This window comes from Streptomyces sp. NPDC012466 (assembly GCF_042955215.1).
Classification (GTDB): domain Bacteria; phylum Actinomycetota; class Actinomycetes; order Streptomycetales; family Streptomycetaceae; genus Streptomyces.
In genome coordinates this window covers 847,900-961,334 of record NZ_JBIBEQ010000001.1, presented here as the reverse complement: position 1 = coordinate 961,334, position 113,435 = coordinate 847,900, and the positions used below count along the sequence as shown (strand labels likewise).

The window sequence follows — 113,435 nt, the reverse complement described above, 5'->3', positions numbered from 1 at the left end:
CGCCAGGTTCTGCGCAGCACCGTCGTGCACATCAGCCCAGACGCCCTGCGATGGGCCCAGTGGGGCCTGGCGGACGAGCCGTTCCACCTGGGGGAGCTGCCGATCGCCTGGCAGATCTCCGCCCGCGCCGAGGCGAGCAGCCCGCTCGCCCAGTGGTCGGCCTACTTCACCCGCGAGGTCCCCGGCGAGGCGGTGGCCGACTTCCTCGTCGCGCTCGACGCAAGCGACCAGCCCACCGTGCCCCTCGCCGGAGCCGAGCTGGTCCTCGACGCCGTCGCCGCCCACGGATGGTTCCGCGACATCGACCAGCCCCAGGCGGCAGCGACGGACCCGACGTTCACCTCGCACATCAGCCTCGGCGAGGTCCCGCCCCTCATCCAGGACGCCGACCCGCACGCCCTGGCGGCCGAGGCCGACGAGACGGGACCGGCCGGATGGCAGGCGTGGGCCGAGCCCGCGCTCGGCGCACCCTGCCTGTGGGCGGCCTCCTTTGCCGCCAGCGTCCCGCACGACCTCGTCGCCGCCTTCGCCGCCTCCCTCAGCTCGACCGCACCGGTCCTGCGCCGGGTGCTGCCCGAGGCCACCCAGGAGCTCCTCCTGCGCGCGCCGGCCATCTAACGTCCCGCTCGTATTTCTCCACGGTCCCAGTCCGGCCCCCTACCAGTTGGGGGTGCCGGACTTTCTTGCTTCTCGGGCGAAGTGGCCGTTCGCTCTCCAATGCCCAGGATGGTTTGCCGCCCTGTGACGATGCAGGATGCGGCAATGTACCCAAGCCCCGGCGCCCTTGCCGGGCGCGCCAGCCTCGACCAGGTCGTCGGGGAGGCCGGTCGTCAGCCGTCGCGGCGGCGCACGACCCAGAGCCCGGCGTCGTACGCCATCGCGCCGAGCGCTAGAACCACGAGCGGGGACGCTGCGGGAACGGCGCTGTGAACCAGGGCCGTGCCGAGCATCGTGGTGCAGGCCGGGAGGTCCGGAAGGGTGATCCGAAGCACCACCTCCCGATGCCCGGCCGAGCGCGACGGAGCAGGAGTGGGGGCGCTCACCGGCCGTCCCCCATACCGTCCCCGGTCTCCCGGGAGCGGTCGGTGAGCTGGTTGGCAAGCCGCTTTACCTTCCGGCGGACCTGCTCGCCGACGACCTCCGGCTGTGGGACGCCGGCGACCCGAGCGGCTTCGGGCCAGCTGTTGACCCCGGGGCGGCTGCGTGCGATGGTCACCGCCTGATCTTCCTCGGAGAGAGCGTCCAGGATCTCGATCAGGCGCGGGTCGTCGAAGCCTTCGAAGCTGGTGTCGGCCGCGGGCTGCCCGGAGAGCACGTCGTACAGAGTCATCCCGTCGCCGAGCGGAGCGTCGAGCAGTCGCACGCGCTCCCGGTTGGCCTGGCGGAGCCAGATCGGCTTGAGCTGCCCGTTGATGACCCTGGCCTCGGCCAGGAACTGGTCCACCGCGCCGGGGGAGAGCTGGCCTTCGTTGTAGAGCGAATCCGCCCAGTTGCCGAGCAAAGCGGTGGAGACCGGCTCACTCCATCCGCTCCACCGTCCCAGCCCTTCCGAGACGAAGGCGCGGAGCGCGGCCCGATCCCCGGTGCGCGCGGCCTCGCGGGCGTTCATGGCCCGGACCAGATCGGGCACCGGGACGCCCACCGCCCGGAACCCGGACTCGATCGTCTGGTTGTCCGGGTGGTTGGGCTTGAGCACCGCCATGCCGGTGGTGGTGGTGATCATCGTGCGAGGAGTGCCGCGGTCGAACGGCTCAGGCAGTTCGAACGTACCGTCCAGGTCGAGGGCGACGGTCCCGTTCTCGCGAAGGGTCACGAGCTCGCCTTCGGCCCCGGTCCAGTCGACCGGGAACAAGGCCATGACCGCCCCTGCGCCGTCCGGATCCCAGTTGAACTGGTTGATCCGCTCCGCGATGTGGGTGTCGATGGAGTCGTCGTCCTCGACCATGTAGTAGCTGGGCGTCAGGTCCTCGGCGGCCATGGGCGCCTCCTTACGTCGGTGGGGAATCCTTCTCCTCTCAGAGGTGGCGCGCGCCCGATCCGACAAGGAGCCCCGAAAGCCACCCTGTGGCCTGCATCACATAGCCGTGGTCAGGGTCCGGCGTGCATCCCGGCCTCCGGTACTGGCGGGCTCTCGTTTTCAACTGTCGCGGGTTCCCCGGAGAGCCCAGCCCGCTGGTGACCAGCACCCCCAGCTCGTCTCGCAGCCGGATCGCCAGACTCCCCTTCGGGAACGCCGCCCGAGCCACTCGGCTGCGTCTCCGCGGGGATCTCCCCATCCCTGGCAGGACACATCGACATTTACACCCACCCCGTACGACAACATCGGTCTCCAAGACCACAACCGGGCCTTGGAGACCGACGTCACGCAGGCCCCGACCTTGCCAACAGCATCCCCATGGCGGGTCGGAGGCAGCAGCGCGGGGCACAGGCGGGCAGGTCAGCTCGTTGCCGTGGCCTTGTCGAGGGCCTTGTCGAGGTGGCGGTCGACGAGGGCCGGGGAGCCGGAGACGACCAGCAGCAGGTTGCCGTCGCGGATCGCGGTCTGCTTGACCACGGTGCTCCGTCCCCCGGCGATGAACGTCAGGAGCTGGCTCCACTGGTCGTCACCGCCGACGTGGGGTGCGGGCAGCTTCTGCGAGGTCACGTCGACCGGGGTGCCGCCCGCGACGACCTGATAGGTCGGGCAGCCGGTCATGGCGTCGAAGATCCGGTCGATGCCGTCGGAGAGCTTCTTCACGCTGTCGCTGTACAGCTCCTCGGAGATCTCCGAGGAGCTGCCGCCGTAGATGAAGTCCGCCTTCGCCTTGTGCGGGAAGGCGAGCGTGCCGCCAGTCGCCGCGTCGCCGCCCAGCTCGCTCAGGGCCGGGCAGCCGATGACGGTGACGTCGTCGTGCTGGGCCGGACGTTCCGGCTTGGGAAGGTAGCCGCTGCCGAGGTCGCGCGGGTCGAGCAGGCGGGACTCGAGTGCGGCCGAGGAGAGCGCGGTCGGCTTCTGGACGGCGTCGGCCGGCTCTCCCGTACGGGAGGAGGGGGTCTGGTGCTTGGCCCCGGTGGTGTCGGTGGCGCAGGCGGGCAGGGCGAGGAGGGCGGCGGTGATGCCGAGTGCGGTGGTGGCGACGCGAACGCGCATGACGGAACTGACCCCTTGGTGCTAGGCGACGGGTGGTCAGTGCGGGCCTGCGGGCCCGGTGGGGTCGTAGGAGTGGTGGTCAGTGCCCGAGGTGGCGCAGGCAGTCCTCGAACGTGGCGTGCGTCGCGTCCGCCGGTCCGGAGTGCCGGTTATACCAGGCGGTGTCGATGCGGGTCTCCTGCTGCTGGTGGCCTGCCCGGCAGCGCAGCCAGATCTCGCCACGGGTGGAGAGGATGAGCCAGTCCCGGTATGCGCCGCACTCGGTGCAGGCGGCCATCTCGCCTTCGAGAACGAGGGGCTGCTTCCACGGCATCATCTTGCCGTCGACCTGGTCGTGGCTCGGCACGCGCAGTTCCGGCGGGAGGAAGTCGTCCACGACGGCGGCCGGCTCGGCGGGCTCCGGCTCAGGTGCTGGCACTCCGAAGCCGGGCGGGACCTGGCCCTGCAGCCGTGCATGTAGCTCGGCGAACTGCCTCTGAGCTTCGCTCGGTTCCTTGGCCCGGCGGCGTATCCGGTGAAACACCCTGGTGTCCTCCTCTACCTCGTCACCTCGTCTTGCGCGCTTCATGATCGTGCCCCACGCCTCCGGCGGTTTCAATTCGCAAAGTCCACAGTCACCTCCGGCCAGGTCAGCAGGGGGACTCGGGCTTCTCGGCTGCCCATATGACGAGTTGGCCACGATGCGTGTCTTGGTACGGAGCGGCGGCGGTGCAACGGTGTGCCCGATCAGGCGTCGTCGTTTCCCCCGAGCGCTCAACTTCGCGACGCCTACTGGCTCGATTCGCCTCACCTGCACCATGCCCGTCCGTCCTGCGGGTGCACGGATGCCGACGGCATCCGCATCGGATCTGGTCGCCACCGAGGTTCGATGTGGCGTACGACCATGCTGTGGATTGCGGGCGGAGCGGTGGCGCTGTTCCTTCTCTCGGTGATGCGCTGAGGCCGCGTGCCGGCATCCAGCGGCCTTACCGGGCCTTACGTGATGTGTCCTCGCCGCTGCGCTGCCTGCCGGGCGCGGAGCGCCCGGTGGTCGTCCCGCGCGTTGAGGACCGGCGCCCTGCGGTGCTGGTCTCGGGCAGGTGGGAGGCGTCGGCGGGCAGGTCGGCGGTCCGCCGTATCCGCCACACGAGCACGTCGCTGACGGAGTCCGCGGTGCCGAGTTCGCGGCGGCCGGCGACGTCGGACAGAAGGACGGGCGTGTCGTGGCCGGCGGCTTCGGCTTCCGCGATGGTCGCCGCCAGGGCGTACCAGCCGGGCTCGGCGAGGATCTGCTCGGCCAGCTCCGGCAGCGCCTCGCGCAGCAGCACGGTCTGCCGCTGGAGCATCGGTCGGCTCAGGCGTCGGCCGCGCTGGTAGAGCACGCCTAGGGGCTGGGCGGCGGCGGCCTGGTAGGCGGTGCGCAGGTGCGCGGCGGCCCGGGTGGCGGCCTCGGCCTGCTGGGCGTGTCCCTTCCTGGCGTGCCAGTGCGCGGCGGCGGTGATGAGGAAGAACAGCATGTCGATGGCCATGGCCGTGGTGGCTCCGTCCTCGCCGCGGCCGAGGGCCGGGCCACCTTGGACGAGGTCGCGGGCGGCCTGCCGCAGGGCTCGATCGTGCCCGCGCACGGCACGGACGTGAGAACGCGAGGCCCGTTCGAAAGCCGTTGCGGCGTCGCGCAGTTCGCGGCGGGTGTGGGCAGCGGAGGTCTTCGCGAGGGCATCCAGGACCTCGCCGGCCGCTGCGATGTGGGCGGCGGCGACCGCGTCCTCGCCGTGCTCGACGATGAGCACGGCCTGCCACACGGCCGAGGCCGTCCCGCGGCGTGCGGCGGCCGGACTGCCCGGCCCCGTACGGATCGCACCCTCCCGCCGGGCAGCCGGAACGTCCTGCGCGTCACCGGCCCAGCGCTCGCGGATGCGGGGCAGCGACAAGTCGGGGGCCAGGCGCGCGCCGGGGTAGAACACCGGCTCGCCGTCCTTGTTCAGGTCATCGGGCAGGGCAACCTTGTATCCGAGGAGGTCGCCAGAGGGAGCGGCGCGCTTGCGGATCAGGAGGCCGGCGGCGGCGAGCCGGTCGAAGAACTCCTCGTCGCTCCTCGCGCCGGCCACCGCCCGTCGTACGGTTTCGCGCAGTTCCTCGCGGGCGGTGCGCTCGCGACCCTGCCGCTCGGCTTTGTGGCGTTCGGCGCTGGTGGGCCGTTGGGCTGCGGTGCCGTCGCCGGGTGCGACCTGGTGGAGGCCGAGTTCCTTCTCGATGAGCCGGGCTTCTGCCTGGGCGCGGGCGCCGGAGCGGAAGTCGTCGGGACGGTGGCCGTCCTCGGTGACGAGGGTGGCGACGATGTGGATGTGGTCATCGGCGTGGCGTACGGCTGCCCAGCGGCAGCCGCCCTGTCCGTCGCCGGGGTCGATGCCGGTGGCGGCGACGATGCGGCGGGCGATTTCGGCCCACTCCTCGTCGGACAGGATCCGGTCGCTGGGGTCGGCGCGTACGGAGGTGTGCCACACGTGCTTGGCCGGGCGGGCGTGCTTGGCGAGGGCCATCACTGGTTGGTCCAGGAGCTGCTGGAGGTCTGTGAGGGTGGCGCTCGGGTCGCGGCCGGGGTCGGGGGACATGCCGTCGAAGGAGGCGACGAGATGGGGGTCGGTGTGATCCTCGTACTTGCCGGTCTCGTAGAGGTAGTAGAGGAGACCTCTGGTATCCGACCCGGACGGGTTGACGCTGGGGATCATGAGCCGTGGTGCTCGATCAGCCGTGTGGCGGCTTCGTGGGCGGTGTCGGCGGCACGCCGTACGGCGGCGACGGTCGCTTCGAGCTGAGGAACGTCTGCACCGGAGTTGAGTGCCTTGACTGCCTGGTTGAGGTTGCTGCCGGCCCAGCCGAGCCGACGTCGGCTGTCAAACAGGGCTGTGATGACTTCGCGCTCGTCGGCGATCTCGGCGCTGGTGCGGTTGAGGTCGCGTGCGGCGGCGAGCGAGGAACGGGCGAGGAACCCGGCGACGGACAGATTGCACTGGGCGGCGGCGGACTTGATCAGGGCGAACTCTTCATCGTTGAAACGTGTGTTGGGCTGGTGGAGGCGTTTCTTCTCGGGCGACTGGCGCGGACGCTGGCGGGCGCGAGGAGCGCGCTGTCGGCGTACACGCGGCTCAGTCTGCTTCTCCTCCTGCCCTGGCTTCGATCCGCCCCCGGTCGAAGCCTCAAGGACCTGCGCCCCCCGGTGCAGGTCATCTCCCGCCCCCGAGGGGGCGGGTTCGGCGGAAGCTACGCTTCCGCCCCAACTTGCTCGCCCCGAGACCGAGTTGGAGTCGGGATCAGGTTCCGGGGCGGTGCCGTTCTTGCGTGCGTTCGTCATCGGGATTCGGGCCTCGTAGAGCGGGTGCGCTGCTGGATGGTTGCGGCCAGCGCGAGGACATCGGCTGGGCTGGCAAGGACGCGGACCGGCCCGTCGGGGCGGTCCTGGACGAGCCACTGCCCGGTCGGTGTGAGGACGACGGCGTGTAGGAGTTGCTGGCGGACCAGGACGTCCGCCCAGGCATCGGCCTCGGCGACGGTGGGCTCGGAAGAACGAGGGGGACGCGGAGTCACGGCGTACCTCCTAAAGCGGGGCGGTGGCCCGGCACGGAGCCGGGCCACGTTTGCGGGTACGGGCTTTGAACTGGGGCTTTGCCGGTTCAGCCGCACTCGGGGCAGCGCCCGACGTGGCTGTTGAGCGCGCGAGCCATCCGCTGTTTCGCCGAGGCAGCTTGCTTCGCGCTGGACTTCGCCGCCGGCCTGCCCGCGTGCCGCTCGGAGTGAGCGAGCATGAACCCGATCTCTCGCTCGTACTCCGCGCGGACGGTGTTGAACTGGTGGCAGGTCTTCATCGGGCGGTGCTCCTCGTCGTCGTGATGTCCTCGTTCCGCAGCTCCTGGAGGACGAGGCCGAGTCGGTCGTTACCGACACCCGTCAGGCCCTGACGTCGGATGATTTCGCGCAGCTGCACCCGGGTGATCGCTCCGTTGCCGTCCCGTTCGAGCAGGGCGGGAACATGGGGGCGCACTTCGTGGACAAGCTGGCGCTCGGACTCGCCCAGCTCGCGTGCCGGGCGCTCCGTCTGCGGAGAGCGGGACCGGGCACGCTTGTCCTTGTTCTTCGTCTGGGACTTCCTGGCCGGCTTCCGGCGGAGTGGGACCTTGTGTCCTCGGTCCTGGGTGGTCTCGGTCCCGGACTGGGTGGCGGTCGGACCTCGGTCCTGGGTGGTCTCGGTCCCGGACTGGGTGGCGGTCGGTCCTCGGTCCTCGGTGCTCTCGGTCCCCGACTTCGCGAGGCTCGGTCCCCGATGAGAATCTGGGTCCTGAGCTGCTACTTCTCGCTTGTTGAGGTCGGTCCTCGTGGCCGCTGTGTCCCGCGCTGCGGCTTCTGGATCGGCGGGTTCGGTCCCCGGGACCGCGCCGTCTTCCGGGGGCTTGGTTCCCGCGGTCGTTCCAGTTTCGTCGCCCTCGGTCCCTGCGCCGACCTTGGCTTCCGGGTCAGCCTCCTCGGGGACAGGTCCCCGAGGAGTCCTCGGTCCTCGGTCCGGGACCGGCTCGTCGGAACCGTCGGGACCGGGGACGGGGACCGGCACATTCGATGTCGGCTGTGCGGGGACCGTGGCCGCCGATGTGCTGCTGTGCGCAGGGGACCAGGGAGAAGGGAGCGGGACCGTGGCGAGCGCGAGCGCGTGTCGCCGGGCGGCGAGCTGGTCGAGCAGCTGTGCCCGCTGGAGGGGGTCGGTGCCGACCGAGGCCCTGCCGACCGCCTTCGACAGGCGTCGCGTCAGCCGCCGGCCTCGACGGTTCCGCTGCTGCTCGGGTGTGCGCTCGGCGAGGCGGGCGGCGAGGGTGACCGCACGGGCGGTGGCTCGGTCCCGGGTGATCTGCGCAGCGTCGCGGTCTCGCGCGGCGATGCCCAGGCGGGACAGCAGCCGCTCGCGTGCCTCCCGGCCCAGGACGGCGATCAGTCCGTTCGAGGCGGCGCCGGGTGTGCGCAGGCGCAGTTCGATGCCCATGGCCAGGTGCCACAGCATCGCCGCCATGACCGGTCCGACGAAGGCGCGGACCGTGCCGCCGATGGGGCCGCTCTCTGCGTAGGCGGGGATCACCTGCACAGTCGTGATCACCCAGACCAGCGTGCCCGGCAGGCCGGGGGCGCCCTGGACGGCGAGGTTCTGCCGTGCCATCAGCGCGGTGGCGAACAGTGCGAGTTCGGCGGCGGCGAACATGCCGGCGCGCTCGGCGGTGCCGGCCATGTCGAGGTAGTCGGCCGCGAACCGCCACGAGGTGTCGGCGCTGTAGGCGGTGCAGCCCAGGGCAGCGACGGCGGCGACCTTGACCGCCGGGCCGCCGAGACGTTTCTGCGCGCGGGTTCCCCGGCGCCGGATAGTCCAGGCGGTTAGCACGAGTGCGAGGGCGGCGGGCACGACGGCGGCGAGGAGGAGAGGGAGGTCCGAAGTGGCACCGAAGGCGAAGACGGGGTGGGTCATGCTGCCTTTCCGAGAGGGGCGTGCGCCGGGGTCGACGTTGCCGGGCGGCCTGCCGGCTGCTGAGTGCCGGGAGCTGCGGGCCGGGGGGTGCCCTTGGCCTTGGAGGTCTTCTTCCGCTTCTTCTTGGAGCGGGGCACGCCGTAATTGCGGTCGCGGTCGAGGACCTTGTTGGCCGCTTGCCGGAGCAGGTCGCGGGCGTGCTTGTGGCTGATCTGCAGGGCGGCGGCAAGCCGGTCGGGCCGCCAACCCCGGACGTAGGCGTGGTCGATGACAACCTGCCGCTCGGCCTCGGTCAGGTGCACGTCGCGTCCCTGGAAGAAGGCCGTCACGCGCCGGTAGTCCAGGCGCCGGTGCAGTCCGTCGTGCAGCGGGCGCCGCTCTGCTTCGGTGAGCCCGCCCCAGACGCCCTCCTTGAGGACGTTCTCCAGAGCGAAGTCCAGGCACTCGCGGCGTACGGGGCACCAACCGCACAGCTCCTTCGCCTCCGCGATCTCCTCGTGGTCCCGGGGCCCGGGGAAGAACACGGCGTCGGCGTCCTCGACGTCCATGCCGTGGCACGCTCCGCGGACGTGCCAGCTGGTGTCTCCGATGCCGCGCAGGCCGGTGGCCGGCGCGTCGTGGGTAGTGATGTGGCGCAAGGCGAGTCTCCGATGTGCTGCCGCGCCGGCCGGCTAGGGCGGTGCTCGGCGGGTGCGGCGTCGGGTGCCAGCTGCGGCGCAGGGCGTGCGACGCAGCCGGTGCGGGACGGTGATGTTGCGGCGGTGCAGCGGACGGAATGCACGCGCCGGAGGCGCCGGATCAGGCCAAGGCGGGCTGCTGGGCCTGCTCGGTGCGCTGTGCCTGCTCGGCGGCGGCGAGGTCGAGACGGCCGGGGTGCGGAGTGGCGCGCGGGGCGGTTCCGCGGGCTCCGGCATCGGGGCCGATCCTCCGGCGGCGGCACGGCTCGCCGGGCTGGGCCAGGCACCACTCGCACCGCACGCTCAGGGCATCGGGCAGCCCCTGCGCGACAGCGGCCTCACGGACTGCGCGGGCGGGCCGGTAGGGCGCGAGGGCTGCTCGGGCGGCGGGCGGTATGCAGGAGCCGATCTCCCGCAACCGCGCCTCCAGCTTCGGGTCGACTCCGTCGCGACCGCTGGTGATCGCCCGGGCCTGCGCGGGCTGCGCGGTACCGGCGGCGACGGCGCGGCGGGTGTCGACCAGCTCGGCGGTCCAGGCGGCCTGGTCGTCCGGGTCGACGGACGGTGTCGGGTCGGAGTGCCTCGCCAGGCGGTCGCGCCGGTAGCTCTCCCAGGGACGGGCCAGGTCCGCGGGCAGGATCTGGTACGGCGAGGTGCGGATGTGCTGGCGGGCGGCGACGCGGACGTCCCAGCCGTGCGGGGTGGCCATCGGCACGTCGCCGAGCAGCTCGTGCCACTGGGCGAGCTGGTCGCGGGCCTCGCCTTGGTCGGTGCGGATGGTGCGGGGGTCGAGTCGGCCGATGTAGGCCAGCAGGGCTGCGATTTCGCGGCGGTCCACGGTCAGCCCTCCGTTCCGGTCGGCTCGTCGAGGGCGGCAAGCAGGGCGGCGGTGTGCGCCTCAGTCCGCGTCATGCCCCCCGGTACGGCGGTGTTCTTGCCGGGCACGGCGTAGAGGTTCGGTCGGCTGGGAGCGTGCTCCCGGGCGACCCAGGAGCGCCAGTCGGCAGCCCAGGCTTCCGCCGCCCTCGGAGCATGGCCCGCCCGGTGCGCACGCCACTTCGCGTCGGCGGCCCGCAGGCCCTGCTCGCCGAGGCGATCGAGGTGTCCCTGCTGGCGGGCCCAGGTGTGGGTGGCGGAGTCGACCTGCCACTCGGCAGCCGGGAGGACGGCAGCACCACTACTGCTGTACCTCCGGTTCAAATCAGGTTCACTACGGTTCTGTGTGCCGGTAGCCGGTACATCGCTGTGCCGGTGGCCGGTACGTCGCTGTGCCGGTTTCCGCCTCGACCTGCCGGTTTCCGGTACTGCCGGATTCCGGACCCTCGCGAGGGATTCCGGCACCTCACGCGGGCGGATTCCGTACCGCCGCAGAGCCGAGAGCCGAAGCTTCGCGGGGCCCGCGGGCTCGTCTGCTGCTGTGTCGCTGTCTTCCTGCTCCTGCTGCTCGCGCTGGGCCTGGGCGACCACTTCGGCGGCGAGAGGCATGCGGTAGACCGTGCTGCGCTGCGGGCCTACGAGGTCATGGAGCTGTTCCAGCTCGCCGGACAGGAGCAGGCGCTCGACGGCTTCGCGCACCGTGGAGACCGAGGCGCGTGTGCGCTTGGCCAGGCTGGACAGCGAGGCCCAGGAGATGCACTGCTCGTCGGCCACCCGGTCGGCGATCGACAGCAGGACCAGGCGCGCGGCCCCTCGGCTGGAGCTGTGCTCCCACACCCACTCGCGGGCTTCGCTGCTCATCGGCCGCTCCAGACGAGCGGGCGGGTCCGGCTGCTCGCCGGGGCCAGGGTCGTGCGGTCCGGCTCGGGGCGCTGAGGCGCCGAGGCGGTGGTGGCTGCCGCGCAGGCCAGGCGGAAGGGCCTTTTGCGCAGGGCAGGAGGCATGCGATACTCCCCTTTGCAGTGTTGCCACGCTGACGCGCCCCTCGGAAGGACTCAGCGTGGTGATGGTGGGCAATCTCCGCCCTTGCCGGGGCGGGTATGCCGCTTAGCGTTCGGCGTCCGTGAGTTACCGCTCTCGGGCGCCGTCGCTGTTTGCGGACCTTCGCGGTCCGGTCCGTGCTCGCGGTCTCCTCACGTTCGTCGCCGCAGGCGGGCTGCCCGGGGACGACGAACATACGCATGGACCGGTGTCAAGATCCAGACTTGGTTCTTAAACTCTGTACTGGTTGCAGAGAGTCGCCGAACGGTCGTGTGCCGCAGCCGTCCGCACAGGGCCTGGCGGGGCCCGTCCTCGCGTCGAAGCGCACCGTTGCCGCGGTTGCCCCGTACGCCGAGAGTGTGCCATTGTGTCCGAATTGGAGCGGGAGTCTGGTATTCCCCGCAGCGGAAATGCGATGTGGGTGAAGGTGTTTCCACGGTCGCCTCCGCGCTTTCCGATCGAAGATCAAATACGGCCTGCCAGACGTGACTTATGACGCTGGGCGAATGTGGCTTGCGCCACGTCGCCCGGCGTACTCCTGTCGGCAGAAACGGACAGGTCGACCTGAAACAGGCGGTACGCGCCACACGGAAACGTGCTGGTGGGGAAGAACTTTCCATACGTGTGATCGGCGCGTCAAACTGGTGTTTATGGCGGGGTAGGGTGGCTGAAGTTGCGAGGAAGCCCGCCCTGGAAAGGATCATGAAAGAGTGGCCGAAGGTCAGGTGAGCCCCAAGGGGCTCAGGGATCGCCTAAACCGCCTGTTCGACACTGTGCACCCGCCCGATCGCGGCCCTTACAGCAACGCTGAAGTGGCCGAACTGATGGAGAAGCGAGGGCTGGGCAAGCTGTCGGGCCAGTACCTGTGGCTCTTGCGGACCGGGCAACGCGATAACCCGACGAAGCGTCATCTCGAGGCGCTCGCAGGGTTCTTCGGCGTGGATCCCGCCTATTGGTTCGACGATTCTGTCGCCGAAAAGACCGTGCAGGAACTTGAGTTGCTCGCGCTGCTTCGCGACGCGAAGATCAAGAACGTTCTTCTTCGCCTATCCGACGTCTCCGCAGACGGAAAGGATGCCGTCCTGGGGATCGTTGAGAGCGTACGAAAATCCGAGGGGTTGCCGCCCTCAACTGGCGCGTAAACGGCAGCAGTTCAGTAAATGATCAAGGAAAGCAATGTGGTCTGCACGTAGGCTGCGCCGGCCTGACCTCTTGGCCGAGCTGAAGCTCCCGCACGTCACCAATATCCGCGACCTCAGCGACGAGGTCTCTCGCCGCACGGGACGGACGGTGGTCCTAGAGCCCCGGGAGCAAGCGCCCTCGGTGTGCGGGGCATGTGCAGTTACAGAGAGTGCCGTCCACGTTTTCTACGACCCGTGGACCAGTGTCCTGCACCAGGACCACATCATCGCCCACGAGTTCAGCCACCTACTGCTCGGCCACCACGAGAACCGACCGGTCTCCGCCCTGGCTCCGGCCTTCATCACCAGCGTGGACCCGGCCACCGTGCAGATGATGTTGGGGCGCACCAAGTACGACGAGGACGAGGAGCGAGACACCGAACTCCTAGCATCGCTGCTCCAGCGCCGGATCATCGACCGGTGGTTGCGCAGCGACGAGCCCTCCGGGGACGAAGTGCAGGATCGGGTGACGCACACGCTGCTGCGCCGACGGGAGGCCCGGCCGTGAAGGACCTGCTCCACCCGATCAGCCTCGTCGTCGCGACGCTCGGCTTCCTCTGCCTCCTGCGGGACGTGCCCACTCGGCGCCGCGACCCCGCCTCCGCCGCGCTGGCCGCTGTCTTCCTGCTGTCAGGGCTCTCGTTCCTGTTCTCCATCACGCCGATGTGGAACTACCTCGACCGCGTGCTCGGCACCGTCAACATCTCCGTGCCCCTCGCGCAGGGCTGCGTGGTCGCGCTCCTGGCCTGCCAACAGGTGGTCCTCACCTACTGGGGATCCCCGCCCGAGGTAGCCCGCCAGCGCAGTCGCCGCTGGCTCTGGGCCGGCTTCGCGGTGATCGCCGGGCTGCTGGTGCTGTTCGCCCTGCTGACGCCCAACGCGCCGCACCCGATCGACTTCACGCTCTACTACGCGCACGACGACTGGTACGCCGCGTACCTCACCCTGTACGTCACGGCCTACACCATCGGCGAAGTCTTCCTCGCCCGCGCCTGCTGGCGCCTGGCCCGCCGCAGCACTCGCGGGTCCGTCCGCGTCGGCCTGCGCATCGTCGCCCTCGGCGCGACCGTCACCCTCGGATACAGCGCCGTCCGCATCGGCAACGTGATCGCCGGCGCCTTCGACACCTCCCTCGCGGAATGGGAGGGCTTTGCCTGGACCTGCGGCGATGTCGGCGCCATGCTCACGCTGATCGGCTGGCTCGTGCCCACCATCAGTGACCAGGCCCAGAGTGTCCGGTACCGGATCAAGCAGTACCGCAGCTACTACGGCCTGCGCCCCCTATGGCTGGCCTTCTACAGCGAGGCACCCGAGATCGAGCTGCCGATCGACAGGGTCGACCCGGCCCAGCGGCGCCGCTTCCGTCGCATCTCGATCCGGCTCTACCGCCGAGCCGTCGAGATCCGGGACGGCCGGTTCGTGATCCGCCAGTACCTTGACGCCGCCGTCCGCGAGGCCAGCGAAGCCCACCACCGGGCCCGAGGACTCCACGGCCAGGAGCTGTCCGCCGCTGTCACGGCCGACCAAATCCTCGCCGGAATCGCCGCCCGGGCCGAAGGCACCCGGCCGGGGCCCGACCAGCTCACCGAATTCGCCGACTCCGAACGCCAGACCAGCGGGCCCATGGACGACATCGACGCTCTCCTCGACGTCGCGCGCCACCTGCCCCGCCAGCCCGCACGAGCCCCCCACCTTGAGCGAGTCTTCGCATGACGAACGACCTCACCCACCAGCCCGCCCACGTCCAGCTCCAGGCACTGGACCGCGGCGAGATCTCAAGCCGCGAACTGCTGGACCTGCACCTCGCCCAGATAGACGCCAGCCAGATCAACGCCGTCGTCACCCGCGACGATGGCGCGGCCCGAGCCGCCGCGCACGCGGCCGACGAACGCCGCGCTCGCAACGAGAGCACTGGCATCCTTGACGGCCTTCCCCTCACGATCAAGGACAGCTTCGAGACGGCCGGCCTGCGCACCACCAGCGGCGCCGAAGACCTCGCCGACCACGTGCCCGCCCGCGACGCCGACGCGGTCGCCCGGCTCCGCCACCAAGGTGCCGTCATCATGGGCAAGACCAACACTCCGGCGTACTGCCAGGACCTGCACACCGACAACGCCCTGTTCGGCCCCACGCTCAACCCGCACGACCCCAAGCACACCACTGGCGGCTCCTCCGGAGGCCCCGCCGCAGCAGTCGCCGCACACCTGACCCCCGCCGACCTCGGCAGCGACCTCGCCGGCTCCCTGCGGCTCCCCGCCCACTACTGCGGCGTCTACGGCCTGCGCCCCACCCACGGACTCATCCCAGCCCGCGGCCACATCCCCCGACCGCCGGGATGGATCACCAGCAGCGACATGGTCACCCCCGGCCCCCTGGCCCGCCACCCCCGCGACCTCGACCTGCTCCTCGCCGCACTGACGACACCGTCACCCGACGAGAACAACCCTTGGAGCGTCACGCTGCCCACGGCGCAGCGCCCGATCGGCCAGCTCCGCATGGCGGTGTGGGCCGACGACGCGAGCTGCCCCGTCGACCGCAACATCGCCGATGCTGTCGCCGCCCTCGAAGGGACACTCGCCTCCGCCGGCGCCAGTGTCCACCGCACTGCGGGGTCGGTCGGCTTCGCCGAATCCCTCCGTCTCTTCGAGCAGCTCCTCCACGCCACCACGACGGCCGCCACCGACGATGCCGCCGGCGCGGCCGAACTCGCCGCCGCCCGTGACCTGCACACGGACGACGCGAGCCCACGGGCCGCCATCCTCCGCCACCGGACGCAGACACACCGCGCCTGGCTCCGCGCCAACGAGGAGCGCCTCCGGCTCCAGCAGACGTGGCACCGGTTCTTCGCCGACGGTCAGCACGACGTCCTCATTACGCCCGCCGCTCCCACCGCGGCGATCCCAGCCGGGAGCCGTTCTCTCACGGTCGACGGCGTCGAACGGAGCTTCTTCGACCAGACCGGCTGGGCCAACCTCACCAGCCACGTCGGTCTGCCCAGCCTGGTCATGCCTATTGCGCATGGCGCCGACGGCCTCCCGATCGGTGTACAGCTCGTAGGACCGGCCTATTCGGACCGGACCCTGCTCGTGATGGCCGAGCACCTGGCGCCCCTGCTCGGAGGGACGGCCGAGGGCGTCATCGCACCACGGAGCGGATGACCTCTACGTCACCGTTGTAAGTGACTGCGTCTTCATCGGCGGTAGGCGGTTCGAACCGAGCGAAGAAGTCGTCCAAGGCTTCGGGAGTGACGGTCAAGGCATTGTGGCTCTGTTCACGAAACGAACAGCACTATGACAGCGGTTTGGGAGGCGTTTGAGGTTAGCGACAGCCGTCGGATGTTCACGAGTTTCGACAGCACCGGGCATCGCCAAGGGCAGCGGAGCAGGCGGTCCCTCGCAGCCGGTTCTCGGAGGTCCGAACGAATTGGGTACGGACGCCCGGTGCCTTGCCCCGAAGATGGCAGCGCGCCGTAGCAGCAGAGGCGGGCCACAAGCGAGGATGCCCGTCATGAGCACGGACCAGACCCTCCATCCCCTCCGGCCGCCGCACTCAGCACCGACCGTATTCAGCACGGGTGCGGCCATCGGCGTTCTGGGCGGGACGATCGGGCTGGGCGGCGCCGAGTTCCGCCTGCCACTGCTGATCAGCCTCTTCGGATTCGCGGCGCTCTCGGCCGTCATCATGAACAAGGCGATGAGCCTGGTCGTGGTCCTGTTCGCGCTGCCCGCCCGGCTGGCCGCGGTCCCGGCCGCCGAGGTCGCCGCCCGCTGGCCCGTCGCGATCAACCTGCTGGCCGGCAGCCTCCTCGGCGCCTGGGCTGGCGCATCCTGGGCGGTCCGCATGCGCAGCACCACCCTCTACAAGGTGCTGGCGGCCCTGATGGTCCTCATGGCCGCCGCGCTCGTGGTCACCCACACCACCACCTTGGACACCCTCACGCTGCCGCTCTGGGCCCAGATCCCTTCCGGAGTGGTAGCCGGGTTCGGCATCGGGGTAGTCGCCGCGATCATGGGAGTGGCCGGCGGCGAGCTGCTGATCCCGACGATCGTGTTGCTGTTCGGCGAGGACATCAAGACCGCCGGAAGTCTCTCCCTTCTGGTCTCCCTGCCGACCATGCTGGTCGCCTTCGCCCGCTACAGCCGCGACGGCAGCTTCGCCGTCCTCAGCACCAACCTCCGCTTCACGACGGTCATGGCCGCCGGCTCGGTCACCGGGGCCGTGCTGGGCGGACTGCTCCTCGGTGTGTTCCCGGACCTGGTGCTCATCCCCGTGCTGGCCGTGATCCTGCTCATCTCAGCAGTCAAGCTCGCCCGTCACGACTGAGCGGCCGGGTGCCTCCCGACTGGTGAACAAAGCCACGATGTCGTGCTCCCTCGTGCTGCTCGTACCGGTGGGGTCGTTGGGGGCTTACCCCTGGCTCTAGCGGCAGTGTGCAACAGACGGACCGGACTGCCACCAGGAGCGCATAGGGGCGGCTCCGGTGCCCTTGGCGAGGGATCCGTCCGGGTGGCGGTCGGGCAGGCCCAAGAGCTGCTGTTCTACGGAGGTGAGAGCGGGGTCCGCTCGAAGTTCCGTGGCCGGGTCGTCGACGGGGTGGAGCCAGCGATACCCGTACTGGAGCATCAGGGCGATGCGGGGCCGGCCGGAGAGGTTGATGCCTCCGGTGTGCCAGGTCCGGTTCTCGAAGAGAACTGCGTCGGTTCCGGTGATGTCGGGGGTGACGGCGCCGAGTGGGTCGATGGCGCCGGCGGGGACGACGGGCTCGTCGGTAAGGCGGTGGCTGCCGGGGAGGAACATGGTCAGCCCGCAGTCGGGGGTGACGGGGGTGAGGTAGTGGGCGGCTTTGATCGCCATGCGGGGGGTGTGGGGGAAGCCGAGGTCGGCGGTGACGCCGTACATGTCGCGGTGCCAGCCGTGGCGTCCGGGGATGCGGATGGTGCGGGGCGGGCCGCTGGGCAGGGCGATGAGGTGGGCCGACAGCAGGTGGATGTTCGGGCTGAGGAGCTGGACGACGGTGGGCAGGACGGCCGGGTTGGCGAGGAGCGGGAGGAACGCAGGGTCGAGGTTGAGGCATCCGCGGAAGCCGTCCTTGCCGTCGCCTCCTCGGTCGCGGCCTTGGGTGATGTCGCTGGCCAGCAGCTTCTCGGCGGCGGTCAGGAGCCGGTCGCGCAGGTCCGGGGTGATCGCGTCGCGGACGACCGCGTACCCGTCGCGTTCGAAGGCGTCGATGGTGCCGGCGACGGGTGGGAGCGGGGTGCTCATGCCGGTATTTCCTTCGGGGTGTTGGTGAGGGTGATGGCGAGCTGCCACAGGCCGGGGTCGTCGAGGCCGCAGAGCTGGCGGAGGTGGGCCTGGGAGACGGGGCGGCCGGGGTCGCGGTAGCCGAGGACGGTGAGCCGGGGCCCGGGGTGGCTGCGTCCGAGGAGGGCGTGGATGTCGGCAGGGTGCCCGCTGGTGGCCAGGACGATCGGCGCCCGGGTGCCGAAGTGGCGGGCGAACGCGTCCGGGGCGAGGGCGAGGGGGCGGGTGCCGTCCTCGGCGAGGGCCGTGAGGTCGTGGACGTGGACGTACCGCAGGCGCAGGTCCGGGCGTTCGGCGCGCAGCCGCCGGGCGAGGGTGGTCAGGGCCTCGGCGGGCAGGTCGCCGGCGGAGGTGAGGATCAGGTCGGGCTCGCCGGGGCCGGGGTGGGTCAGGTGGGGCCAGATCGCGATGCCGTGCCGCAGTTCCTCGTCGAGGGTCTCCAGCGAGTGGTGGACGGTCGTGTGCTTGCCGGCGATGACGATCGTGCACCGGCCGAGTTTGCGCAGGGCGAAGGTGAGTGCGGCGGCGGTGCGCGCGGGGTCGGCGGGGGTGAGGACGTGGAGCGTGGGGTCGCCGCCGGCCAGAAGTGCCGAGGTGAGGCTGGGGTTTTGGTGGGTGAGGGTGTTGTGCCAGCCCAGGCTGGTCAGGAGGTAGACCAGGCTGGGCAGTGGGGCGAGCCCGGCGTGCCGACGCACGGACCGGTGCTTGAGCTGCTGCTGGATGAGGCTGAGGGTGATCGGCGCGAACGCCTCGTAGGTGGCGACGAGGGCGTGCCGGCCGGTCTCCGTGTAGCCCTGGGCCCAGGCGTGGCACAGCTCCTCGCTGAGCACTTCCACCGCCCACGGCACCGGGCGCCCGTCATCGTCGGTGAGGTCGAGGCGGTTGGAGGGCAGCTCGTCGGGGCTGAACACGCGGAACGGGCCCTGCTCGGCGCGGGCCCGCAGGACCTCCGGGACCACCTGCGTGAACGGGCGGCCGACGGCGCGGTCGGCGACCTGGGCGGAGGCGGCGACGCAGCCGCGCGGCGCCGGGAGGCCGTCGGGCTCGGGCCGGGACAGAGGGAGCGCGGGCAGCAGGTGCGGCTGGGGTCGGCCGCTGGAGGTGAGGAGCTGGTTGGGCTGGTAGGAGGCCAGCCAGTCGGCAAGCGCGTCGAACTCGGCGGGCACACCGGCCGGGTCGCGCAGCGGCGTCTTGTGGACCGCCGGGGTGCCGGCGAGGTGTGCGGGGGCGCCGTGGCCTTTGTCCAGGGTGAGGACCAGGACGCTCGACGGTCCCGGAATGCCCAAGGGCGCGGCGGCGCCGAGTGCTTCGGCCACCGCCTGGCGGAGCTGGCCGACGTCGAGCCCGTCGCTGTAGACCGGCGGGTGGCCAAGGCCGGTGAAATAGGCGGTGAGTTCGGCGCGGCTCAGGGTGGACAGCAGGCTCTTGCCGCCCATGCGCAGCCCATTGAGCAGGACGACGGGAAGGACGGTGCCGTGGTCGCCCGTACCGTGCAGCGCGCGGGTGGCGAGCCAGGAGGCGGCGGTCGTCCCGGTCTCGCACTCGCCGTCGCCGATCAGGACCACGGTCAGCCGGTGGGGCGCGTCGAGGACGGTGCCCTGCCCGATCGCGAGGGCGGGGCCGAGCTGGCCTCCGGTGTGCAGGTGGCCGGGGATCATCGGGGTGATCTCCCCGCCGATGTCGGCCCGGGGGAAGCCGGCGACGAGTGCGTGCAGTCCGGCCTCGTCCTGGCGCAAGCCCGGGTGGGCGTGGCCGAGTCGGCCGGTGAGGTAGGCGTGGGCGAGGGCGGAGGGGCCGGCGTGCCCGGCGCCGTGCAGGACGTGCAGCTCGTAGCCGTCGGGGACGGTCGCCTGGAGCGGGCCCAGGGCGGCGAGCATCCGGTTGACGGGCGGGCACACTCCCCAGTGGCCGGCCGGTCGCGTCTTGACGTCGGCCGGGGTCAGGGGCCGGGCCAGGCGCGGGTTGTCGCGCAAATAGAGCTGGGCGAGACAGAGGTAGTCGAGTGCGTCGGCGACGGCGGCCACCGACGCGTCGGGCACCAAGCGGTTTGTCCGACGGGCGAGGTCAGCCCACATGCGGTCCTCCTGCCGGGGCGAGAGCGGCTTCGACGGCGCGGACGTGGACGGTGCCCTCCCGCTCCAGGCGCGCTGCGGCGCCCGCGGGGCAGTCGACGATGGTCATGTGCCGGCCGTGCGGGGAGATCCCGCCGTCGACGACCGCGGCGATCCCGGCCCTCATGGTCCGCTCGAAGACGGCGACCTGGCCGGCGGTGAGCGCCGGGTGGTCCTTTTCGCCGGCGGCGGGGGTGGAGATGCTGCACACGGCGGCGGCCAGCGGTTCGCCGGCCAGGGCGACGAGCTGGCCCAGTATTCCGTCGGGGCATCCGACGAGCGCCGGGGAGCCGACCGCCGCGACAGGCTCCACCTCGGGCTTCCACGGAAGACGCAGCGCGAGGTCCCCCGGCCACAGGCCGCCTGTCAGCAGGCGGGCGCCGACGCTCAGGTCGAACAGGGTCTCGGCCGTGGCCGGGGAGTCGAGCAGGAGCAGCAGCGGCTTGGCGGTGGGACGCTGCTTGGCGCGGAAGACCGCGTTCGTGGCGGCGGGGTCGGCGGCGCGGGCACACAGCATGTACCAGCGGGGGGTGGGCGCGGCGACCATCTGTCCGGCGGTCAGGAGCCGGGCCGCGTCGGGGAGCTGGGCGGGGGTGAGGACGTCCACGGCGCTCGCCCCTCTCACGCAGTGCCGGGACGGGCGAGGGCGGCGAGCGCCGGGTACTCCAGCCACGGGTCCGACAGAGCGCGCCGGGCGAGGTCGGGGTGCTGGGCGTGGCTGACGCGGAAGTACGCCATCACCCTCGGGGTGCTGCTCGCGTTGATGCCGACCCGGTGCGGGACTAAGTGGTGCATCACGACCACGTCGCCGGGCTCGGCGGTGAGAGCGGTGCCGTCCTGGGCGTCGATGTCGTCGGGAGTCTGGGCCGGCTGCCCCAGGACCCAGTCCGTGGCGAAGTAGTCGGCCATCCGGTAGTGCCCGCCGGGCACGTAGTGCATAGCGCCGGCGTCCGCGGTGGAGCTGCCGTCCAGGACGACGCCGGCGATGAAGGTGAACGTGCGTAGGTCGCGCGGTTCCAGGTGGGGACAGGAGACACCGTCGACGTGCATCCGCTTCACGGGCTGCTGCGCGCCGTGCGGAAGCCGGATCTGGATCTGCACCCGGGTGACCGGGGCGGGCCTCGCGGGCCGCAGCAGGTCTCCGGCCAACTCCGCCAGGCCGCTTCGCCGGTACAGGGCGAGGAGGTCGGGGTGCTCCTCCAGCTCGGGGGCGAAGCTGCGTTCGGTGTAAGCGGTGAGCCGCGCGGGGTCGTACGCCTCGGCCAGCCAGCCGCCGACGAGGGCGCGCGCCTTGGACAGGACGGCGCCGTGGACCAGGCCACGGCGTATGACGACGCCGTCGTCGACGAACCGGCGTCGCTCGTCGTCGCTCCACGTCACAGGACTGGGCATGGTGGATCTCCTTCCGGAGGGACACGGGGCCGGGGCGGGAAGGGGGCCGCCCCGGCGCCGGGGGGAGGAGCGGGTCAGCCGCGTCGGCCGAGGACGATCTGGAAGGAGGCAGGCTCGATCAGGCCGCGGCCGGCGGCGGCGTGCTCGTCGAGCAGAGCCCGGGCGCGGCGCTCGAAGTCGTCGACCCGCTCGCCGAAGAGCGGCCGGGCGGCGAAGGAGGTCGAGTACAGGTAGCCGATCACCACGTCGGTGCTCCACTCCCGCTCGACGGCGACGGTGTGCTCCTCGACCTGGCCGAACGCGGACTCGGCGAGGATCTCGCGGTACGGCCGGTTGTGCGCCGTGTACTTCTTGCCTACCCCGGCCCGCCGCTCCTTGCCCAGGTACTCCTGAATCAGGGCGCGCAGGGCGTCGGTCCAGGCGGTGCGCGCGGTCCACAGGCTGCCGTCGCCCATGACCGCAACGGTCGCGTCCGGCGCGGTCATGTCCTCCAGACGCGACAGCACGACGTCCTGGTCCATCCAGTGGAAGGCGCGGCAGACCGTGACAAGGTCGGCCCGGTAAGAGGCGAGTGGGGTGAACGCCTCGGCCGGAGCGTTGTGCAGACGGACAGTGAGCGGGAGCCCGGCGAGCGCCTTGTCGGCCTCGGCGAGCATGCCCGCGTCCTGCTCGACGACGTCGATCTCCGTCATCGCCCCAGCCAGGGCCAGGGGAACTTGCCCGGTGCCGGACCCGAGGTCGAGCAGGGCCCGGTGCTCCTTGCCGGCCACCCGCTGAGCGAGCAGCTCGACGGCTTCCTTCGGGATCCCAGGCCGGTAGGCGGCGTAGTACGGAGCGGTGGTGTCGAACTGGCTCACGGGGTAGAACTCCTGATCATCTGGGTTGACGGAAGAACGGTCTGCTCGATGTGCTCGACCGCACAGGTGAGGTCCGGTACGACCGTGACCCGGCCGGGGAAATCGGCCAGCGGCCGGAGTGCCTCGGACGACGGCGGGCGCGAGGTGATCCACAGGGCGTGGGCTCCGGCGGCGAGGGCCCCGCGTACGTCGTAGTCGAGGCTGTCGCCGACGTGCAGCACCTCCACGGGGTCGCGGCCGTGCAGTCGAGCGACAGTCTCCACGGCGCGCGGGTCCGGCTTGGCGAACCCGAGTTGCCACGACGGGTGATGGGCCTGGAGGTGGGGGGCGAGGAGGGCTGCGACGTCGGTCTCCTGCTCGTCCCAGTGGCTCACGTTCGACAGGGTGACCACCGGCACGACCCGGGCGATCCGTGCCACCGCCTCCACCGCGCCGGGCCACAGGTCGAAGCCGGGCGGACAGTGGTCGTGAGGGAAGGCGGACGGCGCGATCCTCAGAGCGGCACACACCGTCTGCGGCGATGTCGCATCGCTGCGGGGGTCCAGGGCGTGCAGGATCTGCTGAGCGACCTTCTTCGCCTGGCGGGTCGGGAGCGGGGACAGCTCCACGAGGCGCTGCGTCAGCGTCGTCCCGGACGGCTCGCCCAGGGTGTATCCGACGTCGAGGCTCACCAGCCGCACCGGGGCCGCCGTGCTCACGAACGTCCCACCAGAGCAGCGATGATCATGTCGATCCGTTCGGTGCGCACCGGGCCAGGGCCAGCCTCGCCCAGGAAGGTCAGCAGTTGCCGGGCTTCGGCCGGCGACCAGCTGCTGGTGTCGACACCGGCCTCGGCAGCGGCCCGGGCGAGGTCGTCGGGGATCGTCGGCGGGCGCGCGCCGTGCGGTAACAGCAGCGTGCCGCTCCACCCCTCTCCGGCCTGCCCCTGCGGCAGGGCAGGGCCGAGGGGCGCAAGGACGGTGACGTCGTCGAACGTGAGGATCCGGACCGGGAGTTCGGGCAGGTGCACCGGCCGGTCGAGGCGAAGGGTCGTGGACAGGAAGGTGTCGTGTCCGCTAAGCCGCTCGTCCACGACGAGCAGGACCTTCTCCTCGCGCTGCTCCAGGCGGCCGTGGACCGCCAGCTCGCCCGTGTGCCTGGGCATTACCGGCGCACCTCCATCCCGAGACCGGGCCGGTCCGGAAGAGCGACGTGCCCGCCGTCCGGCCGGAGCGTGCCGCACAGTGCCCGCTGGCGGCGCGGCTCCCACACCACCTGGTACTCCACCGCGCCCGACACGTGCGGAAACGCGGCGGCCAGGTGCACGGCGGGCAGGAACGCCCGGCCGTGCAGGTGGACGGGCACCTTCGCGTCGTGTGCGGCGCCGAGCCAGCCCTGCGCCTCGGTGATCCCGCCGCACCACACCGCGTCGAACGTGAACGCCTCCGGCCGGCAGTGCTCCAGCAGGGCCCTGGCGTCCTCCGCATGGGACAGCCGCTCGCCGAATGCGACCCTCAGCCCCTCCGTCTGTCGGCGCAGCTGTCGGTACGCGGCCTGGTCGGTTCGCGGGAGCGGGTCCTCCACCCAGCGCACCGTCTCCGGAGTGAGGAGCGGCGCGACCTCCATGGTCCGCAGGTGCCCCCATGCGCCCAGGGCGTCCACCGCCACACTGTCCCCCGCCCACTTCGCCGCCCGTTCGGCCAGCAGCGCCATCTCGGCGGCTTCAGCGCCGCGCAGGGCCCACTTGGTGAAGGCGAACCCCCCGTCGGCGGTGGCCTTGACGGACTCGGGGGCCGACGTGGAGGCCAGGTCCAGGGAGAGCCAGGAGGCGTAGACCGGCACTCGCGGCGCGGGCCGGTCGCTGAGCAGGGCCGCGACCGGGAGTTCGACGAGTCGGCCGTGCAGGTCCCACACCGCGCAGTCCAGCGCCCCGACCGCCCAGCGCCCGAGCCCCGCCGCGTGCGGGCCGAGGCCGGCCAAGAGCCTGCGCAACAGACCCGTGTGGTCGGCCACGGGGTGCCCCAGAGCGCTCTGCCCAAGCCGGGTGGCGACGAGCGCGGCGGGCAGCTCATCGACCGGGGCGAATACCCCAGTCACTCCGCCGGCCTCGACCACTATCGCGAACCGGCTGTCGCCAGCCTTCCACGGACCCGCCCCGCTCTCGTCGAGGCGCTCGACCCGCACCCGGTCGATGACCGCGTCAGCGGGGTCCATCGACGAGGTCCTCTCCCGCGTAGGTGAAGTACCACAGCGGCCGGTAGCACTCCCAGCCCACCGGCCGCAGCCCGGTCGGTGCCATGGCCCGCTCGATCGCCGTACGCGCCTGCAGGTAGTACTCCAGGCTCTCCGCGCCCTGCGTCCGCATCCCCTGCATCATCACCGTGTGCGCCTGGAAGACCTGGAAGTTCGGGAATGCGGTGACCTCGCCCGCCAGTGCGTTCACCCCGCCCACGAGGTCCTCCATCGGGTCCAGCCCGACGATGTACGTGTATGAGGTATCCAGCCCCGCCGCCCGCGCCCGCATCAGCAGGTCCGGCATCTGCTCCGGCCGAAGGTCGGCCTTGGTCACCTTCATCAGTGCCTCCCGCCGGGTGAAGTGCTCGGCTGTCAGCCTGAGCACGAACGGTGACACCTGCGACGCGATGGTCTCGAACGCCTCGTCGCTGCGCAGCACGGAGGTGAGGAAGCCGATCCGAGCCTTGACGCCGGCCCGCTCCAGAGCGGGCCGCAGGGCGGTTAAGTGCGCGACGGCCGCCTCCTCCCGCTCGAAACAGCCGGTGGAGACGGTGACCTCGGTCAGCTCGGCCAGGCTGCGGCGGGGATGCTGCTCGCCGAGGGCGTGCAGCAGGGCGTCGAGCCCCTGGTCTTCCTGCATCCTCGGATCGGCGGCGGCCTCCAGGGTGTTCGGGCACCAGCCGCACCCGACGCACCGGCTGCGGGCGTTGGGGTTGAGGGTCGCGGCGCGGCCGTCGTTGCGGAAGTACCCTCCGACCGCCTCGTCGGCATCGATGCGCCCGACGTGCGCGACCACCTCGCCGTTCAGCGACAGCTCGTCGCCCCGGAGCCGGAAGGGGCTGGCCGGCTGGTTCAGCGGGACGATGATCTGCCAGAGGGCATCGGGGCGGCACACGAGGCGAAGGTTGACCCGGGCCCGGTGACGGTCCTGGTCGGAGGTGATCCCGTACAGGTTGACGGCGATCAGCAGCACGTCCTCGACGGGGACTCCGTGGCGCAAGGCAGCCTGCTCCAGATGACGCAGGCGGTCGGTGCCGGCGGCGCCGTCCGAGGATATGGACCGGCGCATGGAAAGATGCGGCATGGAGGACTCCAACTTGAGCTCGGCGGTGGGGTGTTGCAACCGGGGGTGCGGCACCTGCGTCGTGTCGCGGGAGGGCATCGGTGTCGGCTGTTGTGCCAATGCGCCGCCTACTTGGCTGGGGCGAAGGCAGTGAAGTGCGCCGGCGGGTGGTCGATGGCCAGGTCGGGTTGCCAAGCGGTGAGGATCTGGGCGCTGCATACGAACAGGCCGTCGGGGAGCTGATCGAGCGGATACCACGCCCAGTCGCCGACGCTCTCGCCCGGCTGCGTGGCCGGCTGCCCCTGCCAGGCGTGGACGAGCGCGCCGACGGTGACCCGCAGGACACCAGCGACGTGATCGACGAGCGTACCCAGGAGCCCCACGTCCTCGGCGCGAGCGACCAGACCGGTCTCCTCGGCGAGTTCGCGGATCACCGTGTCCTCGAAGGATTCCCCGGCCTCCACGCTGCCGCCAGGCAGTTCGAGGGTGCCGCGGCGGTGCAGGCCCAACAGGATGCCCTGTTCGCTGAGCAGGATCGCCCCGACGCCGACGGCCGCGTGTGCCGCTGGCGCTCGGGTGCTGCGGGGTCGGCTGGAGACTCCCGCCGGCCGTGCGGGCAGGCGCCGGGCGCGGATGAGCTGCTGGATGACCGTGGCGCTGTTGTCGGGGTGCGGTAGCAGGTCGATGGCCTCAACGCGGAAGCCGTACTCGGTGAGCAGGTCCTCCCACAGCTGCGGTGCCAGGACCCACATCTGTGTCGGCAGGGGTGGGTCGTCGCGCAGCAGGATCATCTGCTCGCGCGGCGCCACTTCCGTGGACGGACCGCGGCCGTGCAGGTCGGTGTGCAGGAGCGAGAGGATCAAGGGGGCGCCCGGACGCAGGCCGTCGCGCAGTGCCGGCAGCGAGCGGTGCGGGTCGATGAAGGCGAGCGTCCCGATCGCGTACGCGGCGTCGAACGGCTCGGCTCCGGCCAGGTACTCGGTCACGTCTGCTTGGACGAACTCCACGCCGTCAACGTCGGCGTGGGCGGAGACGGCGCGTTCATGCTGGGTCGGGGACAGCTCGATGCCGGTGACGCGGGCTCCGTGAGCCTGGACGAGGTGGACGACGTGGTGGCCGGCTCCGGACCCGATGTCCAGGACCCGGCGGCCGGCGATGTCACCGAGGACTTCTGCACCCGGTCCGATCCCTTCCCAGGGCGTCCAGCCGAGTTGGTCGGGGATGGGCGGGGTGTAGGCGCGGGCCAGTTGTCTCTGGCCGTAGATCTGCCAGGCCCGGGTGTTGGTGTCCTCGGCGGGCACGGTTGCCTCCTGGGTCGGGATGTTGGGGTCAGGTGTGCGTGATCAGGTAGGCGGAGCCCTCGCCGCGCCGGGCTCGTTCGATGGCGTTGAGACGGGCGAAGGCGCGCGGAGCCATCAGTTCCTGCCAGGTCGCGAGGTCGTGGACGGCCCACATGTCGTGCTCGGCGGGATCGAGGCGGATCCGGCCGAGCTGGCCGGCGGTCAGCTGCCCTCCGTCGAAGATGAGCCCCACCTTGTTCAGCGGCAGCCGGGGCCCGGCGTGCAGGAAGTGCGTCAGGAGCAGCTTCGGCGTGTCCAAACCGAGTTCGAGGCCCGTCTCCTCGACCGCCTCGCGCCGGGCGGTCTGCAGCGGGTCCTCGCCTGGGGCGTCCAGGTTGCCACCCGGGAACTGCCAGAGTCTCGAGCCGTAGACCGAGCGCAGTTGGACCGGCCGGTCGTGTTCGTCGCGGATGTACAGGCAGCCGTACACCGTGTGGTGGGGGACGGTCTGCGCGTACTGCGTGGGCGTCATCGGCATGGGGCGGCCGGGCCGGGCCGGGCGGTGGTCGAACGCGAGGGCGAGAACGCCGAGGGCTTCCTTGGCCGGCGAGTAGATGCTGCGGAGGTTGGCGAACAGCTCTCCGGGCGGCCCGTCCGGGTCGATGCGCACGGTGTCCTCCGAGCTGAGCAGATCCTCGAAGGAGTGGTACGGGGTGATCCGCTTAACGATGACGTCGAGTTCCCGCCCGGTGTCCCGGTCGTGGAAGACGACCGTGTCACCGACTGCGACGGCGCGCTTCTGCGGGGTGGCCACCCTCACTTCGATCGTCTTGCGGCCTGCTTCCACTTGGCGGTAGTACCGCCCGAGCAGGTGCATGTGGTGCTCTTGTGGTTCACCTCCGGTCGCCGGACTCGGGACGGCTGGGATCGCCTGCTGGGTGTCGTCAGGCACGCGTGCCTCCGTTCGATGCGGTCCGTCCGTTTGCGGCCTTGGGATCGCAGGCGCGCCAGGGTGCGGTGGCCGCGCTCCTGTGGTTCCGGATCGGCGTGGGTGGCGAGAAAGTGGACGAGGATGCCGGCTCGCTAGGGCAGTTCGACCGGTCCGTAGCGCGCGTGCGGCTCCTGCCGCATCAGCGCGTCGTACCGATCCGCTACCGAGAAGTGCCAGAACTCGGTCGCATAGTTGGTAAAACCTGCGTTCTCCATAGCGTTGAGCAGCAGCGTGCGGTGGTGGCGCGCGCGATCACTGAGGTTCGGGGCGTGAGTGAAGCAGGCGCCGTCGCTCTCCTCGGGGGAGGCATTGACGCGGGTGCCGAGGTCGAGTTCGTGGCCGTCCTGGTCGACGAGGGTTACGTCCACGGCCGCGCCCGCGGAGTGGGGCGCGATCTCCGGCGGCGACACGTACCGGCTGGCGGCCTGGTGCAGCTGCTCAGCTGTCCAGCCGGGGTGAGCGGAGGCCAGCTCGTCCCGGTACTCGGTGAAGTAGTGCTGCTGTAGGGCCAGCGGCCGGTAGCCCTCGATGAACAGCAGGTCGGTGCCAGCGGGCAGGAGCGAGCGGGCGTGCTCCAGCCGGGCGAGGACGCCCTCGCGGACGTGGGCGAACGAGCCCAGTGGATCTTGCTTGCGGGGATCGACGCGGAAGCTGTGGTCACGCACGTCGACGAGCGGCTCCCCGCACTCGCGTACCGGGATCGCGGCGACCCGCGGATCGGACATCAACACCAGAGGGTTCATCGAGTCTCCCTGCGACGGCTTGCACTGCGGTGGCGGGCTGGGGGAGGCAGAGGCCAGGTCGGTTTCGCCCACGATTCGCGCGACGGTGTCCTGCAGCGTGCTGTCGGCCGGGATCACGGTCTCCAGACCGCCGGGCAGCAGATCCAGCTCGCGGTACCAGGAGGCGAGGTGGCTGTCGGTGACGTGAGCCAGGTACGCGGCATCCGCCTTCGACGCGTGTCGGACAAACGTCGTTTCCAGCGGCACGTCCAGGTAGTAGCTGCAGGAGACACCGCGGTGGTCCCGCACCAGAGATGTGATCAAGTGGCTGTAGCGGTCGGCGTACAGGATCCCTTCAAGCACCACGTGAAAGCCGGCGTTCAGTGCTTCGCGTGCGATCCTGCCCAGCAGGGCGATGTTGGCGCCACGCGCGGTGTCGTGTTCCCTGAGCACGTTCCGGCGGATCACGTCCTGGCCCACGATCGCGATACCGCGGCCGTAGTGATCTCGCAGGCCCTGGGCCACGCTTGACTTGCCTGACGCCGAGTTGCCGCGGATCACCACCAGACGGGTGTCCTCACGGCCGGCCGCAGTTGCAGTGGACACACGACGGTGTGCGCCGCTCGGAGTGCCGGTCATGTGCGCCAGCCCGTCTCGCTGTACAGGTCCCCGTTCTGGATCTTTGCGATGGCTTGGCGGGTGTAGGAAACGAGGTTGTCGGGCAGCGCGGCGGGGTCCCAGAACTGCCACTGGGTGCACTTGTCCGGCTCGCGTAGTTCCGGCTCGCCGGTCCAGGTGCGAGCGCGGAAGAACAGGCCCATGCGGGGCCGGTCCCCGGCGCGGTCGATGTGGTGGACGACGTGGACGAGTTCGACGTCCTGGCGCTCGATGCTCAGGCCGGCTTCCTCCCGTGCCTCCCTGATCAGGCAGGTGATGGCGCTCTCCTGCTCGCAGTGGCCGGCCAGGACGTGCCAGGTGGACGGCGCGAACGCGGAGTCGGGGTGGCGCAGCCCGAGCAGCACCGTCCCGTCGGGCCGCTCCAGGTAGAGGTGGACGCCGATGACGTTGAGGACCGTGCCGTGCGGCGAAGCTGGGCGACGCTCCTCGTGCGACGCGAGCCCGCTCTGCGACGCAGTGCTGGAAGCGTTGGCCGGGAGGCTGGCGGCGTGGCGCCGTACGAGGTCGCTGGTGGTGTCTGCGATGCGCAGGCGGTGGAGGTCGTCGGGGGCGAACCAGGCCAGCATCACCCCTTCCGTCAGGCGGAGTTCGCGGGGATCGCCGTTCCAGTGGCCGGCGTAGATGGCGATGGGCACGCTCGCGCCGGCGTCGTCGGAGGCGTACTCGGTGCCGAACGGGGTGAGGTCGGCGATGTCGAGGCCGGCTTCCTCGGCCAGTTCGCGCCGCACGGTGTGTTCCAGGGTGACGTCCTGGGGCTCTCGGCCGCCGCCCAGCAGTGACCACATGCCCGGCTCCCAGATCCGGCCGGGGAAGTAGTCGCGCAGGTGGAGCAGGTACTCGCCGCGGTCGTTGTAGATCAGGGCGGAGGCGTTGGCCGTATCCGGTTCGGTCTCCAACGGGAGCTTGAGCAGCTTCTCGCGCAGTGAGGGGGAGGACGCCCTGTCCACGGGACGCCACTCGATGCCGCCGACCTCTTCTTCCTGCAGCACCACGGGCACATCTGTTGCGGGGTGCAGGCGGAAGAGGAACCGGAGATCGAAGTGCTGGTGGCCGGGTTCGCCTTTGTCCGGGTGGGCGTCGATGTCGTGGATGTCGATGTCGAACGGCACGGCCTCGTAACCGGGCCACGGTGCCACGGCCTGGGGCGGGATCCCGGTCTCCTCGTGGAGCTCCCGCAGCGCCGCTTCTGCCAGGGACTCGTCGGCGTGCTCGGGGTGTCCGCCGGGGGCGAGGACCTTCCCGCTCGCCAGGTGCAGCACGTGAAGGACGCGGCCGAGCGGGTCGACGACGATCGCGCCGCAGGTGACGTGTCCGGTGAAGGTGGAGCGGCTGGCGATGTCGGTGGGACGTTCGAGGGCGGCAAGGAGGACACCGAGCTGCTCGCGCTCGTGAGGGTGGCGAGCGAGGTAGGTCTCGACGGTGGTGCGGATGTGGTCGTGCGACAACGGCATGGGGCTACCTCAGAGGGGCGTGGAGCGGGAGGAGTCGAGGCGGGGTGCGTGTTCAGGTCAGCTCAGCCGCATCCCCTCCGTCGGGATCTCCTCGATGGCGGCGGGGCGAGCGGTGGGCAGGCCCCACCGCTCGCGTGCCGTCTCCGCCGCGAGCTGGGCTTGCCGCGCGCCGGGCGGGCCCCAGCCCAGCAGGGCGGCTGCCTGGGCGGGGGTGGCGAGCAGGCGGGCGAAGGGGTGGCCGGTGGCGGGGTCGACGGCCGTCGGCCCGATGGCGGTGGCCCGGGCGGCCAGGCGGAGCCGGGCGTTGGGCCCCACGCCGCCGTAGACCTCGCCGGTCTCGTCCAGCACCCAGCCCAGTCGCACCGGATCGGTCAGAGTGAGCTGGGCTTCCTCGGCGGCTTCGCGGTGCAGGGTGTCCTCGGGCGTCGCGTCGGTCTTCTCCACGGTGCCGCCGGGCAGCATCGGTAGCGCGCCCCGCGGGCCGGGGTCGGCCACCAGGATGACCCGGCCGTCGGGGATGAAGCACCACGCCCAGGCTTGCTGCACGGGCAGTGGCCCGGGGACGGGGCCGCGGTTGAGAGGGCTGTCCCACAGAGGCCGGTACCGGACGTGGACGCCATGGCGGTCCAGCGCCGGGACGCCGAGGATGTGCCGGCCATCGGCGAGGTGAGCGGTGGCGGTGTTCCCGAGCCGGGCACGGTAGGCGGCGAGCATGATCTGCCCGTCCACGGGCCGCAGCCGCTGCACTGCGTCCCGGGTCTCCAGGAAGGCGTACTCGGACAGCTCCTCGTGCGGCAGGCGGATCGCCTCCACCTGGTCGGGGCGGAGGGTTCCCCCGTCGAAGACGAACCGGATCTCGCCGGGGCATGCCGTGGCGGGCTGGAGGTCGGGGTGGTGCGGGGAGAAGGAGTGGACGGCGAGCACGGCCGACAGGGGTAGATCCAGGCCCAGTTCCTCGGTGATCTCGCGCCTGCAGGTGACGTGCGGGTGTTCGCCGGCTTCGACGACGCCTCCGGGCAGCAGCCACGAGTCGTCCTCGCGGTAGGTGGGGTGCACCAGCAGGACTCGGCCGACCTCGTCGGTGATGATCGCGGCGGCGCCGAGCCACGCCGCATGCCGGGATGCGGCGTACTGCGCTGCGGGCAGAGCGGCACGCGGTGAGACGTGATCCGAAGGGGAGACGGGAGAGGTCACGTATCTCTGCCTTCCGAGACGGTGTACGGGCGAGTGGGCAGCGCGGAACGGCTAGGGGTGATCAGGGGGTGTCGCCGCTCATCCGGCGCTGCAGCTCCCACAGGGTCCGGAACAGACCCGGCTCCTGGGTGAGCTGGGCGTAGGTGCCCTCCTGGACGATCCGCCCTTCGTCCAGGACCACGATCCGGTCGGCGACGGCCACGTTGGTGAGCCGGTGCGTGATCAGCAGGATGGCGCGGTCCTTGGCCAGTTCGCGCAGGCCGGCGAAGATCCGGTGCTCCGCGCGGGCGTCGAGGGCGGCCGTGGGTTCATCCATCACCAGCAGCGCCGCCTGCCGGTGGAACGCTCGGGTGAGGACCAGGCGCTGCCACTGCCCGCCGGAGAGCTGCTGTCCGCCGAACCACTCGCTGGTCAACAGGGTGTTCAGGCCGGAGCGCAGGCCCGGCAGCATCTCCGCGGCGCCGGACGCCTCGCATGCGGCGAGCAGGGCGGCGTCGCTGGTGTCGCCCTGCCCGAACGTGATGTTGTCGCGCATCGTCAGCGGCAGGTACGTGAACTTCTGCGGCACCAGCGCGACGTGCTCCCACGACCCCCACGGGTCCAGGTCCGCGGTGGAGGCGTGGTCCCAGGCCACGTCGCCCTCGGTGGGCAGCAGCAGCCCGCACATCAGGCGCGAGAGGGTCGTCTTGCCGGAGCCGTTCTCCCCGACCAGCGCCACGATCTCCCCGCGCCGCACGTGCAGGGAGACGTTGCTCAGGCTGTCCTTCGGGGCGCCGTCGTAGCGGTAGGTGACGTCGCGGACCTCGAAACGCTCCGGGGCCGCGGTCACGGGCGCGGTGCCGCGGGAATCGGTCATGGCCTGGCCGTGGGCGTTGTCGAGGAAGTTCTGCCAGTCCTGCACGTACCAGCCGGTGCGCACCAGGCGTGCCCCACCGTTGATGATGCCGCGCACCGAGCCGGTGGCGGTCTGGAGGGCGAAGACGGCGCCGCCGCCGGCCGCCAGGCTCAACCGCCCGGAGGCCAGGAGCCACAGCAGCGCCGCCCACACCGCGGTCGAGGCGATCCCGCCAGCCACTGCTCCTGCCAGCCCCATCCAGGCACCGGTGTTCGCGGCCTTGCGTTCGGCCGCGTTGACCGAGGCGGCCAGCCGCCGGTACCGGCCGATCAGGAAGGGCCCGGCCAGGCAGGCGCGCATCTCCTCACTGGACTCCTGATAGGCCATGTGCCAGCGCAGCTTGCCCAGCATCCTGCGCCGCCCGGAGGTCTCCAGCCCGGCCAGGTAGATCACGCGTGCGGAGCGCACGTAGGCGGCGGCCTGCGGCAGGCACGCGAGGAAGAGCAGAGGCAGGAGCAGCGGATGCAGGACGGTCAGGACGGTGGCGCCGGCCGCGAGCGTGGCGGTCGCCGCGAGGACGTCCTGCGCTTCCTCGACGAGGTCGGGGGTGACCTGGGCGCCGCGGTCGGCGATGTCGTAGGCGTCGTTGTAGCCGGGCTTGTTGTTGGCGGCCAGTTCCGCGCCGAGCGCGGCCTCGATCATCGTCAGCTCCGCTGCCCGGCCGAGCACCGGGCGCAGACGGCCAGTCAGCCAGACGACGGCGATGCCCAGCAGCGCGCGCAGGCCGGTGGCGGCGGCGATCACGGCCAGCTGCGGGGCGGCGTCCCACAGCCGCTCGGTGATGCCGCCCGAGGAGATCAGCGCGGTGATCGTGCCCGTGACGGCCAGGAGGCCGAGGGCCGCGAGGACGCCGGTCCCGATCTGGCACACCAGCAGGCCGATGGTCGCGCCGCGGTCTACGCGCCAGGCCATCTGCACCGAGCGCCGCACGAGCGAGGGCAGGCGCCGCGCCATGGTGCGGGAGGTCAGCAGGGAGCCGGCCTGGAGCCGCGACTCGTCGCGGTAGAGGTATTCCTCCTCTCGAACACCGGCCTCCTGCGGTTCGTCGTCCGGCGCGGCCCCCTTTGGCGGTTGCGGCGGCTGGTCCTGCGTAATGGCCGAGGTCATCGTTCCCCCTAGGACGGTCGCTGCGGCAGAGTCGTGAGGTCTAACGACACGGCTGCGATATCGAACACACGTCATTCGGTCGTGCTGGGGAGCCTGCTATTTCCTGCGTCAGGGAACCCCGCGGGCGCGGGATCCCTGGTCTGGCTTGGAGCGGCCGCGGGCAGGAAATGGCCGAAACGCCGACACCGCCAAACAGCGTGGGCAGCACGGCGGGCCCATCCCGGTCGCCCTCTCCTAGCCGGGATCTGGTTCGGCCTGTAGCAGCCTTTCCAGCTCTGTCTCGGCGTGGCCGACCGCGCCCGTCAGAGCCTCATGGTGGTGGGCGGACAGGACGCCGGATCCCAGTCCGGCCGCGGCGATCACCGCGTTCAGCGCGTCTGTCGCCCGGTCGTCCAGGGCGGCCGCAGCGACCGGGTGGTGCAGTGCGTCTCGTGCGGCGTAGGCGTCGAGTCGGGCAACGCTGACGAGGGAGTCGAGTACGCGGGCGACATGGCGTCCGGTGCGGTCCAGTTCCAGGGCTGACAGGCCCGTCCGGGTCTGGAAGGCGGCGGTCGGCGGATCGGGATGGTCGAGGAGCTGGACGGCTGCATCAACGGTGCGGTCGAGGTCGGGTTCAGGGACGGGGGTGTCTTCGGGCCGACAGTGGGCGTGCAGGAGGAGGGCGATGGCTCTCTCCCAAGGCTCCGTGGGCTGGGTGGTGTCGATCAGGTCGCGGGCCTGCTGGTCCAGGCCCTGCTCCATCAGGGCCATGATCTTGATCTGGCGACCGTCGAGGAGCCGGTTGCCAATGCCGCGATGCCGGGCCATGGCGTCGGCCGCGTCGGTCCACCGCCCGATCTGGGCGAGGGCGCGGGCGCCGTCCACGAGCAGGGTGACGTACAGCTCCTGGCACACCGTGCGGTGGTCCTCGTCCGTGCCAGTCAGAGCAGACAGGTCGACGGTGCGGCCGTCGATGTCAGCCTTGTTCCGATGTCGGGCAGCGTCGTTGAGGCAGTACAACAAGCCGTAGGCGAGTTCGCCGTGGCCGGCGCGAGTCTGCAATCGGGAGAGGTTGACGAGCGGCATCAGCGACATGACGGCGACCCGTCCGCTGAGGCGTCCGGCGTCGGTGAAGACCTGGTGCTGGCGCCAGCACAGATCCTCGGCCAGGTCGGGCAGGCCGACGTCGGAGGCGATGAGCGCGGCGTAGTTGAGGACCCCGCAGGCGCGGGCCACCAGGTCATGGTGGCCCGCACCTGCGGGCGCGACGGTCAGCCCGGTGAGGTGGTTGATGCGCTCCTCCAAGGGGAGCGCGGGCGCCTTGGTGCGGCGGACCAGGGGGATGCGGCTGGCTATCGCGGGAATCATCGGCTCAGCCCTTGCGCGCCCAGTCGACGACCAGTCGGCTGTAGGGCTTGTCGACGACGAAGCGGGCGTCGTCCGCCGTCAGCCGGTCACGCGAGTCCGCGACGGCCATCCGAAAGCCCGGCTCGGGGGCGTCGTTGCCGCCGGTCGCGTCCCAGGCGCGGATCTCGCTCACGACGCGCTCGGCGAGGCTGGCGCCGCCCTCGCCGTGGCCGATCACGCCGACCTCCCAGTACCGGCCCTTGTCGTCCTCGCCCTCGCGGATGGTCAGGTACGCGAGCGACCCGGCGTCGAGGGCGGCCATGGAGCCCCACCCGAAGTGCGGGGTGAATCCGGGGCGCTGGCCCGGCAGGCGGGAGAGGCCGTTGGGCAGCACGCAGGCCAGGTACAGGTACAGCCACTCCCACGCCGAGCCCTGCCGGAACTTCACCCCGGTGTAGAGCTTGGTCTGCTGCTGGTCGAGAACGGAGCGCAGCGCCTCGCGGTCGACGTCCTGCTCGCTGAACGTCTCCAGGCGCACGTTGCCCTCGCCGGCCATCGGCACGAGGGTGTACACGTCGTCGCAGACGCCCTTGCGCAGGGGGATGAAGGTGGCCATCTCGCAGGAGACGGTCTTCCACGTGTCGCCGTCGCGTTCGAAGGCGAAGGAGCGGGAGATGCTGCCGCGGATGCGCATCGGCAGGACCAGGCGCCCGCCGGGGGCGAGCTGGTCGAGGATCTTCACGGGGACGTCGCCGGCGCCGACGGTGAAGATGATCCGGTCGTAGGGGGCGTGCTCGGGCAGCCCGGCCGCGCCGTCGGCCATCACCGCGGTGGCGTTGTCGACGCCTGCCTCGGCGAGGTGCTGGCTCGCGCCGGCGACGAGGTCCTGGTCGACGTCGAGGGTCCACACCTGCCCGCCGGGGGAGACGATTTTGCCGAGGAGGGCGGCGTTGTAGCCAGTGGCGGCTCCGGCTTCCAGGACCTTGTGGCCGGGCTGGGTGCCGAGCTGTTCGAGCTGGGTGGCGACGATGGACGGCGCGGAGATGCAGGAGATCATCTCCCCGTGCTCGTCGTGCTTGATCGGGACCGCGTCCTCTTTGTACGCGCTCTCCAGGTCGACGCCGGGCAGGAAGGCGTGCCGGTCGGTGGTGCGGAAGGCGTCGATGGCCGCCTTGCTGCGCAGGTGGCCGCTGTCGACGAGCCGCTGGGCGAGGGATTCGCGCAGCTGGTTGGGGTCGGTGACGGGTGTCATGGTGGTCTCCATTCGAGGGAGGCTAGGGTCCGCCGGGGCGGACTTGCGGGTGGACACGTCAGCTCCTTCTCCGGTGGAGAAGGCGACGTGACGGCCGAGCCACGCGGTGGCGGCCTGCGCTTCGGCAGGCACGCCTGCGCGGTTGAACGCGAAGATCGCGTGATGGGCGATGACGCCCCGGATTCCGCGTATCAGTCGGCCGTCAGCGGCGAGCCGGCGCAAGCGGCGGCCGGCGTCCTCAAACGCGGCGACGCGCTCGACCCAGCCCGCTTCCGCGTCTGGGCGCAGGGAAGCGTCCGCGTTCATCAGCCGCCGCATCGCGGAGACGGCTCTCTCCAGCGCGGGCCCCTGGGGCGGGGTGACGGGGGGCCGCAGGGCAGCCCACCGGGCCCATGCATCTCCGGCTTCGAACGGGTCCAGTCCCGCCTCGCGGATCATGGCGGACAGCAGCATCACGCTGCGCTCACGGGCGCCGGGGGTGCCAGTCTCGGCGAGCGCGGCCGGGCTGTCGGCGCAGAACACGTCGTGCGCGACCTCCATGCCCTCGGGGCCGCCGAAGGCATGGATCTCCGGCTCGTAGATCCCGCCCGTCCAGCCGGTGATCACGCGGGCGGCGACGAGCTGGTCCAGCAGGCCGGTGGCGGGCTGTTCGGTGCGCAGACGCACGCCGGCGTCCTTGCGCAGGAAGTGGAAGCGGCGCCCGGACAGCGCGGTCGCCAGGGCCCGGGCGGCGTCCGCGTGCTGGTCGGGGAAGGCCACGGAGGCGTGCCACCAGGACGTGTCCGGGGGGATCGGCAGGTTCTCGTCGTCGAAGGTCATGGGCAGAAAACTCCTTGCGAGGCGGCGGGGAGAGGATCAGGTGAGCAGGAGGACGCGGGTCCAGCCGGTGGTGTCGGTGGCGTTCAGGGCGAGTTGGGCTCCGGCGCGGCCTTCCATGAATCCGGTTTTGGGCAGGCGTTCCCAGTCGGCGGCCAGCCGTCGGTGCAGGTCCTGGACGATCGGGGTGAAGCGTGCGGGTGCGGGGCTGTCGGCGGCGACCGCGCGGGTGAGGGTCAGCAGGCCGGCCCAGCCGTGGCAGAGGGTCGAGTCGGTGATGCGGGCGAGCCGCAGCGGGTCGGTCAGGATGGTCTCGACGATGTCCTCGGCCGCTTGGCGCCGGGCGGTGTCGCCGAGGGCGAGCGCGGCGAGCTGCTGGGCGCGGGCGATGCCGGGCTGGCCGTAGCACCAGGACTGGCGGGCCGGTTCCGCTGCGGGCGGCTGGTCGGCCTCCAGGTGTGCTGCGGTGGACCAGTAGTGGGCGCCTTGCCGGTCGAGCCAGGTGGCGAATGTGCCGACGGCCTCCTCCTGCCCGGGGACGCTGACTTCGGCGCGCTGGGCGAGGGAGAGCACGGCCAGTGGCCCCGCGATGCCGTGGGCCATGCCGTTGTTGCTGTGGCCGCCGGCCATCGTCTTCCCGTCGGGGCCGACCGGCGACCACCACCCGGGCAGGATCCGGCCTTCACCATGGGCGGGGTGGGCGAGCGCGACGAGGCAGGCGAGCACGTCGGGCAGCCGGGGCGCGATCGGGCGGCGGGACAGCAGCAGTGCGGCGAGTCCGGTCAGGCCGCGGATGAGGTCCCATTCGGCGAGGTGGGGCAGCGCGCCGGCCGCCTGACGGCGGTGGGCGGCGGCGAGCCGGGCGTCCACGACGCGGTCGACGGCCGCGCGGACGTCGTCGCCGGCCCCGTGGGCGCGGGCGAGGACGAACTCCAGGGCGGGTGCGCCGTGGAAGAGGCTGGCGTTGCTGCCGGTGCTCACCCCTCGGACGGTGGCCTGGGCGAGGTGGCGGCGGGCGGTGGCCAGGTCCCGGCGCTCGATGTCGAGCAGGGCCATCCCCAGGGCGCCTTCGGACAGGTCCTGCGTACGGGGCACGGTCGTCGTGGTCATGAGCGTCTGGCCAGGGGGACGACGATGCTGTGGGCCCGGCCGCCGATCCACCCGTCGGCGTCCAGCGGGGGCGCGTCGTGCAGGGTGGCGATGCCGAAGGGGTTGGCGTCCAGGTGCGCGCGCAGGAGGTCCAGGTCGACGTCGCGGGTGAGGTCGAGGGGCAGCTGCTGGTCGTCCTCGGCGAGCAGGACCCGCTCCGGCACCCGGAACCGGGCACGCCAGGCGTGGAGTTGGTCTGCCCACTGCTGGAGTGGTGCGGTGCGGGCGGGCAGCGTGCGGCTGCGGATCTTCCACCGGGCGGCGGTGAGGATGGTGCGTCGGTAGGTGAGGGCCGGGGTGAAGGGCAGGGTCCAGGCGGCGCCCCAGTCGAACCAGGTCACCTGCGGGGATGCGGCCCGGCTGATCTCGCCGAGGAAGCGGGCCATCGGCGGGGTGTAGTTGTTCCACAGGAAGTTGATGGCGGTGGGGGCCAGCAGCTCCAGCGGCTTGCCCGTCGCGGACTCCACCAGCTGGGGGCGGCCGTCGGCGACGGTGACCGACAGGTCGCGGGGGAAGAGGACGTGCGGGGCGGGGCGGCGGAATTCGCCGACGCTGACGACGCGGGGCAGGGCCTGGGGCGCGCGGGTGAGCAGGTCGGCCGGCACACGTCCTGCGTGGAAGGACAGCTGTGCCAGCTCCGCCTCCGCATCGATGGTGGGCAGGTGTGCGTACGTTGCCTCGGTGCCGGGGAAGAGGTGCCAGAACCGTCCGGTCATCGAACCGGCCGAGCGGGAGACGGTCAGGACCCGCAGCCGGAAGTCCCCCCGGTCGAGGGCCTGGACGGAGGAGGCGTGCACTTGAGCGGCCAGTTCGAGATGGGGCGCCGGATGGTGTGGCTTCTCGCCGGCTGCCGCTTCCAGCTCCTCGATCATCGCGCCCGTCAGGGCCACCGTGCGCCTGCCCTCGGCGGCGGCGGTGCCGGCCAGCTCCAGCAGCAGGCGGTCGCGCCGGGACATCGGCCGGGGCGGTTCGCTCACGGTGACGAACCCTTCCGGAAAGCCCACGCCCCGGTCGGAGTCCGTGGCCACCTCCACCGGAACGGGGACGTTCTCGCCGTAGCGCTCGGTGAATTGCTCGATCCACCGACGCCAGGTCGGTGTCCCGTTCGGATGAGTGGCCAGGCGGGCCAGCACGGTCGCTGTCGTCCCTGCCTCGGTCAGCACTTGTTCGGGCAGCCGCACGTCGGCATCCAGCCGCAGGTCGCATGTTGGCCGCAGCCGGTCTGCCTGGGCGCGGACCGCGTGCGGTAGGGCGCCTGAGGGGTCGACGTCGGTGGCTGGCGCGCGCAGCGAGGAGCGCAACAGCCGTACCCGCAGCAGTTCGCCCAGGAGCCGGTGGCGCGCTGCGTCGCTCACAGCCGGGTACTCCGCGGCGAGTTTGTCGGCCAGCTGGCGATATTCGATCGGGGAGCGGGCCAGGTTGAGCACGAGGCACAGCGCAGGGTTCAGGGCGAGGCGGAACTCGGCGTCGCCCTCGGACGGCACGTGGATGTGCTCGTTACGCTGCCGCGCCAGCGTGTTGACGCAGACCGCCGTGTCGGCCATGCGAGTGCTGTCGCTCTCCCAGGCGCTGAGCATTTCGTCGAGACCGGCCGGATCGGGGCGCACGACGGCTTGGTGGTCTTCTCCGAAGCGCACGGATGTCGACTGGTCGAAGCCGAGCAGGGCGACGCCGGCGAACAGGCCGTAGGGGGTGGAGCGGTGTGCGTACCGGATCGCGTAGCGGGCCGTGGCCAGAGCAGCACGGCGAACCCGGCGCGGCTTCGGCGTGCGGCCGTCGATGATGGCCTGCACCTGTCCGGCGAGGTCGGGGCTGGCGTCGGTCACCGTCTGCCGAAAGGCATCGTCGGACCAGACGCTGCTCAGCCACGCCCGCCACGGTTCCACCGGTGCCGTGGATGCCGGCCAGGGTGGCATGGCGGGCTCGGTGAGGTGCACCGCGGCGCGCAGCATCGCCTGCCCCGCGCCCTGGTACAGGCTGGGACGTACCCGTGTCATCACCGCTCTCCCTTCTTCCTTCGTGACGGGGCGGGATGCGGGCCGGACGGGAAGCCCCGCCCGGCCCGCGCCTGCCGGATCGGACCGGCTTACGAGGTGGTGCAGGCGCTGGGGCAGGAGCTGCCGCAGGTGTCGCCCGTGCTGCACATCAGGACCGTCTCGGTCGCCGGCGTGCCCTCGATGAAGGTGATGTCGAGCCCGAAGGGGTCGGTCTCGTCGGTGGTTGCGAGGTCCGGCTGCGCGGGGGCGGTCGGCCTCTCCGTCTGCACGGCGGTCATGCTTGCCTCCTAGTGGCGATGGGTGGTGCGGGATTCCGGGCCCGGTCGGGACCCGGAACTTGGTGCCAGACGGTGGCGGGCGACGGTGTCGCCTGCTCCAGGGCGTCTGGGAGTCGGTGTGAGCCGTGTCGTCAGGCTGCTGCGGGCTGCGCCCGCGAGTGGGTCTTCGCAGCCCTGTCCAGGACCTCGGTGAAGTGCTCGGCGCGCTCGTCGCCCTCGGCCTCCTGGGCGCGGAGGTCTCCGAAACGGGCCCAGTACCGCCTGCAGACGTCGCTGTTCATGAGCATCGAGGCGTAGAAGGGCAGTTGTCCGTGGCGAACGAAGCCCAGCCGGTCACGCAGGCTGAGGGCGCAGATCTGCTGGTTGGCATGGAGCAGCTGCATGTACTCCTCGACGTCGATGTCCTCGGGCGTCCAGAGCTTGGCGAGGTCGGGGTTGGTGGACATCTGCGTCAGCCAGTCGAGCTGGTTCCGCGCGACGGCCACTTCGTTTCGCTCGGCCTGGTGCCGCGCGTCCTGCCTGAGCCGGGCGGCTCCGACCACGGCGGTGGTGAGGGAGACGGCGGCGCCGGCAGCGAGGACGGCGGTAGTGAGCTTCATACTTCAACGGTCCTTTCAGGTAAGGGGGTCTGCGGAAGAGCGTTGGGTCTGTGGAGCCTGTGGGGCCCGCTGCGTCACGCGGCCCACCGCACCTTCTCCAGGGCGACGGCGATCGGCGGCAGCCCGACGGCGGCCCTTCGCTGGTCCAGGGACTCCGGTGCGCGCAGCGGGCACAGCTCAACCCCTGTTGCGTTGAGGATCAGTTGGGTCCCGAACTCTTGTGGTCGCCCGCTGTTGACCAGGGCACGGTCGTGAAGGTGGGCCCAGTGCTGGATGCGCGCGTCGTCGTCCTGGACTGCGCGCTTCAGAAGGGTGGTGGCCGCCCGTTGGAAGTCGGGCTCGCCGTCGGCGTGAAGAGCGATGCTCCAGGCGGCACGTGCCGCCTCGGGGCCGACGAGGCGGTGGCCGGGCCAGTCGTGTTCGGCCAGGATGCGGCGCAGCACTTTGGTGTCGGCGTGGTCGGCGTGACGGTCCTGGCCGAGTTGGACGGCGTCGAGGTGGTTGCGCACGCGCTTGGCCCGGCGCGCTGCCGACTGTGCGGCTCGGACGAGGAGTTCGCGGGCGAGGTCCGGCCGTAGCGGTTCGGCGGTCCTCATGCGATGCCACGCTGGTCTGCGGCGGAACGCGGCTCGTGGACCCGGCAGCCGATGAGCGCGCTCAGCCCAGGCCGGCGCTCTGCGGTGAGTTCGAGGCGAGCGACTCGCTCATCGTGCTGCCCGGTGCCGGATCCTCGCAGGTCCCAGCCCATGTCGGTGAGCCGATGAAGGAATGTGGCGATCGGATCAACGTCGAGAGGATGGCGGGCCAAGACCTCGGCCCGCACGAGCGGTACGCCGAGCCGGGCGGCGAAGTCGGAGACCCACAGAGTGATCAGCCGGACGGTGTCGTCGGAGCGGTCGGGCAGGGTGTGGACGCAGCCCAGGAAGAGGCACGGGCCCTCGCCCCATCGGAGGTGGGGCCCGCGCTGCGGGATCATGCAGGCCAGCAGCAGCCCGTCCTCGAACAGTCCGGCCGGCTTGGCCTGCGGGTCGCGGAACAGAGCCGGGATGTCGGCTCGGGCGGGTACACGCAGGCCGCGCATGGTGAGCCAGCGTTGACGGTCCTGGACGAGTGCGGCGGCCTCGTCTCGTTCGGCGTCGGTGCACAGTGTCCGCATCTCGTACACGGCCGGTAACGCTGTCGCGCGCCGGTGCGGGGAGGCGTGTGAGGGCTTGGTGGCCCCAGAAACGGGTGACGCGTTCACTGGCTCGCTCCGCTCTCCGCCGTGGCGGCCGACCTGGTGCCCAGCAGGCCCCACGCGTGGGCAAGGACGACGAGCTGGGTGGTGTTGGCCGCCCCGGTCTTGTCGAGCAGTTCGTCGTGTGCCGCTCGGACATCGGCGGGGGCGATCTTGGCGGCGACGGCGATGTCGTGGGGATTGCTGTGCTCAGCGACTGCCTGCAGCAGCAGTTGCTGCTCCGGGCTGAGCGTGGGCGTTGGCCTGTCCGTTGTGGGTGGGGCGACCTGCTGGGCATCGAACAGGCGGTGCACGATCACCGGGGGCTTGCAGCGGGGCGGGCAGTGGAGGCTCTCCCGGATGTCGCGGACGTACTGGCGGACGGTAACGGCCGACAGCCCGGTCCTCGTGGCGATTTCTCGGGGGGTGAGGTCGTCAGCGAGGTGCTGGGCGACGCGCTGCAGAGTCGGCGTCAGGGGTGTGATCGGTGCGCTGGTCGTCACGGGCGGGGTCACGGGTGTCTCTTTCTCGGCTGAGGGGACGGTCACCGGAAGGGGTGCCGCCGGCCCCCGCGGGGGACGGGGGCCGGCGACATGGGCCCGTGCGCGGCGGTCTGGATTCACGGGATGCCGCGCACGGGGGCTCATGCGGCGGTGGGGTCAGGTCGTGCCCAGGCCGCTTCGGCGGCGAGGCGTTCGGACCACTGGATGTGCTCCTCGTCGAAGGCGGCGTCGGCGAGGCGTATGCGCTGGACTTCGCCGGTTCCGGCCGGTGGATAGGTGTGCTGGATGTCGCGCCACAGGCGCTGGAGGACGTAGTCGCGGTCGAGGGCGTGGGCGCCGTGCAGTTCCATGGCGTCCTGGGCCGACTGCACGGCCCACTGGTGGCCGAGATACTTGGCGTTGATCAGGTCGGCGTCGCAGGGCAGGCCCTGGTCGAGGAGGTGCACGGACTGGTAGGCCAGGATTCGTCCGGCGCGCAGGCGAGCCTCCATGTCACCGATGCGGTCCCGCAGGACCGGCAGATCGGACAGGGCGCCCCGGTAGCGGGCGCGCGCCTTGAGGCGGGCAGTCGTGGTGGCCACGACCGCCTCGTGGATCCCGAGGCTGACCGCGGCCAGGTTGGGACGGCCGTACAGGATGCTGCTGCTCTGGGCCACGCTCAGCCCCTGGCCGATCTCTCCGACCACGTTGTCCTCGGGGACGCGGACGTGGTCGAGGTCGAGGCGGCCGGCGGAGAAACCGTGCAGGCCGAGGCCGGGACGGTGGTCGGAGATCGATAGCCCGGGTCGGTCGGATTCGACCATGAACGCGGTCAGCGCCTGGGAAGTACGTACGCCCGCCTCGGCGGTTCGGGCGACGACGAGGTGGGCTCCCGCGAGATGGCTGTTGCCGATGTGGACCTTACTGCCGGTGATCACCCATTGATTGCCGGCGCGTTCGGCGGTGGTTTCGATGCCGCCGATGTGTCCGCCGGCCCGCGGTTCGGTCACGGCGATCGACAAAAGAAGTGAACCGTCCGCCACCCGCGGCAGCCAGCGGCCCTTCTGCTCATAAGTGGCGAAGTGCAACAACCCGCCGACGGGGATGAGGGTGGCCTGCAGGATGGCCGCGGCAGCCGCCGACAGGCAGGCGACGCGGTGGACCAAGACCGTCTTGGCCACGTGGCCGGCGCCAAGACCGCCGAAGGCGACCGGGACGGTGACAGCGAACCAGCCCCGTGCGGCCATCAGGTCGGCGACCTTGCGCTCCACCCTGCCCGGAGCGGCCTCCATACGTGCGGCGCGCGGCGCGATGTGCTCTTCCGCGAAGGCGTCCGCCTCGTCCCACAGCAGCTCGTGGCGGGCGGTGAGGTAGGGACGCAGCGCCGGTGGTGGCGTGGTGGGTGTGGCGGGCATGGTCGTCTCCCTCTCCCTGGGTGAAGGTCGCACAGTGGAGCTGCCGGGGATCGCCTGCGGCTCCCGGGTGGGGGTGGTGGAACGGCCTAGCGGACGGGCGCGTGGGCGATGTGGTCCATCACCTGGGCGCCGGCGTTGATCACGATGTCTCTCAGCCGTCGGGCCTCGCTCAGGGTCCGCTTCTCGGGGTCGATGACGCACACCGTGCCCAGCACGGTGCCGTTGCCGTGGATGAGCGGTGCGCCGAAGTAGGAGCGGATCCCGACAGCGTCGACCACGTGGTTGCCGCTGAAGCGCGGGCTGGCGTGCACGTCGTGCAGCGGAAGGGCCTTTTTGCGGGCCATGACCTCCGGGCACCAGCCGTGGTCGCGGCTCATGGTGCGGCCGACGATGACGTACCCGCTGTCCGCGGGCGGCTGGTGCAGCCCGACGAAGGTCTGCTCCTCCAGGAAGAGATTGACGAACCCGTACAGGAATCCGGCCTGCGTGGCCATGTCGCGTGCCAGCTCGTCGAAGTCCTGGCTGGCAGCGGTGGGCACGCCCAGGCGCTCGAGCAGCTCATACCGCCGCGCCAGTTCGGTCATCTGCTGGTCCTGCGGGCCGGTGACGGCAACGTCGGCCGAGACGGACGGCCCAAGGGCGATGTCTCGCATGTTGCGTCGCGGCAGTGACCGGGTTGCTGGGGCGGTCTGCGGTACGAGGTAGGGGTCGTTGGGCTGATATGACATCAGGTGTCCTGGAGGGTGGTAGTGACTGCTGGGCGAGCGGGGCCTGCCGATGCGTTCTTCACGGCGTGGCCGACGAGGGTCAGCAAAACGCCGGCGACGTGGTTCGGGTCGCGGGCATCGCAGGTGACCACCGGCGCAGAGGTGGGGAGTTCGAGGGCGGTGCGGACCTGTTCGGGGTGGTAGCGGTGTGCTCCGTCGAACTGGTTGATGGCGACGACGAAGGGCAGGCCGATGTCTTCGAAGAAGCTGACGGGGGTGAAGCTGCTTTCCAGGCGGCGGGTGTCGACCAGGACGACCGCGCCGACCGCTCCGCGGGAGAGTTCGTACCAGAGGTCGACGAACCGGTCCTGGCCGGGCGTGCCGAACAGGAACAGTTCCAGGGGCACAGGCGCGTCCGGCAGGCTGAGGCGGCCGAAGTCGAAGGCGACCGTGGTGGTCTGCTTGGCCTCGACGCCTTCCAGGCTGTCCACGTCCGCGCTCGCCTCGGTCAGGTACTCCTCCGTGCTCAGCGGCGTGATCTCGCTGACGGCACCAACGGCGGTGGTCTTGCCCGCGCCGAAGCCCCCGGCAATCACGATCTTCAGCACAGTCGGTGCACCGGCCTGCAGGCGCGACGGACTCCGCAGCGCCACGGTCGAGTCATCCGGCCTGGGGGTAGGCGATGGCATCGGGCCACTTCCTCTTCAGGCCCACAGAGAGGGCCGCCAATAGGTGGGTGGTGGGACGCTCATCCGCGTCTGCGTCGGAGGCGGCATAGGCATCGGTGACGGAGACGACCAGGGCGTCGGCGTCCAAGAGGTCCGAGACGAGGATCTTGACGGCGGTGACGGGGCGGCCGAGTCGGCCCGCCAGCTCGGTCACCGAACGCCGGCGCTCTCGGCACAGGGTGAGGATGTCTTCGCATTCCTCGGCCTGGCCCGGGCCGGGTCGCCCCGGCCCGGCGTCCAGCACGGTTTCCAGGCCCAGCAGGTGCCGCGGCTTGGTGCGCCCGCGCGTCAGCGTGTAGGTCCGCACGAACGTCGACTCCTCGGCCGAGCGGCCGTGTGCGGTCACCGGACCTCAGCACCCGTGCCGACGCGGACGGGGATCTGCATGTAAGGAGCGAACTTCTGGACGAGGCGCCCCATCTCGAACCCGACGGTGCCCGCGTCGGCGTCCGTGGTGGCGATGACGGCGAGGATCGTGTCCACCTCACCGCGTTCGTTGCCTGGATGGCCCTCGAACGCTGCGCTGCACCCGGCGCTCTGGACAAAGAACAGGCAGTCGTCTCGCTCGATGATGACTTGCCTGGCCGGCCTCTTCTTGTGGCTGGGGCCGGTGATGTTCGTCGCGAGGGAGGCCACTCCGCTGAGCGCGGCCGACAGTTCGTCCGCCCAGTCCTTGTCGACGTCGCTGTCCAGCAGCCGCAGTCCGTCGCGCGACAGCAGGACGGCGTGCGTGACGCCCGGAGTCTCGGAGGTGAAGTGACGCAGCAGCCAGGCCATGTTGTCCCGTTGACCGCTTGCTGTCGTCTCGGATGCGGGCGCGTCGCTGGTCACGTTGTCCATCGCGGGGTGGGTGCTCATAGGGGTCGCTCCAGAAGGGGGAAGGGCCAGCGGATGTAACAGGCCGCCGGGAACGTGGAGGGAAGGGCGAGAATCAGGGCCTGGGTTGCTCTGCCGAAGCGGGCGGAGAACCAGCTGTCCCGCCGGCCTGGATGCCGTTACGGAAGGCGGCTGCGAGCCCTGGCGTCGCCGCGGTCACGGGGGCTTGCTCCCGCTCGCGTGGTGGACGGAACGAGCCAGCCTGACGCGTACGCGTGGGAAGGGCGGGCGCATCAGCCGAGTGACCTGCCTCTCCGGCTCTCGGCGCCCCTGCGGTGCCCGGGCGTGGTACCTGGCCCGCCGGGATGGCTGGAGCCGTGGCACTCTGCCGGGGCGGCGGCGCGGAGGGGTGGGGTCTCCTGGGGAGCACGCCCGAGTCCTCGAGCGAGGGAATCGCGACGAGGAGCCGTGCCGGAATGACGACCAGGGCGGTGGTGCCTCCCGTCACGTTCTCCTGGAGGAGAACGGACAGCCCGTGCGACTGGGCGATCTTCGCGGCGACCAGCAAGCCGAGCTGTCCCGCTCGTACCTGACCGCTGACGTCCACCTCGTCAGGGGCCTTGAGCAGGTGGTTCATCTGCGCGCGTGTCTGCGGATGCATAGGGATGGCCCGGTCCTCGACCTCGATCGCCAGCCCGCTAGAAACCCGCTGCGCTCGCACGGTCACCTTCGTTGCCGGATCGGAGCACTCGCAGGCGTTCTCGATCAGCTCGGCCAGAAGGTGGGTCAGGTCCGGACCCACATGTCCCGGAAGGCCCAGCTCAGCGCCCACGGAACCAGCCGCGACGGCCACACGCGGATACTGCACAACTTCGGAGACTGCGCCGCGCAGCGCCGTCGCGACGGGGACGGGCCGACGCACGCTGCGCAGGGACTGCCCGCCCAGCACCGCCGTGCTCTCGACCTGGCGACGCATCCGCGTCACGAGGTGATCGATCTCGAAGATCTTCGAAAGCAGCTCCGGGTCGTCGGTCAGCATCTCCAACTGGCTCAGTGCCTGGAGCGCCTTGCCGACCAGGGCGTGCTCGCGCATCGCCAGACGGCGCAGCACTTCCAGGAGAACGACGGACTGGGACTCGTCGTGCACACGTATCAGCGACGCGATGGCCTGCGCCTGGAGGGAACTCAACGCCTTGTTGATCTCGACGGTCGGACTGGCCGACGCTGGCGTCTGCATGTCCGGCAGCGCCGGGCGTCCCCCTCGGCACAGCTCGTCCGCCGACCACTGCACCGACTTCTCGACGGCCGCCCCTGCCTCAGCGACCGCTGTCAGCGCCGCTGCCTGGGCCTCCTGCACGACCCCTGCGGCCGTGCGCACTCCGCGAGCCGCCACCAGCGCGACCCCGGCCAGCCCACAGACAAGGCCGGTCAGGAGCCAGCCGGGACCTACCGCAGACATCGACCAGAGGGCGAAGGCGGCACCCAACAGCGCGGCGAGAAGCACCACGGGCAAGGCCACGGCGCGGCGGACACGGTGCAGCGTGATCGTGTCGATCCGTGGAGGTCTGCGGTGGCCGGGAGCGGCCGGCCGTGCCGGGAAGGCGCTGTCAGGCATGGGAATCCTCGTCAGGGGGTGGGGTTGCTAGGCGTGCTGCGGCGTCAGGCTTGTGCAGGTCTGGAGCGTGTTGCGTGAGGTCGAGCGAGGCGCCGGAACCTCGACCGTGCCTCGGTGGCAGGAAGACTGCGTCGCCAGCTGATGAAGGAGCCGGGCACTTTGGATCAGGCCCATGTGGCTGAACGCCTGCGGGAAATTACCGACCTGGCGCTGTTGGACGGGGTCGTACTCCTCGGCCAGGAGCCCGAGGTCGCTGCGCAGCGCGAGAAGTTGTTCGAACAGGGCGTGGGCCTCGCCGAGGCGGCCGGTCAGGGCGAGCGCATCGACGAGCCAGAAGTTGCAAAGGAGGAAGGTGCCCTCATCGCCGGCCATGCCGTCCACTCCGGTGCGCTTGCCGCGGGTCGGGTACCGGTACACGAGCCCGTCCGGTGTGGAGAGTTCACGACGTACCGCATCCACGGTGCCGATGACGCGAGGGTCGTTCGGCGGCAGGAAGCCGACGCGGGGGATGAGCAGCGTGGCGGCGTCCAGTTCCTGGGAGCCGTAGGACTGGGTGAAGGTGTTGCGCGCCGGGTCGAAGCCCCTGGTGCAGACCTCGTCGTGGATCGTGGCCCGCAGCTCGACCAAGGGGGTCAGGTCCACGTCGAGGGCACCGACTTCGGCCAGGCGGATGGTGCGGTCGACCGCGACCCAGGCCATCACCTTGGAGTGGACGAAGTGCCGGCGTGCCCCTCGGATCTCCCAGATTCCCTCGTCGGGCTCCTGCCAGCGCTGCGCCAGGTGCTCGACGAGGCGCTGGTGCAGGACCGCAGTGTCGGCGCAGTGGGCGACACCGCTCTGGTGCGCGAGGTACAGGGTCTCGATCACCTCGCCGTACACGTCGAGCTGGAGCTGGTCCGCCGCCCCGTTTCCGACCCGTACTGGGGTTGAGCCCTCGTACCCGGGAAGCCAGGCCAGCTCCCGCTCCCGCAGATCGCGCTCCCCGGTGATCCCGTACATGATCTGCAAGTTCTCCGGATCACCGGCCACCGCACGCAACAGCCATCGCCGCCATGCTTGCGCCTCCTGCCGGTACCCGGTCCCCAGCAGCGCGGCCAGGGTCGTGGAGGCGTCGCGCAGCCAGGTGAAGCGGTAGTCCCAGTTCCGTCCGCCGCCGATCTCCTCAGGCAGCGATGTGGTCGGCGCCGCGACGATCCCGCCGCTCGGCCCATAGGTCATCGCCTTCAGCGCGATCAAGGAACGAACCACAGGCTCGCGGAAGGGGCCGTCGTAGGTGCATTCCTGCGCCCACTCCTGCCAGAAGGCAAGTGTCTCAGTGAGCGCGACATCCGGGTCGGGAACGTCAGGCGCGGCTGCATGGGATGGGCACCAACTGAGCACGAAAGCGACGCTCTGCCCGGCGGCGACGGCGAAGGCACTGACGATGGCGCCGTCCTTCTCCACCTGCTGGACGCAGGCGTCGAGCCACAGAGCGTCCGCGCCGGCCTCCGCGACCATGCGGCCCCCGACCTCGTGGATCCACGGGCTGACGCTGCCGTATCCCGGCCGCGGACGCATGGCCGAGATCATCGGCACTTCGCCGGTGAGGCCCTCGACGATCCGGATCACTTGGGGTGCCCCGTCGCGTGGCGGCATGAAATCCAGGACGCGGACCGAGCCGGTCGGGGTGCGCCACACCGATTCGAGGACGAGTGAGTCACCGCAGTACCGGCGTTTGGCTTCCGCTTCGGAGCCGGACCGGCTAGGAGGCGGCGAGGCCGGAGCGATCTGCCAGGTGCCGTGTTTCTGCGTGCCGAGCAGGCTGGCGAAAATGGCCGGCGAGTCGAAGCGGGGCAGGCACAGCCAGTCGATCGAACCGTCGTCGCGGACGTGGGCACTGGTCTGCATGTCGCCGATCAGACCGTACTGCTCGATACGCGGAAGACTTTTCATCGTTTGGGAATCTCCATTGACCCCGCAGGCCGGGGGGATCAGGGGCCGCTACGGCGGCCGGGAACGCTGAGAAGGAGGGGCACCTGTGGTCACCGGGGTGAGGTCGGGTCGTTCAGGGTCGGCGGGGAGTCCTCGTCGGCCGCGACAGGAACGGCTGCGCGCTCGCCGCGGAGGACCAGCCAGGCCATCGGCCCGAGAGTCAGCCCGATGACGACGACCCCGGTTGCTGTCACGTCCGTGGCACCGAAGCGGCCCAGACCAAACAGGCGAGGGCGACTGCGAAAACCGCCCCGCGCAGCATGTTGATCCGGGGCTTCCACGAACGCCGCCTGCGCTCCGGGCGCAGCGACCCGGGATCACCGCGCTCCACATGCGTGACGAGTTCCTGCGTCGCTTCGGCGAGCTCGACCAGGTACACCCGGCTGGGCATGTAGCCCTCGGGGACGCTGTCCGAGCAGAGCCGCTGCGCGCGCAGCAGGACGGGGGTGCCCGAAGCGGTTCGTGCGCCCAACTGGGCAACGTGACCGCGCAGACGGCGAACGAGGTCCTCCACATCAGCAGCGGTCTCGGGCAGCGGTGAATCCTCGCCAAGCACGAGCGTCACCGTCTCCGACGCGGCCACCACGTGATCACGCTGCGGCGCCCGCTTCACGGTGACGGACCCTCGCTCTCCGCTCCCGCCCACGCTCTGGATGTCTCCTCCGCGAGGGACCAGCGAAAGGCGCATGACACAACTCCTGTTCGGATCAAGCCAAAGTGAGCCGAAATCGCCGGTTGGCATCGACGACTGGCGTGCGAAGTGAGTGATCTGGCAGCTACGTTGAGCGAACCGTGAATCCCGTCTGAGGGGTATGCCTGTGCGGACCGGAAGGCCGCCAAAGGCGCCAAAGATCATTTCGGACCCGAGGGGCAGTCCATGGCCCGTGAACGAAACGTCGCCCTCGCCGCACTCCTGCGCGAAGCAGGCTGGTCCCAGCCACAAGCAGCCGCTGCCGTTGCTCGAGTGGCCGCGGAGAGCGGAGTGCGTGAGCTGGAGGCGATCTCCCGCTCGCACATCTCCATGTGGGTGCTCGGCACGAAGCCGAGTGGCAGAGCGCCGCATATCCTGCGCGAGACGCTGTCCCGCAGACTCGGCCGCCACCTCACCCTGGCCGACCTCGGGCTGGAAGAAGAGCCAACAGGCACGACCGACACCGGATCCGACTGGAGCGTCGACCCTCTGACCGCACTGGCCGAGCTGGGAAGCGACGATCTCGACATGCACCGACGCAAGCTGCTGTCCACCGCCGCCTACTCCGCGGTCGGCCTCGCCCTGCCCACAGCCTCGTGGTGGGCAGCCGCCCCCGCCGCAGCGGCGAAGCGCCGACCGGCATCCCCGCGCCCGGTGACCCAGACAGACATCGACGACGTCCGCGACCTCACGGTCTACTACTCCGCGCGCGACCAGCAGCGAGGCGGCGCATCCGGCCGCAAGGCCCTCGCCAGCCACCTGCTCGACGGTGCGGTACCGCTGCTCGGCGGCCGATTCCGCACAGATCAGCTCCGCCGCGACACGTACTCCGCCGTGGCGGAGATGACCTACCTCGCCGGTTGGATGGCCTTCGACGCCAGCGAACACCGCACTGCCCAGCGCTACCTCACCATTGCCGCCCGCATCGCGGCGGAAGCGGGAGACGGACCGCTCGGTGGTCACGTCCTGCGCGCCCTCGCCCACCAGGCCGTGGACCTCGGGCATCCACGCCGGGCACTGGCCCTGGCCGACGCCTCGATGTCCCGCGACCGCTACGGCCAGGCCAGCCATCGTGAAAAGGCGCTGCTGGCGATCGTCCATGCACGCGCCCTTGCGTCCGACGGCGACCGGGCCGGCACCCTCGCGGCCATTAGCCGCGCGGAGCGGGACCTCGCCCGCGCCGACGTCACCGAGGCACCGGCCCGCGTCGGCTTCTTCCAGGAAGCCTCCCTCGCCCACGAGACGGCCTGCGCTCTGCGCGACATGGGCCAGCCCCGGGACGCGGAGATCCACTTCAAGCGCAGCGTGGCCACGCGCCGACGCCAGCAGTTCGCCCGTACCCACAGCGTGACGCTCGGCTACCTCGGCGCCGTCCAAGTCCAGCAGGGACGCCTCGACGAGGCATGCGCAACCTGGAACGAAGCACTCGACGCCATGGCCGGTATCCAGTCCGGGCGAGCCCGCGACGTCATCGTCCGCATGCAGAGCGACATCTCGCCCGTCCGGCAGCGCGGTGGTCGCCACGTCGCCGAACTGGACCGTCGCGCGCGAGGCATGTTGCGCGCCATAGGCTGACCACAGAACGGTTTCGCGGCGCTGACCGGAGGCCGCCGCGCACGCTACGCCCAGGGAGAGGAACGAGCGCTGATGCCGACCTACGAGGTCAAGTCGATCGCAACGGTCGTCGGTGGCCACACCCGCGTACAGGACGACTACCAAGGCGGGGTCGAATCGATCATCCGGCTCGACGACTCGTATCCCCTCGAAACGCTGCAAGGAATCGAGGAGTTCTCCCACCTGACCGTGACTTGGCGCTTCCATCTGGCCCGACCCGAAGACGTCCAGCTCCACGCACGCAGTCCAAGGGGAAACCAGAACTGGCCGGCGACCGGTACGTTCGTCCACCGCAACCACCGGCGCCCCAACCAACTGGCGGTCAGTTACCCGCGGTTGCTCAAGGTCGAAGGCAGGGACCTCCTGGTCACCGATCTCGACGCCGTCGACGGGACGCCCGTGATCGACCTGGCACCGTACTTCGAACAGATGGGGCCTCAGGGCCCGATCCGTCAGCCCGCATGGCCTGGCGAGATGCTTGAACCGAACTACTGGGCGAAGGCAAGCGAACGGCCCTCCGAGCGTCCCCTGTAGGGGAAGTGACTGAGCTGCCCGACTCGTCAACCGCATGGCCGGGAACCATTTGGAAGTCTGGCTCAACCCTCAGCCCTCGCGTACCGGAACTCACACCACGTCTCCTTGCCGCTGCTCTCCCACGCGTCTGAGATCGCATCGACAAGCCGGATCCCGCGACCGGATTCACCGTCGGGTCCGGCTTCCTTGAGTACAGCTGGGGCCGGATTGTGATCGGTGACCGAGACACGCACCACGTCGACGGCCACCGTGATCCGGAGCACGACTTCTCCCTCACCGTGAATCACGGCGTTGGTGGCCAGCTCCGAGACGGCCAGTACGACGACCCCCGCCACCGGGTCCGAAACACGGCACCGCCGCAGGAACGCCCCGGCTGTCTGCCGCATCTGCCCAACTTTCGCGAGATCAGGGAGAAAGGCCGCCTGACAGCCATGGGGTGCCGCCGGTATGCCTGCCCTCGCCGATGTGCTGTGCCGGTCTTCGTGAACCGACCTCGCGCATGACACGCCTGCCACGTCGGCAAAGCTACGGATGCCCCCGCCGGGCGGGGTCTCCTCTTGGAGCCTGGTCATGGGGGCTATCGCACCGCGTGGCGACGCCGTCGACCAGGGGAATCCAGAGGGGGAAATATCTGTCAAGGGGGAAAGTCGGAGGGGGAATTGAGGCCATGATTGGATTCCGCCCACCAACAGAGGTCACACTCATGCCAGATCCGTTCGCCGACCTGCTCCTCCGGCTCCGGCAGGAGGCGGGCAGGACGCAGGAGGAGCAGGCAGACGCGATCAACGCTGTCTCCGGCCGGGACACCATGACCCGCCGAGAGATCAGCCGCTATGAGAACTTCGAGAACGTCCCTACCAATCACACAATCGCCCACATCGCGGCGGCCTGCGGTGTGCCCTTCGAGGAGCTTCAGCGGGAGGCCAAGGCTGCCCGCGCTCGGAAGGGAAAGGGGCATGCCAGTGCAGAGGAGGACCAGGACGCCGTGAAGCGTCGCACGCTGCTGGGTGGCGCCGCTGTCGGCGTGAGCGCGGCTGCCGAGCCCTGGGGGCGCCTCGCCTTCGCCCTCAGTAAGGGGTCCAAGATCGATTCGCCCTCCGCCGTCGCGCTCATCGACCGGGCCGCTGAACTACACGTCCAGGAACTCAATCTCAGCGCCCGGCGGCTACAAAGGACGGTCGAGTCGCATCTTGACGCGATCACCGCGGCTCTGCCTCGTGCTGGCGAGCACGAGCGGGCTCTCACTATCGCCGCTGGAGAAACCGCCGCCCTGGCGGGTTGGGTCGCCTGGGACCTGGGTGAGCACGACAAAGCCGACGCCTACTACAATGTCACGTCGCAGTGCGCGACGACCGCCGGGCACCCTCCGCTCCGAGCCCTGGCCCTGACCTACAGCAGCTACGGCGCCTCGACGCCGAAGGCGAAGTTGGAGTTCCTTTCCCAGGCGGCCAGCGATGTGCGAGGCCACGGCAACGCTACTGCTGCCGCCTGGGTCCTCGGCAGGCACGCGGAGGAGGCTGCTGCGGCCGGCGACGAGATGGGGGCGCTCCGGGCGTTGGAGCGAGCGCGCTTCGCTTACGACTTCGCGGATCACACCAACGAGCAGGCGTGGGTCCGGTTCGTGACCCCGTACCGCATGGATTCGCTGGCCCTCTCTGTATACGGGCAGTTGGGGCGTCCCGAACTCACCGCTACAGCAGACACCGCAGTCGACCGACTCGGAGACGAACTACCGGACGGAGGCGTCGTGGTCCTCGGTGATCTCGCGTCGGCCCTGCTGCGTGGAGGTGACGTCGACCAAGGGGTCTACGTGTCACGCCAGTTCGCCGCAGCGGCACAGGCCAAACCCAACACGATGGGCAAGGAGCGCGCATCGACTATCGCAGCGTCGCTCCCGGACAGCGAGCAGGAACTCAGCCGCCATCTGCGGCAGTTCGCATCCTGAGTCCCTGCGCGGCACGCGGACAAGCCCAGGACGCGAACAGTCGTACGGCCGGTCCGTCGCTCCGCAGACCTATGCCGTCTCCGCGACTACCCAGGACAGGTACGCCTCCGAACCGCCGGTCACGGGCAATGTGATCCACTGGGGGACGTCGTACGGGTGCTTCTCGTGCATCCACGCCTCCAGTGCCGGGAGGCGGTCCGTCGTAGTCATGTACGAGATCCGCCACTCCTGCGCCGTCTCAACCTTCCCCTTCCACCAGTAGAAGGCGGTGATCGGCGCATCGATGTGGACGCCCGCTGCCAGCTTGCTCTCGACAGCGCCCCAGGCCAGCGCCTTCGCCTGATCCTCGTTGTCGCTGGTCGTCTGCGCGATCACAATCTCGTTGGCCATGCAACTACCTCTCCAGCTCGGGTACCGCGACCCTACCCAGCCGTCCAGCGCGCACCGAAGTCGGTAGCTACCGGTGAAGGTGGGCGGGACTCAACCAGCGACCTGGACCACTGAGACAGGCAGCAGGCCATTCAAACGCTTGGCGACCTGAACGCGTGGACCGCATAGATGCGTGACCTCACCGGGGTGTTGTGTCGTCCGTTGGGCTTCGTACTGACCGCAAGGCAGGCCGGCGAGCCCCTGACTTCCGGGGGCGACAGCGCGTCGGCGGGTGCCTAGCGGAGAGCGAGCGGCGGCCCGGACGAGGTCGGCCGATAGGGCGAATTCTTTCTGTGTACTCAGGCTGACTCGGAATTTCGCCCATGGCAGACGAGAAAGGGGCTCGAAGGACTGGAACCCTCTCCGGGTGTATGTCAACGTACAACACCTCGGAAGTGCGAGGTCGGTAAGCGACCCGCCTGGAGATCCGATGAGGAGTATTTCCGCCGATGCGCGTCCTCCGATCAGTCCGGCCGGCCGCCCCTGTCCGCTTACTCTTTGCGCGATACACGGTGGACCGTTCATGCCGGATCCACATACGGGGGCGGATCGATTGGCGTCGAGGCTGGCAGTCGGGGCGAGCCTCTTTTCGGAGCGCGAGCGCAACATAGACCAAGATTGCCGGTTAGCCAAACCGGCGATCTTCGCGACCATTGAGCAGGTCCGCATTTGGCTGTACTTGACAGTGGAGCCGTAGCGGACACAGAAGAAGGCAGCGCTCCCCAAACCCACCGGGGAGGGAGAGGAGGAGCATCGGCTACCGCAGCGGTGATACCCGCGGCACCCTTCGCTGAAGCGCAGTGGCCCCTCCGCCCGCGTGCAGTTTCCACACCCTCAAGGAGAGTGAGTACTCTGTCCGATCCCATCAAGAAACTTCCACCGAACTCGAAGGGGAAGGTTCGATACCGGTTTGTTGTCGACGCAGGAATCGACCCCGAAACTGGTAAGCGTAAGCAGTTGAGGCGCACCTTCGACTCGTTGAAGGAAGCTAGGGCTGAGTACGCAAACATAACTAACCGGCGGCATGATGGGTCGCTTGTGCCGCCCAACAAGATCACCGTGAATGAGTGGCTCGACCGATGGCTGGCCATGAAAGCGGAGGATCTCGAAGAAACCACCATCTACAACTACGGGATTACCCTGGACCGAGTTCGGGGGAGGCTCGGCAATATCCGTCTCCAGGACCTTACTGAAGAGCACGTGGAAGAGTGGAGAGACTGGGCGCTGGCGCATGGCCGCGTGCGTGGTAAAAGGGCCGGGACGCCACTCAGTGTCACGAGTGTGGATATGAGCCTCGCTCGGCTGAAGGAAGCGCTGGGGAGAGCCGTTACCCGGCGGTTGGTGTACGTCAATGTCGCTGCGCACGTGACCATTCCCCGGAGAGCGCGCAAGGAAGAACGGAAGACTAAAGAGGAGGTGCCGCCCTGGAACGTCCAGGAGGTTCAGAAATTCATCCATGGAATTAGGGGCGAGCGTCTCTATGCTGCGCTTCTTCTTTCGCTGATGGGGCTTCGCCCAGCTGAAGTCTGCGGCCTCCGGTGGGAAGACGTTGACTTGGAGAACGCCACGATCGTCATTGCCAACACGCGCACGATGATGGGCAACCGGTACGTGGTGGAGAAAGACACCAAGTCTCTTGCGGGTGAGCGGGACCTGCCGCTGCCGGCGCTGGTGCTGGGAGCCCTCAAGGCATTCCGGGCTCTCCAAGCCGAGGAGAGGCTCGCTTTGGGGGAGGCGTACACGGTGTCGGGCTACGTGCTGGCGCATGAGACGGGCGACGCCTTCACGATCAAGCAACTTCGCCGACGCGCGTACCGGCTTATGGAGCTTCTCGGGCTCCGTCGCGTCAGGCTCTACGACGCACGCTCGTCGTGCTTCACCTTCCTGGCCAACAACGGCGTCCCGGACCACATCCTCGCGCGATGGGCCGGACATACGAACGTAAAGACGACCAAGCGGTGGTACGTCAAGCCGGATGTAGAAGATCTTCGCGGAGCCGCCACCACTTGGGATGGCCTGCACGGGGGTACGGCAGAGGGGCAAGAGTGAGCCACGCGGACTATGAGCCGAGCAACTTGCGCGCCGTATGGCCTGCAGGATTGGGGCGAGGGGGCTTCGGAGTCCGCTTGCTGGTTTTGGACCGGTGGCTGTAACTGAGAGCATCCGGCTACGGCCAAGCCTTCTACCAAGCGTTCACCGTGTGGCGTTCAAGTTGCTGTTGGGCGGGGTTTCGGAAGGTTTCCAGGTGGATCGCGCCGAGCCTCGTTCGTGCCACCACACTCGATGCTGCTTCCTGAACCGCCTGGAGGCCGTGATCAAAGAGGAAAGCGTTGCTCGTAGCGGCTGAAGGAGGGCACGCGCCCGGAGGGCCCACTGCCGACACGGCCACGAGTACATGCCGGAGAATGTATACCTGGGTTCTCGTGGGCAGGACCGGAGCGGGGCAAGGCCCGCTAGGTCCACCCCGGCGATGTGACATCTCGTGACAGATGAGAGGCTCAGACGGGTGAGCGAGACACCACCGAACACCCTGCAATACCGCTTTGACGGGCCAGAAGACGCTCCCGTCCTGATCCTGGGTCCCTCACTGGGTACCACATGGCACATGTGGGACCGCCAGGTCCCCGAGCTGACCAAGCAGTGGCGCGTCTTCCGGTTCGATCTGCCGGGCCACGGCGGCGCCCCCGCGTACCCGGCGGGGTCGGTCGGCGATCTCACCACGCGGCTGCTGGCCACCCTCGAAGGGCTCGGCGTGCAGCGCTTCGGCTACGCGGGCTGCGCCCTGGGCGGCGCCGTCGGCATCGAGCTGGCCCTGCGCCACCCGGAGCGGCTCGCCTCGCTCGCGCTGATCGCGGCCTCCCCCCGCTTCGGTACGGCCGACGAGTTCCGGCAGCGAGGCGTGATCGTCCGTACGAACGGCCTCGACCCGATCGCCCGTACCGCGCCCGAGCGCTGGTTCACCGGCGGGTTCGCCGCCGCGCAGCCCGCGATCACCGAGTGGGCCGTGCAGATGGTGCGCACCACCGACCCCGGCTGCTACATCGCCTCCTGCGAGGCGCTCGCCTCGTTCGACGTCCGTCCCGAGCTCGGGCGGGTCGGCGTACCGACGCTGGTCCTGGTCGGGTCGGACGACCAGGTCACCGGCCCCGCCGAGGCCCGCACGCTGGTCGCCGGCATCCCGGACGCACGCCTCGCCGTCGTCCCCGGCGCCTCCCACCTCGTCCCGGTGGAGCAGCCCACCGCGGTCACCGACCTGCTGGTGCGCCACTTCTCCACGGCCTGGCAGCCCGCCTTCGAGACCTCCACCGGCCCGACCGCCCTGCCCCCGGCCGCCCTCAGACCGGTCCTGTCTCCCGCTCCGCCGCAGCCCCCGCAGACCGGGCCCGTCGCCGAGATCGCCCCGGTCGCCGTACCGCAGCAGGCCCAGGGCCGGCCCGATCCGTACGACGCCGGGATCAAGGTCCGCCGTGAGGTGCTGGGGGACGCGCACGTCGACCGGGCGCTGGCCCAGGCCGACGAGTTCTCCGGGGACTTCCAGGAGTTCATCACCCGCTATGCCTGGGGCGAGATCTGGGACCGCCCCGGACTGGACCGCCGTACCCGCAGCTGTGTCACCCTCACCGCCCTGGTCGCCGGCGGGCACCTGGACGAGCTGGCCTTCCACACCAGAGCCGCCCTGCGCAACGGCCTCACCCCCGGCGAGATCAAGGAAGTGCTGCTCCAGGCGGCCGTCTACTGCGGCGTACCGGCCGCGAACAGCGCTTTCAAGGTGGCCCAGCAGGTCATCCGCGAGGAGACCACGCCCCAGGAGTGAGCCCCGCGCCGGGGCGCGGAGGCAGGATGGAGTCATGAAGCTCACGAAGATGTCGCACGCCTGTGTCCGCCTCGAGAAGGACGGCCGGACCCTCGTCCTCGACCCCGGCGCCTTCAGCGAGGAGGACGCCGCGCTCGGCGCTGACGCGATCCTGGTCACCCACGAGCACCCCGACCACTTCGACGAGTTCCGGCTGCGGGCCGCGATGGAGAACAACCCGGCCGCCGAGATCTGGACCCTGAAGGCCGTCGCGGAGAAGATCTCCTCCGCCTTCCCCGGCCGCGTCCACACCGTCGGCCACGGCGACACCTTCGACGCCGCGGGCTTCGACGTCCAGGTCCACGGCGAACTCCACGCGGTGATCCACCCGGACATCCCGCGCGTCACCAACGTCGGCTACCTCGTCGACGGCGGCAGGGTCTTCCACCCCGGCGACGCCCTCACCGTCCCCGGCCGCCCGGTCGAGACGCTGATGCTCCCCGTGATGGCCCCCTGGAGCAAGATCTCCGAGGTCATCGACTACGTGCGCGAGGTGAGGCCGCAGCGCGCCTACGACGTCCACGACGCCCTCCTCACCGACCTGGCCCGCCCGATCTACGACCGCCAGATCGGGCAGCTCGGCGGTTCGGAGCACCTGCGGCTGACGCCCGGCGACTCCGCGGAGGTCTAGGCCGTCACGGGGCCCGGCCGCGTTGTCGGACCCTCCGGGTAGGTTGTGGGACATGCGCATCGCGACCTGGAACGTGAACTCGATCACCGCCCGCCTGCCGAGGCTCCTGGCCTGGCTGGAGAGCAGCGGCACGGACGTGCTGTGCCTCCAGGAGGCCAAGGTCTCCGAGGCGCAGTTCCCGGCGGAGCAACTGCGCGAGCTGGGCTACGAGTCGGCCGTCCACGCCACCGGCCGGTGGAACGGCGTGGCGGTGCTCTCCCGCGTCGGACTGGAGGACGTCGTCAAGGGCCTGCCCGGCGACCCCGGGTTCGACGGCTCGGTGGAGCCCCGCGCCATCTCGGCGACCTGCGGCCCGCTGCGCGTCTGGTCGGTCTACGTGCCGAACGGCCGTGAGGTGGACCACCCGCACTACGCCTACAAGCTCCAGTGGTTCGAGGCTCTCAAGGCCGCCGTCGCCGGTGACGCGGCGGGCAGCCGCCCCTTCGCCGTGATGGGCGACTACAACGTGGCGCCGACGGACGACGACGTCTTCGACCCCGCCTTCTTCGAGGGCTCCACCCACGTCACCCCCGCCGAGCGTGCCGCCCTCACCTCCCTGCGCGAGGCCGGCCTGTCGGACGTGGTCCCGCGGCCCCTGAAGTACGACCGCCCGTTCACGTACTGGGACTACCGCCAGCTCGCCTTCCCGAAGAACCGCGGCATGCGCATCGACCTGGTGTACGCCAACGCACCCTTCGCCAAGGCGGTCGGCGACGCGTACGTGGATCGCGAGGAGCGCAAGGGCAAGGGCGCCTCGGACCACGCGCCCGTGGTCGTGGACCTGGACGTCTAGGGCCGCAGCAGCCGCAGGTCGACCGAGTCCGCCAGGGCCGCCAGCCCCGCGTCGCCCGGATGCAGATGGTCCCCGCTGTCGTGGGCGGGCAGCATCCGGGAGGGCCGCTGCGGGTCACGCACCACCGCGTCGAAGTCGAGCACCCCGTCGAAGACCCCGCCGGCGCGGATCCATTCGTTCACCGCGACCCGCTCGGTGTCGACGGCGGGCGTGCACCGCGCCTCGCCCTCGCAGGGCAGGATCGTCGCCGCGAGCATCCGCAGCCCGCGGGCGTGCCCGCGCGCGGCGAGTTCGCGCAGCCCATCGATCACCTGCTTCGCCGAGGTGCCCCACCGCAGGTCGTTGACGCCCTCGAAGACGACGGCGGTGCGCGCCGTCGGCTGGGCGAGGACGTCCCGGTCGAAGCGGTGCAGGGCGCTCACCCCTGCCGTGTCCGTGGACACCCCGTCGCCGGGGTAGCGGTCGGTGACCACGCGGTTGCCCGAGACGCCCAGGTTCAGCACGCCGTAGCGCGGGACGGTGTCCTGTCTGAGGAGCCGGCCGGCCAGGACGTCGGGCCAGCGCCGGTTGGCGTCCACCGTGGACTTGTCGCCGTCGGTGATCGAGTCCCCGAGCAGGACCACGGACCCGGGCCCGCCGCCGACGTCGACCCCGGCGAGCAGCGGCCAGCGGGTGATCACCGAGGTGTACGCCCCGGGAGCGCCGTCCGCCGCGTGGTCACCGGGCTCGCTGACGTAGGAGCGCTGCTGGGCGAGCCCGTGCACGGGCGCCGCGGCCACCGTGCCGGGCAGGTGGAAGCTCACCAGCAGATCGGCGTCCGCCGGTACGGAGAAGCCGAGCGGATCGCTGAACGCCTGGGCCCCGGCCGGGACGGTCACGCCCGCCGCACCGCCGAAGGCCAACGCCACCGGGGTGTCGCGCGAGGCCGCGCCCGACGCCTGGACCGCCACCGTCGCGCTGCCGATCCGTACCGGGGCCGCCGCGAAGGTGTTGTCGAACCGCACCCGCACACGGGATCCGCCGGCTGACGTGTGCACGACCAGCCGCAGCGTCCGGTCCGTCCAGGGACCCACGGCGGCGTAACCGCCCGTGGCCGTCGTCCAGCTGCCCGTCCAGCCTCGTGTGGCGGTCCGTACCGACACCGCGAAGACGTGCAGTCCGGCCGCGTTCGGCAGCCGGACCGAGGCCACCGGACGCCCCGGGACCAGCGGCACCGTCACGGCGTACAGGCGGGCCTGCCGGGTGAGCTGGCCGGCCGGCGTGTTCAGGTGCGGCAGGGCCACCGCCTTGGTCGCGAGCGGGCCGGTGCGCCAGTCGGGTGCGGTCAGCCGGTAGCCGGAGCGGGAGCCGTTCGCGTACGTGACCGTGCCCCGGCCGCCCACCTCCGTGCCGGCGGTGCCCGCCACCAGGAAGGCGAGGGCGTCACCGCGTCCCGTGATCCGGACGTCCTGCCCGGCGGCGCGGACGTTGTCCGGCTGGCCGGGCCGCCGTTCGGGCCAGGTCAGACGGGCACCCTGCACGGTCAGGGCGCGACCGGGCGTCCAGCCCGCGGCCGTGAGGTCCCGCGCCGACAGGGAGGCGCCCGACCCGTCGAAGTCGGCCTCCCCGGGACGGCTGTCGTCGCTGACGGCCACGTTGTCGAACAGCCGCTCCAGCGGCACCGGTGCGGCCCGCCCCTTCTCGACGGCCTGCGCGGAGACCGCCGGGACCGACGACCCGCACAGGGCCAGGACGACCGAGATCCCCCGGACACATCGGCGCACGGCCGACTCCTCCCGCTCAGCGACACACGACGACAACACGAAACGCAGGGACGGAACCGAAGAGGTAACGACGGCCGAGACGCAAAGACGCACGGTGAAGTTAGGGAGACTGGAGTGACGCGTCAACGCGCGCCGCGTGAACTCGGCCTGAACTCGACCCGGATCGGCGGGCCCGCGCGCCCTGTGGTGCATACGGCGGTACGAATGACACGCTGGACGTATGAACATCCCTTTCCTGGGCAACCGGCGCCAGAAGATCGGGTTCCCCGATCCCGCAGGCATCGCGGAACTCCTCGCCGAGTGCGAACTGCTCCGCTCCCAGGCGTACCGGGAGGGTGTCCGGCTGGACGACTCGGCGGCCTCCCTCGAAGCGCTGGACCAGCTCGTGCCGCGCTGGCGGGACGACGAGGAGACCCTGCCCTGGCTCGGCAACGACGCCGGGCTCTACCTCGGCACCGTCATCGTGCGCACCGTGCCGGGGGCCGCCTGGGAGATCCGGTCCGACGGGCAACCGGTCGTGCGGCTGACCTCCGGCCGGGAGTTCGACGTCGTGGACTCCGGGCACGAGTGGGCCGTCAACGGGGTCCCCGAGCTGTCGCAGCTGTACGCCGAAGTCGCGGAGTCGTGAGCCCCATGACGGCACCCATTGGCCCAACGTCCGACGTAAATACGGCTAATGATCGAAAAGTGCGTGTCGCCCGACAACTCCGATCTTGCCTGGATACGTTGCGGCAACCACCACACAGCTGAGAGTGAGTAGGGCTGAGTATGGCCGTCGAGCCGCTGATCGAGCTGCGTGACGTCAACAAGCACTTCGGGGAGCTGCATGTCCTGCAGGACATCAACCTCACCGTCGCCCGGGGGGAGGTGGTCGTGGTCATCGGCCCGTCCGGCTCGGGGAAGTCGACCCTCTGCAGGGCGATCAACCGCCTGGAGACCATCGAGTCCGGGGAGATCGTCCTCGACGGGCAGCCGCTGCCGGAGGAGGGCAAGCCGCTGGCCCGGCTGCGCGCCGACGTCGGCATGGTCTTCCAGGCGTTCAACCTCTTCGCCCACAAGACCGTCCTGCAGAACCTCTCGCTGGGGCAGGTCAAGGTGCGCGGGCGCAAGAAGGAGGACGCTGACAAGCGCTCCCGGGAACTCCTCGAGCGGGTCGGTGTCGCCGACCAGGCGGACAAGTACCCGGCGCAGCTCTCCGGCGGCCAGCAGCAGCGTGTGGCGATCGCCCGCGCCCTGGCCATGGAGCCCAAGGCGATGCTCTTCGACGAGCCGACCTCGGCCCTCGACCCGGAGATGATCAACGAGGTGCTGGAGGTCATGAAGCAACTCGCCCGCGAGGGCATGACCATGATCGTCGTCACGCACGAGATGGGCTTCGCCCGCTCGGCCGCCAACCGCGTCGTCTTCATGGCCGACGGCCGGATCGTCGAGGACCGCAGCCCCGACGAGTTCTTCACCAACCCCAGCAGTGACCGCGCCAAGGACTTCCTCTCCAAGATCCTCAAGCACTGAACGAGCAGGCACCGGACGGCTCGTCGGATCGGACCTCGACTACGATGTGCCCTTCATCCCTGTCGGAGAGGGGGACTTCGCCGAAGGCCGCCGATCCCGCCGGGGGTGAGCAGACCGCCCGTCCGGTCCGCGGGGCCTTCCCACCGGGTGCGGCCCCCACGGCCCGAAGGCCATGGGGGCGGCGGTTCACATCGGCCAGGCCCGTCCGGCGGCAGCCGGAGATCACTGCTCGCGCAGCGGAACCGACACGTACGACGGGTCGTTCGCCGGCGAGGAGAAGGTCAGCTGCGCGCCGGACGGGTTGTGCTCGATGTAGAGCGGGTCGACCGTGTCGACGACCAGGGCGAGGCGATGCCCGGCCGGGACGTCGTAGGCCGTGGAGTACAGCTCCAGGTCGACGCCGAACGGCTTTCCGGGGGTGCGCCCGTGGAAGGTGTACGGCGCGTGGGTGACCAGCTTGCCGAGGCCGAGCGGCCCCACGTCGTACAGGTAGGCGACGAGGGTGCCGCTCTCCTTGGTCGGGGTGAGGGTCGTGTGCAACGTGGCCGTTCCGCGCACCTGTTGGGCCGAGGCGTACTTCTCCGACTGCCAGACGGCCGCCCAGCGGCGGGGGATCAGCGGGATCGAGGCCATCGGCGGCACCTTCGCCACCTGGTCGAGGATGCTGGACAGGAGGACGACCCCGCCGTCCGCCCCCGAGTTCACGTTGGCGCGGATCGTGGTCGTGCCCGCGAGGGCGATCTTCCGGTGGGCGGCGCCGGCCGACTTCCAGTCCGGGTAGCCCTCGTAGCCGCCCGCGGAGCGGGACTTGAGCTGGACGGGCTGTTCACGGTCGATGCCGTTGTCCTCGCCCCGGAGGTAGTGGCCGAACCAGCGCTCGGTGTCCTTCCACACGTCGTTGGGCAGCCCGAACAGGCCGGTCAGCTCGGCGGTGGCGTGGTCACCCGGCCGCATCTCCAGCCGCTTCGGGCCGGTCAGCTTCTCGTAGAAGTCGGCGTACTGGTTGGGCGGGAAGACGCTGTCGCCCCAGGCGTTGGCGAGCATGACCGCCGCGCCGTTTCTGTTGATCTGGTCGACGTAGGTAGCAGCGGAACGTTTCTTCCCCCAGGCGATGAGCTCGGGTTCCTTCGCCAGGTTGGAGCTGTAGAAGTCGTCGAAGGTCTGCCGCAGTTCCGCGCTCTGGCGGCCCGTCACCACGCTCGCGCCGTCCAGCAGGGAGGCGGCCTGGACGTGCTGGGTGCGCCCGGCGTAGATGGAGCCGATCAGGTCGGCCCAGCCGCTGAGCGAGGCGACCGCCCTGACCCGCTTGTCGTGCGCGGCGGTGAGCAGGCTGATCCCCGCACCGTAGGAGACGCCCGCCATGCCGATGTGCCCGGCGTCCGCGGGGGTGTGGGTGAGCGCCCAGTCGATCACCTTCGACGCGTCGGCCACGTCCGGTGGGCCCGCCACTTCTATCTCGCCGCCCGACTGCCAGAAGCCGCGCACGTTGTAGGTGACCACGACGTATCCGGAGTCGGCGAGCTGCTGCGCCTGGGCCAGGTACTCGACCTGCGGCAGGCCCCAGCTCGTGGGCATGACGAGCAGCGGGTAGCGGTCGCCGCCGCGGGCGCCGGCGGGGGTGACGACGTTGGCCTTGAGGACGGTGCCGCCGTCGCCGGCGATGTCGACGAAGCGGATGGGGTTCGGTGCCGCCTGGGCGGTGGGGGCGAATCCGAGGGCGGTGCCGGCGACCAGGGTTGCCGAGACGGCGCCTACGGCGGTGGTGCGCAGGGCCTTGCGGTGGGGTCCCACGGGTCACTCCTCACTCGTGTCAGTGCAAAGTGACCGAACGGTAACCTCGGTGGCTTACCAGGGGTAACCCGTCGGTAAGTTACGTGCCAGTAACGATTGTTGAGCAGTGGAGGGCTTCAGGAGGCGCGGTGTGTACTGCGTGGAACCGCCGTCGTCGCGGCGGGCAGCGGGGTCTGTGCCGCTCGTGTCACGTCCTCCACCAGTTCGACGACGTCCGGGCCGTACGCCTGCGAGTTGATGACCTTGAGCAGCAGTACGAAGGAGCTGTCGCCGTACGTGCGGGTCAGGCGCTCGTGGTTGCGGGCGAGGTAACGGGTGGTGGCCTGGTTGGTGATCGACGTCTGGCCGCAGAAGAGGAAGACCGGCCGGGTGTGCTGACTCCGGTCCGCGGTGAGCCGGGCGAGCAGTGCGTACTCCTCCCTGCCGTTGTCCATGCGGTAGCGCTCGGTGCCGACCTGGAACGCGCCGCGGTCCGGGCCCGGCTCGGCGTCGACGTTCACCCGCACACCCGGAAGCAGTGAGGACAGATGGGCCGCCATCCGACGGTTGGACGCCGGGCCGCCCACACAGAACTCGGTGCGCTCCCCGAAACCCTGTCGTGCGGTGTCGTGCGGAAGTATCTGAGCGTGGGCGTTGCAGTCCTTGATCAATGCGGCGAGTTCGAGCAGCGCGAACACGTCGTAGCGCATCACCGCCAACTCGGGTCCGCTCGCGCCCCGGTTCACCACGAGCAGGGACTCGGAGTTGTCCGGGAGCCCGAAGAACACCTGCTTCCGGCGAAGTCTGCGCCTCCACAGGTAGGTGCGGGCCACCCAGCCCAGCGCGGCACTGATGCCCGCCGCGATCACGCCCAGCACGATGTTGCGCACGTCGTCATTCATGGGCGCGCATGCTAGCGGGCCCGACGCACCGGTGTTCGACGCCTGCCTGACGCGGCCATGGCGATGAATTAAGCTGCGCGAACGGCCTTTGACTGGAGGTGCGGATGCGTCGCCCTGTCGCACGGAATCTGACGGTCCTGGCGGTTTCGGCCGCCGTGGTGGTGTCGGTGGGAGCGGCGGCGCCGCCACCCGCCGCGCAGAGCCCCGGCGGTGAGAAGTCCCCGGTGGCCGTCGGCTACGGCGGAGCCGTCTCCAGCGTCGACCCCGACGCTTCCGCCGCCGGCATCGAGGTTCTGCGGAAGGGCGGCAACGCCGTCGACGCGGCCGTCGCCACGGCCGCCGCGCTCGGCGTCACCGAGCCCTACTCCGCCGGCATCGGCGGAGGCGGCTACTTCGTCTACTACGACGCCAAGTCCCGCACGGTACGCACCATCGACGGCCGCGAGACCGCCCCGCTGAGCGCCGACAAGGACCTGTTCGTCGAGAACGGCAAGCCCGTTCCCTTCGCCGAAGCCGTCAGCAGCGGCCTGAGCGTCGGCACCCCCGGCACACCCGCCACCTGGCAGACGGCACTCGACCAGTGGGGCAGCAAGCGGCTCGCGAGTGTGCTGAAGCCGGCCGAGCGGCTGGCGCGCGACGGCTTCGCCGTCGACGAGACGTTCCGGGCCCAGACGGCGTCCAACGAGACCCGCTTCCGCTACTTCCCGGACACCGCCGACCTGTTCCTGCCGGGCGGGCGACTCCCGGTCGTCGGCTCCACCTTCAAGAACCCCGACCTCGCCCGCACGTACGCGGAGCTGGGACGCAAGGGCGTCGACGCGCTCTACCACGGCCGGCTCGGCCGGGACATCGTCGACACCGTCAACAAGCCGCCGGTGGACCCCGGCTCGGGCTGGAACGCCCGGCCGGGCGACCTGACCGTCCAGGACCTGGCCGCTTACCGCACCAGGCTCCAGGCGCCCACCAGGACCTCGTACCGCGGCCTCGGCGTCTACTCCATGGCGCCGTCCTCCTCCGGCGGCACGACGGTCGGGGAGGCGCTCAACATCCTCGAGCGGACCGACCTGTCCAAGGCGAGCAAGGCGCGCTATCTGCACCGCTTCATCGAGGCCAGCCGGATCGCCTTCGCCGACCGGGGACGGTGGGTGGGCGACCCCGCCTTCGAGGACGTGCCGACGAAGGAACTGCTGTCACAGCGGTTCGCCGACTCGCGCGAGTGCCTCATCAAGGACGACGCGGTGCTGACCAGCCCCGTGGCGCCCGGCGATCCGCGTCATCCGCAGCGCTGCGGCTCCGGCGGCACGGCGGCTCCCACCACGTACGAGGGCGACAGCACCACGCATCTGACGGTGGCCGACAAGTGGGGGAACGTCGTCGCCTACACCCTCACCATCGAGCAGACCGGCGGCAGCGGGATCACCGTCCCCGGGCGGGGATTCATCCTCAACAACGAACTGACGGACTTCTCCTTCACCCCGGCGAACCCGGCGGTGCACGACCCGAACCTGCCGGGGCCGGGCAAGCGCCCGCGCTCGTCCATCTCGCCGACGATCGTGCTGGACCGGCACGACAGGCCCGTGGTGGCCCTGGGGTCGCCGGGGGGCGCGACGATCATCACGACCGTTCTGCAGACGCTCACCGGGTTCGTCGACCGGGGCCTGCCGCTGGTCGACGCGATCGCGGCTCCGCGCGCCAGTCAGCGGAACGCCGCGCAGACCGAGCTGGAACCCGGTCTCGACAGTGACGTCAGGAAGCAGCTCGAGGCGATCGGGCACTCCTTCAAGGCGAACCCGGAGATCGGCGCGGCGACGGGCGTCCAGCGGCTGCCGGGCGGGAAGTGGCTGGCAGCCGCCGAGACCGTGCGGCGGGGTGGGGGATCGGCGATGGTGGTGCGGCCTGTGCGCTGAGTGCCCGCGGGTGCGTGGGGGCTGGCCGCGCGGTTCCCCGCGCCCCTCAGGGCGATGCTGAGCTCTGCGTCCGGAAGTTCAGGTGCCCGTCCTCCACGTCCACGGTCACCTGGCCGTTCTTCGCCACCCTGCCGTCCAGCAGCAGCCGTGACAGCTCGTTGTCCACCTCGCGCTGGATGGTGCGGCGGAGCGGACGGGCGCCGTACTCCGGCTGGTAGCCGCGGTCGGCCAGCCACTCCACGGCCCGGTCGGTGAAGGTCACCGTGATGCCCTTGTCCTGTACCAGGGAGCGGGTGCGGTCCAGCAGGAGGTTGGTGATCCGGCGCAGCTGCTCCGTGGTGAGCTGGCGGAAGACGACGATCTCGTCGATGCGGTTGAGGAACTCGGGGCGGAAGTGCTCACGCAGCGGGCGCAGGATCTGCTCGCGGCGGGCCTCCTCGTCCGCGTCGGCGCCGCCCGCGGCGAAGCCCGTCGTGGCGCCCCGGCGGGTGATCGCCTCGGAGCCGAGGTTGCTCGTCATCACGATGACCGTGTTGCTGAAGTCCACCGTGCGGCCCTGGGAGTCGGTCAGCCGGCCGTCGTCGAGGACCTGGAGCAGGACGTTGAAGACGTCCGGGTGGGCCTTCTCCACCTCGTCCAGCAGGAGCAGCGAGTACGGGTGGCGGCGCACGACCTCCGTCAGCTGGCCCGCCTCCTCGTGGCCGACGTAGCCGGGCGGGGCGCCGACCAGCCGGCTGACGGTGTGGCGCTCCTGGTACTCGCTCATGTCCAGCCGGACCATGCGGTCCTCGCTGCCGAACAGTGCCTCGGCGAGCGCCCGGGCCAGTTCGGTCTTGCCGACGCCCGTCGGGCCGAGGAACAGGAAGCTGCCGATCGGGCGGTCGGGAGCCGCGAGTCCGGCGCGGGAGCGCAGCACCGCGTCCGAGACGACCCGTACGGCCTCGTCCTGGCCGACCACGCGCTGGTGCAGATGTTCCTCCAGACCCAGCAGGCGTTCCTTCTCCTCCTGGGTGAGGCTGCTGACCGGGATGCCGGTCTGCCGGGACACCACCTCCGCGATCGCCTCGGCGCCGACCACGAGGTCCTGACCCTCGTCGACCTCGCTGTCGCCACCGGCGTCGGTGATGCGCTGCTTCAGCTCCACGACCCGGTCGCGCAACTGGGTGGCCTGCTCGTACTGCTCGTCCGCGACGGCCTGGTCCTTGTCCCGGGTCAGTTGCTCCAGCTCCCGCTCCAGGGCCCGTACGTCCGTGCCCTTGGTCCGGGCCCGCAGCCGCACGCGGGCACCGGCCTGGTCGATCAGGTCGATCGCCTTGTCGGGCAGGCGGCGGTCGGTGAGGTAGCGGTCCGACAGCTCCACTGCCGCGACCAGGGCCTCGTCGGTGTAGCGGACCTGGTGGTGGGCCTCGTAGCGGTCCTGGAGGCCGCGCAGGATCTCGATCGCGTCCGCGGGCGTCGGCTCCGGCACCATGATCGGCTGGAAGCGGCGGGCCAGCGCCGCGTCCTTCTCGATGCGGCGGTACTCCTCCAGCGTGGTGGCGCCCACGATGTGCAGTTCGCCCCGGGCGAGGGCCGGCTTGAGGATGTTCCCGGCGTCCATCGAGCTGCCGTCGCCGCCACCGGAACCGGCGCCCACGACCGTGTGCAGCTCGTCGATGAAGATGATCAACTGGTCGGAGTGGGCGCGGATCTCGCCCACGATGTTGTTCATCCGCTCCTCGAAGTCGCCCCGGTAGCGGGTGCCCGCGACCACGCCCGTGAGGTCCAGGGCGACCACGCGGCGCCCGATCAGCACATCGGGCACGTCCGCCTCGGAGATGCGCTGCGCCAGCCCCTCCACGATGGCCGTCTTGCCGACGCCCGCGTCACCGATCAGCACCGGGTTGTTCTTGCCGCGGCGGGAGAGGACCTCGACGGTCTGCTCGATCTCCTGGTCCCGGCCGATCACCGGGTCGATCCGGCCCTGCCGGGCCAGCTCGGTCAGGTCACGCCCGTACTTGTCGAGCGTCGGCGTGTTCGTCGGGCGCGGGCGCTCCGACTGGGGGGCCTCCGGCGCCTCGGGCGGTTCGGAGGGGGCGAAGCGGGCCGCGTTCAGGATGTGCCCGGCGGCCGAGTCGGGGTTCGACGCCAGGGCGCTGAGCACGTGCTCCGGGCCGATGTAGCCGTAGCCGCGTGCCCGGGCCATGTCGTGCGCGTCCAGCAGGGCCCGTTTCGCGGCCGGGGTGAGGGAGAGCGCGGTCGGCGGCGGGGCGTCGTCCGGTGTGTGCTGCGCGGGTCCGGACCGGTCGTCGATCTGCGACGCCAGCGAGTCGGGGTTGGCGCCGGCCTTGCTGAGCAGGGTGCGGGTGGGTTCGGTGGCGAGCGCCGCCCGCAACAGGTGCTGGGTGTCGAGGTCCCGGCTGCCGTGCTCGGCGGCGTACTGGGCGGCGCCGCGGACGAGCTCCCGGGCCGGCTGACTGAGCAGCCGCCCGAGATCGATCTGCCGGGGACCTGGACGCGGTCCGCCGAAGAAGCGTGCGAGGAATTCTCCGAAGGGGTCCGAGCCGTAGCCCTCCGGGCTGGTGAAGCCGCTGCTCATGGGCCTTCCGTTCCCGGCGTCCCCGGCGCGCGGGCGGGGGACGCCCTCGCTGGTCGACGTGCCGGGGTCGGGTAACCCGGGTGGCAGCCGGTTACACCTGGGGCGCGCTCGTAGAACACCTTCGCACGATCGTCGGCGAGGGGCACCTTCAGGGCATACCGGGAGGAAGGGAGTGCGCGGGCTTCAGCGCGCTGTCAGGATCCTCGGCCCGGAATCCGTGATCGCCACCGTGTGCTCCGCGTGGGCGGCGCGGGAACCGTCGTTCGTTTTCAGGGTCCAGCCGTCGGGGGCCGCGTGGTAGGCGTCCGTGCCGCCCGCGATGACCATGGGCTCGATCGCCAGCACCATGCCGTGCCGCAGCCGCATACCGCGACCCGGTCGGCCCTCGTTCGGCACCCCGGGGTCCTCGTGCATGCGGCGGCCGATGCCGTGGCCGCCGAAGCCGTCCGGGATGCCGTAGCCGGCGCCCCGGCACACCGTGCCGATCGCGTGGGCGATGTCGCCGATGCGGTTGCCCACGACGGCGGCCTCGATGCCGGCCGCGAGGGCCTGCTCGACGGTTCCGATGAGGCGGAGGTCCGCGGCGCGCGGGGTGCCCACGACGAAGCTGAGCGCGGAGTCGCCGACCCAGCCGCCCAGTTCGGCGCCGAAGTCGACGGAGACCAGGTCGCCGTCGCGCAGGCGGTAGCGGGTCGGGACGCCGTGCACGATCGCGTCGTTGACCGAGACGCACAGGACGGCGGGGAAGGGGGTCGGCGCGAAGGACGGCCGGTAGCCGAGGAAGGGCGAGGTCGCGCCCGCCTCGCGCAGGACGTCGTGCGCCACCTCGTCCAGTTCCAGCAGGGAGACGCCCACGTCGGCGGCCTTCCGGGCGGCCGTCAGGGCGCGGGCGACGACCTGGCCCGCCTCGTACATCGCGTCGATCGAAGTGTCTGTCTTGAGCTCCACCATGCCAATTACTATACCGGTATTAGAATGGGGTCATGGTGCGCACCCCTCTCACCCCAGAAGAGCGCGAACGCGGCGAGCGGCTCGGCCGGCTGCTGCGTGAGGCGCGTGGTTCCCGGAGCATGACGGAGATCGCGGCGAGCGCGGGCATCTCCGCGGAGACCCTGAGGAAGATCGAGACCGGGCGGGCCCCGACCCCGGCCTTCTTCACGGTGGCCGCCCTGGCCGGAGTGCTCGGGCTGTCGATGGACGAACTGGCGGTGCAGTGCGTCCTGGTGCCTGTCTGAGGCTCCCGCGCCGCACGTGAAAACTCCCCGTAGCACGTCTGTAACACGACTGGTGTTGCCTACGGGGCGGAGTGCTCCGGTCTCACGGGAGTTGAGCGATGGCGGCGGATCAACTCCCGGCTGGAGTCGGGGAGTTCGCGACCTACCTGAATGGCCTGCTGGCACGCCTCGATCCGTCCGGCGGCTGGTGCGCGGTCTTCTGGCAGCGCGACCCGGAGGGCATGCGGGCCTGTCTCGACGGGCGGGAGATGCCGCCGTGGGACGTGGTCGAGGCCCTGCTCCAGGATCTCGCCGGACAGCACGGCCCCCGAAGCTCCGGCCCGGAGCAGGACCGCGCCCGCTCCCTGCACGCCGCAGCGCTCGCCGCGTACGACATGCGGCCCGGGGGCCGCGACGCCCTCGGTGACCGTCTCGACGTCATGCTCCGCGAACGGAAGTACGCGGCGGAACGCCGGGCCGTCCTGGCCCGCCAGCTGACCTCGGCCACGACCCGCGCACAGGCGGACGCCCTCCGCCTGGACCTGGCCTGGGCCCAGGACGATCACGACCGGGCCGTAGCGCGCTGCGCGGAACTCCGGGCGCGGATCGCCCAGGTGGACCGGCGCGAGCAGGGGGCGCCCCCCGGAGCACGGAACGAGGCGGACGCGCTGCGCGGCGCCGGGGCGGGGTCGCCCGCCCTGCCGCAGCAGCACCGCACGGGTCCGGTCTCGACGGTGACCGCCGCACCCGGCCGGCACGACGCCGTCACCCCGGAGGCCGGGCGGTACGCCCAGGGGCGTCCAGGGAGCCGGAGCGGCTCCGGGGAGGCCGTCGAGGGGGCCTCGCCCGAGGTGTTCGCGGCCTCGGCCGGTACCGGTCCCTCCGGTCGGTACGACGACACCCGCTACGACGCCGTCACCCCGGAGGCCGGGCGGCAGGCCCAGGGGGGTCCGGGGAGCCGGAGCGGCTCCGGGGAGGCCGACGTGTTCGCGGGCCCGGGCGGGACCGGGGCCTGGTGGCGCGCTCTGCAGCGCCCGGGGGCCCGGAGCGGCTCCGGGGAGGCCACGCCCGAGGTGTTCGCGGGCCCGGGCGGGACCGGGGCCGGGCGGCGTGCTCCGCAGGGCGCGGAGCACCGGAGCGCCCGTACGGAAACCGTCGCGGGCGGCTCGCCCGACGCGTTCACCGCCCCGGCCCTCCCCGACGCGTTCACCGCCCCAGTTCCCGCGCCCCTCACTCCCAAGCAACGCAAACGCCGTCGTGGCAGCGCCCGTTTCGCCGGAATGGCGGACGAGGGCACCGCACCCGTCACCGTGCCGCCCGCCACCGTGCCGACCATGCCCGAACCCACCCCCGCGGCCACCGGCCGTACCCCCCGGGGCGCGCGCTTCGCCGGGGCCGCCGAGGAGGCGGGGGTGGGGGAGCGCCCGGTGCGGGAGGCCACGCCGGGCGGGGCCGCCGACCTGGCCGAGGTGCGAAGGAGCGTCGACGCGCTGGCCCGGCTGCGGAGCGAGGGACGCAGCGGGGAGGCCCACGCGCTGCTCGCCGAGATCGCCTCGTGGGAGCCCGGCAGGTTCCCGCTGCTCGCGGAGGGGCTGCACGTCGCCGGGCTGGGCGCCGACTGGCAGACCCTGCTGTGGGAGGCCGCCTCACTGCCCGCCGGACGACTGGTCGCCGCCGCCGACGCGCTGGTCGCGGCCGGACGGCCGGGGGACGGGCGGCAGATGCTCCGGCAGGGGGTCGCCCGGCCGCCGGGCGAGCTCGGGCAGGCCGTCCTCGGTCTGGTCGCCGAGGGGCGGCACCGCGAGGTGAGGGTGCTGCTCGACGCGTTGGTGAGGGCCCGTACCCCCGAGGAGGCCGCCCGCAGCGCCCAGCCCGATCCGCAGCGCCTCGTACCGCTCCTGCTGGAAGCCGCCCGGGGCGTCTCGGAGGAGCGCCGCTGGGATCTCGTGCACGCCCTGCGCGTCGCCGGATTACCCGCCTGACCGGCGACATCGTGCCCCGGGTGACTCACCCACAGGAGTGCGAATCGCGCAATGCCCCGCGGGTTGGCGACGATGGTCTTGGCAACCCCGTGCCAGAGGCTTACGTTCGTGGCTCTACGGCCCGCTTCTACGGGCGTAGAGGCGCAGACGTCGCGTCGAAGGAGCAGCTCATGGCCAACGTCGTACGTGCCGCCCTGGTCCAGGCCACCTGGACCGGCGACACCGAGTCCATGGTGGCGAAACACGAGGAGCACGCCCGCGAGGCGGCCCGCCGGGGCGCGCAGATCATCGGCTTCCAGGAAGTCTTCAACAGCCCCTACTTCTGTCAGGTCGAGGAACCGGAGCACTACCGCTGGGCCGAACCCGTCCCCGACGGGCCGACCGTACGGCGCATGCGCGCGCTCGCGCGCGAGACCGGCATGGTGATCGTCGTGCCGGTGTTCGAGGCGGAGCAGCCCGGCTTCTACTACAACACCGCGGCCGTGATCGACGCCGACGGCACCTACCTCGGCAAGTACCGCAAGCACCACATCCCGCAGCTCAAGGGCTTCCGCGAGAAGTTCTACTTCAAGCCCGGCAACCTCGGCTGGCCCGTCTTCGACACGGCCGCCGGCAAGGTCGGCGTGTACATCTGCTACGACCGCCACTTCCCGGAGGGCTGGCGGCAGCTCGGCCTGGCCGGAGCCCAGCTGGTCTACAACCCCTCGGCCACCCACCGGAGTCTGTCGTCCCACCTGTGGCGGCTGGAGCAGCCCGCGGCCGCCGTCGCCAACGGGTACTACGTCGCCGCGATCAACCGCGTCGGGCAGGAGGAGTACGGCGACAACGACTTCTACGGCACGAGCTACTTCGTCGACCCGCGCGGGCAGTTCGTGGGGGACGTCGCCAGCGACAGCCAGGAGGAGCTCGTGATCCGGGAACTGGACATCGACCTCATCGAAGAAGTGCGGCAGACGTGGGCCTTCTACCGCGACCGCCGTCCCGACGCCTACGAAGGGCTGGTGCAGCCGTGATCAACGACCTCCTGGGCCGCCACCGGGCGGTGCTCCCCGACTGGCTCGCCCTCTACTACGAGGAGCCCCTCGAGATCACCCATGGCGAGGGCCGCCACGTCTGGGACGCGCAGGGCAACCGCTACCTCGACTTCTTCGGCGGCATCCTCACCACCATGACGGCGCACGCGCTGCCCGAGGTGACCAAGGCGGTGAGCGAGCAGGCCGGGCGGATCATCCATTCCTCGACCCTCTACCTCAACCGCCCGATGGTCGAACTCGCCGAGCGCATCGCCCAGTTGAGCGGCATCCCGGACGCCCGCGTCTTCTTCACCACCTCGGGCACCGAGGCCAACGACACCGCACTGCTGTTGGCCACGGCGTACCGGCGCAGCAACACCATCCTGGCCATGCGCAACAGCTACCACGGCCGTTCCTTCAGCTCCGTGGGCATCACCGGCAACAGCGGCTGGTCCCCGACCTCGCTCTCCCCGCTCCAGACGCTGTACGTCCACGGCGGCGTGCGCACGCGCGGCCCGTACGCCTCCCTGGACGACGGCGACTTCATCGCGGCCTGTGTCGACGACCTGAAGGACCTGCTCGGCCACACCCGGCCCCCGGCCGCGCTGATCGCCGAACCCGTCCAGGGGGTCGGCGGCTTCACCGCACCGCCGGACGGGCTGTACGCGGCCTTCCGCGAGGTGCTGCACGAGCGCGGCATCCTGTGGATCGCCGACGAGGTGCAGACCGGCTGGGGCCGCACCGGCGAACACTTCTGGGGCTGGCAGGCCCACGGCCGCAACGGGCCGCCCGACATCATGACCTTCGCCAAGGGCATCGGCAACGGCATGTCCATCGGCGGGGTCGTCGCCCGCTCCGAGATCATGAACTGCCTGGACTCCAACAGCATCTCCACGTTCGGCGGCACCCAGATCACCATGGCGGCGGGCCTCGCCAACCTCACCTACCTGCTGGAACACGACCTCCAGGGCAACGCCCGGCGCGTCGGCGGCCTGCTCATCGAGCGGCTGCGGTCCGTCGCCGCCCAGGTGCCGGCCGTACGGGAGGTACGCGGACGCGGGCTCATGATCGGCATCGAGATCACCAAGCCCGGGACCGACGAGGCCGATCCGCAGACCGCCGCGGCCGTCCTGGAGGCGGCCCGCGAGGGCGGCCTGCTGATCGGCAAGGGCGGCGGGCACAACACCAGTGCGCTGCGCGTCGCCCCGCCGCTGTCCCTCACCGTCGCGGAGGCCGAGGAAGGCGCCGCGATCCTCGAGAACGCTCTGAGGAGCATCCAGTAGCAGTGCGCTGAGCAAGGGACCGCCCATGACCATCACCCTGGATTCCCTGGAGCCCGCGCTGTCGGTGCGGCAGATCCTCACCCTGGAGCGGGTGCTCGCCGGGGAGCCCGAGGTGGTGGCCGGCGCGACCCATCTCGACCGGCCGGTGCGCTGGGTGCACGTCGCCGAGGCCGCGGACGTCGGTGTGATGCTCCGCGGCGGCGAGATGGTCCTCACCACCGGCGTCCTGCTCGCCGGCGACGAGGACAAGCAGGCCGAGTACGTCCGGTCCCTGCACCGCGCGGAGGCCGCCGCCGTCGTCCTCGGACTCGGCCGCGCCTTCCCCGCGGCACCGGACGTGATGCGCCGGGCGGCCGAGCGGTGCGGACTGCCGATGGTCGTCCTGCACCGGCCCTTCCCCTTCGCCGAACTGACCGAGGAGGTCCAGTCGAGGCTCGTACGGCGCAAGTTCGCCGCCGTCAGCCTCTCCGAGGCCGTCCGCACCGAACTCACCGCCCTCATCACCGCCGGCGCCCCGCTGCAACGCCTGCTCGACGAGATCGCCCGGCACAGCGCATGCCCGGTCGTCGTCACCAACCTCGCCCACCGCGTCCTCGGCACGGCGGGGGAGCGGCCCGCGGTGGACGACGTGCTGCGCGACTGGGAACGCATCGCCCGGCAGGCCGGCGGCACCGAGGGCGACGGCTGGATCCGGGCCGAACTGGGCGGGCGCGGGGAACGCTGGGGCCGGATCGTGCTGTGCGGCTACCGCGGCGACACCGCCACCGGACGGCTGCTCGCCGACCGCGCCGCCGAGGCCCTCGTCCTGCACCGCATGCTCGCCGGGGGCGCCGCCTGCTCCTGGGAGGAGCAGTCCGCGCAGAGCCTGCTGACCGACCTGGTCAGCGGTGTCGTACCGGCGCGGCAACTCCTGCCCCGGGCCCGCGCGGCCGGGCTGCCCGTCAACCGGCGCACCTTCGTGCCGCTGGTCGTCCGCGACGGCGACCCCGCCCGGCTCGAACGGCTCCTGCGGCTGCTGGGCCTGCCCGGGCTGGTCGCCGAACTGGCCGACGGCGCCACCGCCGTGCTGCTGAGCGTTCCCCGGGACCAGGACGCGGGCGCCCTCGCCGCGCACTTCGCGACCCGGCTGCGCACCGAGCCCGGCCCGGACCGCACCGTCGTAGCGGCGGCCGAACCCCGGGCCGCCTGGGACGACGTACCCACCGGACTGCGCGAGGCGCAGCACGTCGCGGACGCCGTGGCCGGCTCCTCCGCCGTCCTCGACCTCCCCCCGGTCGTGCGCCTGAAGGACGTCCATCTGCGGGGCCTGATCCGGCTGCTGCGCGACGACCCGCACGTGCAGTCCTTCGCGGAGCGGGAGCTGGACGGGCTGCTGCGCGAGACCGAGGAGGACCTGCTGTCGGTCCTGCGCACCTACCTCGCCACCGGCCGCAACAAGTCCCGCACCGCCCAGCTCCACCACGTCTCCCGGCCGGCCCTCTACCGCCGTCTTGAGGCCATACAGGTCCGCCTCGGGGTGGACCTCGACGACTTCGAGCAGGCCGCCTCGGTGCACATCGCACTCCTCGCGCACGACGCGCAACAACAGTGAAACAAGCGACCACCTGGGAAAACGGCGGTGAAACATGGGCCCACGACAGAGTGACACGGTGGCACGCCGCACGCCCTTCGACGTGACACGCTGCAACTCAAAGACGCCCACGCGACTTCCTAGGCTCACGGCACACCGAGCGACCGGAGGTCCCGATGAGCCCAGTGATCCGTGCCGCCGTCTTCCAGACCGCCTGGACGGGCGACAAGGAATCGATGATCCAGGTCCACGAGCAGGCGGCCCGCGACGCCGCCGCGCAGGGCGCTCAAGTCCTGTGTTTCCAGGAGCTGTTCTACGGACCGTACTTCTGCCAGGTCCAGGACCCGGCCTTCTACGAGTACGCCGAGCAGATCCCCGAGGGCCCGATCGTCCGCCGCTTCCAGGCCCTCGCGAAGGAACTCGGCATCGTCCTGGTGCTGCCGATGTACGAGGAGGAGCAGCCCGGCGTCCTGTACAACACCGCCGCCGTGATCGACGCGGACGGCTCCTACCTCGGCAAGTACCGCAAGACGCACATCCCCCAGGTCAGGGGCTTCTGGGAGAAGTTCTACTTCCGTCCGGGCAACTCCGGCTGGCCGGTCTTCGACACGGCCGTCGGCAAGGTCGGCGTGTACATCTGCTACGACCGCCACTTCCCCGAGGGCTGGCGCGCCCTCGGCCTGGCGGGCGCCGAGATCGTCTTCAACCCCTCGGCCACCTCGCGCGGCCTGTCCGGCTACCTCTGGCAGCTGGAGCAGCCGGCGGCGGCCGTCGCCAACGAGTACTTCGTCGGCGCGATCAACCGGGTCGGGGTCGAGGAGTACGGCGACAACGACTTCTACGGCACCTCGTACTTCGTGGACCCGGAGGCCCAGTTCGTCGGCGAGGTGGCGAGCGACAAGGAGCCCGAACTGGTCGTGCGCGACCTGGACATGGCCAAACTCCGGGAGGTCCGCGACCGCTGGCAGTTCTACCGGGACCGGGCACCGGGCGCGTACGGGCCGCTGACGGCACCGTAAGCGCTCCGACAGGGGCGCGGGGAACCGCGCGACCAGCCACACACAGCCCGCACCTTCACACGGCGAGGAGCGACACACCATGAGCACCCGAACCGTCATCCGCGGCGGCCTCGTCATCACCGCGTCCGACGAGATCCACGCCGACGTCCTGATCGAGGACGGCCGCATCGCCGCCCTCGCCGCCTCCGCCACCCCCGCCGCGGAAACCTTCACCGCGGACCGCACGATCGACGCCACCGGAAAGTACGTCATCCCCGGAGGCGTCGACGCCCACACCCACATGGAGCTGCCCTTCGGCGGCACCTTCGCCTCCGACACCTTCGAGACCGGCACCCGCGCCGCCGCCTGGGGCGGCACGACCACGATCATCGACTTCGCCGTGCAGAGCGTCGGCCACAGCCTGCGCGAGGGCCTCGACGCCTGGCACGCCAAGGCCGACGGCAACTGTGCGATCGACTACGGCTTCCACATGATCGTCTCCGACGTCAACGAGCACACCCTCAAGGAGATGGACCACCTGGTCGAGGAGGGTGTCACCTCCTTCAAGCAGTTCATGGCCTACCCGGGCGTCTTCTACAGCGACGACGGCCAGATCCTGCGGGCCATGCAGCGCTCCGCCGACAACGGCGGCCTGATCATGATGCATGCCGAGAACGGCATCGCGATCGACGTCCTGGTCGAGCAGGCGCTGGCCCGGGGCGAGACCGACCCCCGCTACCACGGCGAGGTCCGCAAAGCCCTGCTGGAGGCCGAGGCCACCCACCGCGCCATCAAGCTCGCGCAGGTGGCCGGCGCGCCCCTGTACGTCGTGCACGTCTCGGCGACGGAGGCGGTCGCCGAACTGGCCCGGGCCCGTGACGAGGGGCTCAACGTCTTCGGCGAGACGTGCCCGCAGTACCTGTTCCTGTCCACCGACAACCTCGCCGAGCCCGACTTCGAGGGCGCGAAGTACGTGTGCAGCACGCCCCTGAGGCCGAAAGAACATCAGGCCGCGCTGTGGCGGGGCCTGCGGACGAACGACCTCCAGGTGGTCTCCACCGACCACTGCCCGTTCTGCTTCGTCGGCCAGAAGGAACTCGGCCGCGGCGACTTCTCCAAGATCCCCAACGGCCTCCCCGGTGTGGAGAACCGTATGGACCTCCTCCACCAGGCGGTCGTCGACGGGCACATCTCACGCCGCCGCTGGATCGAGATCGCCTGCGCCACCCCGGCCCGGATGTTCGGCCTGTACCCGAAGAAGGGCACCATCGCGCCGGGCGCCGACGCCGACGTCGTCATCTACGACCCGCACGCCGAGCAGGTCATGTCGGCCGAGACGCACCACATGAACGTCGACTACTCGGCGTACGAGGGCAAACGCACCACCGGCCGGGTCGAGACGGTCCTCTCGCGCGGCGAACCCGTCATCACCGAGCGGGAGTACACCGGCCATGCCGGGCACGGCGTCTTCACCCCGCGTTCCACCTGTCAGTACCTCAACTAGGAGTGGTGCAGATGGACTTCGGACTCGTCCTGCAGGCGGACCCGCCGGCCTCGCGGGTGATCAGCCTGATGAAGCGGGCGGAACGCAACGGCTTCACGCACGGCTGGACCTTCGACTCCGCCGTGCTGTGGCAGGAACCGTTCGTGATCTACAGCCAGATCCTGGCCAACACCACGAAACTGAAGGTCGGGCCGATGGTGACCAACCCGGGCACCCGCACCTGGGAGGTCACCGCCTCCACCTTCGCCACCCTCAACGACATGTTCGGCAACCGCACGGTCTGCGGCATCGGCCGCGGCGACTCCGCGATGCGCGTGGCCGGCCGCAAACCCAACACCCTGGCCCGGATCAGCGAGGCCATGAAGGTCATCCGGGACCTCGGCAGCGGACGGGAGGCCGACCTCGGCGGCGGTACCGTCGTCCGGTTCCCGTGGATCAAGCCGGACGCCGAACTGCCCGTCTGGATGGCGGCGTACGGCCCCAAGGCCCTGAAGATGGCCGGTGAGGAGGCGGACGGGTTCATCCTCCAGCTGGCCGACCTGTACCTCACCGAGTACATGGTCAGGGCCGTGAAGGACGCGGCCGTCGCCGCCGGCCGGGACCCCGCCGAGGTGACCATCTGCGTGGCCGCCCCGGCGTACGTCACCGAGGACGACTCGCCCGAGGCGCTCGCCCACGCGCGCGAGCAGTGCCGCTGGTTCGGCGGCATGGTCGGCAACCACGTCGCCGACCTCGTCTCCAAGTACGGCGAGCACTCCGCCCAGGTGCCCGACGAGCTCACCGAGTACATCAAGGCCCGCGAGGGCTACGACTACTCCCACCACGGGCGCAGCGGCAATCCCGATGCGCAGTTCGTGCCCGACGAGATCGTCGAGCGGTTCTGCCTGATCGGCCCGGTCGACAAGCACATCGAGAAGCTGGACGCGCTGCGCGCGCTCGGCGTGGACCAGTTCGCCGTCTACGACATGCACGACGCGCAGGAGGCCGTGATCGAGGCCTACGGATCACAGGTGATCCCGGCCGTCAACGGCTGACCTCCTCCGCAGCACCCCCCTGTGAACTCCCTCTTCCCAGCGGCCCGGGAAGGGGGCCCAGGACGCTCCCCGCCGCACCCGGAGCGCACCCCCCATCGGCGTCACCGCACGGCCTTTCCCGTCCCACCTCGCCTGATTGGCCCGGCCCATGACCGATACCGCTCCCACCGCCCCACCGCCGCCCACCCAAGTCACCCGCGACGACGGCCGGGTGGAGATCGCCCCCGGCGCCCCCGCACCGACCGGCCCCTACGCCAACGAGGACCTGCTGCCGGTCCCGGTCGCGAAGCGCACCTGGACCACGTACAACTTCTCCGCGCTGTGGGTCGGCATGGCCCACAACACGGCCTCCTGGACCCTGGCCTCCGGGCTCATCGCCGTCGGCATGGACTGGAAGCAGGCGGTGCTCACCATCGCCCTGGCCAACGTCATCGTGCTGATACCCATGCTGCTCACCGGGCACGCCGGACCGAAGTACGGCATACCCTTCCCGGTCTTCGCCCGGGCCTCCTTCGGCATCCGCGGCGCCAATCTGCCCGCGGTCGTACGGGCGTTGGTGGCGTGCGGCTGGTTCGGCATCCAGACCTGGATCGGCGGTGAGGCCATCTACTTCCTGGCCGGCAAGCTCATCGGCACCGGCTGGACGGACGCCGCGAAGGTCGGCGGCTACGCCTGGACCATGTGGCTGTCGTTCGCGATCTTCTGGGCGCTGCAGGTCGTCATCATCTACCGGGGCATGGAGACGATCCGCCGCTTCGAGAACTGGGCGGCGCCCTTCGTGCTCGTCGGCGCGTTCGTGATGCTGTGGTGGATGAGCGACAAGGCGGGCGGCTTCGGCCCGCTGTTCGACCAGCCGTCGAAGCTCGGCTGGGGCGCCGACTTCTGGAAGCTGTTCGCCCCCGCCCTCATGGGCATGATCGGCTTCTGGTCCACCCTGTCGCTGAACATCCCCGACTTCACCCGCTACGGCAGGAGCCAGAAGGCGCAGACCCGGGGCCAGGCGCTCGGCCTGCCGACCACCATGACCCTCTTCGCCTTCCTGTCGGTGATGGTCACCTCGGGCTCCCAGGCCGTCTACGGCGAGGCCATCTGGGACCCGGTGCAGCTCGCCGCCAAGACCGACAGCACCGTGGGCCTGTTGTTCGCGCTGGTCACCGTCCTGGTCGCGACCCTCTCCGTCAACGTCGCGGCCAACCTGGTCTCTCCGGCGTTCGACTTCTCCAACATCGCGCCCCGCAGGATCAGTTTCCGGGCCGGAGCCCTCGCCACCTGCGTCCTCGGTGTGCTGATCTTCCCGTGGAAGCTGTACTCCGACCCGCAGGGCTACATCTTCACCTGGCTCGGCCTGGTCGGCGGCCTGCTCGGCACCGTCGCGGGCATCCTCATCGCCGACTACTGGATCCTGCGCCGCTCCCGGCTCGACCTCGCCGACCTGTACCGCCCGGGCGGCCGCTACTGGTACGACGGCGGCTGGAACTGGCGGGCCGTCGCCGCCTTCGTGGTCGGCGGTGTCCTCGCCGTCGGCGGCGCGAACTTCAAGCCGCTGATCGACGGCCGTCCGATCCCGGCGCTGGCCGATCTGGCCGACTACGGCTGGGCGGTGGGCCTGGGCACGTCGATGGTGCTGTACCTGCTGCTGATGGCCCTGCGAGGCCGTGACCGCACGGCTGTCTGACCCGGACCGGCGCTGGAGGGCGGCGATCAGCCCTCGTCGGCCTCCAGCGCGGCCACCGCTTCCTTCGCGGCCTTGATGGCGCCCCGGTTGATCGTGTCCGTACCGGGCGCCTTCTTCGACTCGAAGTCACTGCCGTTGTAGGTGATCGTCACCAGCGCGTTGGAGGCGCGGGCGAGCACGACGCCCTCGCGGGTCTCCTGCTTGTCCTCGGTGGTGAGGTTCACGACGGAGTACGCGCTGTCGCCCAGACCGGGCACGGGTCCGCCGCCGCTCTTCTTCCCGGTGTGCTCCTCGTAGGCATTCTGTGCCGCCTCGTCCGACTCCATGACCTCGTAGGACACGTCGAGCCAGCGGTAGTCGTACCCCTTGAGCGCGTTCCAGGAGCAGGTGCGGCGCAGCTTCGTGTCCGTCGACGGGATCTCCTTGCCGCCCGTCTTGGCACCCGGCACCAGCGACTCGATCGTCTTCTTGGCGACGCTGTCGCACGGGGCGGGCGCGGCCGAGTACGCCTTGGACACCGTCGACGTGGACGGAGCGGACGCGGCCCGGTTCTCGGTCTTCTCTTCGGCCGGCTTGTGCTCGGCGGCCTGTGGCGCGGCGAGCGGACCGGACGACAACGCCCAGCCCAACGCGGCGAGCACCACCACCGGGGACAGTCGGGCGGTCAGGGCCAAGGGCAGAGGTAGAGAACGCACGGCGCCCTTCTCGTGGGGGACGACGGTGCGGAACGGGTCCGCACGGCGGACGGAACGACAGTGTCACATGAGTGCCTGTGGTGCGGAAGTGCGAACTCGCTCCGTGGCCGCGCGGTGACCGGGGCCCCTGTTCACCGCCCGGATATCGGCCGGTTCAGCGGTCGGTGAGTGGTTTGCGGCAGGTGCGTGTGTAGCCGGGGAGCTGCGGTGGTTCCTGTCGAGAAGTGCCCGCCCACCTGCGATCTTCCGAGGTTTCGGCGGGACCGCGACACGGGGAGGGGGACGGGTGGCGTGCCCCTGAGCGGATACGACGACGAGAGATGAGAAGGCCGTATGTTCACGTCCCGCCCCACCCTCCAGGGCACCTTCGGCATGGTCTCCTCCACCCACTGGCTCGCCTCGCAGTCGGCGATGGCCGTGCTGGAGGACGGCGGCAACGCCTACGACGCGGCCGTGGCGGGTGCCTTCGTGCTGCACGTCGTCGAGCCGCACCTCAACGGCCCGGCCGGGGAGGTGCCGATCCTGCTCGCCCCGGCCGGCGGCGAGGTGCGGGTGCTGTGCGGGCAGGGCGTCGCGCCGGCCGGGGCGACCGCCGCGCACTACCGTGACCTCGGCCTGGACCTCGTCCCCGGCACCGGGCCGCTCGCCGCCGCCGTACCGGGCGCGTTCGACGCCTGGATGCTGCTGCTGCGCGACCACGGCACCAAGTCCCTCGACGACGTCCTGAAGTACGCCATCGGGTACGCCGAGCACGGCCACGCGCCCGTGGAACGCGTCGGCGAGACCGTCGAGACGGTGCGCGGGCTGTTCGAGACGGAGTGGACCTCGTCCGCGGAGGTCTACCTGCCCGGCGGCAAGGCGCCCCGCCCCGGCGAGCTCTTCACCAACCCCGCACTCGCCGCCACCTGGAAGCGCCTGCTCGCCGAGACCGCCGGAGCGGGGGACAGGGAGGCGCGGATCGAGGCCGCGCGGCAGGTGTGGCGCACCGGATTCATCGCCGACGCCCTCGTCCGCCAGGCCGGGCGCCCCACGAGGGACACCAGCGGAGAACGCCACACCGGAACCCTCACGGCCGCCGACCTCGCCGCCTGGTCCGCGACCTACGAGTCGCCGGTGACGTACGACTGGAACGGCTGGACCCTGTGCAAGCCGGGCCCCTGGAGCCAGGGCCCGGTCCTCCTCCAGCAACTCGCCCTGCTCCCGCCCGAACTGCCCCGGTACGGCTCGGCCGACTACGTTCACCTCCTGGTCGAGAACTGCAAGCTCGCCATGGCCGACCGGGAGGCCTGGTACGGGGACGCCGCCCACGTGCCGCTCGACGACCTGCTGTCCGACGCCTACAACACGGCCCGCCGCGCCCTCGTCGGCGAGCGGGCCGAGCACGACCTGCGGCCCGGCAGCCCCGGCGGACGCACCCCGCGGTTGTGCGCCCACGCGCGCGTGGCGGCCGCCGCCCAGGAGGGCTACGACGCCCTGGGCGTCGGCGAACCGACCGTCGCCAAGAGCCCGGCGTCCCCCGTGCCGGGCGAACCGGAGGTCCGGGCCGACGGGACCACCCGCGGCGACACCTGCCACCTCGACGTCGTCGACCGCTGGGGGAACATGGTCTCGGCCACGCCCAGCGGCGGCTGGCTCCAGTCCAACCCCGTCGTGCCCGAACTCGGCTTCCCGCTCGGCACCCGGCTCCAGATGACGTGGCTGGAGGAGGGACTGCCCAACTCCCTCACCCCCGGCCGGCGCCCCCGCACCACCCTGACGCCCTCCATCGCCCTGCGCGACGGCGTGCCCGTCATGGCGTTCGGCACGCCCGGCGGTGACCAGCAGGACCAGTGGCAGCTGCACTTCTTCCTCGCGGTCGCCCTGCGCGCTCCCGTGCGCGGCGGCCTCGACCTCCAGGGCGCGATCGACGCCCCGAACTGGCACAACGACAGCTTCCCCGGCTCCTTCTACCCGCGCGGCATGCGCCCGGGCAGTGTGACCGTGGAGTCCCGCACCGACCCGGCCGTCGTCGAGGAGCTGCGGCGCCGCGGACACGACGTGACCGTCGGCGGGCCCTGGTCGGAGGGCCGGCTGTGCGCGGTCGCACGGGATCCGGAGACCGGCGTGTTGTCGGCGGCGGCGAATCCGCGCGGGATGCAGGGGTACGCGGTGGGCCGGTGATCCGGTACCCCGCTGTTCATCGCGATGCCACCCCGAGTGCACCCGGCGGGGGCGCCTTGTCAGTGACCCGTGTTGTCATGGAGGGGTGATCGACACGAACGAAACCATCGAAGAGTTTCTCGCAGAGCACGCCTCCGACGTCGAAGAGGCGATCCGCAAGGCCGCCGCCGGCGAGATCATGCCCCGCTGGCGCCGGCTCGCCGCGCACGAGGTGGATCAGAAGAGCGGCCCGCACGACCTGGTGACCGACGCCGACCGCAAGGCCGAGCTGTACCTGACCGAGGCGCTGGCCGCCCTGCTGCCCGGCTCGGTCGTGGTCGGCGAGGAGGCGGTCCACGCCAACCCGGCGTCGTACGAGGCGATACGCGGCGACGTCCCGGTCTGGATCGTCGACCCGGTCGACGGCACCCGGCAGTTCGTGCGCGGCGAGGCCGGGTTCTGCACCCTGGTCGCGCTGGCCGTCGGTGGCACCCTGCTCGCGTCCTGGACGTACGCGCCCGCCCGTGACCGGCTCGCCACCGCCCAGCGGGGCAAGGGCGCCTACCTCGACGGGCAGCGGCTGTTCGCCGGTGTGCCGGAGCCCGGCCGGGACCTGCGCGTGGCCACCTCCCACCCGGACTACACGACGGAGGAGGAGAAGCACGCCCTGCTCCGCCTGCGCACGGACGGTGTGCAACCGCGCCCGTGCGGCTCGGCCGGTCTGGAGTACCTCGCCATCGCGCGCGGCGAGTTGGACGCCGTCGCGTTCTCCTGGGAAGCCGCCTGGGATCACGCGGCCGGTCTGCTGCTGGTCGAGGAGGCGGGCGGCGCGCACCTGACCCGCGCGGGCGAGCCGTTCCGCATCACGGGCGGCAATGTCCTGCCCTTCACCGCGGCCCGCGACGCGACCACGGCCCGCAGGGTGGTGGGGCTGCTCTCGGGCGGGGCCTGAGCGCCGGAACCGTCGCCCGCCGCGCACGCCCGATCACTCACCGTGCTGCGCGGGACGGCTCCGGCCGCCGCGAATCGGCCTTCCACAGCGGAAATCACCCGCGGCCGGTGACGGACAGTCCCCGGGCATATCCTGATCTCAGTGGCCGTCGGCTGACGAAGGGGTCCCAAGGTGCCGTCGATGCTCGATGCCGTCGTAGTGGGTGCGGGGCCGAACGGACTGACCGCGGCCGTGGAGCTGGCCCGCCGCGGCTTCTCCGTCGCCGTCTTCGAGGCCCGGGGCACCGTGGGCGGCGGAGCCCGCACCGAGGAGCTCACCCTCCCCGGCTTCCGGCACGACCCGTGCTCCGCGGCCCACCCGCTCGCCATCAACTCTCCGGCGTTCCGCGCCCTGCCGCTCGAGCGCTACGGCCTGGAGTGGCTGCACGCCGAGCTGCCCATGGCGCATCCCTTCCCGGACGGCAGGGCGGCCGTGCTGGCCCGGACGGTCGGCGAGACGGCCGCCTCCTTCGGCCCGCGCGACGCCGGCGCGTACCGCAAGCTTGTGGCACCCTTCCTGCCCAAGTGGGACACCCTCGTCCGGGACTTCATGTCCCTGCCGCTGACCGCGCTGCCCCGCGACCCGGTCACCCTCGCCCGCTTCGGCCTGGCCGGGCTGCCCCCGTCGACGCTCCTGATGCGCCGCTTCCGCGACGAACCGGCCAAGGCCCTGTTCTCCGGGCTCGTCGCCCATGTCATGGCACCGCTCGGCGGCTTCGCCACCGGCGCCGTCGGCCTGGTCTTCGCCCTCGCGGCGCACGCCCGCGGCTGGCCCGTCGCCCGCGGCGGCTCCCAGTCCCTCTCCGATGCCCTCGCCGCCTACCTGCGCGATCTCGGCGGCGGCGTCCACACCGACTACGAGGTCAAGCGCCTCGACGACCTGCCGCCGGCCCGTGCGTACGTCTTCGACACCTCGCCCACCGCCCTGGCCCGCATCGCCGGCTTCGGCACCCACTACGCCGGCTACCGCTACGGGCCGGGCGTCTTCAAGATCGACTACGCGCTGGACGGCCCCGTGCCGTGGACCGCGAAGGAGGCCCGTGCCGCCGGCACGGTGCAGATCGGCGCGAGCAGCGCGGAGATCGGCGCGGCCCTGCGCGCGGTGTCCCGGGAGGGCCGGGCCCCCGACAAGCCGTTCCTGATCACGGTGCAACCGAGCGTCGTCGACCCCACCCGGGCCCCTGCGGGCAAGCACGTCTTCTGGGCCTACGGGCACGTCCCGAACGGCTGGACCGGTGACCTCACCGACGCCGTCGAGCGCCAACTGGAGCGTTTCGCGCCGGGGTTCCGCGACCGCGTCCTGGCCCGTGCCACGGCGGGCCCGCCCGAACTCGCCGCCCGCAACGCCAACTACGTCGGCGGGGACATCGCCTCCGGCGCGGCCTCCGGCCTCCAGCTCCTGCTGCGTCCGAAGCCCACCCTGTTCCCGTACCACACCCCCCATCCGGCCGTGTTCCTCTGCTCCTCGGCGACCCCGCCGGGCCCCGGAGTGCACGGCATGTCGGGGCACAACGCGGCCAAGGCCGTCTGGAAGCGACTGAGGCAGACATGACGGCCATCGAACTGGTCCAGGGCGACATCACCCGCGAGAGCGTCGACGCGATCGTCAACGCGGCCAACTCGTCCCTGCTGGGCGGGGGAGGGGTCGACGGGGCGATCCACCGCCGCGGCGGCCCCGCCATCCTGGAGGACTGCCGCAGGCTCCGTGCCGCGCACCTCGGCAAGGGCCTGCCCACCGGTCAGGCCGTCGCCACCACCGCGGGCGATCTGGACGCCCGGTGGGTGATCCACACGGTCGGCCCGGTGTTCAGCACGACCGAGGACCGCTCCGGCCTCCTCGCCTCCTGCTACCGCGAGTCGCTCCGCGTCGCCGCCGAACTCGGCGCCCGTACCGTCGCGTTCCCCGCGATCTCCACCGGTGTCTACGGATGGCCGATGGACGACGGCGCCCGGATCGCGGTCGAGACCGTACGGGCGGCGGACACGACGGTCGAGGAGGTCAGGTTCGTCCTCTTCGACGAGCGGGCGTACGAGGCGTTCGCCGCCCGACTCCGCTGACGGCACGGGACGGCAGCGCTCATACGGGCTCGGGCTCGAAGTGCCGCAGCAGGCCCCGGCCGGGCTGGACGACGCCGTAGGTGCTCTCCGGTACGGCGTTCCAGACACCCGGCAGATCGCCCAGCGGCTCGGACACGACCAGCCGCGTCTCGTCGGAGACATGGTTCAGGAACCCCAGGTCGGGGTGGAGGGCTCGCACGTCCTCCACCCGGCTGCTGTAGTACAGCGACCGCGATTTTCCCGCGCTTGAGTACCGGAAGAACCACACCCGCTCCCCGTCGGTCACCGCGACCGTCATCTGGAGCGGCTGCGGCACCCCGTGCTCGCGGCCCAGCCGCTCGACGAGCCCCGTCATCCGGGCCACCGCGCCCGGCGGATCGCCGTCCAGACCGAGGGTGAGCGCCACGTGGAACATCACCTCGGAGTCCGTGGTGCCCTCCAGCGACGGGAACAGCACCGGGTCCACGGCGAGCATGAGATCCCGGCGCAGGTCGAGGTAGCCGTCGATCGCCCCGTTGTGCATCCACATCCACCGCCCGTGACGGAACGGATGGCAGTTCGTCTGCTGCACGGCCGAGCCGGTGGAGGCGCGCACATGGGCGAAGAACAGCGGCGAGCGGACGTGGTCGGCGATCTCCCGCAGGTTGCGGTTGCTCCAGGCCGGGCCCGTGTCGCGGATGACGGCGGGGGTGCGCAGGTGCCAGGCGTACCAGCCCACGCCGAAACCGTCTCCGTTGGTGGTCTCGACCCCCATCCGCGCGTGCAGGCTCTGGTCGATCAGCGAGTGCTCCGGGCGGTAGAGGACGTCGTCGAGCAGCACGGGAGTGCCCGAGTAGGCGAGCCAGCGGCACATGGCCGGTACCCCCGTTCCGAGCCGCCCGGGCCGGGCCGCACGGCTCCGTAGGTGGTGTGCGTGCACTTCAGAGAACAACGGCCGGGGCCGGGGCGCATCGCCCGCGGCGGGTGGTCGCGGGGCCCGGGCCGCCCTGTCCGCGGTGGCCGGACACCCGGCCGGCGGGGCGATGGACCTGCCCCGGTGGGGAGCCCTCGGCCGCCTGGCGGAGACCGACTACCTGACGGTCGGCCCGTTCGTCTCCGGCCCGCGGCGGCCGTCGACGACGCGGCGGCCGCTCCGGACGCGTCCCCGGTCCTGCCGTCGAGGCGTTGAGCGCTCGCGAGCGGGACGTGCTGTGCCGACGGCGAGCTGACGCCGACGGGGGTGGTCGCCGCCGACCTCCACGTGGGGCTGCCGATCCGCGTCCCCCAGCTGGGGCCCGGCGGTGTGGAGATGCACCGAGGGACGGATGCTCACTCCGCCGCGGCGTGCACCCGGCCTGAGCGGACCGCCTCGCCGAGCGCTTCGAAATCCCGCTCGTTCTGATCGGCGTACGCCTGCGCGAACACGGTCAGCGCGCGGTCGAAGCGGTCGCCGCCGCCCAGGTAGGCCGCGATGGCGACGGGGTCACCGGAGCGGGCGTGGGCGCGTGCCAGGCTCGCCCCGCACAGCTCCCCGAACAGCCGGAGCAGACCGGGGTTCATGGTCTCCGGCCGGGCGATGCCCTTCCAGTCCCGCAACTGCCGCACGTAGAAGTCCCGCTCGTGTCCGTCGAGCCCCACCGCGTGGGTCCAGCCCAGCAGGATGTCGCTGGTCGTCTGGATCAGCCGCTGGCCCGCCACCACGCGCCGGCCCTGGTTGTCCCAGCGGTCGCCGCCCCTGTGGGCGGCGAGCACCGACTCCTGTGCCTCCTTGGCCTGGAGCAGCAGCGGATCGTCGTCGTCCCGGCCCAGGAGCAGCACGATCCAGCAGCGGGTGCCGACACTGCCGACCCCGACCACCTTGCGGGCGATGTCCACCGGGCGGTAATGACGCAGCAGATGCCGGCGCTCCGACGACAGGGTCCGTGCGTAACCCTCCAGGACGGCGCGCAGTGCGTGCTCCTGGCCGTGCGGCGAGGCGTCGGTCACGAGGTCCCGCAGCGGGGTGATCAGCGGTGGGTCCGGCGTGATCCGCCGCCCCTCGGCCGTGGCCCGGGTGAGTTTCGCGTAGGCCTGCATATGGGTGCGCGTCCGGGCGCTCGCCGTGGCCTTCGCGGTGCGGCGCCGGGCCTCCTTGGACAGCGACGCGGACATCAGCTCCCGCAGGTGGTCGGCGTCGTCCTGGGCGTACCAGATGTCGAGGGTGCGCATCCCGGCGAACTCCCGCATCCGGCGCCGGTAGGCCCGGACACACGCCTCCACCGCGCTGTTCTGCTCCGCCGCCGAGAAGCCGTTGGCCCGGCCCGCGATGACGAAGCCGGCCGCGAGCCGTTTGACGTCCCACTCGAACGGGCCGGCGAGCGTCTCGTCGAAGTCGTTGATGTCGAAGACCAGATGGCGCTCCGGCGAGGCCAGCAGCCGGAAGTTCAGCGGATGGGCGTCTCCGCACAACTGCACCCGCAGCCCGGTGTCCGTGGTGGCCCCGAGGTCCGCCGCCATGACCGCCGCCGCGCCGCGGTAGAAACGGAACGGGGACTCGAGCATGCGGCCGTAGCGGATCGGCACCAACTCCGGTACGCGGGTGGCCGACTGGCGCTGCACCACCTCGACCGGGTCGAACCGGTCCGGCCCCTCCTCGAACCCGGCGTGGGCCGAGCGCGGGACCCGCCGCCGTGCGCGCCGGCCCGCGGCCGCTCGCTCGGCCGGTGACACGAAGGTCGTGAAGGGGCTCGGTACGGTCATGGCTCAGCGCTCCGGCCGTGAGGGGAAGTCGTCCGAGGGCTCCCGGCCCTGCCGGCGCAGTCCCGCCTGCACCGCGCCGGCGAGGATCCGTGCCGCCACGCCCACCAGCAGCAGCCCGCCCGCCATCTGCATCATCGTCAGCGTCCGCCCGGTCTGGGAACGGGCCGTGATGTCGCCGTAGCCGACGGTGGTGAAGGTGGTCAGCGTGAAGTACAGGGAGTCCGTCTTGGTCAGCGGCTCGCTGAACGAGCCCGGGGTGGAGTGCTCCAGCAGGAAGTAGGCGCCCGCGAAGAGCAGCAGGAACAGCGCCAGCGTCGTGCCCAGGGCCTCTACGGCCTTCAGCCGGGGGTAGGGCGAGGCCACGATGGCCCGCACCTCCCACCAGAAGACCACGACCACCAGCAGCAGTCCGCACCCCAGCAGCACCGAGTCGCCTCCCGTGCCGCGTCCGTCCAGGGGCAGCACGTAGTAGACGGTGACGAGCCCGGCCGCGATGAGCGCGGCACGCACGAGGGCCGAGACCGCCGCGCGCCGCCGACGCCCCGGCCGCCGCCGGTGCGGTGCCTGCGCTGCATCGTCCATCGCCGTGTCTCTCGGTCTCGGTCCGGCCCCCGGACGCCCCGCGGGGCCTGTTCACCACCTCAGCGCTCTCACGCCGCACACGGATCACCCGCCACGGGTGAGGCGGCCCGGCCCGGCCCCGGGCAGGCTGAGGTCGACGGGGACGGTCGCCGGGCCTGCCCCGGGGACGGAGGACCGACATGGACGCGCAGACGACCTACCTGGCGTACGACTTTCCGCTGCTGGGCGCCTTCTGGTCGATGCTGTGGTTCTTCCTCTGGATCATGTGGTTCGTCCTGCTCTTCCGGGTGGTCCTCGACATCTTCCGCGACGATTCCCTGAGCGGCGGGGCCAAGGCCGGTTGGCTGATCCTGTGCGTCCTCCTGCCCTTCCTGGGCGTGTTCGTCTACGTCCTCGCCCGCGGCCGGAACATGGGCCGCCGGGAGACGGACCGGGCCCGCGCTCAGCAGCAGGCTCTCGACAGCTACATCAGGGAGACCGCCCGGGGCGGCGAGGGACGGCCCAGCAGCGTCGACGAGCTCGCCAGGCTGTCCGACATCCGCTCCCGCGGCGACATCACGGACGAGGAGTTCCGCAGGGCGAAGGAGCTGGTACTGAGCGGCTCCGCAGCATCGGGAGCCTCGGCCCCCGGTACCCCCACCTCCGGTCGCTGACCGCGCCGGACCCAGCAGAAGCGAGGTAACAGATGGCCGCCACACACCCTACGCACGGGCACACGACAGCGAAGCACGGCCTGGCCACCGGCATGATGGTCTTCGCGGCCGTCATGCTGATGATCGCCGGAATCCTGGCCGTCTTCCGCGGCATCGCGGCGATCGCCGAGGACGAGGTCTTCGTCTCGACCAGCAACTACATCTTCGCGTTCGATCTCACCGGCTGGGGCTGGATCCACCTCATCCTGGGTGTGGTCGCCGTGCTCGTCAGCATGGGCCTGTTCCAGGGAGCGGGCTGGGCGCGCGTCACCGGCGTGGGCATCGCCGGACTCGTCATCATCGCGAACTTCCTCTCCCTGCCGTCCTACCCGGTCTGGTCCGTGGTCATGATCGCGATGTCCGCGTTCATCATCTGGGCCCTGTGCACCCCACGCAGGGGTGACGCCTGAGCCGTCGGGGCTCAGCCCCGCGTGCGGACCAACAGCAGAGCCACGTCGTCGTCCGGTTCGGGACTCAGCGCGCTGAGCAGACTGTCGCTCGCGCGCTGAAGGCTGTGCCCGGCGTTCCTCAGCAGCCGTGTCAGCGTGTCGAGACCGGTGTCGATGGGCTCCGCGCGGTTCTCGACCAGCCCGTCCGTGTACAGGGCGAGCAGGGAGCCCGGGGCGAGTTCCACCTCCAGCGTGCCGAACTCCACCCCGCCGACCCCGAGCGGGACACCGCCCGGAATGTCGAGGAGCGCCGCGTCGCCGTCCGGCCCGGCGAGCACCGGCGGCAGATGTCCGGCGCTGGACAGCTCGCAGGTGCCGCGCCGCAGGTCGCACACCGCGTACACACAGGTGGCGATCGCGTCGCCCAGCGAGCCGGCGATGTCGTCGAGGTGCCGCAACAGCTCGGCCGGTGGCAGGTCCAGCCGCGCCAGCGCCCGCGTCGCCGTGCTCAGCTGCCCCATGATCGCCGCCGCCTGGACGCCCTTGCCCATGACGTCCCCGACGACCAGCCCGGTGCGTCCCGGGCCCAACGGCAGGACGTCGTACCAGTCGCCGCCGACCTCGCTGAGGGCCGGGCGGTAGCGGGCGGCGATGTCCAGTCCCTCCCGCTCGGCGGGCGTGCTGGGGAGCAGGCTGCGCTGCAGGGTCAGGGCGGTGCCCCGTTCGCGGCCGTAGAGGCGGGCGTTGTCGATGCAGATCGCGGCGCGGGCGGCGAGCTCCGAGGCGAGCACCTGGTCACGGTCGTCGAAGGGGAGCTCGTTGACCGTGCGGTACAGCGACAGCGTGCCGAGCACCTTGCCCCGGGCCATCAGCGGCAGGGCCAGGTAGGAGTGGGCACCGGCCTCGTGCAGGGCCTGGGCGGCCCGCGCGTCCCGGGCCAGGCGCCGCAGCATCTTGGCGTCCACGTGCTCGACCAGGACCGGGCGGGCGTTGCGGACGCACTGCGTGATGATTCGCGACGAGCCGTACGTGGCCAGCTCGCCCACCGGGTCGGCGGCGTGGATGGCGTCGGTGGGGTAGCCGGCCGCGACGGCCAGCGCACGGAACTCGGCAGGGGCGCCGCCCGACACGGGCACGATGGTGCCGCCGGCCACGACGGACTCCAGGACGTCCACGGCGGCCAGGTCCGCGAGCTGCGGCACGACCGCGTCGGCCAGCTCCCGGGCGGTCTGCTGGAGGTCCAGAGTGGTGCCGATCTTCACGCCCGCGTCGGCGATCACCGACAGGTGCTGGCGCGCCTGCGCGACCTCGGCGGCGGCCTGCTGGCGCTCGGTGACGTCCAGCACGGCCATCGCGAGCCCGAGCACCCGGCCGTCGGTGTCCTCGATGCGGTGGTACGACTCCGAGTAGGCCCGGTCCTGGACGTCCGCCGCCGTCCGGCCGACGGTCTGCTGGTCGAGCAGCGGCCTGCCGGTCTCCAGGACGTGCCGCATCCGGGCCTCGATGGTCTCCACGTCCAGATCGGGCAGCACCTCGCCGATCCGGCGCCCCAGCACGGCCTCCTCGGGCACGCCGTTGATCCGCTCCAGGGCGGGGTTGACCCCGACCCAGCGCAGCTCGTTGTCGAAGACGGCGATGCCGAGCGGGGTCTGGTTGACGAGGCTGTGCGAGAGGGCGAGGTCGCGCTCCACCTTCCGTACGGTCGACGCGTCCGTGGCGAGTCCCAGCAGGTGGGGCTGACCCTCGGGGTCGAGGAGGCGCATCGTGCGGAACTCCACGGCGCGTTCCGTGCCGTCGCGGTGCCGCAGCGGGAAGACACCGGCCCACCGGGCGCCCGTGCTGACCTGGGCGAACAGCTCCCTGCCCCGGGATCTGTTCTCCGGGGACACCAGGAGGGTGTCGGCGCGCTGACGCAGGGCCTCCTGTGCGCTCCAGCCGAGCAGCTGCTCGATCTCCGGGCTCCACAGCGCGATGTGCCCGCCCGCGTCCAGGACCACGGCCGCGACCTTCAGCAGGTCCAGCAGCCCACCGGGCGCGGCCGTGACGGCGTCGCGGTCCGAGGTCGCATACCCGTTCATGCGAGCCGCTCCTTCCGGCGCGGCAAAGGTACCGCCAAGATCTGTTGCGCGGGCTGTCCGATGAGGTCACATTACGGTCGGGAGAGCGGCACTGTCGCGCCGAAATGACAAAAAACGCGCGGGTCGGTACCCGCGGGGAGGGGGTGGCGTCGTGGGGGACTGGACGCTGCGGGAGAGCCTGGTCACCGCGTCGGGAACCGTGCGCTGGGACCGGCTCGGCGACCCCGGCGGCGAGCCGGTCGTGCTGCTGCACGGGACGCCCTTCTCCTCGTTCGTGTGGCATGAGATCGCCCCCGCCCTCGCCGCCGCCGGGCACCGCGTGCACGTGTGGGACATGGCCGGTTACGGCACCTCGGCCATGCGCTCCGGCCAGGATGTCTCACTGGGCGCCCAGGGCCGGATCTTCACCGAGTTGCTCGCCCACTGGGGATGGGAGGAGCCGGCGGTCGTCGCGCACGACTTCGGCGGGTGTGTGGCACTGCGTGCCCACCTGCTGCACGGGGTCCGCTACCGGCGGCTCGCGCTGGTCGATCCGGTGGCCCTGGAGCCCTGGGGTTCCCCCTTCTTCCGGCTGGTCGGGGAGCACAGCCAGGTCTTCGAGCAGCTCCCGGCGGCTCTGCACGAAGCCCTGGTGCGCGAGTACGTCTCCTCCGCGAGTCATCTCGGCCTGCGGCCCGCCACGCTCGACGCGCTCGTCGGGCCGTGGACGGGGGAGGAGGGCCAGGCCGCCTTCTACCGGCAGATCGCGCAGGCCGACCAGCGCTACACCGACGAGATCCAGCCGCTCTACCCGACGATCGAGCTGCCCGTCACGGTGTGCTGGGGTACCGAGGACACCTGGATTCCCTTCGCCAAGGGGCAGGAACTCGCCGCCCTGATCCCCGGGGCGCGGCTGGTGCCCGTCCCGCAGGCCGGCCATCTCGTCCCGCTCGACGCGCCCGCCCGGCTGGTGAGCGAGTTGCTGGGCTTCCTCACGACGGACTAGAGGCCTCCTGACGCCGGATAACCATCAGGACCGCACAAAGTCCGATGGGGTCATTGCTTCGGTTGTGTTCGAGTCCTAGGGTGTGCCTGCTCAGCAGTTGCTCCGTCACCGTCAGTTGCACGCGTACCAACAGAAACACCCATCACGGATGGGACGTTGGGGACCGCATCTGACATGCCCTCAGTCCGTGCAGCACCCTGTCGAACCGAGGAAGGCCAACGGTCATGCCGCACCCGCACTCGCACCCCTCTCCCGCCGACCGGCCGGTCGTCAGCCGCCGCCGACTGCTGGAGGGAGGAGCCGCCGTGCTCGGCGCGCTCGCCCTGTCCGCGTCGCCCGCCGCGGCGTACGCGGCCGGCCGGCGCCCGGCGGCGGACGGCCCGCCGGAGTGGAACGACGGCCTGGCCACCTACCGGATCGGCACCGAGCCGCCGCACACCACCCTCATGCCGTACGCGGACCTCGGACAGGCGCTGAAGGCCGACCGCGAGCGCTCTCCGTACCGCCTGAGCCTGGACGGCACCTGGAAGTTCGCCTACGTGGACCGCCCCGACGACCGGGACACGGACTTCTACCGCACCGACGTCGACGACTCCGGCTGGGACACCATCCCCGTGCCCTCGGCCTGGCAGATGCACGGCTACGACTTCCCGATCTACGTCAACATCACCTACCCCTGGTGGGGCCCCAACGGCGGTGGTGAGGACGCCCAGCCGCCGGCCGCCCCGACCCGCTACAACCCCGTCGGCCAGTACCGCCGTACGTTCACCGTGCCCCGCAACTGGAAGGGCCGGCGCACCTTCCTGCACTTCGAGGGCGTCAAGTCCGCGCACTACGTGTGGATCAACGGTGAGCTGGTGGGCTACCACGAGGACTCCTACACCTCCGCCGAGTACGACATCACGCCCCACCTCAAGCCGGGCACCAACCAGATCGCCGTCGAGGTGTACCGCTACTCCGACGCGGAGTGGCTGGAGGACCAGGACATGATCCGGCTGAGCGGCATCTTCCGCTCGGTCCACCTCTTCTCCACGCCGAGCGTGCACCTGCGCGACTTCCGCCTGGACACCCCGCTCGGCGACGACTACACCTCCGCCGAGCTCAAGGTCACCGCGCACGTGCGCGACTACGGCGGCGAGGGCGGGGGCCGCCACACCGTCGAGACCCAGCTCTACGACGCGCGCGGCCACGCCGTCTGGTCGCGGCCGTTGAACGGGTCCGTCGACGTCCCGGACGGCGACGAGGCCACCGTCGAGGCGTCCAGAGCCGTCCCCGCGCCGAAGCTGTGGTCGGCCGAGCACCCGAACCTCTACACCGCCGTGCTGCGCCTGCGCGACCCGTCCGGCAAGGTGGTCGAGACGCTCTCGCACCGGGTCGGCTTCCGCGAGTTCGCGCTCAAGGACGGCCTGATGCGCATCAACGGCAAGCCGGTCTCCCTCCGCGGCACCAACCGGCACGAGATGCACCCCGTCACGGGCTCGGCGCTCACCCGCGCGCAGATGGTGCAGGACATCGAGATCATCAAGCGGCTCAACATCAACAGCGTCCGCACCTCGCACTACCCCAACAACCCCCTGTGGCTGGAACTCGCGGACGAATACGGCCTGTACCTCGTCGACGAGACCAACCTGGAGACCCACGGCATCCGTGACAGGTTCCCGGGCAGCGGCCACCCCGAGTGGACCGAGGCGTGCGTGGTCCGCGCCCGGAACATGGTCCACCGCGACAAGAACCACGCCTCGGTGGTCATCTGGTCCCTCGGCAACGAGGCGGGCGGCGGCACCACCTTCAACGCCATGCACGACTGGATCCGCTCCTACGACCCCACCCGCGTCATCCAGTACGAGGGCGACGACCGACCGGGCATCAGCGACATCCGCTCCGAGATGTACGACAGCCCGCAGCGGGTCGAGCAGCGCGCCAAGGACACGAACGACACCCGCCCGTACGTGATGATCGAGTACTCGCACGCGATGGGGAACTCCAGCGGCAACTTCAAGAAGTACTGGGACATCGTCCGCCGCTACGACGTCCTCCAGGGCGGCTGGATCTGGGACTTCGTCGACCAGGCCCTGCGCTGGCCCACCCCCACCCGCAAGCTGCTGACCGAGTCCGGCCCGGGCTCGCTGCGCGGCGAGATCATCGCGCCCGCCGGCACCTTCGACCGCGCCAAGGGCATCTCCGGCGGCACCGTCTTCCCCCGCGACAGCCGCCTCGACCTCACGGGCTCCCTCACGCTGGAGGCCTGGGTCACCCCGCACGTGACCGGCTTCCACCAGCCGATCCTCGCCAAGGGCGACACCCAGTACGCCCTCAAGCAGACCGACAGGAACCTGGAGTTCTTCATTCACGGCGGCGGCCAGTGGGTCACCGCGAGCTGGGCGCTGCCCGACGGCTGGACCGGTAAGGAGCACCACATCGCCGGCGTCTTCGACGCGGACGCGGGCACGCTCACCCTGTACGTCGACGGCCAGGTGCGCGGCACCAGGACCACCACCCGGCGCCCCGCCGACAACACCGCGTCCCTGTCGCTCGCCACCGACATCGACAACCCGACCCGGGAGTTCAGCGGCACCATCCGCCGGGCCCGGGTGTACGCCCGCGCCCTGAGCGCGGCGGAACTGGCCTCGGACACCCGCAAGCCGGACGACGAGGGCGTGCGCTTCTGGTTCGACGCCGCCACCGCCGGCTTCACCGAGAAGCGCCCGCGCGACAAGACGTTCTACGCCTACGGCGGTGACTGGGGCGACAACCCCAACGACGGCGCCTTCGCCGGGGACGGCATCGTCCTGCCCGACCGCACGCTCACCGGCAAGTCCGCCGAGGTCAAGCAGATCTACCAGGCCGTCAACGTCACCCCGGCCACGGGCGGCCCCGGCGCCATCACGCTCACCAACGAGTACCTGTTCACCAACATCCGCGAGTTCGAGGGCCGTTGGTCCCTCGTCGCCGACGGCGAGGTCGTCCAGCGCGGCCGGCTGACCCGCGAGCAGCTGAACGTCGCCCCGCTCAGCAGCAAGGACATCAAGATCCCGGTGCGCCTGCCCGCCAGGCCCGAGCCCGGCGCGGAGTACTTCCTCCAGCTCTCCTTCACCACCAGGGAAGCCACCAAGTGGGCGAAGGCGGGCTTCGAGGTGGCCAAGCAGCAACTCGCCCTCGACGCGGGCGCCCCGGCCGTGCAGCCCGTGCCGTTGCGCGGCGTGCCCGCCCTCAGCCACACCGACGGGGACAAGAGCGTCACCGTGAAGGGCAAGGGCTTCACCGTCACCGTCGACAAGAGCACCGGCACCATCACCTCGTACGAGGCGGGCGGCACACCGCTCATCACCTCCGGCCCCGTCCCGAACTTCTGGCGGGCGCCCACCGACAACGACCGCGGCAACGGGCAGCACACGCGCAACCAGATCTGGCGCGACGCCGGAGCGAAGCGGAAGGTGGCCGACGTACGGGTGCGGCCCCTGGACGACCGGGCCGTCGAGGTCACCGTCACCGGCACGCTGCCCACCGGCACCGAGTCCACGTACAGCACGACGTACACGGTCTTCGGCAACGGCGAGATCAAGGTCGACAACACCCTGCACCCGGGCGCGGCGAACCTGCCGTACATCCCGGAGGTCGGCACCCTGCTGTTCCTGCCGCGGAGCCTGGACCGGCTGCACTACTACGGCCGGGGTCCCGAGGAGAACATGTGGGACCGCAACGACGCCACCGACGTGGGCCTGTACTCCGGCACCGTCTCCGGGCAGTGGACCCCCTACCTGCGTCCCCAGGAGAACGGCAACAAGACCGACGTGCGCTGGGCCGCGCTGACCGACGGCAGGGGGCGGGGGCTGCTGGTGTCCGGTGAGCCGCTGCTGGAGGTCAACGCCTCGCGCTTCACCCCCGAGGACCTGTCCGTCGGGGCCCGCCACGACTACCAGCTCACCCCCCGGGACGCGGTGGTCCTGCGGGTCAACCACCGCCAGATGGGCGTGGGCGGCGACAACAGCTGGGGAGCGCACACGCACGACGAGTTCAAGCTGCTCGCGGGCCGCGACTACGCCTACACCTACCGGCTGCGTCCGCTGACGCGGGTGAGCGAGGCGATGGAGGCCTCGCGACGGCCGACGGCCACCCGCTAGAACCCGACGTGTGACAGCGACGCCGCCTCAGTCGGCGGCGTCGCTGATGCCCAGACGCAGATGCTCCACGTGGTAGACGGCCTGGTCGAGCAGCTCGGCGACATGGTGGTCGTGCAGCGCGTAGACCACCGAACGGCCCCGCCGCTCGCCCACGACCAGGCCCAGGTTGCGCAGCAGCCGCAGCTGGTGCGAGCAGGCCGACTGCTCCATGCCCACCTCGGCGGCCAACTCCGTGGCCGGCAGCGGGCCTTCGCGCAGCCGCGCCAGGATCAGCAGCCGGGAGGGTGTGGACAGGGCCTGGAGCGTGGTGGCGACCTTCGCGACGTTGTCCGCGTCCAGGCGTACGCGCTCGCCTGCGTCCTGCACGGGGGTGACGGCTCCATGACCCATGGCGTCATCGTACCGGCCCCACACGAACACATGAATGAATCTTCATCTGTGCCGGTGGGGCGGTGCCGGGCGGGCACGTCGATGTCGGATTCTCGCCAGCCCGGCGCCGCCCCGTGCCGGATGCTGGACCCATGCAGATGGGGATGCACACCGACACCGAGCGCTGCGTGCGCGCCGTCCGATCCAAGGACGCGCGGTTCGACGGCTGGTTCTTCACGGCCGTCCTGACCACCGGCATCTACTGCCGGCCCAGCTGTCCGGTGGTGCCGCCCAAGCCGGAGAACATGGTCTTCCACCCCAGCGCTGCCGCCTGTCAGCAGGCCGGGTTCCGGGCCTGCAAGCGCTGCCGGCCCGACACCAGCCCCGGCTCACCGGAGTGGAACCAGCGCGCCGACCTCGTCGCCCGGGCCATGCGGCTGATCGCCGACGGTGTCGTGGACCGCGAGGGCGTGCCCGGCCTCGCCGGCCGGCTCGGCTACAGCATCCGGCAGGTCGAGCGGCAACTGCTCGCCGAACTGGGCGCGGGCCCTCTCGCGCTCGCCCGCGCCCAGCGCGCCCAGACGGCCCGGCTGCTCATCGAGACGACCGCCCTGCCCATGGCGCAGATCGCCTTCGCCGCCGGCTTCGCCTCGATCCGCACCTTCAACGACACGGTCCGCGAGGTCTTCGCCCTGCCCCCGAGCGAGCTGCGCGCCCGCGCGCCGAAACGGCAGGGTGCGAGCACCCCCGGCGCGCTCTCGCTGCGACTGCCGTTTCGCGCCCCGCTCAATCCCGACAACCTCTTCGGCCACCTCGCGGCGACGGCCGTGCCCGGCGTGGAGGAGTGGCGCGACGGCTCCTACCGCCGCACCCTGCGCCTCCCGTACGGCCACGGCATCGTGGCCCTCACCCCCAATTCGGACCACATCGCCTGCCGCCTCACCCTCAGCGACCTGCGTGATCTGACCGTCGCCATCAGCCGCTGCCGCCGCCTGCTCGACCTGGACGCCGACCCCGTCGCCATCGACGACCAGCTCCGCACGGACCCGGTGCTGGCGCCCCTGGTCGACAAGGCACCCGGCCGGCGCGTGCCCCGCACGGTCGACGAGGCCGAGTTCGCCGTCCGGGCCGTGCTCGGCCAGCAGGTCTCCACCGCCGCCGCCCGCACCCACGCGGCCCGCCTGGTCACGGCGCACGGCGAACCGGTCGAGGACCCCGAGGGCGGCCTCACCCACCTCTTCCCGGCCCCCGAAGCCCTCGCGGCACTCGACCCCGAGACCCTCGCGATGCCGCGCACCCGCCGGGCGACCTTCACCACCCTGGTCCGCGGTCTCGCCGACGGCGAGCTCCACCTCGGCGTGGAGAGCGACTGGCCGCAGACCCGCGCCCAGCTCCTGGCCCTGCCCGGCTTCGGCCCCTGGACGGTGGACGTCATCGCCATGCGCGCCCTCGGCGACCCCGACGCCTTCCTCCCCACCGACCTCGGCATCCGCCGAGCCGCCCGGGAACTGGGCCTGCCGTCCACCCCGGCCGCGCTCACCGCCCGCGCGGCGGCCTGGCGCCCCTGGCGGGCCTATGCGGTCCAGTACCTCTGGGCGACCGACAGCCACCCGATCAACTTCCTTCCGGTATAGGGATGTTCGATGAAGCAGCACACCGTGACCGACAGCCCGTACGGCCCGCTCACCCTCGTCGCCGACGACGGCGTCCTGTGCGGCCTCTACATGACCGGCCAGCGCCACCGCCCACCGGAGGAGACCTTCGGCCCCCGCGACCCCACCCTGTTCACGGAGACGGAGGAACAGCTCAAGGCCTATTTCGCGGGCGAACTCGAGGAGTTCACCGTCCCGCTGCGCCTGCACGGCACCCCGTTCCAGCGCACCGTCTGGGAGCAGCTGCGCCGTATCCCCTACGGCGAGACCCGCACCTACGGCCGGCTCGCCGGCATCCTCGGCGCCCCCAACGCCTCCCGGGCGGTCGGCCTGGCCAACGGCCGCAACCCCATCGGCATCATCGTCCCCTGTCACCGCGTCATCGGTGCGAACGGCGGCCTCACGGGATACGGGGGCGGCCTGGAACGCAAGCAGCGCCTGCTGGACTTCGAACGCGGGACCGCGCTGTTCTGACCCTCCCCACTCGTCAATTTTGACCGGACTCCTCGCATGCCGGAGAAGACGATCCCGATCCTGCCCTGCCGGGCCCTCCCGCCCGTCCTCGACGTCTCCACCGCCCTCGGCTTCGAGCGTGCGGACGTCGTGCGGCGGCTCGGCGACGAGGAGGCGACCGCGACCGCCCTGGCCCGGGCCGCCGCGCTCGTCCTCCCCGAAGCCGAGCGGGACCAGGGGCGTGACGCGCTCACGCGCCTGGAGGACCTGCGGGGCTCGCCCCGGCCGTGAGACGGCGCAGCAGCTCCGGCAGGGCCGTGCCGATGGGATCGCGGACGATCTCGTCGGCACGGTCGTCGTACGGGGTCGGCTCGGCGTTGACGACGATCAGGCGGGCGCCGTGGTCGGCGGCGACACCGGCGAGCCCCGCCGCGGGCTGGACCTGGAGGCTGGTGCCGGCCGCGACGAAGACCTGGCAGGCCTTGCTGATGGCCGCCGCTTCGCCGAGGACGACGGGGTCGAGCCGCTCGCCGAACATGACCGTCGCCGGCTTCAGGATCCCGCCGCACTCCCGGCACGGCGGATCCTCCTCACCGGCCTCGATCCGGGCGAGCGCGTCCTCCATCGGGCCGCGGGCATGGCAGCCGGTGCAGACGAAACGCCGTGCCGTGCCGTGCAGTTCGAGCACCTTGCGGTCGGGCATCCCGGCGAGCTGGTGCAGTCCGTCCACGTTCTGCGTGATCACCCGCACCGGCACCCCGGACCGCTCCAGCTCCGCCACCGCCCGGTGCGCGGCGTTGGGCTCGGGGCGCAGCGCGTGGTTCTCCAGCCGCATGCGCCACGACCGGCGGCGGATCTCCGGGTCGCCCATGTAGTACTCGTAGGTGACGAGCTTCTCGGCCTCCGGATCCCGCCGCCACAGCCCGTTCGGTCCGCGGTAGTCCGGAATCCCGGAGTCGGTGCTGACACCCGCACCGGTGAGCAGGGCGACGAGGGGCTTGGCCATGGAACCGAGGGTAGGCGGGGCCGCGGTGCGGCGGCGAGCGGATATCGACCGGGGCACCGAGGGGTGAGCGGCCGGACCCGTCAGTACACCCGCAGGCCGTTCTCCAGCTCCGCCGTCCCCGAGCCGTCCGCCAGAACGTCGAGGGCGGCCACGACGCGGCCGCCGAGGGCGCCCGGCAGGTACTCGGTCAGTTCCTCGCGCGGGACCAGCCGCCAGGACAGCAGCTCCTCCTCCTGGAGGCGGATCGCCTTCAGCTCGTCCTCGCTCAGCACCCCGCCGTCGTAGAGGTACGCCACCAGGGGCGGACGGCCCGAGCCCCGCACCCAGTCCACCGCCAGCAGCCGGCCGAGCTCACGGTCGAGGCCGATCTCCTCGGCCGTCTCGCGCCGCGCGCCCTGCCGCGGGGTCTCGCCGTCGTCGGACTCGACGGTGCCGCCGGGCAGAGCCCAGCCCTCCCGGTAGTTGGGCTCGACCAGCAGGACACGGCCCTCGCCGTCCCGGAACAGCGCGGCGGCGCCGGCCAGGACGCGGGGCAGGGACGCGATGTAGGCGGCGAAGTCAGGAGAGGAAGTCACCGGTGCAGGGTAACCACCGGATCCCGCCTCATCCGCACGGGAAGAGGTAGCTGGACTTGTAGTTGATGTAGAGGCTGCCGGAGGACGAGCCCATCTTCGCGGTCACCGGGGCGCAGGCGAAGCTGGAGACGTACACGGGGCCCGCGTACTCGCTGAAGTTGCCCGAGTCGGAGTCGCAGGCCGTGCCGTCCACCTTGCAGACCTGGAGGTACATGTACTGCGCCTTGCCGACGTTGTTGTCGAGGATGGCGCAGCCCTTGCCGCCGTTCTCGTAGGCGAAGAGGGTGGCCAGGCGCTGACTGGGGTCGGTGCCGACGGGCAGCGGGATCGCCTTGCGCAGCGTGTAGCCGGTGCCGCACACGCCGGCGGCGGACGCCGAGGCCGTAGCCTGCTCCGCGGCGACGGCCTGCGGCGCGGAGAGGACGGCGCCGGTCAGGACGGCGGCGGAGGCGGCGACACGCAGGGCGGTTCTCAAGCGGGACATGACAAGTAGATGCTTTCTGTCGGGTCTGAGACGCGAGTCCGGTGACCGGAATTGATCGAATGCCTTGAAGGCTCGATCACTTTAGGTTCGGGTTTGATGGAGTTGGCTGACCCGCGTGGAATTGGCCGAAATCGAACTGGATGGAAGCGCTTCCAAGCGGAACAAGGCAGTGGCGCAGCGGGCGGGGGCCTTTGCTGAGCCGACGCGGGGACGCGTGGCGCCAAGCGGAAGATCCGGTCAGCCATCCTGCGCGGCACCGGAATGGCTGATTCACACGGGTCGCGCCGCCTGCTCCGCCAGCCGCAGCGTCCGCTCCGCCAGTTCGCTGATCCGCACCCCGTCGAAGCCGAACACCGCGCTGCGCACCCGGTCCTCCAGCGGGGCCTTCCACTGGTCGGGGATGGCCTGCGCCCCGCCGAACACGCCGGCCACCGACCCCGCGGTCGCGCCGTTGGAGTCGGTGTCCAGGCCGCCGCGGACGGTCAGGGTGATGGTGCGGGTGAAGTCGCCGTCGCCGTAGAGCAGTCCGGCGGTGAGGACGGCCGCGTTCGGCACGGTGTGGATCCAGCCCATCCCGGCGGTCTCCTCGGCGACCGTGCTGAGCGTGTCCTCCCAGGACAGCCGGGTGCCGTGCAGCGAGACCACCCGGCGCACCGTGCGGGCGAGGCGGCTGCTCGCCGGGATCACGGCCAGGGCCTCGTCGACGGCCCGGCGCACGGTGGGCGCCGTGAACGCCGCCGCGATCAGCGCCGCCGCCCACATCGCCCCGTAGACCCCGTTGCCGGTGTGCGACAGCACCGCGTCCCGCCGGGCGAGCGAAGCGGCCCGGCGCGGGTCGCCCGGGCAGGTCCAGCCGAAGATGTCGGCGCGGATGAGGGCGCCGATCCACTCCTGGTAGGGGTTGTCGTACGTCGCGGTCAGCGGCGGCTTCAGCCCGCCTGCGAGGTTGCGGTAGGCGGCCCGTTCGGCGGTGAACGTCTGCAGGTACGGCAGCCGCAGCAGCCACAGGTCGCCGACCTGCTCGGTGCTGAAGCCGAAGCCGTGCGTCTCCAGCAGGTCGAGGCCGAGAATCGCGTAATCGACGTCGTCGTCACGGCAACTGCCGTGGATGCGGCCGCGCACGCACTGGCGCCACTCGGGGCGCAGCGCGGTCGCCTCGTCGCCGGTGGGCTCGGGCAGGTAGTCGGTCAGGGGGAGCGCGGCGGCCCGTCTGAGGTAGCGGTCGATGCGGTCACGCGACCAGATCTCGCCCTGTTCGACGGGTTTGCCGAGCATGTTGCCCGCGATGCGGCCCGTCCAGCCGCCGAGGACGCGGTCGGCCAGGTCCGTCTCGGTGTGCGCAAGGGCCATGGTTACGGTCTACCCGTTTCGCGCGATCCACCCGTCTCCGGGGTGGGAGCCCTTGGTCCAGGAGATGGGCACGTGCTGACGACCGGGGCGTCCTGCGGTTAAGGTCACAGCGGCGCGACCGGCCTTGACGTACGTGAGGGCCCGGAGAGCAAGGGGAGTACAAGTGGCGGACGCTGCAGGGAGCGATACCCGGAAGGCAGAGCGGGTGCTCGTCGCCGCGGACAAGTTCAAGGGGTCGCTGACGGCCGTGGAGGTCGCCGAGCGGGTCACGGCCGGGCTGCGCCGGGTCCTGCCGGACCTCGAGGTCGAGGCGCTGCCCGTGGCCGACGGTGGCGACGGGACCGTGGCCGCGGCGGTCGCGGCGGGGTTCGAACGCCGGGAGGTACGGGTCGCCGGCCCCCTCGGCGAGGAGGTGACGGCGGCGTTCGCGCTGCGCGAGGGCACGGCGGTCGTGGAGATGGCCGAGGCGAGCGGGCTGCAGCGGCTGCCCGCCGGGGTCTTCGCCCCGCTCACGGCGTCCACGTACGGCTCCGGCGAGCTGCTGCGGGCCGCCCTGGACGCGGGCGCCCGTACGATCGTCTTCGGGGTCGGCGGCAGTGCCACCACCGACGGCGGCGCCGGGATGCTGTCCGCGCTGGGCGCCCGGTTCCTGGACGCCGACGGGGAGCCGGTGCCTCCGGGCGGCGGCGGACTCGCCGAGCTGGCCACCGCCGACCTGTCGGGACTCGATCCGCGCCTCGGCGAGGTCGAGCTGGTCCTGGCGAGCGACGTGGACAATCCGCTGACCGGCCCGAAGGGAGCACCCGCGGTCTACGGCCCGCAGAAGGGCGCTTCTCCGGAGGACGTGGAGGCCTTGGACAGCGCCCTCGCCCACTTCGCCGAGGTGCTGGAGGGACCGGCCGGGCCGCAGGCCGCCGAGTACGCGGCATCGCCCGGCGCGGGAGCGGCGGGCGGCATCGGCTACGGCGCCCTGCTGCTGGGCGCCCGGTTCCGCCCCGGCATCGAGGTGATGCTCGACGTCCTGGGCTTCGCCCCCGCCCTGGACCGCGCCGATCTGGTCATCACCGGCGAGGGCTCCCTCGACGAGCAGACCCTCCACGGCAAGGCCCCGGCGGGCGTCGCCACGGCGGCCCGCGCCGCCGGCAAGGACGTCGTGGCCGTCTGCGGCCGCCTCGCCCTGCCGCCCCAGGTCCTGGGCCGCGCCGGCTTCCGCCGGGCCTACCCCCTGACGGACGCGGAACCGGACGTGGCGAAGTGCATCGCCGAGGCGGGCCCGATCCTGGAGCGGGTCGCGGAACGGATCGCGCGGGACTTCCTGACCTGAGCCGTCACGGCAGGGGGATCAGCTCACCGTTCGAGTCCCTGAAGTAGCTGCCGGTCCTCCGGCCCTCCACCTTGCCGTCCTTGAACCACTGTTTCGACATGTGGTGCACGGTCTTGGCGGTCAGCTCCCACACCAGCGAGTGGCCCGCGCCGGCGAGGCAGAACATCAGCTTCTCGGGGCCTTTGACGGCCGCGTAGAGGTCCGGTACGGAGAAGCGGACGGGGTCGGGGAAGGTCGCGGGGCTGTTGGCGGCCCGGTCCAGCTCCCCGTAGATGATCAGCACGGGAACCCGTTTCCCGAGCACGGGCGTGCCGGCCGGGTTCTCGTGCGGCACCGTCCGGTTGTTCCAGCCCCACCAGTAGGTGTTCCGGTACCGCAGAACGCCCTCGTACTCACCCGGGGCCACCTCGGGACCCCACTTGCTGCCGAGGGGATCGCTCTGCATGCAGGCTTCCCAGGCGAGGTCCACGATGCCGGGCTCGCGCAGGTCGGGGTTGCCGTCCAGCCCCGTCCTGAACCCCGTCTTGGTGCCGACGAACATCGGGAAACCCCAGGTGCCGGCGGGTTGGGACATGGGCAGAGTCCGGGCCTCGGACGGGCGTCCGAAGGGGTCGTCGGGCTTGTCCGACCACCGTCCCCTGGGCGGGAAGACCGGGGCGAGCAGGAGCAGGCTCTCGACGTGGTCGGGGTTCTGCAGGGTGTAGGGGCCCATGATGGCCGCGCCCAGGGACCAGCCGATGAACCGGATCGGCTTCTTCCTGCCCGGCAGGTCCCTGATGTGCTCGACCACCGCGTGCAGTTCCGCCCACTCGCTCTCCGAGTTGCCGAGCTGGTGCGGGTACGGGGGAGGGGGAGGGCAGGGCGCCTGGAGGGGATTGGGGACGAGGACCGGCTGCTGGGCCGGGTTGGCGTTGCACGGATCGTCCATCCTCGGGCGCGGGGACCGGCCGGAGCCCTGGAGGTCCATGATGAAGACGTCGTAGCCGTCGTCCGCGAGTTCCTGTGCCCAGCTGTACCGGGTGGCGGAGCCGCCGGGCACGGGCGCGAGGTCGAACCCGGCCAGGGCCGGCACGCTTCTGCCGTGCAGCATCAGTACCGGTTGGTGCGGATGGTTCGGCTTGGTGCCGTCGTACTCGCGTACGGGCAGCGTCACCGTGTCGCCGAAGTTCGCGGGGATCTTCGACGCGAGCGTGACGTTGTGCTCTCTGAGAATGGGTGCGGGCATGGCCGCCTCCCGATGAGGGAAGTGGGGTGAACTATCCGAAAACCCCTCTTTCTACCCTCCTCTTCCTGCATTTCTCCCGCAAATCGGCCTCAACCAGAGGTAGTTGACCGGTCAAGGGCAAGAAGAGGATGCCCTTGAACGCGAAACGGGTGTGGCCCGGGCCTTCAAAGGCCCGGGCCACACCCGTCAGCGGAGGAGCGGGGTCACGGCAGCTGTGCCGCGCGTGCTTCCCGTCGGTTGTCGCGGAAGTTGTTCACCCGCCGGGCCGTCGCGAACAGCGGGATCACCGCCCCCATGACCAGCTGCAGCGCGCACCCCGTCTGGAGGAGCAGCTGTCCGCTCGGCGCGTCGAAGGCCCAGGCCGCCATCAGGCCCATGCCCAGCACGATCCACGACAGCATCGCCCCCGCGAGCCTGCCCCGCGGCTTGGGGTACTCCACGCGGCTCACCATCAGCCACGCCGTCCCCAGGATCGCCAGCAGCGTCGCCACGAAGGGCAGCTCCAGCAGCACGATGGACACGACCGTCAGCGCGCCGAACGGCGAGGGCATGCCCTGGAAGGTGCCGTCCTTGACCGTGACGCACGAGAACCGGGCGAGCCGCAGCACCACCGCCAGCAGGACGACGATCGCCCCGACCGCGGCCACTCGCTGGTGCGCGTCGTCCGCGACCATGCCGTACACCAGCACGAAGTACGCCGGCGCCAGACCGAAGCTGATCAGGTCGGAGAGGTTGTCCAGCTCCGCGCCCATGGGGGAGGAGCGCAGCTTGCGCGCCACCAGGCCGTCGAAGAGGTCGAAGACCGCCGCGCAGAGCATGAGGATGACCGCCGTGGCCGCGCTGTGGCGAGCCATGCCGGTCTCCTGGCTGCCCGTGAGGTGCGGGATCAGGATGCCGGTGGTGGTGAAGTACACCGCCATGAAGCCGCACGTGGCGTTGCCGAGCGTCAGCGTGTCCGCTATCGACAGGCGAAGAGAGAGGGGCATCTCCTCTTCTTCGTCGACCTCGTCGGCCTCCGGGACCCAGCCGGCCTTGGTGTCAGGATCAATCACGGTCAATGCGAGTCACTCCAGCCACGGTCTTCTGTCCCACCTCGACCGCGACCTCCACGCCCTCGGGCAGATAGAGGTCGACGCGCGAGCCGAAGCGGATCAGGCCGATCCGCTCGCCCTGCTCGACCTTGGTGCCCTGGGGCAGGTACGGAACGATGCGGCGGGCGACGGCGCCGGCGATCTGGATCATCTCGATGTCGCCGAGCTCGGTGTCGAAGTGCCAGACGACACGCTCGTTGTTCTCGCTCTCCTTGTTGAAGGCGGGAACGAAGCCACCGGGGATGTGCTCGACCGACGTCACCGTGCCGGCCAGCGGCGCGCGGTTGACGTGGACGTTCAGCGGGCTCATGAAGATCGCGACGCGCGTGCGGCCGTCCTTCCACGGCATGATGCTCTGCACCACACCGTCGGCGGGCGAGATGACCCGGCCCTGGGTGATCTCGCGCTCGGGGTCGCGGAAGAACCACAGCATCCCCGCCGCGAGCGCGGTGGCGGGAACGGCGACGGCCTTGGCGGCGCCGGAGCGCCGGGCCCGCGCCAGGCTGAGGGCTGCGGTGGCGACGGTCGGAAGGAGCCACGGCGATGCTCCGCGCGCGAGGCGTACGCCGGCCCGGCTGTCGCGTGGTGCAGAGGTTTGGCTGTGGGGCATGGATGACCTTCGTAGCGGATGATGCCGCACTCTGACGGGGGACGGCGGCTTTCCGGCGATCGTAGCGGCTCGGGGCCCTAACTGGGTAAGCCAGGCAGCCGAGTCGGCGGCAGAAGAGTGCTGACGGGGTGTGATCTTCTTCTCCAAGAAAACACCCCGTATCCGGACATCTAGCCCTGGAATCGATACTCTTCGAGCAACCGCCTGCCGATGATCATTTTTTGGATCTCGGCGGTACCTTCACCGATCAGCAGCATCGGAGCCTCACGGTAGAGGCGCTCGATCTCGTACTCCTTGGAGAAGCCGTAGCCGCCGTGGATCCGGAAGGAGTCCTCGACGACCTCCTTGCAGTACTCGGAGGCGAGGTACTTCGCCATCCCAGCCTCGAGGTCGTTTCGCTCCCCGGAGTCCTTTTTGCGTGCCGCGTTCACCATCATCGCATGCGCGGCCTCGACCTTGGTAGCCATCTCGGCCAGCTTGAACTGGATCGCCTGGTGCTGGGCGATCGGCTTCCCGAAGGTGTGGCGCTGCTGCGCGTACTGGACACCCAGTTCGAACGCACGCTGAGCGACGCCGCAACCACGTGCCGCCACATTGACGCGGCCGACCTCCACGCCGTCCATCATCTGGTAGAAGCCGCGGCCGGTGACCCCGCCGAGCACCCGATCCGCGGGAATGCGCAGGCCATCCATGATGAGCTCGGTGGTGTCGACCCCCTTGTAGCCCATCTTGTCGATCTTGCCGGGGATGGTGAGGCCAGGGCGCACCTCGCCGAAACCGGGCTCCTTCTCGACCAGGAAGGTGGTCATCGACTTGTGGGGGGCCGTGCCCTCGGGGTGACCTTCGTCACTTTTAACCAGAACGGCCACCAGAGACGACGTTCCGCCGTTCGTGAGCCACATCTTCTGGCCGTTCAGGACGTACTCCTCGCCGTCCTTCACCGCCTTCGACGTGATCGCCGACACGTCCGAACCGAGGCCCGGCTCCGACATCGAGAACGCGCCCCGGATGTCGCCGGCCGCCATCCTCGGCAGGAAGTGGTCCTTCTGCTCCTGAGTGCCGTGCTGCTTGAGCATGTACGCCACGATGAAGTGCGTGTTGATGATGCCGGACACCGACATCCACCCGCGGGCGATCTCCTCCACGCACAGCGCGTAGGTCAGGAGCGACTCGCCCAGACCCCCGTACTCCTCGGGGATCATCAGGCCGAACAGGCCCAACTCCTTCAGCCCGTCGACGATCTGCTGCGGGTACTCGTCGCGGTGCTCCAGCTCCGTGGCGACCGGAATGATCTCCTTGTCCACGAAGTCCCGGACGGTGGACAGGATCTCCTGCTGGATGTCCGTCAGACCGGCGGTCTGGGCGAGTCGCGCCATGGCTACTTCTCCTGCTCCCTGAGCTCGGGGCGGCCGGGCTGCTCGCCGCCGCGCTCCTTGATGTACGTCTCGGTCGGCACCATCACCTTGCGGCGGAACACGCAGACCAGCGTGCCGTCCTGCTTGTAGCCCTTGGTCTCGACGTAGACGATGCCGCGGTCGTTCTTCGACTTCGACGGCCACTTGTCGAGCACGGTCGTCTGGCCGTAGATCGTGTCGCCGTGGAAGGTCGGCGCCACGTGCTTCAGCGACTCGATCTCCAGGTTGGCGATCGCCTTGCCGGAGATGTCCGGTACGGACATGCCGAGCAGCAGCGAGTAGATGTAGTTCCCGACGACGACGTTCTTGCCGAAGTCCGTCGTCTTCTCCGCATAGTTCGTGTCCATGTGGAGCGGGTGGTGGTTCATGGTGAGGAGACAGAACAGGTGGTCGTCGTACTCCGTGACCGTCTTCCCCGGCCAGTGCTTGTACGTCGCCCCGACCTCGAACTCCTCGTAGGTGCGCCCGAACTGCATCGCGCTCAGCCCTCCGGAATCTCGAACTTGCTGGTGCGCTGCATGCCGGCGGCGCGGCCCTTGCCGGAGATGACGAGCGCCATCTTGCGGCTGGCCTCGTCGATCATCTCGTCGCCGAGCATCGCCGAGCCCTTCTTGCCGCCCGCCTCGGACGTGTAGTAGTCGTACGCGTCCAGGATCAGCTCGGCGTGGTCGTAGTCCTCCTGCGACGGCGAGAAGATCTCGTTGGACGCCTCGACCTGGCCCGGGTGCAGCACCCACTTGCCGTCGAAGCCGAGGGCGGCGGCGCGCCGGGCGACCTCGCGGTAGCCGTCGATGTTGCGGATCTGGAGGTAGGGGCCGTCGATCGCCTGGAGGTTGTTGGCGCGGGCGGCCATCAGGATCTTCATCAGGATGTAGTGGTAGGCGTCCGCCGGGTAGCCGGGCGGCTGCTCGCCCACGACCAGCGACTTCATGTTGATGGACGCCATGAAGTCGGCCGGGCCGAAGATGATCGTCTCCACGCGCGGCGAGGCCTGCGCGATCTCGTTGACGTTGTTCAGGCCCTGCGCGTTCTCGATCTGCGCCTCGATGCCGATCTTGCCGACCTCGAAGCCCATCGTCTTCTCGATCTGCGTCAGCAGCAGGTCCAGGGCGACGACCTGCTGGGCCGTCTGCACCTTCGGCAGCATGATGCAGTCGAGGTTCTGGCCGGCGCCCTCCACGACCGTGACGACA

105 protein-coding genes and 1 pseudogene (2 of these 106 only partly in view) are annotated in these 113,435 nt (G+C 71.0%); 37 read left to right on the top strand and 69 right to left on the bottom strand.

Annotated elements, in window-relative coordinates; genetic code table 11:
* Positions 1-618 carry the 3' portion of a DUF317 domain-containing protein gene (locus ACFY9E_RS04345; RefSeq protein ID WP_388325679.1) on the top strand. 204 nt of this gene lie to the left of the window's left edge, so 618 of the gene's 822 nt are visible here — the last part of the coding sequence; the start codon falls outside the window, past its left edge; it ends in the stop codon at positions 616-618.
* A 212-nt stretch (positions 619-830) separates the two neighbouring features.
* Here ACFY9E_RS04345 and ACFY9E_RS04340 read toward each other — a convergent pair whose 3' ends face one another.
* The 13 genes from ACFY9E_RS04340 to ACFY9E_RS04280 all read right to left on the bottom strand — a co-directional run bounded on the left by ACFY9E_RS04340 (position 831) and on the right by ACFY9E_RS04280 (position 11,166).
* On the bottom strand, positions 831-995 hold the full coding sequence (locus tag ACFY9E_RS04340) for a hypothetical protein (protein WP_390979187.1): 165 nt from the start codon (positions 993-995) through the stop codon (positions 831-833).
* Positions 996-1,039: 44 nt separating this feature from the next.
* Positions 1,040-1,978 (bottom strand): hypothetical protein, encoded by a 939-nt coding sequence (locus ACFY9E_RS04335; RefSeq protein WP_388325684.1) that lies wholly within the window; start codon positions 1,976-1,978, stop codon positions 1,040-1,042.
* A gap of 459 nt (positions 1,979-2,437) precedes the next feature.
* The gene (locus ACFY9E_RS04330) at positions 2,438-3,130 is read right to left on the bottom strand and encodes a hypothetical protein (RefSeq protein ID WP_388325687.1); all 693 of its coding nucleotides are present in this window, start codon (positions 3,128-3,130) and stop codon (positions 2,438-2,440) included.
* 79 nt (positions 3,131-3,209) lie between these two features.
* Positions 3,210-3,653 carry a hypothetical protein gene (locus ACFY9E_RS04325; protein ID WP_388325690.1) on the bottom strand — a complete coding sequence of 148 codons (444 nt, stop codon included), beginning with the start codon at positions 3,651-3,653 and terminating at the stop codon, positions 3,210-3,212.
* 442 nt (positions 3,654-4,095) lie between these two features.
* Entirely contained in the window at positions 4,096-5,838 is a 1,743-nt protein-coding gene (locus ACFY9E_RS04320) for a relaxase/mobilization nuclease domain-containing protein (protein WP_390979186.1), read from the bottom strand.
* On the bottom strand, positions 5,835-6,461 hold the full coding sequence (locus ACFY9E_RS04315) for a plasmid mobilization protein (protein ID WP_359310575.1): 627 nt from the start codon (positions 6,459-6,461) through the stop codon (positions 5,835-5,837). The genes ACFY9E_RS04320 and ACFY9E_RS04315 overlap by 4 nt, the downstream gene beginning before the upstream one ends.
* Positions 6,458-6,694, bottom strand: a complete 237-nt coding sequence (locus tag ACFY9E_RS04310; RefSeq protein ID WP_390979185.1) for a hypothetical protein — start codon at positions 6,692-6,694, stop codon at positions 6,458-6,460. Before ACFY9E_RS04310 ends, ACFY9E_RS04315 begins: the two co-directional genes overlap by 4 nt.
* 86 nt (positions 6,695-6,780) lie before the next feature.
* Positions 6,781-6,972: a hypothetical protein gene (locus ACFY9E_RS04305; protein ID WP_030422103.1), complete on the bottom strand. Its 192-nt coding sequence runs from the start codon at positions 6,970-6,972 to the stop codon at positions 6,781-6,783.
* Complete coding sequence (locus tag ACFY9E_RS04300) at positions 6,969-8,609, bottom strand: hypothetical protein (protein WP_390979182.1); 1,641 nt, start codon at positions 8,607-8,609, stop codon at positions 6,969-6,971. The genes ACFY9E_RS04305 and ACFY9E_RS04300 overlap by 4 nt, the downstream gene beginning before the upstream one ends.
* Positions 8,606-9,247: a WhiB family transcriptional regulator gene (locus ACFY9E_RS04295; protein ID WP_390979180.1), complete on the bottom strand. Its 642-nt coding sequence runs from the start codon at positions 9,245-9,247 to the stop codon at positions 8,606-8,608. Before ACFY9E_RS04295 ends, ACFY9E_RS04300 begins: the two co-directional genes overlap by 4 nt.
* A 160-nt stretch (positions 9,248-9,407) precedes the next feature.
* The gene (locus ACFY9E_RS04290) at positions 9,408-10,124 is read right to left on the bottom strand and encodes a hypothetical protein (RefSeq protein ID WP_390979178.1); all 717 of its coding nucleotides are present in this window, start codon (positions 10,122-10,124) and stop codon (positions 9,408-9,410) included.
* A 2-nt stretch (positions 10,125-10,126) separates the two neighbouring features.
* Complete coding sequence (locus ACFY9E_RS04285; RefSeq protein ID WP_356918474.1) at positions 10,127-11,023, bottom strand: helix-turn-helix domain-containing protein; 897 nt, start codon at positions 11,021-11,023, stop codon at positions 10,127-10,129.
* Entirely contained in the window at positions 11,020-11,166 is a 147-nt protein-coding gene (locus ACFY9E_RS04280; protein WP_210964443.1) for a hypothetical protein, read from the bottom strand. Before ACFY9E_RS04280 ends, ACFY9E_RS04285 begins: the two co-directional genes overlap by 4 nt.
* Positions 11,167-11,913: 747 nt before the next feature.
* On the opposite strand from ACFY9E_RS04280, the gene ACFY9E_RS04275 reads away from it, so the two are divergent.
* The 5 genes from ACFY9E_RS04275 to ACFY9E_RS04255 all read left to right on the top strand — a co-directional run bounded on the left by ACFY9E_RS04275 (position 11,914) and on the right by ACFY9E_RS04255 (position 16,707).
* Entirely contained in the window at positions 11,914-12,345 is a 432-nt protein-coding gene (locus ACFY9E_RS04275) for an XRE family transcriptional regulator (protein ID WP_390979175.1), read from the top strand.
* 70 nt (positions 12,346-12,415) lie between these two features.
* Positions 12,416-12,892, top strand: a complete 477-nt coding sequence (locus tag ACFY9E_RS04270) for a hypothetical protein (RefSeq protein WP_266405286.1) — start codon at positions 12,416-12,418, stop codon at positions 12,890-12,892.
* A complete protein-coding gene (locus ACFY9E_RS04265; protein WP_390979173.1) occupies positions 12,889-14,097 on the top strand; it encodes an MAB_1171c family putative transporter in 1,209 nt (402 codons plus the stop codon). The genes ACFY9E_RS04270 and ACFY9E_RS04265 overlap by 4 nt, the downstream gene beginning before the upstream one ends.
* On the top strand, positions 14,094-15,542 hold the full coding sequence (locus ACFY9E_RS04260; protein ID WP_390979171.1) for an amidase family protein: 1,449 nt from the start codon (positions 14,094-14,096) through the stop codon (positions 15,540-15,542). Before ACFY9E_RS04265 ends, ACFY9E_RS04260 begins: the two co-directional genes overlap by 4 nt.
* Positions 15,543-15,891: 349 nt before the next feature.
* Positions 15,892-16,707, top strand: a complete 816-nt coding sequence (locus tag ACFY9E_RS04255) for a sulfite exporter TauE/SafE family protein (RefSeq protein WP_388325718.1) — start codon at positions 15,892-15,894, stop codon at positions 16,705-16,707.
* 96 nt (positions 16,708-16,803) lie between these two features.
* Here the strand turns inward: ACFY9E_RS04255 and ACFY9E_RS04250 are convergent, their stop codons facing one another.
* From ACFY9E_RS04250 to ACFY9E_RS04090, 33 genes are all read right to left on the bottom strand, one after another.
* Positions 16,804-17,646 carry a phytanoyl-CoA dioxygenase family protein gene (locus tag ACFY9E_RS04250; RefSeq protein ID WP_390979169.1) on the bottom strand — a complete coding sequence of 281 codons (843 nt, stop codon included), beginning with the start codon at positions 17,644-17,646 and terminating at the stop codon, positions 16,804-16,806.
* Entirely contained in the window at positions 17,643-19,724 is a 2,082-nt protein-coding gene (locus ACFY9E_RS04245; protein WP_390979167.1) for a phosphoketolase, read from the bottom strand. Before ACFY9E_RS04245 ends, ACFY9E_RS04250 begins: the two co-directional genes overlap by 4 nt.
* Positions 19,725-19,749: 25 nt before the next feature.
* Positions 19,750-20,403 (bottom strand): L-threonylcarbamoyladenylate synthase, encoded by a 654-nt coding sequence (locus ACFY9E_RS04240; RefSeq protein WP_388325726.1) that lies wholly within the window; start codon positions 20,401-20,403, stop codon positions 19,750-19,752.
* A 14-nt stretch (positions 20,404-20,417) separates the two neighbouring features.
* Entirely contained in the window at positions 20,418-21,188 is a 771-nt protein-coding gene (locus ACFY9E_RS04235; protein ID WP_388325728.1) for a phytanoyl-CoA dioxygenase family protein, read from the bottom strand.
* 74 nt (positions 21,189-21,262) lie between these two features.
* A complete protein-coding gene (locus ACFY9E_RS04230; protein ID WP_390979164.1) occupies positions 21,263-22,045 on the bottom strand; it encodes a methyltransferase domain-containing protein in 783 nt (260 codons plus the stop codon).
* Positions 22,042-22,743 (bottom strand): HAD family hydrolase, encoded by a 702-nt coding sequence (locus ACFY9E_RS04225; RefSeq protein WP_388325734.1) that lies wholly within the window; start codon positions 22,741-22,743, stop codon positions 22,042-22,044. The genes ACFY9E_RS04230 and ACFY9E_RS04225 overlap by 4 nt, the downstream gene beginning before the upstream one ends.
* A complete protein-coding gene (locus tag ACFY9E_RS04220; RefSeq protein ID WP_388325737.1) occupies positions 22,740-23,189 on the bottom strand; it encodes a hypothetical protein in 450 nt (149 codons plus the stop codon). Before ACFY9E_RS04220 ends, ACFY9E_RS04225 begins: the two co-directional genes overlap by 4 nt.
* Positions 23,189-24,238 (bottom strand): enolase C-terminal domain-like protein, encoded by a 1,050-nt coding sequence (locus ACFY9E_RS04215; RefSeq protein ID WP_390979162.1) that lies wholly within the window; start codon positions 24,236-24,238, stop codon positions 23,189-23,191. Before ACFY9E_RS04215 ends, ACFY9E_RS04220 begins: the two co-directional genes overlap by 1 nt.
* Positions 24,225-25,343, bottom strand: a complete 1,119-nt coding sequence (locus tag ACFY9E_RS04210; protein WP_390979161.1) for a hypothetical protein — start codon at positions 25,341-25,343, stop codon at positions 24,225-24,227. The genes ACFY9E_RS04215 and ACFY9E_RS04210 overlap by 14 nt, the downstream gene beginning before the upstream one ends.
* A 107-nt stretch (positions 25,344-25,450) precedes the next feature.
* Positions 25,451-26,623, bottom strand: a complete 1,173-nt coding sequence (locus tag ACFY9E_RS04205) for an NUDIX domain-containing protein (protein ID WP_390979159.1) — start codon at positions 26,621-26,623, stop codon at positions 25,451-25,453.
* A gap of 28 nt (positions 26,624-26,651) precedes the next feature.
* Entirely contained in the window at positions 26,652-27,554 is a 903-nt protein-coding gene (locus tag ACFY9E_RS04200) for an NUDIX domain-containing protein (RefSeq protein WP_390979157.1), read from the bottom strand.
* Between the two features lie 131 nt (positions 27,555-27,685).
* Positions 27,686-28,921 carry a M15 family metallopeptidase gene (locus tag ACFY9E_RS04195; RefSeq protein ID WP_390979155.1) on the bottom strand — a complete coding sequence of 412 codons (1,236 nt, stop codon included), beginning with the start codon at positions 28,919-28,921 and terminating at the stop codon, positions 27,686-27,688.
* Between the two features lie 29 nt (positions 28,922-28,950).
* Entirely contained in the window at positions 28,951-30,444 is a 1,494-nt protein-coding gene (locus tag ACFY9E_RS04190; protein WP_388325750.1) for an NUDIX domain-containing protein, read from the bottom strand.
* Positions 30,445-30,501: 57 nt separating this feature from the next.
* Positions 30,502-31,638, bottom strand: a complete 1,137-nt coding sequence (locus ACFY9E_RS04185; protein ID WP_390979153.1) for an NUDIX domain-containing protein — start codon at positions 31,636-31,638, stop codon at positions 30,502-30,504.
* Between the two features lie 61 nt (positions 31,639-31,699).
* On the bottom strand, positions 31,700-33,640 hold the full coding sequence (locus tag ACFY9E_RS04180) for an ATP-binding cassette domain-containing protein (RefSeq protein WP_390979151.1): 1,941 nt from the start codon (positions 33,638-33,640) through the stop codon (positions 31,700-31,702).
* 234 nt (positions 33,641-33,874) lie between these two features.
* Positions 33,875-34,987 carry a hypothetical protein gene (locus ACFY9E_RS04175; protein ID WP_388325759.1) on the bottom strand — a complete coding sequence of 371 codons (1,113 nt, stop codon included), beginning with the start codon at positions 34,985-34,987 and terminating at the stop codon, positions 33,875-33,877.
* 4 nt (positions 34,988-34,991) lie between these two features.
* On the bottom strand, positions 34,992-37,037 hold the full coding sequence (fxlM, locus tag ACFY9E_RS04170; protein ID WP_390979149.1) for a methyltransferase, FxLD system: 2,046 nt from the start codon (positions 37,035-37,037) through the stop codon (positions 34,992-34,994).
* 36 nt (positions 37,038-37,073) lie between these two features.
* Positions 37,074-38,144 carry a lanthionine synthetase LanC family protein gene (locus tag ACFY9E_RS04165; protein ID WP_390979147.1) on the bottom strand — a complete coding sequence of 357 codons (1,071 nt, stop codon included), beginning with the start codon at positions 38,142-38,144 and terminating at the stop codon, positions 37,074-37,076.
* Positions 38,141-40,180: a lantibiotic dehydratase gene (locus tag ACFY9E_RS04160; protein WP_390979145.1), complete on the bottom strand. Its 2,040-nt coding sequence runs from the start codon at positions 40,178-40,180 to the stop codon at positions 38,141-38,143. The genes ACFY9E_RS04165 and ACFY9E_RS04160 overlap by 4 nt, the downstream gene beginning before the upstream one ends.
* Positions 40,181-40,269: 89 nt before the next feature.
* Positions 40,270-40,458, bottom strand: a complete 189-nt coding sequence (locus ACFY9E_RS04155; protein WP_175435679.1) for an FxLD family lanthipeptide — start codon at positions 40,456-40,458, stop codon at positions 40,270-40,272.
* A 131-nt stretch (positions 40,459-40,589) separates the two neighbouring features.
* Positions 40,590-41,057: a DUF6082 family protein gene (locus ACFY9E_RS04150; protein ID WP_390979143.1), complete on the bottom strand. Its 468-nt coding sequence runs from the start codon at positions 41,055-41,057 to the stop codon at positions 40,590-40,592.
* Between the two features lie 74 nt (positions 41,058-41,131).
* Complete coding sequence (locus tag ACFY9E_RS04145; protein ID WP_390979141.1) at positions 41,132-41,653, bottom strand: DUF6624 domain-containing protein; 522 nt, start codon at positions 41,651-41,653, stop codon at positions 41,132-41,134.
* Positions 41,650-42,222, bottom strand: a complete 573-nt coding sequence (locus tag ACFY9E_RS04140; protein WP_390979139.1) for a hypothetical protein — start codon at positions 42,220-42,222, stop codon at positions 41,650-41,652. The genes ACFY9E_RS04145 and ACFY9E_RS04140 overlap by 4 nt, the downstream gene beginning before the upstream one ends.
* Positions 42,223-42,296: 74 nt before the next feature.
* Entirely contained in the window at positions 42,297-42,788 is a 492-nt protein-coding gene (locus ACFY9E_RS04135; protein ID WP_390979137.1) for a DNA-binding protein, read from the bottom strand.
* Between the two features lie 128 nt (positions 42,789-42,916).
* Complete coding sequence (locus ACFY9E_RS04130; protein ID WP_390979135.1) at positions 42,917-44,170, bottom strand: acyl-CoA dehydrogenase family protein; 1,254 nt, start codon at positions 44,168-44,170, stop codon at positions 42,917-42,919.
* An 86-nt stretch (positions 44,171-44,256) separates the two neighbouring features.
* Entirely contained in the window at positions 44,257-44,898 is a 642-nt protein-coding gene (locus tag ACFY9E_RS04125; RefSeq protein WP_390979133.1) for a GAF domain-containing protein, read from the bottom strand.
* A complete protein-coding gene (locus tag ACFY9E_RS04120; protein ID WP_390979131.1) occupies positions 44,898-45,485 on the bottom strand; it encodes an ATP/GTP-binding protein in 588 nt (195 codons plus the stop codon). The genes ACFY9E_RS04125 and ACFY9E_RS04120 overlap by 1 nt, the downstream gene beginning before the upstream one ends.
* 52 nt (positions 45,486-45,537) lie before the next feature.
* The gene (locus ACFY9E_RS04115; RefSeq protein ID WP_142157617.1) at positions 45,538-45,951 is read right to left on the bottom strand and encodes a DUF742 domain-containing protein; all 414 of its coding nucleotides are present in this window, start codon (positions 45,949-45,951) and stop codon (positions 45,538-45,540) included.
* Entirely contained in the window at positions 45,948-46,463 is a 516-nt protein-coding gene (locus tag ACFY9E_RS04110; RefSeq protein WP_175435687.1) for a roadblock/LC7 domain-containing protein, read from the bottom strand. The genes ACFY9E_RS04115 and ACFY9E_RS04110 overlap by 4 nt, the downstream gene beginning before the upstream one ends.
* Before the next feature lie 73 nt (positions 46,464-46,536).
* Positions 46,537-48,036 carry an ATP-binding protein gene (locus tag ACFY9E_RS04105; RefSeq protein WP_390979128.1) on the bottom strand — a complete coding sequence of 500 codons (1,500 nt, stop codon included), beginning with the start codon at positions 48,034-48,036 and terminating at the stop codon, positions 46,537-46,539.
* A gap of 27 nt (positions 48,037-48,063) precedes the next feature.
* Positions 48,064-49,968 (bottom strand): glycoside hydrolase family 15 protein, encoded by a 1,905-nt coding sequence (locus ACFY9E_RS04100; protein ID WP_390979126.1) that lies wholly within the window; start codon positions 49,966-49,968, stop codon positions 48,064-48,066.
* An 89-nt stretch (positions 49,969-50,057) separates the two neighbouring features.
* Entirely contained in the window at positions 50,058-50,201 is a 144-nt protein-coding gene (locus tag ACFY9E_RS04095; RefSeq protein ID WP_390979124.1) for a hypothetical protein, read from the bottom strand.
* Positions 50,198-50,593, bottom strand: coding sequence for a DUF6415 family natural product biosynthesis protein (locus tag ACFY9E_RS04090; protein ID WP_390979122.1), 396 nt, complete (start codon positions 50,591-50,593; stop codon positions 50,198-50,200). The genes ACFY9E_RS04095 and ACFY9E_RS04090 overlap by 4 nt, the downstream gene beginning before the upstream one ends.
* A 291-nt stretch (positions 50,594-50,884) precedes the next feature.
* Between ACFY9E_RS04090 and ACFY9E_RS04085 the strand changes: the two genes are divergently transcribed.
* Both ACFY9E_RS04085 and ACFY9E_RS04080 read left to right on the top strand, forming a co-directional pair.
* Positions 50,885-52,273, top strand: a complete 1,389-nt coding sequence (locus tag ACFY9E_RS04085; RefSeq protein ID WP_390979121.1) for a Tat pathway signal protein — start codon at positions 50,885-50,887, stop codon at positions 52,271-52,273.
* Positions 52,274-52,345: 72 nt separating this feature from the next.
* Positions 52,346-52,846 carry a TrmO family methyltransferase gene (locus ACFY9E_RS04080; protein ID WP_390979119.1) on the top strand — a complete coding sequence of 167 codons (501 nt, stop codon included), beginning with the start codon at positions 52,346-52,348 and terminating at the stop codon, positions 52,844-52,846.
* 62 nt (positions 52,847-52,908) lie between these two features.
* Here the strand turns inward: ACFY9E_RS04080 and ACFY9E_RS04075 are convergent, their stop codons facing one another.
* Complete coding sequence (locus ACFY9E_RS04075; protein ID WP_390980297.1) at positions 52,909-53,295, bottom strand: ATP-binding protein; 387 nt, start codon at positions 53,293-53,295, stop codon at positions 52,909-52,911.
* 254 nt (positions 53,296-53,549) lie between these two features.
* On the opposite strand from ACFY9E_RS04075, the gene ACFY9E_RS04070 reads away from it, so the two are divergent.
* On the top strand, positions 53,550-54,791 hold the full coding sequence (locus tag ACFY9E_RS04070) for a helix-turn-helix domain-containing protein (RefSeq protein WP_390979117.1): 1,242 nt from the start codon (positions 53,550-53,552) through the stop codon (positions 54,789-54,791).
* A 69-nt stretch (positions 54,792-54,860) separates the two neighbouring features.
* Here ACFY9E_RS04070 and cutA read toward each other — a convergent pair whose 3' ends face one another.
* On the bottom strand, positions 54,861-55,181 hold the full coding sequence (gene cutA, locus ACFY9E_RS04065; protein WP_283971155.1) for a divalent-cation tolerance protein CutA: 321 nt from the start codon (positions 55,179-55,181) through the stop codon (positions 54,861-54,863).
* An 882-nt stretch (positions 55,182-56,063) separates the two neighbouring features.
* Here cutA and ACFY9E_RS04060 point away from each other — a divergent pair.
* The 4 genes from ACFY9E_RS04060 to ACFY9E_RS04045 all read left to right on the top strand — a co-directional run bounded on the left by ACFY9E_RS04060 (position 56,064) and on the right by ACFY9E_RS04045 (position 60,536).
* Positions 56,064-57,269 carry a tyrosine-type recombinase/integrase gene (locus tag ACFY9E_RS04060; protein WP_390979115.1) on the top strand — a complete coding sequence of 402 codons (1,206 nt, stop codon included), beginning with the start codon at positions 56,064-56,066 and terminating at the stop codon, positions 57,267-57,269.
* Between the two features lie 457 nt (positions 57,270-57,726).
* Positions 57,727-59,034, top strand: coding sequence for a 4-carboxymuconolactone decarboxylase (gene pcaC / locus ACFY9E_RS04055; protein ID WP_390979113.1), 1,308 nt, complete (start codon positions 57,727-57,729; stop codon positions 59,032-59,034).
* A 34-nt stretch (positions 59,035-59,068) separates the two neighbouring features.
* A complete protein-coding gene (locus tag ACFY9E_RS04050) occupies positions 59,069-59,704 on the top strand; it encodes an MBL fold metallo-hydrolase (protein WP_390979111.1) in 636 nt (211 codons plus the stop codon).
* Positions 59,705-59,756: 52 nt separating this feature from the next.
* The gene (locus ACFY9E_RS04045) at positions 59,757-60,536 is read left to right on the top strand and encodes an exodeoxyribonuclease III (protein ID WP_390979109.1); all 780 of its coding nucleotides are present in this window, start codon (positions 59,757-59,759) and stop codon (positions 60,534-60,536) included.
* Here ACFY9E_RS04045 and ACFY9E_RS04040 read toward each other — a convergent pair.
* Positions 60,533-62,299 (bottom strand): GDSL-type esterase/lipase family protein, encoded by a 1,767-nt coding sequence (locus ACFY9E_RS04040; protein WP_390979107.1) that lies wholly within the window; start codon positions 62,297-62,299, stop codon positions 60,533-60,535. The two genes, ACFY9E_RS04045 and ACFY9E_RS04040, sit on opposite strands and share 4 nt — an antisense overlap.
* 220 nt (positions 62,300-62,519) lie before the next feature.
* Between ACFY9E_RS04040 and ACFY9E_RS04035 the strand changes: the two genes are divergently transcribed.
* Positions 62,520-62,927 carry a DUF6278 family protein gene (locus ACFY9E_RS04035; RefSeq protein ID WP_390979105.1) on the top strand — a complete coding sequence of 136 codons (408 nt, stop codon included), beginning with the start codon at positions 62,520-62,522 and terminating at the stop codon, positions 62,925-62,927.
* Between the two features lie 140 nt (positions 62,928-63,067).
* Positions 63,068-63,811: an ATP-binding cassette domain-containing protein gene (locus tag ACFY9E_RS04030; RefSeq protein ID WP_390979103.1), complete on the top strand. Its 744-nt coding sequence runs from the start codon at positions 63,068-63,070 to the stop codon at positions 63,809-63,811.
* Between the two features lie 222 nt (positions 63,812-64,033).
* On the opposite strand, the gene ACFY9E_RS04025 is transcribed toward ACFY9E_RS04030, so the two are convergent.
* Positions 64,034-65,602, bottom strand: coding sequence for a CocE/NonD family hydrolase (locus tag ACFY9E_RS04025; protein WP_390979101.1), 1,569 nt, complete (start codon positions 65,600-65,602; stop codon positions 64,034-64,036).
* Between the two features lie 116 nt (positions 65,603-65,718).
* Positions 65,719-66,483, bottom strand: coding sequence for a hypothetical protein (locus ACFY9E_RS04020; protein ID WP_390979099.1), 765 nt, complete (start codon positions 66,481-66,483; stop codon positions 65,719-65,721).
* Positions 66,484-66,587: 104 nt separating this feature from the next.
* Here ACFY9E_RS04020 and ggt point away from each other — a divergent pair, with 104 nt between their 5' ends.
* Positions 66,588-68,390, top strand: a complete 1,803-nt coding sequence (ggt, locus tag ACFY9E_RS04015) for a gamma-glutamyltransferase (RefSeq protein ID WP_390979097.1) — start codon at positions 66,588-66,590, stop codon at positions 68,388-68,390.
* Between the two features lie 46 nt (positions 68,391-68,436).
* Here the strand turns inward: ggt and ACFY9E_RS04010 are convergent, their stop codons facing one another.
* Both ACFY9E_RS04010 and map read right to left on the bottom strand, forming a co-directional pair.
* On the bottom strand, positions 68,437-70,968 hold the full coding sequence (locus ACFY9E_RS04010) for an AAA family ATPase (protein ID WP_390979095.1): 2,532 nt from the start codon (positions 70,966-70,968) through the stop codon (positions 68,437-68,439).
* A gap of 183 nt (positions 70,969-71,151) precedes the next feature.
* Positions 71,152-71,919, bottom strand: a complete 768-nt coding sequence (gene map / locus ACFY9E_RS04005) for a type I methionyl aminopeptidase (RefSeq protein WP_390979093.1) — start codon at positions 71,917-71,919, stop codon at positions 71,152-71,154.
* A gap of 32 nt (positions 71,920-71,951) precedes the next feature.
* Between map and ACFY9E_RS04000 the strand changes: the two genes are divergently transcribed.
* The 9 genes from ACFY9E_RS04000 to ACFY9E_RS03960 all read left to right on the top strand — a co-directional run bounded on the left by ACFY9E_RS04000 (position 71,952) and on the right by ACFY9E_RS03960 (position 83,241).
* Complete coding sequence (locus tag ACFY9E_RS04000; RefSeq protein WP_390979091.1) at positions 71,952-72,203, top strand: helix-turn-helix domain-containing protein; 252 nt, start codon at positions 71,952-71,954, stop codon at positions 72,201-72,203.
* A 98-nt stretch (positions 72,204-72,301) separates the two neighbouring features.
* The gene (locus ACFY9E_RS03995; RefSeq protein WP_390979089.1) at positions 72,302-74,164 is read left to right on the top strand and encodes a hypothetical protein; all 1,863 of its coding nucleotides are present in this window, start codon (positions 72,302-72,304) and stop codon (positions 74,162-74,164) included.
* Between the two features lie 170 nt (positions 74,165-74,334).
* Positions 74,335-75,177, top strand: coding sequence for a nitrilase-related carbon-nitrogen hydrolase (locus ACFY9E_RS03990; protein ID WP_390979087.1), 843 nt, complete (start codon positions 74,335-74,337; stop codon positions 75,175-75,177).
* Positions 75,174-76,460, top strand: a complete 1,287-nt coding sequence (locus ACFY9E_RS03985) for an aminotransferase class III-fold pyridoxal phosphate-dependent enzyme (RefSeq protein ID WP_390979085.1) — start codon at positions 75,174-75,176, stop codon at positions 76,458-76,460. The genes ACFY9E_RS03990 and ACFY9E_RS03985 overlap by 4 nt, the downstream gene beginning before the upstream one ends.
* A 25-nt stretch (positions 76,461-76,485) precedes the next feature.
* Positions 76,486-78,051 (top strand): PucR family transcriptional regulator ligand-binding domain-containing protein, encoded by a 1,566-nt coding sequence (locus tag ACFY9E_RS03980; protein WP_390979083.1) that lies wholly within the window; start codon positions 76,486-76,488, stop codon positions 78,049-78,051.
* Between the two features lie 155 nt (positions 78,052-78,206).
* Positions 78,207-79,049: a nitrilase-related carbon-nitrogen hydrolase gene (locus tag ACFY9E_RS03975; protein WP_386502590.1), complete on the top strand. Its 843-nt coding sequence runs from the start codon at positions 78,207-78,209 to the stop codon at positions 79,047-79,049.
* Between the two features lie 79 nt (positions 79,050-79,128).
* Positions 79,129-80,532 (top strand): dihydropyrimidinase, encoded by a 1,404-nt coding sequence (hydA, locus tag ACFY9E_RS03970; protein WP_390979081.1) that lies wholly within the window; start codon positions 79,129-79,131, stop codon positions 80,530-80,532.
* A gap of 11 nt (positions 80,533-80,543) precedes the next feature.
* Positions 80,544-81,566, top strand: coding sequence for a TIGR03842 family LLM class F420-dependent oxidoreductase (locus ACFY9E_RS03965; RefSeq protein WP_390979079.1), 1,023 nt, complete (start codon positions 80,544-80,546; stop codon positions 81,564-81,566).
* Between the two features lie 148 nt (positions 81,567-81,714).
* The gene (locus ACFY9E_RS03960) at positions 81,715-83,241 is read left to right on the top strand and encodes an NCS1 family nucleobase:cation symporter (RefSeq protein WP_390979078.1); all 1,527 of its coding nucleotides are present in this window, start codon (positions 81,715-81,717) and stop codon (positions 83,239-83,241) included.
* 26 nt (positions 83,242-83,267) lie between these two features.
* On the opposite strand, the gene ACFY9E_RS03955 is transcribed toward ACFY9E_RS03960, so the two are convergent.
* The gene (locus ACFY9E_RS03955; protein ID WP_390979076.1) at positions 83,268-83,936 is read right to left on the bottom strand and encodes a hypothetical protein; all 669 of its coding nucleotides are present in this window, start codon (positions 83,934-83,936) and stop codon (positions 83,268-83,270) included.
* Between the two features lie 333 nt (positions 83,937-84,269).
* On the opposite strand from ACFY9E_RS03955, the gene ACFY9E_RS03950 reads away from it, so the two are divergent.
* From ACFY9E_RS03950 to ACFY9E_RS03935, 4 genes are all read left to right on the top strand, one after another.
* Positions 84,270-86,096: a gamma-glutamyltransferase gene (locus ACFY9E_RS03950; protein ID WP_390979074.1), complete on the top strand. Its 1,827-nt coding sequence runs from the start codon at positions 84,270-84,272 to the stop codon at positions 86,094-86,096.
* Positions 86,097-86,181: 85 nt separating this feature from the next.
* Positions 86,182-87,027 (top strand): inositol monophosphatase family protein, encoded by an 846-nt coding sequence (locus ACFY9E_RS03945; RefSeq protein ID WP_390979072.1) that lies wholly within the window; start codon positions 86,182-86,184, stop codon positions 87,025-87,027.
* Between the two features lie 180 nt (positions 87,028-87,207).
* Positions 87,208-88,617, top strand: a complete 1,410-nt coding sequence (locus ACFY9E_RS03940) for an FAD-dependent oxidoreductase (protein WP_390979070.1) — start codon at positions 87,208-87,210, stop codon at positions 88,615-88,617.
* On the top strand, positions 88,614-89,123 hold the full coding sequence (locus ACFY9E_RS03935; protein WP_390979068.1) for an O-acetyl-ADP-ribose deacetylase: 510 nt from the start codon (positions 88,614-88,616) through the stop codon (positions 89,121-89,123). The genes ACFY9E_RS03940 and ACFY9E_RS03935 overlap by 4 nt, the downstream gene beginning before the upstream one ends.
* A 19-nt stretch (positions 89,124-89,142) precedes the next feature.
* Here the strand turns inward: ACFY9E_RS03935 and ACFY9E_RS03930 are convergent, their stop codons facing one another.
* From ACFY9E_RS03930 to ACFY9E_RS03920, 3 genes are all read right to left on the bottom strand, one after another.
* Positions 89,143-89,976, bottom strand: a complete 834-nt coding sequence (locus ACFY9E_RS03930; protein WP_390979066.1) for a class II glutamine amidotransferase — start codon at positions 89,974-89,976, stop codon at positions 89,143-89,145.
* A gap of 455 nt (positions 89,977-90,431) precedes the next feature.
* Complete coding sequence (locus ACFY9E_RS03925) at positions 90,432-91,841, bottom strand: DUF2252 family protein (RefSeq protein ID WP_390979064.1); 1,410 nt, start codon at positions 91,839-91,841, stop codon at positions 90,432-90,434.
* Positions 91,842-91,844: 3 nt separating this feature from the next.
* Positions 91,845-92,423, bottom strand: a complete 579-nt coding sequence (locus tag ACFY9E_RS03920) for an ion channel (RefSeq protein WP_390979062.1) — start codon at positions 92,421-92,423, stop codon at positions 91,845-91,847.
* A gap of 179 nt (positions 92,424-92,602) precedes the next feature.
* Between ACFY9E_RS03920 and ACFY9E_RS03915 the strand changes: the two genes are divergently transcribed.
* Both ACFY9E_RS03915 and ACFY9E_RS03910 read left to right on the top strand, forming a co-directional pair.
* Positions 92,603-93,076: a PLDc N-terminal domain-containing protein gene (locus ACFY9E_RS03915; RefSeq protein ID WP_390979060.1), complete on the top strand. Its 474-nt coding sequence runs from the start codon at positions 92,603-92,605 to the stop codon at positions 93,074-93,076.
* Positions 93,077-93,108: 32 nt separating this feature from the next.
* Positions 93,109-93,525 carry a hypothetical protein gene (locus tag ACFY9E_RS03910; protein ID WP_390979058.1) on the top strand — a complete coding sequence of 139 codons (417 nt, stop codon included), beginning with the start codon at positions 93,109-93,111 and terminating at the stop codon, positions 93,523-93,525.
* 11 nt (positions 93,526-93,536) lie between these two features.
* Here ACFY9E_RS03910 and ACFY9E_RS03905 read toward each other — a convergent pair whose 3' ends face one another.
* Positions 93,537-95,582, bottom strand: coding sequence for a SpoIIE family protein phosphatase (locus tag ACFY9E_RS03905; protein WP_390979056.1), 2,046 nt, complete (start codon positions 95,580-95,582; stop codon positions 93,537-93,539).
* 151 nt (positions 95,583-95,733) lie between these two features.
* Here ACFY9E_RS03905 and ACFY9E_RS03900 point away from each other — a divergent pair, with 151 nt between their 5' ends.
* Both ACFY9E_RS03900 and ACFY9E_RS03895 read left to right on the top strand, forming a co-directional pair.
* Positions 95,734-96,567: an alpha/beta fold hydrolase gene (locus tag ACFY9E_RS03900; protein ID WP_390979054.1), complete on the top strand. Its 834-nt coding sequence runs from the start codon at positions 95,734-95,736 to the stop codon at positions 96,565-96,567.
* A gap of 224 nt (positions 96,568-96,791) precedes the next feature.
* Positions 96,792-100,688, top strand: coding sequence for a glycoside hydrolase family 2 TIM barrel-domain containing protein (locus ACFY9E_RS03895; RefSeq protein WP_390979052.1), 3,897 nt, complete (start codon positions 96,792-96,794; stop codon positions 100,686-100,688).
* A 27-nt stretch (positions 100,689-100,715) separates the two neighbouring features.
* On the opposite strand, the gene ACFY9E_RS03890 is transcribed toward ACFY9E_RS03895, so the two are convergent.
* On the bottom strand, positions 100,716-101,078 hold the full coding sequence (locus ACFY9E_RS03890; protein WP_033309205.1) for a metalloregulator ArsR/SmtB family transcription factor: 363 nt from the start codon (positions 101,076-101,078) through the stop codon (positions 100,716-100,718).
* 143 nt (positions 101,079-101,221) lie between these two features.
* Between ACFY9E_RS03890 and ACFY9E_RS03885 the strand changes: the two genes are divergently transcribed.
* The 3 genes and pseudogenes from ACFY9E_RS03885 to ACFY9E_RS03875 all read left to right on the top strand — a co-directional run.
* Positions 101,222-102,691 carry an AlkA N-terminal domain-containing protein gene (locus tag ACFY9E_RS03885; RefSeq protein ID WP_390980295.1) on the top strand — a complete coding sequence of 490 codons (1,470 nt, stop codon included), beginning with the start codon at positions 101,222-101,224 and terminating at the stop codon, positions 102,689-102,691.
* A 9-nt stretch (positions 102,692-102,700) separates the two neighbouring features.
* Complete coding sequence (locus tag ACFY9E_RS03880) at positions 102,701-103,183, top strand: methylated-DNA--[protein]-cysteine S-methyltransferase (RefSeq protein WP_390979050.1); 483 nt, start codon at positions 102,701-102,703, stop codon at positions 103,181-103,183.
* A 36-nt stretch (positions 103,184-103,219) separates the two neighbouring features.
* Positions 103,220-103,300: pseudogene (locus ACFY9E_RS03875) on the top strand (VOC family protein); the annotation flags it as partial.
* A 112-nt stretch (positions 103,301-103,412) separates the two neighbouring features.
* Here ACFY9E_RS03875 and ACFY9E_RS03870 read toward each other — a convergent pair.
* The 4 genes from ACFY9E_RS03870 to ACFY9E_RS03855 all read right to left on the bottom strand — a co-directional run bounded on the left by ACFY9E_RS03870 (position 103,413) and on the right by ACFY9E_RS03855 (position 106,577).
* Positions 103,413-104,168 (bottom strand): Sir2 family NAD-dependent protein deacetylase, encoded by a 756-nt coding sequence (locus ACFY9E_RS03870; RefSeq protein ID WP_390979048.1) that lies wholly within the window; start codon positions 104,166-104,168, stop codon positions 103,413-103,415.
* A gap of 80 nt (positions 104,169-104,248) precedes the next feature.
* Entirely contained in the window at positions 104,249-104,743 is a 495-nt protein-coding gene (locus ACFY9E_RS03865; protein WP_390979046.1) for an NUDIX domain-containing protein, read from the bottom strand.
* A 28-nt stretch (positions 104,744-104,771) separates the two neighbouring features.
* A complete protein-coding gene (locus ACFY9E_RS03860; protein WP_390979045.1) occupies positions 104,772-105,227 on the bottom strand; it encodes a hypothetical protein in 456 nt (151 codons plus the stop codon).
* 270 nt (positions 105,228-105,497) lie between these two features.
* Positions 105,498-106,577 (bottom strand): ADP-ribosylglycohydrolase family protein, encoded by a 1,080-nt coding sequence (locus tag ACFY9E_RS03855; RefSeq protein ID WP_390979043.1) that lies wholly within the window; start codon positions 106,575-106,577, stop codon positions 105,498-105,500.
* Between the two features lie 205 nt (positions 106,578-106,782).
* Here ACFY9E_RS03855 and ACFY9E_RS03850 point away from each other — a divergent pair, with 205 nt between their 5' ends.
* The gene (locus tag ACFY9E_RS03850; RefSeq protein WP_390980293.1) at positions 106,783-107,901 is read left to right on the top strand and encodes a glycerate kinase; all 1,119 of its coding nucleotides are present in this window, start codon (positions 106,783-106,785) and stop codon (positions 107,899-107,901) included.
* Between the two features lie 4 nt (positions 107,902-107,905).
* Here the strand turns inward: ACFY9E_RS03850 and ACFY9E_RS03845 are convergent, their stop codons facing one another.
* The 6 genes from ACFY9E_RS03845 to ACFY9E_RS03820 form a co-directional block, all read right to left on the bottom strand.
* The gene (locus ACFY9E_RS03845; protein WP_390979041.1) at positions 107,906-109,126 is read right to left on the bottom strand and encodes an alpha/beta fold hydrolase; all 1,221 of its coding nucleotides are present in this window, start codon (positions 109,124-109,126) and stop codon (positions 107,906-107,908) included.
* 203 nt (positions 109,127-109,329) lie between these two features.
* A complete protein-coding gene (gene pssA / locus ACFY9E_RS03840; RefSeq protein ID WP_390980291.1) occupies positions 109,330-110,112 on the bottom strand; it encodes a CDP-diacylglycerol--serine O-phosphatidyltransferase in 783 nt (260 codons plus the stop codon).
* A gap of 58 nt (positions 110,113-110,170) precedes the next feature.
* Positions 110,171-110,827 carry a phosphatidylserine decarboxylase gene (locus ACFY9E_RS03835; protein WP_033309199.1) on the bottom strand — a complete coding sequence of 219 codons (657 nt, stop codon included), beginning with the start codon at positions 110,825-110,827 and terminating at the stop codon, positions 110,171-110,173.
* A gap of 170 nt (positions 110,828-110,997) precedes the next feature.
* On the bottom strand, positions 110,998-112,203 hold the full coding sequence (locus ACFY9E_RS03830) for an acyl-CoA dehydrogenase family protein (protein WP_390979039.1): 1,206 nt from the start codon (positions 112,201-112,203) through the stop codon (positions 110,998-111,000).
* Between the two features lie 2 nt (positions 112,204-112,205).
* On the bottom strand, positions 112,206-112,718 hold the full coding sequence (locus ACFY9E_RS03825) for a MaoC family dehydratase (RefSeq protein WP_030843910.1): 513 nt from the start codon (positions 112,716-112,718) through the stop codon (positions 112,206-112,208).
* Positions 112,719-112,723: 5 nt separating this feature from the next.
* Positions 112,724-113,435 carry the 3' portion of an aldolase/citrate lyase family protein gene (locus ACFY9E_RS03820; RefSeq protein ID WP_390979036.1) on the bottom strand. It continues 251 nt past the right edge of the window, so 712 of the gene's 963 nt are visible here — the last part of the coding sequence; the start codon falls outside the window, past its right edge; it ends in the stop codon at positions 112,724-112,726.

Coding starts and splice junctions, on each gene's coding strand:
- ACFY9E_RS04335 (WP_388325684.1), bottom strand. CDS start 1,978: ATGGCCGCCGAGGACCTGACGCCCAGCTACTACATGGTCGAGGACGAC.
- ACFY9E_RS04330 (WP_388325687.1), bottom strand. CDS start 3,130: ATGCGCGTTCGCGTCGCCACCACCGCACTCGGCATCACCGCCGCCCTC.
- ACFY9E_RS04320 (WP_390979186.1), bottom strand. CDS start 5,838: ATGATCCCCAGCGTCAACCCGTCCGGGTCGGATACCAGAGGTCTCCTC.
- ACFY9E_RS04315 (WP_359310575.1), bottom strand. CDS start 6,461: ATGACGAACGCACGCAAGAACGGCACCGCCCCGGAACCTGATCCCGAC.
- ACFY9E_RS04305 (WP_030422103.1), bottom strand. CDS start 6,972: ATGAAGACCTGCCACCAGTTCAACACCGTCCGCGCGGAGTACGAGCGA.
- ACFY9E_RS04300 (WP_390979182.1), bottom strand. CDS start 8,609: ATGACCCACCCCGTCTTCGCCTTCGGTGCCACTTCGGACCTCCCTCTC.
- ACFY9E_RS04285 (WP_356918474.1), bottom strand. CDS start 11,023: ATGAGCAGCGAAGCCCGCGAGTGGGTGTGGGAGCACAGCTCCAGCCGA.
- ACFY9E_RS04280 (WP_210964443.1), bottom strand. CDS start 11,166: ATGCCTCCTGCCCTGCGCAAAAGGCCCTTCCGCCTGGCCTGCGCGGCA.
- ACFY9E_RS04260 (WP_390979171.1), top strand. CDS start 14,094: ATGACGAACGACCTCACCCACCAGCCCGCCCACGTCCAGCTCCAGGCA.
- ACFY9E_RS04255 (WP_388325718.1), top strand. CDS start 15,892: ATGAGCACGGACCAGACCCTCCATCCCCTCCGGCCGCCGCACTCAGCA.
- ACFY9E_RS04250 (WP_390979169.1), bottom strand. CDS start 17,646: ATGAGCACCCCGCTCCCACCCGTCGCCGGCACCATCGACGCCTTCGAA.
- ACFY9E_RS04235 (WP_388325728.1), bottom strand. CDS start 21,188: ATGCCCAGTCCTGTGACGTGGAGCGACGACGAGCGACGCCGGTTCGTC.
- ACFY9E_RS04220 (WP_388325737.1), bottom strand. CDS start 23,189: ATGCCCAGGCACACGGGCGAGCTGGCGGTCCACGGCCGCCTGGAGCAG.
- ACFY9E_RS04215 (WP_390979162.1), bottom strand. CDS start 24,238: ATGGACCCCGCTGACGCGGTCATCGACCGGGTGCGGGTCGAGCGCCTC.
- ACFY9E_RS04210 (WP_390979161.1), bottom strand. CDS start 25,343: ATGCCGCATCTTTCCATGCGCCGGTCCATATCCTCGGACGGCGCCGCC.
- ACFY9E_RS04190 (WP_388325750.1), bottom strand. CDS start 30,444: ATGCCGTTGTCGCACGACCACATCCGCACCACCGTCGAGACCTACCTC.
- ACFY9E_RS04180 (WP_390979151.1), bottom strand. CDS start 33,640: ATGACCTCGGCCATTACGCAGGACCAGCCGCCGCAACCGCCAAAGGGG.
- ACFY9E_RS04175 (WP_388325759.1), bottom strand. CDS start 34,987: ATGATTCCCGCGATAGCCAGCCGCATCCCCCTGGTCCGCCGCACCAAG.
- fxlM (WP_390979149.1), bottom strand. CDS start 37,037: ATGACCTTCGACGACGAGAACCTGCCGATCCCCCCGGACACGTCCTGG.
- ACFY9E_RS04165 (WP_390979147.1), bottom strand. CDS start 38,144: ATGACCACGACGACCGTGCCCCGTACGCAGGACCTGTCCGAAGGCGCC.
- ACFY9E_RS04160 (WP_390979145.1), bottom strand. CDS start 40,180: ATGACACGGGTACGTCCCAGCCTGTACCAGGGCGCGGGGCAGGCGATG.
- ACFY9E_RS04155 (WP_175435679.1), bottom strand. CDS start 40,458: ATGACCGCCGTGCAGACGGAGAGGCCGACCGCCCCCGCGCAGCCGGAC.
- ACFY9E_RS04150 (WP_390979143.1), bottom strand. CDS start 41,057: ATGAAGCTCACTACCGCCGTCCTCGCTGCCGGCGCCGCCGTCTCCCTC.
- ACFY9E_RS04145 (WP_390979141.1), bottom strand. CDS start 41,653: ATGAGGACCGCCGAACCGCTACGGCCGGACCTCGCCCGCGAACTCCTC.
- ACFY9E_RS04130 (WP_390979135.1), bottom strand. CDS start 44,170: ATGCCCGCCACACCCACCACGCCACCACCGGCGCTGCGTCCCTACCTC.
- ACFY9E_RS04125 (WP_390979133.1), bottom strand. CDS start 44,898: ATGTCATATCAGCCCAACGACCCCTACCTCGTACCGCAGACCGCCCCA.
- ACFY9E_RS04110 (WP_175435687.1), bottom strand. CDS start 46,463: ATGAGCACCCACCCCGCGATGGACAACGTGACCAGCGACGCGCCCGCA.
- ACFY9E_RS04105 (WP_390979128.1), bottom strand. CDS start 48,036: ATGCCTGACAGCGCCTTCCCGGCACGGCCGGCCGCTCCCGGCCACCGC.
- ACFY9E_RS04100 (WP_390979126.1), bottom strand. CDS start 49,968: ATGAAAAGTCTTCCGCGTATCGAGCAGTACGGTCTGATCGGCGACATG.
- ACFY9E_RS04085 (WP_390979121.1), top strand. CDS start 50,885: ATGGCCCGTGAACGAAACGTCGCCCTCGCCGCACTCCTGCGCGAAGCA.
- ACFY9E_RS04080 (WP_390979119.1), top strand. CDS start 52,346: ATGCCGACCTACGAGGTCAAGTCGATCGCAACGGTCGTCGGTGGCCAC.
- ACFY9E_RS04070 (WP_390979117.1), top strand. CDS start 53,550: ATGCCAGATCCGTTCGCCGACCTGCTCCTCCGGCTCCGGCAGGAGGCG.
- cutA (WP_283971155.1), bottom strand. CDS start 55,181: ATGGCCAACGAGATTGTGATCGCGCAGACGACCAGCGACAACGAGGAT.
- ACFY9E_RS04050 (WP_390979111.1), top strand. CDS start 59,069: ATGAAGCTCACGAAGATGTCGCACGCCTGTGTCCGCCTCGAGAAGGAC.
- ACFY9E_RS04045 (WP_390979109.1), top strand. CDS start 59,757: ATGCGCATCGCGACCTGGAACGTGAACTCGATCACCGCCCGCCTGCCG.
- ACFY9E_RS04035 (WP_390979105.1), top strand. CDS start 62,520: ATGAACATCCCTTTCCTGGGCAACCGGCGCCAGAAGATCGGGTTCCCC.
- ACFY9E_RS04030 (WP_390979103.1), top strand. CDS start 63,068: ATGGCCGTCGAGCCGCTGATCGAGCTGCGTGACGTCAACAAGCACTTC.
- ACFY9E_RS04020 (WP_390979099.1), bottom strand. CDS start 66,483: ATGAATGACGACGTGCGCAACATCGTGCTGGGCGTGATCGCGGCGGGC.
- ggt (WP_390979097.1), top strand. CDS start 66,588: ATGCGTCGCCCTGTCGCACGGAATCTGACGGTCCTGGCGGTTTCGGCC.
- ACFY9E_RS04010 (WP_390979095.1), bottom strand. CDS start 70,968: ATGAGCAGCGGCTTCACCAGCCCGGAGGGCTACGGCTCGGACCCCTTC.
- map (WP_390979093.1), bottom strand. CDS start 71,919: ATGGTGGAGCTCAAGACAGACACTTCGATCGACGCGATGTACGAGGCG.
- ACFY9E_RS04000 (WP_390979091.1), top strand. CDS start 71,952: ATGGTGCGCACCCCTCTCACCCCAGAAGAGCGCGAACGCGGCGAGCGG.
- ACFY9E_RS03995 (WP_390979089.1), top strand. CDS start 72,302: ATGGCGGCGGATCAACTCCCGGCTGGAGTCGGGGAGTTCGCGACCTAC.
- ACFY9E_RS03990 (WP_390979087.1), top strand. CDS start 74,335: ATGGCCAACGTCGTACGTGCCGCCCTGGTCCAGGCCACCTGGACCGGC.
- ACFY9E_RS03980 (WP_390979083.1), top strand. CDS start 76,486: ATGACCATCACCCTGGATTCCCTGGAGCCCGCGCTGTCGGTGCGGCAG.
- ACFY9E_RS03975 (WP_386502590.1), top strand. CDS start 78,207: ATGAGCCCAGTGATCCGTGCCGCCGTCTTCCAGACCGCCTGGACGGGC.
- hydA (WP_390979081.1), top strand. CDS start 79,129: ATGAGCACCCGAACCGTCATCCGCGGCGGCCTCGTCATCACCGCGTCC.
- ACFY9E_RS03965 (WP_390979079.1), top strand. CDS start 80,544: ATGGACTTCGGACTCGTCCTGCAGGCGGACCCGCCGGCCTCGCGGGTG.
- ACFY9E_RS03960 (WP_390979078.1), top strand. CDS start 81,715: ATGACCGATACCGCTCCCACCGCCCCACCGCCGCCCACCCAAGTCACC.
- ACFY9E_RS03950 (WP_390979074.1), top strand. CDS start 84,270: ATGTTCACGTCCCGCCCCACCCTCCAGGGCACCTTCGGCATGGTCTCC.
- ACFY9E_RS03940 (WP_390979070.1), top strand. CDS start 87,208: ATGCTCGATGCCGTCGTAGTGGGTGCGGGGCCGAACGGACTGACCGCG.
- ACFY9E_RS03935 (WP_390979068.1), top strand. CDS start 88,614: ATGACGGCCATCGAACTGGTCCAGGGCGACATCACCCGCGAGAGCGTC.
- ACFY9E_RS03930 (WP_390979066.1), bottom strand. CDS start 89,976: ATGTGCCGCTGGCTCGCCTACTCGGGCACTCCCGTGCTGCTCGACGAC.
- ACFY9E_RS03925 (WP_390979064.1), bottom strand. CDS start 91,841: ATGACCGTACCGAGCCCCTTCACGACCTTCGTGTCACCGGCCGAGCGA.
- ACFY9E_RS03920 (WP_390979062.1), bottom strand. CDS start 92,423: ATGGACGATGCAGCGCAGGCACCGCACCGGCGGCGGCCGGGGCGTCGG.
- ACFY9E_RS03915 (WP_390979060.1), top strand. CDS start 92,603: ATGGACGCGCAGACGACCTACCTGGCGTACGACTTTCCGCTGCTGGGC.
- ACFY9E_RS03910 (WP_390979058.1), top strand. CDS start 93,109: ATGGCCGCCACACACCCTACGCACGGGCACACGACAGCGAAGCACGGC.
- ACFY9E_RS03905 (WP_390979056.1), bottom strand. CDS start 95,582: ATGAACGGGTATGCGACCTCGGACCGCGACGCCGTCACGGCCGCGCCC.
- ACFY9E_RS03895 (WP_390979052.1), top strand. CDS start 96,792: ATGCCGCACCCGCACTCGCACCCCTCTCCCGCCGACCGGCCGGTCGTC.
- ACFY9E_RS03890 (WP_033309205.1), bottom strand. CDS start 101,078: ATGGGTCATGGAGCCGTCACCCCCGTGCAGGACGCAGGCGAGCGCGTA.
- ACFY9E_RS03885 (WP_390980295.1), top strand. CDS start 101,222: ATGCACACCGACACCGAGCGCTGCGTGCGCGCCGTCCGATCCAAGGAC.
- ACFY9E_RS03880 (WP_390979050.1), top strand. CDS start 102,701: ATGAAGCAGCACACCGTGACCGACAGCCCGTACGGCCCGCTCACCCTC.
- ACFY9E_RS03870 (WP_390979048.1), bottom strand. CDS start 104,168: ATGGCCAAGCCCCTCGTCGCCCTGCTCACCGGTGCGGGTGTCAGCACC.
- ACFY9E_RS03860 (WP_390979045.1), bottom strand. CDS start 105,227: ATGTCCCGCTTGAGAACCGCCCTGCGTGTCGCCGCCTCCGCCGCCGTC.
- ACFY9E_RS03855 (WP_390979043.1), bottom strand. CDS start 106,577: ATGGCCCTTGCGCACACCGAGACGGACCTGGCCGACCGCGTCCTCGGC.
- ACFY9E_RS03845 (WP_390979041.1), bottom strand. CDS start 109,126: ATGCCCGCACCCATTCTCAGAGAGCACAACGTCACGCTCGCGTCGAAG.
- pssA (WP_390980291.1), bottom strand. CDS start 110,112: ATGCCCCTCTCTCTTCGCCTGTCGATAGCGGACACGCTGACGCTCGGC.
- ACFY9E_RS03835 (WP_033309199.1), bottom strand. CDS start 110,827: ATGCCCCACAGCCAAACCTCTGCACCACGCGACAGCCGGGCCGGCGTA.
- ACFY9E_RS03830 (WP_390979039.1), bottom strand. CDS start 112,203: ATGGCGCGACTCGCCCAGACCGCCGGTCTGACGGACATCCAGCAGGAG.
- ACFY9E_RS03825 (WP_030843910.1), bottom strand. CDS start 112,718: ATGCAGTTCGGGCGCACCTACGAGGAGTTCGAGGTCGGGGCGACGTAC.